This window comes from Sorangium sp. So ce406 (assembly GCF_051474675.1).
Lineage (GTDB): Bacteria > Myxococcota_A > Polyangia > Polyangiales > Polyangiaceae > Sorangium > Sorangium cellulosum_G.
The window spans coordinates 6,030,968-6,146,310 of record NZ_CP150340.1 but is presented as its reverse complement, the minus strand read 5'-3'; the positions used below and the strand labels follow the sequence as shown (position 1 = coordinate 6,146,310).

Genomic DNA, 115,343 nt, shown 5'->3' with positions numbered 1-115,343 from the left:
GGCGATGTAGAGCGACTGGTGCGCGCCCACGCTCACGATCGGCACGATCGGCACGCCCTCGCGGATGGCGAGCCGGACGAAGCCGCGGCGCCGGCCGAAGCGGATCGTGTACTGGGCCGAGGTGGGCTTGCACGCGTCGAGATCGCCGCCGGGGAAGACCAGCACCGCCGCGCCGCGGGCGAGCGCCCGCCGCGCGTTCTCCGGGCTCGCGGCGACGGCGCCGCAGGCGTTGAGCCAGGGGCCGGCCTTCGGCACGTTGAACGGGAGGTCGTGCATCAGCCCGTACGACAGGCGCGAGGGCCCATAACGGCGCCAGTACGCCGTCATGTGGCAGTACATGTCCGGCATTCCCGTCATCGCGTTGTGGTTGCTGACGGCGAGGAACGGGCCGTCGGGCAGCTCCTCTTCAAACTCGGTCTCGCAGCGGAAGTAGTCGTCGTAGAGGAGGCCGAGCAGCGGGAGCACGCGGGCGATGAACGCCGGGTCGCGCGCGTCGAGGTCGTCCGGGCGGGCGCGCTCGCGCCCTTTGGCGGAGAACGCGGCGATCGCGTCCTTCAAGAGGTCGAGGCCGGGGCGAGGCTCTCTCGGTTGGGTCAGCACCGTCCCCGGTGCCCTAGCCTGCGGCGCGACCGAGGGGAAGCGGATCCTGGAGAGCGCCCGTCGCCCGGCGATCGCCGGCGCGCGCCGCCTCGTCGCGCCGGGCGGGCGCGGGCGCCGATCACTGCGCGTCGCGGCAGCAGCGGAAGCTGGTCTCGTAGAAGCGGAACCCGTCCGCGTGCGCCGGGTTCGTCGAGCCGCACCGCGGCTTCGCGCTGCCGAAGCAGCCGGACCAGTAACACCCCTTGAGGACGTGGGGATACTCGTTGACGTGGTACTTGGTTCGCACCACCCACTCCTCGACGTTGCCTGTCATGTCGTAGACCCCGAAGGCGCTCACGCACCCCGGGCGCGAGCCGCTCGGCTCGGCCTGGTACAGGGCCTCGACCTCGGCCGAGGCCTCCTCGGAAGGCCAGGTGTTGAGCGCTCGCTCGTCGGGCGCTCTCCACGTCTTGTCGTCGTTGCAGCGCTCCGCTTCGTGGATGTTCCCGTACGGATAGACGAACCCCTCGGGCCCCTGGCACGCCGTGTCCCACTCGTGCTCGGTGCAGAGGCGTTTGCCGCGCGCCTCGCACCAGGCGTGCGCCGAGACCGCGCTCTCCATCACGAGCGGCAGGGCGCCTTCCTCGTTCGGCGCCTCGAAGCGGTCGATGCAGTATCCATCGACCTCGACCATGTCGGGCGGGCAGGGCCCCTCGGGCTGCGTGTCGAGGGGGAAGTCTTCTTGTTGGATCCCGCCGCTGCCTTCCCCTCCTGCGTCTCCCGTGCCTCCGCCTGCGCCGCCGACATCGCCTGCGCTGCCGCTACCCGACGATGTCGCGGCGGCGACCGAGGTGGTGGACGACGTCGCCGCTGCCCCGCCGCCGCCCGAGGCGTCGTCCGTGCCGGCGCCGAGACCGAGATCTCCGTTGCAGGCAGCGCTGAAGAGCGACACGAGGCCGAGAAGCGAGGCGATCCGAGCGGCGATCGCGAACGGGAGAGCTCCAGGGCGCATTGCGGGCTCCTCATCGATCAGGGTGCCAGAGCCGCGGTCTCCCGTCGAGCGAGCGCGCCGCGTTGTCCGCCTTCGTATCGCGGTTCGTCGCGTCAATTCGTCACCAACATCGACCTTCGTCCGCGTCGCCGGCGCGGCCCGCTCCCCACGTATTCCTTCATCGTCCCTCGCTGTACCCGGACGGAGCTGCCCGCCGAGGGCGGTGAAGCGGGGTCGATGCGGTCGCTGATGGCGGGCGCGGGCCGAGCAAGTGCGGTGCTCCACAAGGAGGAGACAGAGACGAACCGTCAGGGCGCCAAGGACGCCAGGAGAAGAAAATTACATGTTTTCGGCGCCCTTCGGCATTCCTGGCGGTCTCCTCGATCGAGTCGCTGTCCCAGGCGCGCACGCGCCCCGCGCTAGAGGCGGAGCTTGCAGCGCAGGATCGCGCTCGGGGTGACGCGCGCGGCGGTCAGCCGGCTCGCGCGCGCGTCGACGCGGGCCCGGACCGCCACGGTGCCCGCGAGCGTGCGGCTCACCAGATCGCGCGCGAGCAGACCCACGGCGCCGGTCAGGTGCGACATCGCAGCGGAGCCGGCCAGGAGCGAGCACGGGATGGAGCCGGAGAGATCCATCCCGATCGTGGCGTCTGCGCCGTCGCGCTGGATCGTGCCCGTTCCTCCGAGCTTCAGCGCGCCGGCGGCGACCTCGACCCCGCCGAGCGCGATGCGCTGGCGATCCGCCGAGATGCGCGCGTCCGCCTTGACGGTGGTGGTATCGCCGAAGAGGAGCCCGTCGAGCTCCTTCGGGTGGGGCAGGGTGAAGCCCTTCACGGTGAGCGCGATCGGGCCTTCGAGCGGCGCCTCGGACAGCGCCGTCCGGTCCGCCCCCTCCGCGAGCCGCAGCTCGAGCGTCCCGGAGACGACCATCTTCGAGGCGCCGACGTCGACGCCGAGGAGCGCGCCGACCGCGGAGAGCGGCGTCGGCGCGAGCGCGATCGCGGCGCTCGGGGCGGGCCGCGGCCGGAGCTCGGCCCGGAGCGGCGCGGCGAGGGCGTCCTCGCCGCCGAAGCCCAGCGCGATGGCGTCTCCGTTGATCGACCAGGCGACGTCGGTGCGCGCGATCTCCTTGCCGGCCCACAGCACGCGCGCCTGCTTCAGCACGCCGGCATCGGGCAGCATCGCGCCGGGCGGCGGCGCGGCGGGGCCCGGGGTCGCGCCGGCCGCGCGGCCCTGGGGCGAGCCGTCGGCCAGCGCGAACACCTCCGGTCCGCCGTCGCGATCCCGGAAGCCGATGCGGAAGCGGCTCGTGGTGAGCGGCAGCGCCGCGGCGCGCCGGCCGTGCTGGGCGGCCCACGCCGGCAGGCCCTCCAGGGCGTCGATCCCCGCGAGGGTGAGCTCGACGCCGTCGGCCGCGATCCGCGCGGGCGAGAGGCCGCGCAGCTCGATCGTGGCGCGCGCGACCGTGCCCGAGAGCCCGCGCACCCCGACGAGCGAGAAGCGCGCGCCGCGCAGGCGGACGGCGCCGAGGCCGAGGTCGATCGCGCCCGGATCCAGCGCGACGCCGCGCGCGCGGGCCTCGGCGATGATGTGCCGGCGGACCGCGGGCGGACCGAGCACGAGGAGCGCGGCGACCGCCGCCGCGAGGACGGTGACGACGACGACCGCCGCGATCACGGCGCGACGGCGCCGCTTGCCGCGCCGCGCGCCGCCGCTGTCGGCGGGGCCACCTCCGCCGGCGGCACCGCCGGGCGGCGCCTCCGGGCCGGGGTCGGTGGAGGGGAGGGGAGCGGGGCGGGAGGAGGGCGCCACGGGGAGGAGTCCCTCTAGCGTCGTTCGCGCGCGCTCGCGAGCGCTTCGCGCGGCTCAGCGCGCTTGCGGACAGACCCTCGCCTGCGCTACGGCTCAGGAGCCACCCGTTCCGCGGAGCCCGGCATGCAGATCACCATCATCGCCAGCGGGAGCGGGGGCAACGCCACCCTGTTCGCGTCCCGCGGCACGCGCGTCCTCGTCGACGCGGGCGTCGGGCCGCGGGTGCTCGCGCAGTGCCTCGCGGCGGCCGGCGCGGGCGGCGCGCTCGGCTGGGCGCCCGACGCGATCGTCGTCACGCACGCGCACGCCGACCACGTCGGCGTGGCGGCCAAGTACAACAAGAAGCACAAGATCCCGGTCTACGCCTCCGAGGCCACCGCGCGCGCCGCCGCGCTCGGCGATCCCGAGCGCGTCCGGCTCTTCTCGCCGCGCGAGCCGTTCGCGATCGGCGCGCTCACGTTCTCTCCGAAGCCGCTGCCGCACGACGCGGCGCAGGTCGCGCTCGTCGTCGACGACGGCGCGCGGCGGGCGGCGCTCGCGACCGATCTCGGGGAGGTCCCGCCGGGGCTCCTGGAGCACGTCGCCGGCTGCGATGTGCTGATGCTCGAGTCGAACTACGACGAGGACATGCTCGACGCCGGCCCGTACCCGCAGCACCTCAAGCGCAGGATCCGCTCGGCGCGCGGCCACCTGTCGAACGCGCAGGCGTGCGCGCTGCTCGCGGCGCTGCCAGGCGGCACGCACACGGTCGCGCTGATGCACCTCTCCGAGAACAACAACCGCCCGGAGCTCGCGCTCGACGCCGCCCGCGACGCGCTCGCCGGCAAGCGCGCGCGCCTGCTCGCCGCGCCGCCCCGCGGGCCGCTCGTCCTCGACGCGGCCCCGCCCCCCGGCGCGGCGCGCGCCCCGCTCGCGCCGCCGCGCCAGCTCGATCTGTTCGCGGCGATGTAGAGCGCCGCCCGCGCCGCCCGGTCGCGCGCCGGACCGAGCGTCAGATGCCCTCGAGCCGCACCTTCTGGCCCGCCACGACGCCGTGGCGGCGCGTCCAGCCGGCGTTCACCTCGAGGACGTACGTCGAGGGGCAGCCGACGTCGAAGGTCGAGTCGTTGAGCGTCGGGGTGTTCTCCTCGATACCGACGATCGTTCCATCGCCGTCGATGAACAGCATGTCGAGCGGGATGCACGTGTTGTGCATCCAGAACGAGTGGTTGGTCCGCTGCTCGAAGGCGAAGATCATCCCGCGGTTCTCCGGCATGCTCTTCCTGTACATGAGCCCGCGGGCGCGCTCCTTCTCCCGCCGCGCGACCTCGACCGTGACGTCGGGCGCCTTCGCGTCGAGGAAGATCACCTTGCCGGTCGCGAGCTGGAACGGGCCGGTCGGGTCGTCGGGGCACGCGGGATCCGGGCCGACGCGGCTCGGCGGCGGCCGCTCCGGCGTCGCCGGGGTCGGCGCGATGCAACGCCCGTCGTTCGGCGTCGCGGCGGGCTCGGGCGGCGCGACCTCCGGGGCGGGCCGGTCGGGCGCGTCGGCGGCGCGGGGCGCGTGCGGGGTCGGCTCGTCGACGCGGCGCTCGCACGCGCCGAGCGCGGCCCCGAACAGCAGCGCGCCCAGGGCGGGCGCGAGCGAGGCGAGCGGGACGAGCGGGGCGAGCGTGGACAGACGGGTCGCGGGGGCGCAGCGCGAGCTCATGCCGCTTCACTACCACGGCGAGGCTCGTCCTTGACCGCTGGACCGCGACGCGCGAAATCCTCGCACGATGATTGTCCGAGCCCTCGCCACCCAGTCCATCGCCACGCTCGCCGCGCTGGCGGTCCTCGCCGGATGTTCGAAGACCCCGGAGCCCACGGCCGAAGAAGCGCCGAAGCAGACGTCGAAGACGACGCCCGCGTCGACGGGAGCGCCCGCGTCGGGGCAGGCCGGAGACAAGGCGGAGGAGAAGAAAGAGCGCCCGCAGCCGCAGCGACGCAAGGTCAGCGCGAAGCCGGTCGCCGAGGTCAAGCCGAGCGAGGACGACCCGGTGAAGGGCAAGTGGACGCTCGAGGACGCCACGAAGGGCCTCCCGCCGGGCAAGGCGCTGACCGCGTCGATCGAGACCGATCTCGGCACGCTGTCGTGCAAGCTGTTCGACGACAAGGCGCCGATCACGGTGGCCAACTTCGTCGGCCTGGCGCGCGGGATCAGGCCCTGGAAGACGCCCGAGGGGGCCTGGGAGAAGAAGCCCGCCTACGACGGGACGATCTTCCACCGGATCATCAAGGGATTCATGATCCAGGGCGGCGACGCGAAGAAGAACGGCACCGGCGAGGCCGGTTACGTGATCCCCGACGAGGTCTGGGAAGACGGCAGCCACGACCGCCCGGGCCTGCTGTGCATGGCGAACCGCGGCAAGAACACGAACTCCGCGCAGTTCTTCATCACCGACGCGGCGGCGTTCCACCTCGACAACGGCTACACCATCTTCGGCGAGTGCGGGCCCGAGGAGCTCGTCCACAAGCTGGCCAGCGTCGAGGTCAAGGGCGAGCGGCCGGTGAGCCCGCCCGTCATCAAGAAGGTGACGATCACCCGCCAGTAACGCCGCTACGGCGCGCCACGTCGCGCTGCGCCGCCGAGCTCGGGCTCCCGGCGCCGCGCGGCGACGGCCCGAGCTCGGATGCGCGCCGGAAGCCGTGAGGCGCGCCGGCTACTCGCAGTCGCTCGCCTCGCCGGGCGAGGGCGTGGTCGCCACGGTGAAGCTGACGTCGAGCCACTCGCTCGTCTCGTCGTGCCCGCTGATGCCGTTGCCCTCGGTCAACAGCTCGCCGGCCTCGCGATCGCTGCAGCGGGTGATGCTCTGCCGGTCGCCGGCGACCGCTGCCGCCCGCTGGCTGTTGCGCGAGGTGTCATCGGCATAACCCCTCTTCCCTGTCTTGTACGCCATCTCCGAGTTCCCGAGCTCCTCGCCCCAGATGACGTAGTCGACGTCCTTGACCGGCCCGCCCTCCGTGCCGTCCCACTCGAAGAGGATCACCATCTCGCCGTCCCCCGTGAGCAGCCCGCCGGACTGCGCGCCGAGCGCGCCGTTCGTGGGCGCGAGCATGGGCGGCACGTCGTCCCCCCCGCAGGGGATGGGCGCCGAGTCAAGCGCGAAGTCGGCACATCGATCGTACTCGAGCTCGAAGCCGTCGTGGGTCGCCAGCACGAGGTGCTTCCCTGCCTCGATCACCGTCCCGGGAGGGAACTGGACGAGGAAGTCCGTACCTGCGCTGCCGCTCGGCTCCCAGGCAGTGCCCTCGGCGATGAGGTAATAAACGGTGTTGTCCGAAAGGTAGTAGTTCGTCAGGTCGACGTCATTCTCGGTCGGGTTCCAGATCTCGATGAACTCGGCCGCTCCCGGCGCGACGACGATCTCCGAGATCAGCAGGTGGCCGGCGGGCTCACCGCTGACCGCGCCGCCGCCGCCGCCATCGCCGCCGCCCGCGCCGCCGTCGCCACCCGCGCCGCCGCCGCCGGTCTCACCGCCGCCGGCGCCGCCGCCGCCCTCTCCGGTGGTGCTCGACGTGGTGCTCGATGAGCTCGCCCCGCCTGCGCCGGCCGGATCGTCACCGCCGCAAGCCATGAGGTGGGTGAACGCCAAGGGGAAAGCAGCGAGGAGTGCGATACTGAGCAGGTTGCGCTTGTGCATTGGTGAGAGATACATCAGAGCGCCGGCCCACAGGCAAGTGGGATTGCAGCCGGGGGGAAACGATCCACCGCTCACGTTCGCGTCAGGACGGTGCCCAGGCCGCCAAATGCATGGCGGGCGCGCGAGGAATCGATAGCATGGCGCCATGAGACGGTGCTTCTCGCTCCTCCTGACACTTCTCTGCGTACCGCTCCCTGGGCTCGGCCTCGCTGCCGGTTGCGGCCAGACAGTCATCGTGGACGATCCTTCCGCTGGCGGCGGCGGCGGTGAGGCCGGCGCGCCGCCCGTCCAGAACGGCGAGGGCGGCGAGGACGCGGGGACGATCCCGCTCGAGGAGTACGAGGATCCCGGCTGTCCCGACGTGGAGCCGATCACCGACTTCGCGTGCGACCCCTACGATCAGTCGAGCGGGTTTTGCGCCCCCGGAGACGGGTGCTTCATCTACGTGCAGTATCCGGCCGAGCCCTGCGGGCAGGAGATCTACGGCGCCTTCTGCGCGCCGGCTGGCCCGGGTGGGCAGGGCGACCCATGCAGCGGCGGCGGCGAGTGCGGCGCCGGGTTCGCCTGCGTCGTGACCGGCTCGGGCACGCAGTGCGTCCAGCTCTGCGAGCTCAGCGGCGACGACCGCTGCAGTCCGGGGCTCGTGTGCGAGCCGATCGACGTCGCGGGGATGGGCGGATGCTTGTGACGAAGCGCTCGGTGGCTCGTCATGCACATCGGAAAACGGCGCTGGCGCTGATCCTGCTCGGGATCGCCGCCTCCGGCGGTGCGCTGTCGGGCGGGTGCGGCGCGCGGACCGGGCTGAACATCCCGCCGCCCGCGCCGGAGTGCGAGGTGGACGCCGACTGCCCCGGCGCCGAGGATCTCTGCAAGCCGGTGTTCTGCCAGCTCTTCGCGGCGGAGCAGCCCGACGCCGGCGCGGCGCCGTCGCCCGACGGCGTGCCGGGCGGCGCGGCGCCGCGGCGCGGCGGCACGTGCGTCGAGCTCGCGCCGATCGAGTGCGACGACGGCGACCCGTGCACCCGCGACAGCTGCGAGAGCGCGACCGGCACGTGCAGCTACGGGCCGGCGACGCTCGACACCGACGGCGACGGCTTCCGCGCGGCGCTGCCCGGCACGATCCCCGGCGAGCCGCTCGCGTGCGGCGACGACTGCGACGACGCGAGCGCCGCGGCCTTCCCCGGCGGGCGCGAGATCTGCGACGGCGTCGACAACGACTGCGACGGCACGATCGACAACGGGGCGCGCTTCGTGCCGCTGGACGCCGACGCGACGCGCATCTCGGGCGACATCGCGCCGGCCGGCGCCGGCGGCCTCGCCTGGAGCGGGACGTCGTACGCGGCGCTCTACACGGGGACGACGCAGGGCTTCAACCTGTACCGCTCGATGATCAGCGCCGAAGGGGAGCCGCTCCCGCCCGGCGAGGAGATCATCACGCCGAAGAACGGCGACGCCTCCGGCGGGCCGATCGTGTGGGTCGGCGACCGGTACGGCGCCGCCTGGCAGGACCGGCGCGACGGCGACTACGAGGTGTACTTCTCCCTGCTCGACGCCGACGGCCAGAAGGTGGAGGGCGGCGATCGGCGGCTCTCCGAGGCGTTCGGCTTCTCGGTCAACGTGGCGCTCACGTGGAACGGCGCGGAGTTCATCCCCGTCTGGCAGGACGAGCGCAACGGCATCTTCGACCTGTTCGCGCAGCGCATCGACATCGACGGCAACCTGATCGGCGAGAACGTCCAGCTCACCGACGCCTCGGGCGGCTTCGGCAACGAGGCGCCCGCCGCCGCGGCGGGCCAGAGCGGGATCGGCGTCGCGTGGTCCACGGGCGACGCGACCACCCACTTCATCCAGTTCCGGACGTTCTCCGCCGAGCTCGATCCGATCTCGGACGTCGTCAGGCTGACGGACGGCCAGACCGACGCTGTCTATCCGACGGTGGTCTGGAACCGCGATCGCTACGTCGTCGCGTGGTTCGACAAGTCGGCGAACCCCAAGGCCATCTATGCGGCCACGGTCTCGGAGGACGGCACGATCCTCGCGCAGCCCAGGGCCATCTCGAGCCCTGGCCCGTTCCGCTCGCGGTATCCGTACCTGCGCGCGCTCGGCGACCGGGTGCTCGCGATCTACTCGGACGACCGCGACCAGAACGACGGGTACGAGCTCTACGCGGTCACCGTGAGCGCGGACCTCGTGCCGCTCAGCGCCGAGCAGCGGCTCACGTTCGCGCCCCGCGACAGCATCGGCCCGATCGCCACGTTCGGGCCGGAGGGCGACGTGGGCATCCTCTTCCGCGACGATCGCGAGGGCGGCGAGCACCACGTCTTCTTCACCCGGCTCGGCTGCGTCGCGGGCGACTGACAGCCCCGCGGCCGAGCGCGTCACCATCCTGAGGCCGAGCGCGCCGCGCTGGGCCTCGCGGAGGCGCTCGGCTCAGCTCCGGGTCGGCTGGCGGCGCAGCCGGAAGGGGCCGGCGCGGTGGACCTTGCCCGGGAGCGGGCGGCCGATGACCTGCTCGGCGACGTTGCCCGCCTCGATGAGCTTGTCGAGATCGACGCCGGTCCGGACGCCCATCCCGTGGAGCATGAACACGAGATCCTCGGTCGCCATGTTGCCGGCCGCGCCCGGCGCATACGGACAGCCGCCCACGCCCGCCACCGACGCGTCGAAGTCGCGCACGCCGAGCTCCAGGCCGATCAGGATGTTGGCGAGCGCCGTGCCCCGCGTGTCGTGCAGGTGCAGCGCGAACCGCTCGGGCGGCATCGCGTCCAGGAAGCGGCGCACGATGTCGTGCGTCTGCCGCGGGGTGCCGATGCCGATCGTGTCGCCGAGCGAGACCTGGTAGCAGCCGAGCTCGATGAGCCGCTCCGCGATGCGCACGACCCGGGCGGGATCGACGTCGCCCTCGTACGGACAGCCCCACACCGTCGACACGTAGGCGCGCACCGCGAGGCCCGCCTCGCGCGCCGGCGGCACGATCTCCGAGAACACCGAGAGCGTGTCGTCGATCGACTTGTTGATGTTCGCGCGGTTGTGCGCCTCGCTCGCGCTCAGGAACACCGCGATCTCGCGCAGGCCCACCGCGAGCGCCCGCTCGAGGCCGCGCGCGTTCGGGCACAGGGCGCTGAAGGTCACGCCCTCCTCCTGGGGGAGCGTCCTCGCGAGCTCCTCGGCGTCGGAGAGCTGCGGGACCCACTTCGGCGAGACGAAGCTCGTGATCTCGATCCGGCGGAGGCCGGCCGCCACGAGCGCCGCGATGAGCCGCCGCTTGCCCTCGATCGGGATCATCGCCGCCTCGTTCTGGAGCCCGTCCCGCGGGCTCACCTCGTAGATCGAGACCTCGTCGGCGACGCGCGCGAAGAGGGGCGGCGCAGATGTAGCGCGGTCCGCGCTGGCGTGCTCGGCGGTGCCCTCGCTCATCGGCAGACCCTCATCGCCAGAGCGGGGCAGCGTCAACCGGTCACCATCCGGAGCTGCCTGTTCGGCGCGGCCGGCGTGAAGGGGATCGGGTAGCTCCCCGAGAAGCACGCGTGGCAGTAGCTGTCCGCCGAGGGGCGCGCCGTCGCGGCGTCCCCCTCGCGCGCCTCGATCGACCGCACGCTCTCGACCAGGCCCTCGAGCGATAGGTAACCCACGCTGTCGGCCGTCAGGTAGCTCCGGATCTCGTCCACGGAGTGGCTCGCCGCGATGAGCTCCGAGCGCGTCGGCGTGTCGACGCCGTAGTAACAGGGCCACCGCGTGGGCGGGCTCGAGATGCGCATGTGCACCTCGCGGGCGCCGGCGTCGCGGATCATCTTCACGATCTTGCGGCTCGTCGTCCCGCGGACGATCGAGTCGTCGACGACGACGACCCGCTTGCCCTCGATCACCGCCCGGTTCGGGTTCAGCTTGAGCCGGACGCCGAAGTGCCGGATGGACTGCTGCGGCTCGATGAACGTGCGGCCGACGTAGTGGCTGCGGATGAGCCCCATCTCGAACGGCGCGCGCGCGCGGTCGGCGAAGCCGATCGCCGCCGGTACGCCCGAGTCGGGCACGGGGATCACGACGAGGTCGTCCCCCGGCTCGACCGGCTGCTCGATCGCGAGGCGCCGGCCGAACGCCTTGCGGACCTCGTAGACGCTCACCCCCTGGATCGTCGAGTCGGGGCGGGCGAAGTAGACGTGCTCGAAGATACAGAGCTTGCGCGGCTCCGGCGCGAAGGGGAACTCGGAGCGGACCCCATCCGCGCTGATGATCACCATCTCGCCCGGCGCGACGTCGCGCACCTTGCGCGCGCCGATGAGATCGAACGCGGTCGACTCGCTCGCGACCACGTGGGCGACGCCGCTCCCGCCCGGCATCTCGCCCAGGCAGAGCGGCCGGATCGCGCGCGGATCGCGCACGGCGATGAGCTCGCGCTCGGTCAGGAAGAGCAGCGAGTAGGCGCCCTCCACCTGCTTCAGCGCCTCGGCGATGCGCTCGCGCAGCGACTCCTTCTTGCTCATCGCGATGAGGTGGACGATCGACTCGGTGTCGCTCGCGGTCTGGTAGATCGAGCCGCGCTCCTCGAGCTGCTGGCGCAGCGCCTCATGGTTGGTGAGGTTGCCGTTGTGCGCGACCGCGAGCGAGCCGCGCGCGTAGTCGACGCCGATCGGCTGCGCGTTCTTCAGGTGCGAGCCGCCCGCGGTGGAGTAGCGGACGTGGCCGATGGCGCGCTCGCCGGGCAGCGTCGCGAGATCGGTCGGCGAGAAGCCGGACTGCACGCGCCCCATGGCGCGGTGGCCGAAGAGGCGCTCCCCGTCGCTGCTGACGATGCCCGCAGATTCCTGCCCTCGATGCTGGAGCGCGTGCAACCCGAGGTAGGTCATGTTGGCCGCCTCGGGGTGGCCAAAGATTCCGAACACACCGCACATGCCGCCTATCTAGTACGAAAACGGGGCATGACCCACCGTCATGGCGATCTGTTCTCATGATGAGGCGGCCGAGCGACGGCGCAGGCGGACGGCGGACGCCGGCGCGAGGCCTGCGCGCGCGGCAAGCCTCCAGGTCGACCTGTTGATTATGTAAGAAGACTAACGAATTCCCGCCGGGCGCGGCGCGCCAGGCGCGCGGGATCCCGCGGTGCTCCGCGGCGGCAGGAGGATCTCAGGGCGAGAGGCCCCGGCGACTGCCCCTATTTCGGGATGTTCCAGAGTTTCTCGATGATCTTGGTTTCCATGGCGTCGCCGTGACACGTGCCGCACTCCATGTCCTCCTTGTCCGCCCGCGCGAGCTTGTATTGGTACTCCTCTTCCATGAACGTCTGCACGGCCTTCTTGTCCTTGCGGTTCAGGACGTGCTCGTTCCCTGCGTGGCAGCTATCGCAGAAGAGGGTGCCGCCGCTCTCGCTCCGGAGCGGCACCACGAAGTGGCGCCACATCTCGCGGGCGACCTTCATGTCGCGCGTCTCTTTCTTGAAGTCGCCTTCAGCGTGGCAGCCCTGGCAGGTGTCGTAGCCGAGCGCCTTCTGGAGCAGCGGCATGACCTTCTTCTTCTGCGCGGACGGGAGCTTCTCGAGCTCGGGGATCTTCTTGAGGTTGATCCCGATCTTCTTCAGATCCGCCTCGAACTTGGTCGCCTGGATCGGCGTCGACTTGGCGGGCGCCTCGGCCTCCTCGCCCTCGTCCGCCGCCGCGGACTTCTCCGACTTCGCCGGCTTCTCCGCCTTCGCGCTCTCCGATGTGGCGGTCGCGTCGTCGCCCGGGCTCGACTCCCCGTCGAAGTCGTTCTTGTCCGCCGCCGTCTCGGGCGGCGGCGTGGTGGAGCCACATGCTCCTGCGAAGGCGCCCATCCAGAGCGCGAGGGCGAGCGCTGCGTGCTTCATCCTGGCTGCCATACTCCTCCAAAGGATCGTGAATGCCTGAGCGGATCGCCGCTCTCCGCGCAGCAGGGCGCGCCGCCTGGGACGCGCGCCTGCGAGCCTTCGCGGGGCGATCGGGCCTGCAGTTTACTCGAATTTGCCCGAGACAGAGAGGAACGTGAGCTTGTTGTTCGTCTCGCGCAGCCGCTGGACGAGCATCCGGACGACGTTCCAGAGGACCTCGTACGCGAGCTCTTTGTGGAGGAAGAGCAGGTCCTCGAACGCGTCCTTCGACACGGTGAGCAGACGGCATCGCTCGTGGACGCGCGCGTCGGCGGAGCGGGGGGCCTCGTCGAGCAGCGCCATCTCGCCGAACACCGCGCCGGGCCCGAGCACCGCGAGCGCCTCCTCGCCGATCCCGGCGATCTCGCGGCTGATCCGCACCTTGCCCTCGAGCAGGATGTAGAGCTTGTCGCCCGGATCTCCGTGCTGGAAGATCTTGGTGCCGAGGGCGTGCGTTTCCTCGCTCGCGACGCGCGAGATGAGCTCGAGCGCGGCCGGGGTGAGGCCCTTGAACAGGGGGACCTTCGAGAGCTGCTCGATCCGTTCGGGGACGATCACAAGCTGCCGCGGAGAATAGCCGAGGCGGAGGGCGCGTAGCGAATTTTCAGGGCGCTCGCGGCGCGAGCTACCGCGTGAACGTCACCGTGATGGGCGGCGTCGTGGCGGCGATCGGGGAACCCGCGCGATCCTTGCCGGGCGTATACCGACGGCTCAGCGCGCACATGCGCGCCGCGCGGCCGAAGCCGTGTCCGGGATCACTGACGACCTTGACCGACAGCGGGCTGCCATCGGGCCGCACGGTGATCATGAGCACGACCTTCGCCTGGTCGATCTGGTCGACGTCGGCCTCGGGAGGGAATGGGCAGTTCCAGTTGCTGCTGCCGACCAGGCCGGGCGGGGCCGAGCGATCCGGCCCGGCGGGGGGCGGCGGCGGCACCGGATCGCCCGTGCCCTTGCCGCCGACGACGCCGCCGACCTTGGCGTTCGGGTTGAACGTCGGGGCCTTCGCGGTGCCCGCGCCGGCGACCTGGCCGTAGCCGACGCCCTGCCCCTCGCCGCTCGCGATCCCGCGATCGGTCATGTCGAGGACCTCGTCCGGATCCGGCTCGCGCGTGAGGACCTTCGCCGCGGCGGCGGCGGCGGGGGGCGGCTCGTACGGATCGTCCTTGGGCGGCGGGGTGTTCGCCTGCGGGGGCGGCGCGACCTTGGGGACGGGCTCGGGCTCGGGCTCGGGCGGCGGCGGCTCGGGCTCCGGCGGCTTGGGCTCCTCGACCTTCGGCGGCGTGACGTCGACCTCGTAGACCGCCCAGAGGTACTCGTGGATGCCGGCGCGCATCTCGTCGACCACCTGCCGCATGTCGCGCAGCGACCCCGAGACGATGGCCCGGGCCGAGGCCGCGCTGTGGGTGGTGAGCGCCAGCGTGACCCCGAGGAAGGCGCCCACGCGCGAGGCCCGATCGCCGAGCGCGAGCACCGCGGCGAGCGGATCCCTGGCGCGCCGGCCGGCGCCCGCGCGGCCCGGGGCCGGGGCGGCGAGCGAGGTCGAGGGCTCGGGGGGGCCCTCAGGGTCAGCGCCGCCGCGCCTGTCCCGGCGGCGCCCGTCGTGGAGCGCCCCCGCGGCGCGATCGCTCGTGGCCTGGCTCATGGCGTCTCGCTCGGCGCGCTCAGGGCGCGGGGCTCGGTGTTGCCGGCGCGGGGGCGGCCGGGGGAGGCGCGGCCGGCGCGCCGGGCGCAGCGCCCGGCGCCGCGCCGGGCTCGGGCGCGATCGGCGTCACGCCGAACGCGATCTTGGACACGCCCGCCTGCTTCAGCAGATCGAGCGCGCGGATCACGCGCCCGTGCGGGACCGTCGTGTCGGCGCGGATCACCGCGCGGAGCTCCGGGTTCTTCGCCTGGGCCTCGCGCGCGATCGGCAGGATGGCGTCCTCGCCCGCGAGCTTCTTGCCGTCGGCGAACGTGTCTCCGTTCGCGTGCAGCTCGAGCCCGAAGACGAGCTGCACCTCCTGCCCCTGCGCCGCCTTCGGCAGGTCGAGCGGGAGCGACTGCGAGACGATGATCTTCGCCGTCACCATGAAGATGATGAGGAGCACCAGGGTGATGTCGACGAGCGGCGTGACGTTGATGCCGCTGATCATGTCGTCGTCGTCGTTGCGGCTCGAGACGGCCATCAGCGCTCCTCCTCGCCCGCGCCGCCCTTCTTGATCTCCTCCTGCCGCGACGCGCGCGCGGCCTTGCCGCGCGGCTCGGCGGCGACCGCGGGCGCGGCCCCGGCGAACGCCGGATCGATCTTGAGGTGCGCGAGCAGGACGCGCGTCAGCGCCTCGGTGTTGGCCAGCGTCGACTTGATCATGCGCTGGAAGAAGTTGTTCGCGGCGACCGCCGGGATGGCGACGGCGAGGCCGACCGCGGTGGCGACGAGCGCCTCGGCGATGCTCGACATGACCGCCTGCGGCGCCATGGCCTGCGACGCGGCCTGCGCGACCGGCGTCTTCGCCGCCTGGCCGAGCGCGTCGAAGGCGCCGACGACGCCGATGACGGTGCCGAACAGCCCGATGAACGGCGCGTTGTTGCCGAGCGTGCCCAGGTAGGCGAGGCGCCGCTCCAGCTTCATGCGCTGGAGCGCCGCCGCGCCGGCCATGGCCTCCTCGGCCGCCTCGGGGCCCTGGTGCGCCACCGCGAGGCCGGCGGAGACGACCGCGGCCTCGGCCGAGGGCGAGGCGTCCATCCGCCGCCGCGCCGCCTCGATCGAGTCGTCGAGGGACGTCCGGAGATCCCGCGCGAGGACGGCGAGATCGTCGCGGAGCGACCAGAAGAACCAGGCGCGCTCCAGGATGATGGCGACCGAGATGACGCTGAGGCCGATCATCAACCACATGACCCAGGCGGCCCCGAATCCGACCATGATGCGCTGCAGCCACTCGACGAGGTTCATCTTCTTCCTTGGTGCCTTTCCCGATGGGTGTGGTGGGGTGGGAGCCGCGCTTCCAGGGGTCTAGGGGGCCGCGCCGGGCTGCCCTTCGTCGACTGCGTCCTCCTCCTCCGGAGCGGGGGCGCCCGTCGCCCCCGGCCTGCCGGTGGACGGCTGGGGGGCGGAGGCGTCGACGAGCCGAAAGACTCGCCCAAGGACGGTGGTCGCGTAGCCGCCCTTCGGTAGCACAAACGAGACGACGATTCCTTGCCCTGCGGCTGGGTCGCCCGCGCCGCGCGCTTCGGCCTCCCCGGCGCTCGGCCCGGCGGCGCACACCTCCAGGCCGTCGACCTCGAGCCGGAGCGGGCGCCGCGTGCCTTCCCCGGCGTGGGCGAACGCGTCGAGCCGGCGGGGATCGCCGATCGCCGCCGTGAGCACCTCGCGCTCGAGCGCGCCGGGAGCGCCCTCGGGCCAGCGCATCTTCCGGCCGAACATCGGGCCTGTGGGCGAGATCGCGAGCGCGGCGGCGCGCGCCTCGGCGTCCGCGAGCTCGGGGCCCTCGAGCGGCACGAGGAAGAGGCCGCCGCTGTCGCGCTTCTTGGCGAGATCGCCGGGGAGCACGGTGCTCCAGGTGCCGTCCGCCTCGCGCCGCGCGAGCACCTCGTTGAACCAGCGCGACTGCAGCGCCGAGAACAGGAGGCGCTGCTCGCGCTTGTCGCGGGGTCCGCGCTCCCGGCCCGCGATCCACGCGAGCGCGCGCTCCGGATTGCCGCCGTCTCTCCCGAACCGCTGCGGCCCGAAGGCGTTCGGCACGCCGACGCGGCCGATCTCGGCGAGGCGGCGCTCGGCGAGCGGGAGCGCCGACGCATCGATGCCCCGGAGCGTGATCCGGAACCGGTTGCCGACGAGGTGCCCCGGCTTGAGCTTGTTGTCGTGGCGGGCGACGGCGAGGATCTCGATCCCCGGCAGCTCGGCCTTCTCGAGCAGGGGCGCGGGATCGCGCGCGAGCGGGAGCTGGATCGAGGCGGTCTGCGTGGTGATCGCGTGCCTGTCCTTCATGCCGGCGAAGCCGGTGCTGCCCGGGTCGGCGCCGAGCGCGAGCGCGATGGCGCGCACCGCGTCGGGCGTGTTGCGCCCCGTCTTGCGGAAGGTGACGAACACGTGCTCGCCGCGGCCGCTCGGCGCGTAGGCGGGGAGCTCCTCGACGACGAAGTCCGCGGGCGAGCTCCGGAGCACGGCCGCGGGGAGGTCGCCGGGCGATCCCGCTGCCGCGGGGTCCGCCGCGGACGGGGCGGTGGTGGTCATGGGAGCGCCAGGGTGACCGAAATCTTCCGCGCGTCCAGCGGCGAAACGCGCGCGCGGCAGGCGGCGCCCTGCGGCGCGCGCGCCACGGCCACGCGACCGGAATTCCGCTGCTGCGAGCGACGCGACCCGCGCGGCGCGCCGCTACCTGGGCCCGGTCACGCCGCCGACGCCGCCGCCGCCCGGCACCTGCGCCGGCACGCACTCCTCGTCGCCTGTGTCGACCGTGGTGACGTCGTAGCAGCAGAGCTCGCCGTCGAAGTCGCCCTCGCTGTCGATCGAGTCGATCTCGCTCAGGCAGCCGGGGTTCTCGAAGAACACGAGCGCCTCCTCGCTGGAAGGGCACGCGCCTTCGAGCTCCGTCCAGTGGAAGCAGGCCCGCTTGCCGCAGCCGGACGCGAGGAGGGCGGCGAGCGCGAGGACCAGCGAGCCGAGGTGGGCGTTGCTCATGTCGATCTCCTGAAGCTGCGCCCGCGCGCGGGCGCCCGGGGCCCTGGCGATCAGAGCTCGTGCGGCATCAGGTCGCGCGGGCTCCGGTAGTACTGCAAGGGAGAGTACGCGAGCAGGTTGGAGACCCGCGACGTGTAGATGCAGGCGTACTCCTCGACCTGATCGCCGAAGCTCGAGGTCTCGTTCGCCTCCTTGAGCAGCGAGCCCCAGTAGGGGTGGAAGCGGCGCGCGATCTCGCGCTCCAGCTTGCCGACCTCGGCGTCGACGGCCCGGAGCTGGCCGCGGATGCGCTCGACGGCGCGCTTGGTGCGGCCCCGCTCGGCCTCGTAGAACGACGTCGCGTAGTCGATGTGGATCTCCGCGCCGCTCGCCTCCGCGAGCAGCGCGCTGCCGTTGCTGCTGCCGTTGGCCGCGCCGTTCTTCTTCTGCTGCTCCTCCTCGATCTTGCGGGTGAGGTCCTTGTAGCGCTGCTGGTAGAAGCGGAGCTGGTCCTCGAGCTCCTCGCGGCGCCCCTCGAGCATCGCGCTCTCCATGTGCTCGCGGCGGCACGACTCGTGGGCGGCGACCTCCGCCTCCATCTCCTGGATGATCATCGCCGTGCGCCACGCGCTCTCCTTCTTGGAGCGGAGGATGTCGCCGTAGATGTGATCGCCCACGTAGAGGACGCGGTCGCCGGAGATGTTCAGGAACTTCTCGAAGTCGTGGAGGTTGCCCCCCTCGTAGACGACGCCGCGCTCGAGCGGCGGCGTCGCGGGGCGGGTCTCGGCGCCGTCTCGGATGAGGAGCGGGCGGCGCTCCTGGAAGAACGCCGGCTTCTGCGCGGCGACGACGATGACATCGAAGTAGTGCCGGAAGCTCGGGTACTCGGGCATCGCGTCCCCGAGCAGGTACGTCATCATCTTCTCGGTGAACGGCCAGCGCGAGTTCGTGAGCAGGAAGAGCTTCTTGCCCGCCGACCGGAACTTGTGGAGCGTCTGCGCCAGGTTCGGGTCGCGCTGGACGAAGCGCGGCAGGTCGGAGAGGACGACGTCGAGGATGGTGCCGTCCCGGTGCGCCTCGTCGATGCACTCGCGGATGTCGGTGAACAGCCGCGCGTAGTCGAGCGGCACGCCGCGCTCCTCGAGGGCGTCGACGATGCCGGCGTAGAGCGTGGCCTCGCTCAGCGCGTACAGCGTGTCGATCCAGTGGTAGCGGGCGGTGTTCGGCCGGATCTTGCGGTGCTGGTAGAGGCCCCTGAGCTCGTCCTTCGTGAGCTCACGGAGGCCGTGGTAGCCGCGCTGGACCACCTTGAACCGGTCCATCTTGAGCACGTGGCCGAAGCGCTTGTCGATCAGGAGGCCGCGGATGGGAAAGTGGATCGGGTAGCGGAGGCGCCGCAGGAGCTCCTCGGGGTAGCCGCGGGCGGCGAGCTTCGTGACGGTCCCCTGGATCGAGAGGTTGTCCATCTCGGTCTGGTTGTAGATCGCCAGGGTGTAGTCCATGTCGAAGCCCACCCAGTCGATCCCCGCGAGCTTGAGGTTGCGGTTGACGAAGACGCGCCGGGTCCGCGGGATGCGCGTGGGCTCGGTCTGCGGATAAAGACCTCCGAGGGGAAGCTCGAGCTGCTCGAAGAACACGGTGGGTCAACTATGGTATCCCAGCCGGCGAGGCGTACAAAGGGCGCCCCTTGACGGACGCGCCGCCGAGCACGGCGCGACGGCCGGGGAATCAGGGAGCGACGACGGACCTACCGGCGGATCGACGACCCGCCTCCGTACATCCGAGCAGCCTCCCCCCGGCGCGCCCGCGCGCGCCCAGCTCCCGGCGTGCGCTGCGCGGCGGAACTGCGCTATGGTGCGCGCCCGTGCCGTCTCGAGCGGCCGCGACGCGGCCCCTCATCCGTCAACGACGGGCACCTTGTTCGATGCTTTTCGCTGCGCCCCCGCCGATCATCTCCCGGAAGCCCCCTGTCCAGCGCCCCACGTCGTGGTGGCTCAGCATGCTGCGCCGCCGCGCGGAGCGGATGTACGACGAGGAGCTCGACCTCTCCCGGCCGATCCCCTGGGAGAGCGAGGCCGAGCGCCAGGCGGCGATCGCCTTCTTCAATGCGGCGTTCCGCGCCGAGGAGTCCGGCCTGATGCAGGCGCACGCCCTGGCGGACGAGGTGAGCCGCTGGGACCCGGAGCTCGGCGAGTGCCTGCGGCTCTACGGTGACGAGGAGGGGTGGCACCGCGAGCTGCTCACGAAGTTCCTCGCGCACATCGGCGGCGAGGTGCGGCCGATGGGCCGCGTCACCGGCACCTTCTACCGGCTGTACGGCCGCGCGAAGCGGGTCGAGACGATCGTGCTCACGAACCTCATGTTCGAGACCATCGGCTCGACGACGTACCGCCTCGCGCTGCGGGGGGCCCGGTACCCGGCCGTGCGGCAGATGCTCACGATCCTGACGCGCGACGAGTCGTTCCACGTCCCGCTCAACGTCCACTTCCTGCGCGAGGCGCTGAAGCGCAGCCCGCCGTCGATGCGCGTCAGGCTGCGCGCCATCTACACGACGCTGTTCGCCGCGCTGCTCGCCTCCGCGGCCGCGAGCCGCCGGCGCGCGCTCGCCTTCGACCGGATCCCGTTCCGCGTGCTCGCGGGCGCCTACGCCGAGCACCTCGGGCGCCTCTTCGTCCACGAGAGCGACCTCGACTTCGCCCCGCCGGAGCTGCTGCTCCGCCTGTTCGGGCACAGCCGGCGCGCGCTGGCGGCGTCGGACGACCCCTCCGCCGTCAGCGTCCTCTCGGCGGAGGCGGCCGTCGACCGCGAGCGCGTCGTCGTGACGGCGCTCGACGGCGCGCGCCGCCACGACGACGCTCGCCATGCGCCTTCGAGCGCGCCGCTCGACCCCGGGCGGTGAGATGGCGCCTGTCCATCGTCAAGCGCCACGGTAAACTTTTCTTCCGCGTGTTGTCCGGAGTACACTTGACGCTCCGGCGTCGTGGGCTCGCGCGGGGCGGGCGCCAGGGCGTCTCGGGGCGTGGATGGCAGGCAACGAGCAGCGCCGGAGCGGCCCAGAGAGCCGCCCCGGCACGAGGAGCAGCGAGTCCGCGGAGCGCGTGCGCGCGACGCAGGAGCCGGAGGCGCGTGCGGCGATGCCCGCGGAGGAGGGCGCGGAGGCGGACGCCCTCGCGCAGATGCGGCGCGAGATCCGGACGCTGCTCGGCGGGATCATCGGCATGAGCGGCCTCCTGCTCGACACCGAGCTCGACGCGGAGCAGCGCGCCTGGGCCCGCCGCATCCGGAGCAGCGGGGACGCGGCGCTCTCGATGATCGACGACCTCCTCGACGTGGGCCAGCCGGGCGGCCGCGGGCTGGACGTCGACCGCACCGACTTCGACCTGCGCCGCGCCGTCGAGGACGCGGCCGAGCTGCTCGGCGACCGCGCCCACGACGACCGGACCGAGCTCGTGCTCGACGTCGATCCCGACGTGCCGGGCGCCGTGCGCGGCGACGCGGCGCGGCTGCGGCAGGTGCTGCTCCACGTCGGCACCCTCGCGATCGGCGCGGCGCCCCGGGGCGAGGTGCTGCTGCGCGCCGCGCTCGCGGGCGACGACGGCGAGCCGCCGGGCGGGCTCGAAGGCGCGCCCGAGGGCGCTCTCGTGCGGGTGCGCTTCGACGTGCGCTTCGCGGGCGGGGCAGGGCTCGCGGCCGGCGCGCCGGGGCAGGTGGCGGGGGGCGCGCCGGGCGGGGACGCGCTGCCCGCGCGCGAGCGGGACCTCGACGCGGGGCCCGGCATCGGCGTCGCGCGGCGCCTCGTCGGCGCGATGGGCGGCGAGCTCCGCATCCTCGAGGAGCCCGGCGCGCGCCGCCGCCGGATCGCGTTCGCGCTGCCGTTCGAGCGCGGGCGCGGCTCGGAGCGCGCGCTCATCCCGCGCATCGATCTGCCCGGCAAGCGGGTGCTGGTGGTCGACGACAGCGGCGCGGTGCGGCGCGTCGTGCGGCGGCTGGTCGAGGAGCTCGGGCTCGCGTGCAGCGCCGCGGCCGACGGCGCCGCGGCCCTCGCCGCGCTGCGCGAGGCGGCGGGCGCCGGGGCGCCCTACGACATGGTGCTGATCGACCTCGAGCTGGCCGATCTCGACGGCCTGCGGCTGCTCCAGCGGATCAAGGCGGACGCCGCGATCGCGCCGGTGCGCAGCGTGCTCATGACCTACCCCGGCCGGGAGGCGCCGAGCCGCGCCGAGGTCGACGCCGTGCTGAACAAGCCGATCCGGCGGGCGCAGCTGCAGTCGAGCCTGCGGCTGCTCGTGGGGCTCCCGACGGAGCACGTGGCCGCCGGGGTGCGCGCGCACGCGCCGAGGTCGCGGCGGGGGGCGCCGGCGACCGACGTGCGCAGCTCGTCGCGCCCGAAGATCCTCGTGATCGACGACAGCGCGGTGAGCCGGAAGGTCGCGGCGTTCATGATCGAGAAGCGCGGCTACCGGGTCGAGGCGGTGGGCAGCGGCCGCGCGGCCGTCGAGGCGGCGCGCCGCGGGGGCCACGCCGCGGTGCTGATCGACTGCCGCGCGCCGGCGGCGGGCGACGACGCCCGCGCGGCGGCCGCGGAGCTCCGCCGCGCCGAGCGGCCCGACCGCCGGACGCCGATCATCGCGATGGCCGAGGACGCCGGGCGCGACGCGCGGGAGAGGTGGCTCGCGGCGGGGCTGGACGACGCGGTGTCGAAGCCGCTGAAGCAGGACGAGATCGACCGCGTGCTGCGGACCTTCTGCGCGGCGTCGCGGTCCGGCGCGTACGAGGCCGTGCAGCACGACGCGGCGCCGCCGAGCGTGGAGCTGCCGCCGCCGACCCTGGTCACGCCCTCGCCGCCGCCGACCACGCGGCGCGTCCCCCCCGCCGCCCCGTCGAGGCCGCGGGGCGGGCTGCGCGCGGTCGAGCCCGACGTCGTCACCGAGGTGATCGAGCTCTTCCTCACCGAGGCGCCGACGCGGGTGGCCTCGATGCGCGAGGCCGCGGCGCGCGGGGCGCTCGGCGAGCTCGAGCGGCTCGCGTGGGCGCTCTACGAGAGCGCCGACAAGCTCGCGGCGCTCAACCTGAAGGAGCTCTGCGCGCGGCTCGACCGCGAGGCGCGCGCCGGGACGATCGTGAGCGCGACGGAGGCGGTGCAGGCCATCGCTCGAGAGGTCGAGCGCGTGCAGTCCTCGCTCGCGGCGGAGCTCAAGAAGCGCGGGCTCCGGTGATCTCGGAGTCCGAGAGCCCGAGGCTCAGACGCTCCGATGAAGAAGAGTCGTTCCAGCCCGCGACACGGCTGCATCCGTGACGTCGCACGCCCGGAGTCGGTGCGCTGAGCTACATCAATGGATGTGTCCTGGATTTCCAGGCTTCGCTGGTGACAGGCTGCCGGGCTGGCTGCCCGGCGAACAGCGCGTGGACGGGAGTCGCCGAGAACGTATAACGCGTTGCGTTATATCTCGGGCGACTCCTCGAAGACGCGCAGGCCGTATTTCTCGAGACACCAGAGCACGCCGATGACCAGGCTACGCTTGTCGTCCACGAAAGACGGCTTCTTGCCTTCGAAGTAGTGGCCCGCGAACTGGAAGCCCCATCCCGTCGCGAACATAGCGGCCGCGAGCGGGAGGCCGATGAGGGTCGCGCCCACGGGGAAGCTCGCGACGATCAGCGGTATGCCGACCTTGTGACACGCCTGGTTGCGCGGGTCCTGGTGGTCTTCTTTGTACCGGCGGAGCACCTGTGTCCATTCGGCATTGAGGCGGAGCATGCGACCACCTTACCATGCTGGCGCCCGGCGCGAGGCGCAGGGCGACACGCGGCAGCGCGGGCGGCGCCAGCGCAGACGCCCGTGCTGCGCGCGGTCGCGCCGGCGCGACCGCGCGCGCCTCCGGCGGAGACCGGCGCCGCCGCTTCTCGGTTGCCGTTGGAAGGAATGAGGCGTAGTTGGGCAGTGTGAGCGGTCACAGAACCGGTCCCATGGCCACGACAGCTCCCTTGTCGTTCAGGACAGGGGAGATCCTCCAGGGGGCGCGCTCGGAGAAGCGGCGCGTGCTCCTGCTCGTCTATCACCATGATGGCGTCGAGATGGCTCCGATGAGCCCCGGCGTCGGCGTGGTCGTCGGCAGGGAGCCCCCCGCCGACGTGGTGATCCGCGACAGGAGCATCTCGCGCAGGCACGCGCGCTTCACGCTCGTGGGCGGCGAGGTGGTGGTCGAGGACCTCAATTCGCGCAACGGGACGCGCATCTCTGGGCAGCGGGTCGAGAGCGGCGTGGTCAAGGCCGGGGACGAGGTGCTGCTCGGCGGCATCGTCGCGTCGGTCCACGTGCTCGCCGGCGGCGAGCTGCCGCCGTTCGGCCTCGAGGGATCCGACGCGCTGCGCGTCGCCCTGCAGGCCGAGATCGTGCGGTCCAGGTTCTTCAGCCGCAAGTTCGCGCTCGTCGTGGTCCGCTCGCTCGGCGAGCAGGCGGGCCACCTCCGCCACTGGGGCCTGCGCGTGCGCGAGGCGCTCAGGCCCGTCGATCGGGTCGCCTTCTACAGCCCCGACACCCTCGAGCTCCTGCTCCCCGAGGTCACGCCCGAGCTCGCGGAGGAGCTCGCGAAGGCGATCGTCACGCGCCGCGAGGGCGAGCCCACGCTGGTGTCCGGGGTGGCCGTGTTCCCCGACGCCGCGACCACCATCGACAAGCTCATCGAGGTCAGCCACGAGGCGTCGCGGAGCGCGACCCCCGCGGAGCCCGTGCGCCTCGCCGCCCCCGAGGGCGCGCTGCTCTTCGTCGCGCCGAAGGCCGAGGGCGCCCGGCCGCCCGAGGAGGAGGGCGCCCCGGACGCGCCGGAGAGCCCGTGGGAAGCCGACGGCCACGTCCTCGCGACCAAGAGCCCGCTCATGCGCTCGCTCGTCGAGGTGGCGCTGCGCGCCGCGCGCTCGTCGATCCCCGTGCTCCTGCGCGGCGAGACCGGGACCGGCAAGGAGGTGCTCGCGCGGTTCATCCACGACCGCAGCCCGCGCCGCGGCGAGCCGCTCATCTGCGTGAACTGCGGGGCGATCCCCGCGTTGCTCATCGAGAGCACCCTCTTCGGCCACGAGCGCGGCGCCTTCACCGGGGCGAGCCAGCAGCAGAAGGGCGTCTTCGAGGCGGCCGCGGGCGGCACGGTCCTGCTCGACGAGATCGGCGAGCTGCCCCCGGCGGCGCAGGCCGCGCTGCTGCGCGTGCTCGAGACCAAGCGGGTGACGCGCGTCGGCGCGACCAAGGAGATCGAGGTCGACGTCCGCGTGATCGCCGCGACGCACCGCGATCTCGACGCGATGTGCGAGGCGGGCACGTTCCGGCTCGACCTGCTCTACCGGATGAACGCGATGACGCTGAACATCCCGCCGCTCCGCGCGCGCCGCGACGACATCCCGGCGCTCGCGGCGGGCTTCCTGCGCCAGGCGAACGCGGAGGACCCGAGCCGGGTCCAGTCGATCGCGCCCGAGGCGCTGGCGCTGCTGAAGAGCTACTCGTGGCCCGGCAACGTGCGCGAGCTCCGCAACGCGATCGAGCGCGCGGTGGTGATCGCGGAGGGCGAGGCGATCATGGCGCGCGATCTCCCGGAGCGCGTCCGCGTGGCGGTGACCTCGTCGAGCTCGCCCCCCGCGGGCACGCGCGCGTCCGACCCCGGCATGGCTGCGGTCGTGTCCCAGCGCGCGTCCGACCTCCCCGGCGCGTCCGGGCCGGGCTCGTCGGCGAGCCCGATGTCGGGCGGCCTCAAGACACGCCTGGAGCAGATCGAGGCCGACCTCTTGCTCCAGGCGCTGCGCGCGTCCGACTGGAACCAGACGGAGGCGGCGCGGCGCCTGGAGCTGCCGCTCCGGACGCTCCAGCACAAGATCAAGGTCTACGGCATCAAGAAGCTCGGCTACGGCGTCGCCCGTTAGTCGTCAGGAGGCGAGGCGCCGCCTGCCGGAGGCGCCCGCCCGCAGCAGGTGCCCGCTACTGCGAGAACCCTTCCAGCATGTAGTGCGCCTCGATGCGCTTGAGCGCGAGCACCATCGCGGCGAGCCGCATCGGCAGGCGCTTGCCCAGGACGAGCCTGGTCGAGTCGTGATCTTCGGTGCGGCGCGGCCGGTTCTCCGCGATATCGCAGATCAGGCGGTAGTTGCTCTTGATGGCGCGCTCCAGCCTCGTGTTCACCTCGCCCTCGGTCCAGTGCTCCATGCGCTTGTTCTGGATCCACTCGTAGTAGGACACCGTCACGCCGCCCGCGTTGCCGATGATGTCGGGGATGACGCTGATCCCTCGCTCCGCGAGCACCTTGTCCCCCTCGGTCGTGGTCGGGCGGTTGGCGCCCTCGGCGACGAGCTTCGCCTTGATCCGCTCGGCCACCTCGCCCGTGATGGCGTCGCCGAGCGCGGCCGGGACACAGATGTCCGCGTCGACGCCCCAGAAGTCGTCGCGCGCGATCGCCTGGGCGCCGCTGTAGCCCGCGACCGATCGCCGGAGGTTCGCCGGGTTCTCGTTCACGTAGGCCATGAGCGCGCTGACCTCGATGCCGTTCGGGTCGTGGATCGCGCCGTCCGCGTCCTGCACCGCGACGCACCGCGCGCCCATCCGGCACAGGATCTCGGTGGCGGCGGAGCCGACATTGCCGAAGCCCTGCACGATGAAGCGCGCCCCCGCGAGGGGCAGGCCGCGCTGCGCGTACCACTCCTCGATGCAGTAGGCGAGCCCCTGGCCGGTCGCCCTGGCGCGCCCCTCGGAGCCGCCGATGCGCACGTCCTTGCCCGTGACCACGCCGCGGTGGTTGTGCCGCTCGCGCTCGCCGTCGCTGTACTGGCGGAGGAGCCACGCCATCACCTCGGCGTTGGTGCCCACGTCGGGCGCCGGGATGTCGACGTTGGGGCCGATGAGCTGCTTGAGCCGGTACATGTACCGGAGTGAGATCGACTCGAGCTCCTCCTTGCTGTGCTCGCGCGGATCCATGCGAATGCCCCCCTTGGCGCCGCCGAACGGGACATCGGCGATCGCTGTCTTCCACGTCATCTCGGCGGCGAGCGCGTTGAACAGGTCGAGCGACACGGCCTTGTGGAAGCGGAGCCCGCCCTTGTAAGGCCCTCTCGCCTGGTTGTGCTGGACCCGGTACGCCTTGAAACGGGCGAACTCGCCGGGCTGGATCCGGTAAAGCCCCTGGTCGCCGAGGCGGATCACGCCGTCCTGCACGTGGATCGAGCCGCTCCGCAGCGCCTCGGGGCGGAGGATGAGCTTGCCGTTGAAGAGCGGGGTGATGGCGGTGCGGTTCGGGATCACCGACGCAGGGAGCCGCTCGTACGCCGCGGCCGCCTCGCCGCGGAAGGGGACGAGGCGGTCCTGGAGCTGCGTGGTGACGTAGAAGATGTGCTCGTAGTCGGGCTGCTCGAGCTCCAGCCGGATGCGGGGCGCCAGGCCGATGAGGTCTGCGGCCGTGTGAAACACCACCATCGATTCGCCGAAGATGTTGGTCTCCGGCTCGCGCTCTAGCAGGGGGACGTCTTCCATCACCGTATGCTGCCTCGACCTCGCGGCGGGGGTCCAACGTTTCGCGTCGGTCCGCGCGCGCCGCTCGACCGCTCGAGCGCGCGACGGACGGGCCGCCGGCCTCGCGCGGAGAGCTGGTGCGGCTCTCCGCGGAAGATCCGGCGGCCCGTCGGGTCGCTCACCGCTATTTCTGGCCGGCAGCGTGGCCGACGCGCTCAGCGCACGATGTCAGGGGAACATCCCAGGGGCGAACGCTCCGGCCGGGAAGCCACCCGCGCCGCCGAGGCCACCGGGGAAGCCGCCGAGACCACCGAGACCACCGAGACCACCGAGGCCACCACCGGGGAAGCCGCCGATGCCACCGAGGCCACCGGGGAAGCCGCCGATGCCACCGAGGCCACCGGGGAAGCCGCCGAGACCACCGAGGCCACCGGGGAAGCCGCCGAGACCACCGAGGCCACCGGGGAAGCCGCCGAGGCCGCCGAGGCCGCCGAGGCCGGGGGCGCCCCACCCGAAGCCGCCCGGCGCGCCTCCGAAGCCGCCGGCCCCGAACGGACCGAAGGGCGACCCGCCGAAGGGCGACCCGCCGAACGGCCCGCCGGCCTGCCCGACAGGGAACGGCATCTGGCCGACCTGCCCGGGGCCCTGACCGATGGGCGCGCCCTTGTCGACGGGACCCGCGATCGGCCCGCCCTTGCCGATGGGCGGCACGCCGAGGCCCGGGTCGAGCGGCCCGCCCTTGCCGATCGGGACCTGGCCGCCGATATCACCCTTGCCGGGGATCAGGCCGCCCCGCGTCTCCTCCTGGTCTTCCCCCTCCAGCGCTTGAACGCTCGACGCCACGTCGACGCCGGCCTGCTCCAAGTCGGCCTCTTCCGGTGTCACCGCGTCGACCGCGCACCCGGTCATGAACACAGAAAAGAGCATCGCCGCTTGCGCCATCTTCATATCGATTGAGCTAACCATCCGTCCTCCTTCCATGCCCCGCGAGGGCCTTCAGGCCCGCGGTGTCATGTTGAGCGGCGTGGAGAGCAGGCTGCGTGCCCGAGAGCGCGTGTGCAGAGCCTGCCGCGTCGCCCTCTGTCGCTGCCGGCCCTCGACCGGCGAAAGTGCATTGTCTGAATCCGCGCCGGAGGGGAGTTCTGCCCCGTTTCACCGCGCCCGAGCGCCGGCGCGCCGGCGCGTATCGACAGCGCCGCGCAGCGCCGATGTGGGATGCTCCCGGGCGCTGGAGAAAGGCAAATGTCGTCGCGCGCGCGCGGCGCGGCGCGCGGCCGGACGGCGTGAGAGCGGCCCGACTTGCTGCTTTATCGGGCCCTCGCAAACCGCATTTCCGAAGACCTGGTCGATCTCTGCAATCGAGGGTCGCCGCGACTCGACATCTTCGCTCCCCGGCCGCGACGCCCGCGCTCCCGCGCACACGACCGCGCGCGCTGGTCACGCCATGCGCAGCCCACTTCAGCCGATAAGGTCCCCGCGCGTCGCTCCTCGTGCGGCAGCCTCGTCGATGGCGCGCGCCGCGCGGCGCGCTGTCGCCGTCGTCGTCCGGAACGACGGCGCCGCCGACGGCGTCGGCGGCGGACGGCGGCCGTTCGCAAGGCAGCGAGCGCGGCCTCCTCCGCGGAGCGTCCAGCGCGACGCAGACGTCCTCGGCGTCGCCGGGAAAGTCGGCGCGATCGCGGCACCTCTTCCTGGCAGGAGCCTGTCTCCTGTTGTAAGACTCGTTACGCTAAAGGAGCTCACGCGGCGCCGCTCAGGCGCTGTCCTCGTCAACCCGCCGTGGGCTCACGACGATCTCTGGTGCTCGAAGCGCCGGTTCATGCAGGACACGCGCGGTCTTCGCGCTGCTGCGGGCGCGCTGCAGAGCCGCTCGCCAGGGGGCGGGGCCCGCGACGCGCGATCCGAGGCAGCGCTCTTTCCGAGGGGGGTAATCGCATGCGCCGCTGCGCGACGCGCCCGGGTTCAAGCTGGCTGGCCGTCTGCATTGCTGTCCTGTCGCTGCCCACCGCGGCGTGCAGCGACCCCTCGTTCCGCTCCGACGCGCCGCTCGAGCGCGAGATCGTCCCGGTGAGCTGCGCGCGCGGGCACGTCCTCGGCCCTGGCGGCGCGTGCATGCCGGTGGGCATCCAGGGGTGCGCCGCGCTGTTCATGGAGGAGGACGGCCTCTGCCACCCCTCGATGGCGAAATGCCCTGCGGGGACGATCCCGAAGTTCGATGAGGGCTGCGTTCCCGTGGGCATCCCGCGGTGCGCCAAGGAGCTCGAGGGCGACGACGGGCTCTGCAGGCCGACCATGGCGAAGTGCCCGACTGGCACCTTCGCCACGCCGGAAGCGGGGTGCGTGCCGGTCGACGGCCCCGACGGCTGCGGGCAGGGGCGATGGGGGAGCATCCCTCGCGCGCCCGGGACCCTCTATGTCGACCCGAGCTACTCCGGCGCGGACAGCGACGGCTCCGAAGCGAGGCCGGTCACGACGCTCGCGGCGGCGCTGGAGCTCGCCGCCGAGGGCGGCACGATCGCGCTCGCGGAGGGCACCTATGACGAGCCAATCGTCGCGACGAGGCCGCTCGCGATCGCCGGCGCGTGCGCCTCGCACGTGCGGATCCGGGGGGTCAGCCAGCTCAGCCACCCTCCCGCGACCGTGGCCGTGCTCGACGCGGGGGAGGTGACGCTGCGGGGAATCGAGATCGGCGGGGACGGCGCCGGCGTCGTGGCGACGGGCGCGAGCGCCGTGACGCTCGAGCGCGTTCACATCCGGGGCGCCGCCCACGCCGGCGTCCTGTCGGGCGGAGGCGCGCGGATCTCGGTGGCGCGGAGCTGGATCGAGGGGACGCGCTCCGGGATCGAGGGGGACGGCACGGGCGCCCTCGCGAGGGACGGCGGCGCGCTGTCCGTGAAGGAGAGCGCCGTCACGGGCAACCACGGCGCGGGCGTGGCGGCGCACCAGGCGGGCGCCACGGCGGCCGTGGTGGGCAGCCTCGTCGAGGGGACGCTGGCGTCCGAGGTCCACCGGGATGGCCAGGGGATCGTCGTCCGCGACGGCGCCGAGGCGTCGATAGAGGCCTCGGCCGTGGTGGGAAACCGGCTGTCGGGGATCTTCACCATGACGGGCGCCTCGGCGACCCTCTCCGGCGTGCTCGTCGAGGGGACGCTCCCCGGGCTCCACGATCTGAATTTCGGCGTCGGCGTGTTCGCGGCGGAGGGGTCGCGCGTCGCGATCGACTCGAGCGCGGTCGTCGGCAACGCGGAGATCGGCGTCGCCGTCATCGGCGAGGGCGCCGCGGCGACGATGGCGCGGAGCCTGGTCGCGGGCACGGTGGCGGCCGCGCCGGAGTCGCCGCTCGCCGGGTTCGGCGTGGCGGTCGCCCGCGGCGCGGCGATGCGCCTCAACGACAGCGCGATCTTCCGGAACCGGGCGGCCGGGGTTCACGTGGTCGATCTGTCCGCCGAGCTGATCGCGGAGCGCAACCTCATCGAGGGCACGCTCGCCGAGGGGGCCTGGGGCGACGGCGCCGGGGTGATCGTGATGGAGGGCCGCGCGACGCTCGCGTCGAACGCGGTCCGCGCCAACGAGGGGACCGGCCTGTTGATCGGGTATTCCGGGTCCGAGGCGACCGTGACAGGCAACCTCGTCGAGGGGCATGTCGCGCCGGACCGCCGCTCGCCGGTGGGGCGGGGGATCGTCGTCTACCGCGGTGCCAGCGCGGTGCTCGCGGGCAACGTCGTCAGCCGCAACCGCTCCGTCGGCGTCCTCGTCGGCTCGGAGATCCCGGGCGGTAAGGTCGAGATGACGGGTGACCTCATCCAGGACACGTTCGGCGACGGCAGCGACGGCGCCAGCGCGGGCATCGGCGTCGCGGCCGCGCGCTACGAGCTGCGGCTCGACTCGGCCGTCATCCGCGCCAGCCGCACGGCCGGCGTGGCGCTGTTCGGCGCCGACGCCGACGTCTCCAGGACGATCGTCGACGGGGTGGCGGCCGACGCGCGCGCCGGAGACGGCGCGAGCAGCGACGATCTCGCGGCCGACGGCATCCTGGCGCTCGCCGGATCCACGGCCACGGTCGCCGACGTGCGGGTCGCCGGCTGCGCGCGGGCGGGCATCCTGTTCGACCGGAGCGCGGGTCGCCTCTCCAGGGTGCACGTCTCGGACAACCTCTTCGGGCTGGTCGTGCAGGGATCGCCCGCGCTCGACCGCGGCAAGGAGAGCGTGTTCACCGACAACGTCGCGGCGGACGAGCTCTTCGGGGGCGAGCTCCCGGTGCCTGCATCCGCTCCCCCGCTGTGGTGAAGCGCGAGCCCGGCTGCCCGCTTCGAGTCCTCGCGCGAAACCGTGAAGACATCGAATGGAAACTCCCGCGGTACGTGGTATTCAGGGGAGACGGCAGCGGGGGATCCGGGGCCCAGGCGCCCAGTCGCCAGCCTGCGATGCGATCCTGAGCCCACCGCGCTTCCTCACGGGGGTCCGTGGCGGACCCCATCGCGCCCGCGCCTCCCGGGCTCGATCTACGTACATCAGCACGGAGCGTGTCCAGGTCTCGCCCCTCGAGACGACCCGTCCTCGATCGCCGGTGCGAAGGTTGAAATTTCTGGTCTTGTCACCGCTCGCGGGTCTCTGTTATAGACGTCCCCCGGCCGAACCAGGAACGCCGCGTCAGCGGTGCTCTGCTTTCTTACGATGGCCACAGAAAATAACAGTGTCAGTGTTGGGTCTGTCGTCCCATCATGACGCGTGATGACAGCACGAGATCGAGTTGCTGCGATGAGGCTTGACGCGCCACGACATCTCCGCTGAAACCCGCCTGAATGAGCAGCGAGAGAACTTGACAACGACCTCGAATCCCCGTTGACACTGATGTGCGAAGACGGCTACAGTGCCGACGTCTGGATGCCGGTATGGTGCGCTGCGTTGCGCGCGTCGAGCTCCAGCAGGCCGCTCTGTCGCGTGGCGGCTCCCCGGAAGAACAATGAAGTGGGATAGGGACGGTGGGCGCTCGGGTGTGCTCACGAGGGCCCCGCGAGGAGCATTCTCATGAGGAATCGGTTCTTGCCCCGTCGGACGTTCGTTCTGTCGGCGCTGCTTCTTTCGGTCGGCGTTACATCGGGCTGCGGGAAATCCGATGTTCAGCAGGACCCCTTGAAGCCCGTGGGCTCTGCGCCTGGCGCACAAGGCAAGGCCACCAACGCGGACACCTTCCTCACCGTCTCGATCGAGCAGCAAGCGTCGTGGGTACGCAACTTCAATCCTCTGCTCGCGTCAGGTAACGTTCGCTGGCCCACCGTCGCTGGCATTTACGAGCCGCTCCTCGTTTACAACACGATGAAGGGCGAGTTCACCCCGTGGCTCGCGTCGAAGTACGAGTGGAGCAACGGGAACAAGACGCTCACCTTCACGACGCGCCCTGGCGTCAAGTGGTCCGACGGCCAGCCCTTCACGGCGAAGGACGTGGCCTTCACCTTCGCCCTCCTGAAGAAGCACACCGCCCTCGACCTGCAGGGCGTCTGGAAGTGGCTGACCGCGGTGGAGGCGAAGAGCGACTCCACGGTCGAGTTCTCGCTCACGCGGCCGTACGTCCCCGGGCTCGTGTTCCTCGGGCACCAGCCGATCGTGCCGGAGCACAAGTGGAAGGACGTGGCCGATCCGGTCACGTACACGAACGAGAACCCTGTCGCGACGGGGCCGTTCACCGAGGTGAAGACCTTCCAGAACCAGATCTACGAGCTCGGCCGTAACCCGCACTACTGGCAGCAGGGCAAGCCCGCGGTCAAGGGGCTCCGCTTCCCGGCCTACCCGGGCAACGACCAGGCGAACCTGGCGCTCCTGAACGGCGAGGTCGACTGGGCCGGCAACTTCGTCCCCGAGATCGAGAAGGTCTACGTCGGCAAGGACCCGGCGAATCATCACTACTGGTTCCCGCTCGTGGGCAGCACCGTGTTCGTCTACACGAACACGACGAAGAAGCCCCTCGACGATGTGCGGGTGCGCAAGGCGCTCAGCATGGCGCTCGATCGTGAGCAGATCGTCAAGGTCGCCATGAACAACTACACGCGGCCGGCGGACGCGACGGCGCTCAGCGACGCGCACGAGCGCTGGCGCAGCCAGAAGGTCGTCGAGAGCGGCGACTGGGTGAAGTTCAACGTCGCCAAGGCGAACCAGGTCCTCGACGAGGCGGGCTACGCCAAGGGTCCGGACGGCATCCGCGTGAAGGACGGGAAGCCGCTGCGCTTCGACCTCAACGTCGTCACCGGCTGGTCCGACTGGGTGCGCGCGGCGCAGATCGTCACGCAGCAGGTGAAGCAGATCGGCGTCGAGGCGACGCTGAAGACGTACGACTTCAGCGCGTTCTTCGAGGCGCTCCAGAAGGGCACCTTCGACCTGTCGATGGGCTGGTCGAACGAGGAGCCGACGCCGTACAACTTCTACCGCGACCTCGTGGGCACCGCGACCGTGAAGCCGGTCGGGGAGGCGTCGGCGCGCAACTGGCATCGCTTCGGGGCGAAGCAGGCGGACAGCCTCTTCGAGGGGTTCGAGGCCGCGACGGATCAGGCGGAGCAGAAGAAGCTCCTCGAGCAGCTCCAGGAGATCTTCTCCGAGACGGCGCCCTCGATCCCGCTGTTCCCCGGGCCGTCCTGGGGCGAGTACAACACCCGCCGCTTCACGGGGTTCCCGAGCAAGGAGAACCCGTACGCGAAGCTGTCGCCCAACAACCCGCCCGAGTACCTGCTCGTCCTCACCGAGCTCAAGCCGAAGTGATGTTGGCGTGATCTGATGCGGAGAGCAGGTTAGAAGAGAGAGCTTCTGTGCGTTACCTCCTTCGACAGCTAGGCTTGTACTTCATCGCGGCGTGGGCGTCGCTCACCCTGAACTTCCTCATTCCGCGGCTCATGCCGGGCGATCCCGCCTCGGCGATGTTCGTGCGCTTCCGCGGCCAGCTCCAGCCGGAGGCGATCGACGCGCTTCGGAAGGCGTTCGGGTTCACGGGTGAGCCGCTCTACAAGCAATACATCACGTACCTGAGCCACACGATGACGGGCGATCTCGGCCTGTCGGTCGCTCACTTCCCCGCGAAGGTGACGGACGTGATCGCGACGGGGCTCGGCTGGACGCTGCTCCTGTCGGGCGCCGCCGTGATCCTCAGCTTCGGCCTGGGGACGCTGCTCGGGATCATCGCGACGTGGAAGCGCGGCGGCCTGCTCGACTCGCTCATGCCGCCCGTCCTGATGTTCCTCGGCGCGTTCCCCTACTTCTGGCTCGCGATGGTGTCGCTCTACATCCTCGGGTTCGTGCTCGGGGCCTTCCCGCTGCGCCACGCCTACAGCGACACGCTCTCGCCCGAATGGAGCCTCGAGTTCATCGGAAGCGTGCTGTCGCACATGGTCCTGCCCGCCCTGTCGATCGTCATCGCCACCATCGGTGGCTGGATGCTCGGCATGCGCAGCGCGATGGTCACGGTGCTCTCCGAGGAGTACATCACGATGGCCCAGGCCAAGGGGCTCTCCCAGTGGCGGGTCATGTTCACCTACGCCGCGCGGAACGCGCTCCTGCCCAACGTCACCGGCTTCGGCATGGCGCTCGGCTTCGTGCTCGCCGGGTCGCTGCTCACCGAGATCGTCTTCTCGTATCCGGGTCAGGGCTACCTGCTCATCCAGGCTGTTCGTAACCAGGATTATCCGCTCATGCAGGGGATCTTCCTCACCATCACGTTCGCCGTGCTGGGGGCGAACTTCCTGGTCGACGTCATCTACGTGTTTCTTGATCCTCGCGCCCGCGGGCGCTGAGGGCTGGGTCCAGGAGAAGCGATGGCTGCGCAACAAGGCAACAGCGGGGGCAATGCCACCCGTGAGGCGGGGTGGATCCGCCGGCTCCTCTCGAATCGCAAGGCGATGGTGGGCACGCTGATCGTGCTCTTCTTCCTGCTGATCTCGGTGCTCGGCCCCACGTTCGTCGGCCAGGACCCGCACGCGTTCGTGGGCATGCCGCACGAGGCGCCCTCGGCCGAGCACCTCTTCGGTACGACGGGCCAGGGGCAGGACGTGCTCGCGCAGACGATCGTCGGCGCGCGGACCTCGCTGGCCGTCGGCTTCGCGGCGGGCTTCGCCGTGATGGCGATCGGCGCGGTGATCGGCATGGCCGGCGGCTACTTCGGCGGCTGGATCGACAGCGTGCTGTCGCTGCTCACGAACGTCTTCCTGATCATCCCCGGCCTGCCGATGGCCGTCGTCATCGCGGCCTACCTGCCGGCGGGGCCGATGACGATCCTGCTCGTCCTCATCATCACCGGCTGGGCGTGGAACGCGCGCGTGCTCCGGTCGCAGGTGCTCGCGCTGCGCGACAAGGACTTCGTGTCCGCGGCCCTGGTGAGCGGCGAGGGGAGCGCGCGCATCATCTTCCGCGAGATCCTGCCGAACATGACGTCGCTGCTCATGTCCGGCTTCATCGGCGCGACGATCTACGCGATCGGCGCGCAGGTCGGCCTGGAGTTCCTCGGGCTCGGCGACCTCAGCGCCGTGACCTGGGGGACGAACCTCTACTGGGCGAGCAACAACGCCGCGCTCCTCACGGGCGCCTGGTGGACCATCGTGCCCACCGGCGTGTGCGTCGCGCTCGTCGGGTTCGCGCTCACGCTGATCAACTATGCGATCGACGAGATCTCGAATCCGCGGCTCCGCGCGGAGGGGGCCTGGTCGCGTATGCTCAAGAGCCGCAAGGTCGCGGTCGGTCCGTCAACGCCGGTAGTGAGGGCTCATGGCGCCTAGTCCGCTTCTCTCAGTTCAGGATCTCCGGGTCGAGTTCATGACCCCGACCGGCCCGGTGTGCGCGGTCGACAACGTCTCCTTCGACATCGCGCCGGGCGAGGTGCTCGGCCTCGCGGGCGAGTCGGGCAGCGGCAAGTCGACGGTGGCGATGGCCATCATGCGGCTGCTGCGTCCGCCGGCGATCATCACGGGCGGGCGCGTGCTCTTCGCCGGGCAGGACGTCCTGTCGATGACCGAGGAGCAGCTCCGCGCGTTCCGCTGGCGGAAGATGGCGCTGGTGTTCCAGAGCGCGATGACGGCGCTCAACCCGGTGCTGACGATCGGCGAGCAGATCGCCGATCCGATCATCGCGCACGACGGCGTGACGAAGGCGCAGGCGATGGAGCGCGCGGCCGCGCTGCTCAAGCTCGTCAACATCGACCCGTCGCGCCTGACCAGCTACCCCCACCAGCTCTCGGGCGGCATGCGCCAGCGCGTCGTGATCGCGATCGCCATGGCGCTCAAGCCGCCGTTCCTCATCATGGATGAGCCCACGACGGCGCTCGACGTGGTCGTGCAGCGGGAGATCCTGCAGCAGATCGCCGAGCTCAAGGAGCGCCTCGGCTTCTCGATCCTCTTCATCACGCACGACCTCTCGCTCATCGCCGAGTTCTCCACGCGCATCGCGATCCTCTACGCGGGCAAGCTCGCGGAGACCGCGCGCGCCAAGGACCTCTTCAGCGATCCGAAGCACCCGTACACGCAGGGGCTCCTCGGGTCGTTCCCCTCGGTCCGTGGGCCGCGTCGTCGGCTGCAAGGCATCCCGGGCTCGCCGCCCGACATGCGCAACCCGCCGCCCGGCTGCCGCTTCCACCCCCGGTGCCCGCAGGCCTTCGCGACCTGCCAGCACGAACTGCCGGTCCTCCGTGAAATCGCGCCCGAGCACCGCGGCGCCTGCCACCTCTACTGACCATGACGATGACGCAACCGTACGCTTCACCTGTCCTCGACGTGGTGCGCCTCGGCAAGTACTTCCCTGTCGGCGGCGGAATCCGCGCGCAGCAGCTCCGGGCGCTGCACGACGCCTCGTTCACGCTCGCGGAGCGCGAGGTCATCGCGCTGGTGGGGGAGTCGGGCAGCGGCAAGAGCACGATCGCCCGGCTGCTCGCGCGGCTGATGCCCCCGAGCAGCGGGCAGATCCTGTTCAAGGGCCGCGACGTGCTCAAGGAGGAGCCGAACCGCGCCTCGCTCGCGTACCGCGGGCAGGTGCAGATGATCTTCCAGGACCCGTTCGGCTCGCTGAACCCGGTGCACACGATCGGCTACCACCTGGAGCGGCCGCTGCTGCTCCACAACAAGGCGCCGAACGCCGCGATCCTCAAGGAGAAGGTTCACGCGCTGCTCAAGACGGTCGATCTGAACCCGCCGGCCGAGGTCGCGGCCAAGTTCCCGTACCAGCTCTCGGGCGGCCAGCGGCAGCGCGTGGCCATCGCGCGCGCGCTGGCGGTGGACCCCAGCGTGATCCTCGCGGACGAGCCGATCTCGATGCTCGACGTCTCGATCCGCATGGGCGTCCTGAACCTGATGGAGCGCCTCAAGGAAGAGCGCGGCATCTCGTACCTCTACATCACGCACGACATCGCGAGCGCGCGCTACGTCGCGGATCGTACGATGGTGATGTACGCCGGTCACATCGTGGAGGGCGCGCCCAGCGAGGAGCTGATGCAGCAGCCGGCGCACCCGTACACGAAGCTCCTGCTGTCGGCGGTGCCGGACCCGAACGGCTCGATCCGCGGCGAGCTGCCGGCCCGCTCCGGCGCGCCGAAGCTCGTCAACCCGCCGCCGGGGTGCCCGTTCGCGGATCGCTGCCCGAGCGTGATGAACACGTGCCGCGAGCAGATGCCGGGGGCCGTCGACGTCGGCGCGGGGCACTGGGTCCGCTGCCATCTCTACTCGCCTGGCATGGTCGCGGCGGCCGCGCCCTTCCAGGCCACGGTGCCGGCCCCCGTCGGGACCATGCCCGTCTGAGGAGAACCACGAAGCCACATGCCGTCTCTGAGATTTCCCGACAAGTTCGTTTGGGGCGTCGCGACGTCGTCCTATCAGATCGAGGGTGCCACGAGCGAGGATGGCCGGAGCGAGTCCATCTGGGACCGCTTCGCGAAGACGCCGGGCCAGATCACGGACGGGACCAACGGCGACATCGCGTGCGACCACTACCACCGGTATCCTGAAGACATCGCGCTCATGAAGAGCCTGGGCATGATGGCCTACAGGTTCTCGATCGCGTGGCCGCGCATCCTGCCGAACGGTCGGGGCGCGGTGAACCAGAAGGGGCTCGACTTCTACAGCCGGCTGGTGGACGGCCTGCTCGAGGCCGGGATCGAGCCGTACGCGACGCTCTTCCACTGGGATCTGCCGCAGGTGCTCCAGGACGAGGTCGGGGGCTGGCTACACCGCTCCACGGCGGACGCGTTCGTGGAGTTCACCGACGCGATCACCCGGAAGCTCGGCGACCGCGTGAAGAAGTGGATCACCCACAACGAGCCGTGGTGCACGGCGTTCCTCAGCTACGAGAAGGGGATCCACGCGCCGGGCATGCGCGATTTCAGCAAGGCGCTCACGGTGAGCCACCACCTCTTGCTGTCGCACGGCCTCGCGGTGCCCGTGGTGCGCAGCAACTGCCCCGGCGCCGAGGTGGGCATCACGCTGAACTCGAACTACGCGATGCCCGCGTCGCCGAGCGCCGCGGACCACGACGCGGCCCGCCACTACGATGGGTACTTCACCCGGTGGTTCCTCGACCCGCTCTACGGCCGGCACTACCCGGCGGACATGATCGCCGACTACATCAAGCTGGGCTACCTCCCGCCGGAGGGGCTGACGGTGTGCAAGCCGGGCGATCTCGACATCATCGCGACCCAGTGCGACTTCATCGGCCTGAACTACTACTCCCGGGCGGTCCTGCGGAGCACCAAGGTGCCCGAGGAGCAGAACCTGCCGCGGACGGTGCACGTGGCGCCCGTCTCGGAGCAGACCGAGATGAACTGGGAGGTGTACCCGGAAGGTCTGCGGCGCCTGCTCCTGCGGCTGCACGTGGAGTACGGGGTGCCGAAGATCTACGTGACGGAGAACGGCGCGGCCTACTCGGAGGGGCCCGACAAGAGCGGGCGCATCCCGGACGAGCGCCGGCTCAAGTTCCTGCGCGACCACTTCATCGCTGCGCGGCAGGCGATCGACGCGGGCGTGCCGCTCGCCGGGTACTTCGTGTGGTCGCTGATGGATAACTACGAGTGGGATCGCGGCTACTCGCAGCGGTTCGGCATCGTGTGGGTGGACTACGAGACGCAGCGGCGCACCCCGAAGGACAGCGCGCTCTGGTACAAGGGCGTCATCGCCGCCAACGCCGTCGACGACGGCGCCTCGCAGGCCACTTGATCGGCGTGCGCGCGGCGCGCCGCGGACCGCGCGGCGCGCCGCGGCCTCGCCGGGCCGGGCAGCTCGGCGAGGCATCCTCCCGCGCCGTCACGTCACGCGGAGCACCTCGTCGAGGGAGGTGACGCCCTCCTTCACGCGGGCGAGCCCGGCCTCGCGGAGCGGTACGAGCCCGACCTTGCGCGCGGCGTCCCGGTACGCGCGCTTGCCGGCCCGCGCCTTCACGAGGTCGCGCAGGTCGTCGTCGAGCTCCAGCATCTCGAACAGCCCGATCCGGCCCCGGTAGCCGGTCATGTGGCACGTCTGGCAGCCGACGGCGCGCTTCAGCTCGGTGCCCTTCTCGACGAGGACCCGATCCTCCTCGCCGGTCACGTCGCTCTCGAGCTCGTACGTCTCCGCGCACTCCGCGCAGAGCCGCCGCACGAGGCGCTGCGCGATCACGGCGAGCAGGGCGTTGGCGACGATCCACGACTCGGCGCCGAGGTCCACGAGGCGCGCGACGGTGTCGACCGCGTCCGAGGTGTGCAGCGTCGACAGCACGAGGTGCCCCGTGAGGCTCGCCTGCAGCGCGATCTGCGCCGTCTCGGGGTCGCGCATCTCGCCGACCATGATCACGTCCGGGTCCTGCCGCAGGATGGCGCGCAGGCCCGTGGCGAAGGTGAACCCCTGCCGCGGGTTGGTCTGCCCCTGCGTGATGTCCCCGAACTCGACCTCGATGGGATCTTCGAGCGTCACGATGCTGAGCTCGCTGGTCTTCATCACCTTGAGCAGCGAGTAGAGCGTCGAGGTCTTCCCCGACCCGGTCGGCCCGCACACGACGATGAGCCCCGACGGGCGGTCGGCGAGCCGCTCGAGCCGCGGCAGGTCGGCCTCGGGCAGCCCGAGCTTCTCGAGCGCGATGAGCTGGTGGCTGAGCAGCACGCGCAGCACGAGCGTCTCGCCGTGGATCGCGGGGAACGTCGAGGCGCGCAGGTGGATGAGCGGGTGGCCGTGCAGCTCCAGGCTGAACTGGCCGTCCTGCGGCAGCCGCCGCTCGGTCATGTCCATCCGCGCCAGCACCTTCACGCGCGAGGCGAGCGACGGCGCGAGCTCGAGGGGGATCTGCCCCTGCGCCACCATCACGCCGTCGACGCGGTACCGCACGCGGAGGCTGTCGCGCTTCGGCTCGACGTGGATGTCGCTCGCGCCCATGGAGACCGCGCGGCGGACCAGGTGATCGAGCACCTTGACCGCATCGAGGTCCTCGGACGACGACGGGGGGCGGCTGAGGCTCACCGCGCGCCTTTCTTGCCGCCGACGTCGACGGTGCGGAGCGAGACCATCTTGAGCTCGTTCGAGGGAGGGAACGTGGCCCAGACGCTGACGCCGTAGAGGCCGGGCCGCTTGCGGTCGTCCAGCGGGACCTGGATGTCGAATCGATTGCCGGTCACCTGAAGAGGAATAGGCGTCTTGAAGCCCTTCGGGAAGAACGTCGCGTAGGGGGGCGGGATCGGGTAACCGCCCATCTTGAGCAGCCTCTCCGGCGGGATCGGCTTGCCCGCCTCGACCCGCGAGATCCCCACGCCCGCGATCTTCGCCGGCGCCTTGAGCTCGCCGGCCACCCGGATCACCTCGCCGACCTGCGCCCGCCCGGGGAGCGGCTGGTATGTCCCGTAGTCGTCGACGAACTCCTGCGCCATGCAGGCGATGTCGAACCCCTTCGCCTTGGCCAGGCCGACCCCGAGCGAGGTGTGCGGGGCTGTGAGCACGTTGCGCCGGTGCCCGTCGGCCGGGGGCTTCTCGTTCATGAAGGCGTGGTGCACCCGCTCGAGGCTCTCCGCGGAGAAGCGCGGATCCGGGTCGAGCTCGCGCGGGACCGCGTCGGCGAAGCAGCCGGCGTTCTCCATCACGAACCCGTCGCCGCCCGCCGCGGTGTAGCGCTCCTCCGGGACCGATCCGTCGCTGCCCCAGTGTCCGGTGTAGCCGACGCGCACCATGTCCTCGGCGTGCCGCCGCCCCGCGCGCGCCGCGGTCTCGTCCCACGTGACGGGCGGCAGCTTGTGCGCCGCCCGATCGCGGTTCACCAGCCCGAGCACGTACCGCCCTGCCTCCGCGCGCGTCATCCCCCGGCCCGGCGCGGGCGGCGCCGCGGCGGCCTGCGCCTCGCCGCCGGCCTCCTCGCCGCGCGCCTCGCCCTCCTCGGGTCGCGCGCCGTCCTCGTTCGCGCCCTCCACGGCGAAGGCCGCGGGCGGCCCTTCCGCCGGCTCCTTGCCGGCGCCCGCGCCGCACCCGGGCGCGTGGGCGATCGCGGCGACGAGCCCGAGCCACGGCGCCCCGGGCCAGCGCCACCGCCGATCGTCCATCGCCCCGGTCCTCGCTCGTGTGCCTCTCGTGATCCCGCGCATCGCCGCGACGGTAGCGCCTCGGCGTCGCGCGCGCATCCGGGCAGCGCCGGCGCCGCGCACGCCGCGCGCCGCGCGGCGGCGTGCGCGGCGCCGAGGTGGTAAGCGATGCGCCACGTGAGCACCTCCTCGTCGTCACAGGGCGCGGTCGCCGCGCACCCGCCCGGAGCCTCCGCGATCGTCCTCGCCGCGGAGCGCGAGGGGCGCGCGGCGCGGCCGACCGCCGGCGTGCTGTGGATGATCCTCGCCCAGGCGCTGTTCGCCGTGATGAACGTCCTCTCGCGGCTCTCGTCGGAGAGCGCCCCGTGGCCCGAGGTCGCCGCCTCGCGCGCGCTGGTGGGCGCGGCCACCGCGCTCGGCGTCGCGCTCGTCCGCCACGCGCCGCTCTCCATGGAACGCAGCGACAGGCGCCTCACGTGGGCGCGCTCGCTCTGCGGCACCGGCGCGATGCTCTGCGTCTTCTACACGCTGGGCTCACCGCAGATCGCGCTCGGCGATGCGGTCACGCTCGGGGCGACGAGCCCGATCTTCGTCGCGATCCTCGCGCCGCGGATGCTCGGCGAGCGGAGCAGCCGGGGCCTCTGGATCGCGATCTTGCTCGCCTTCGCTGGTGTCGCGCTGATCGCCGCGCCGAGGCTCGCGATCGCGGGCGAGACGGCGCTCGTCGCCACGCTGGGCGCCGTCTTCTCGGCGTTCGCCATGATCTGGCTGCGCCGGATCGGCGCCAGCGGGGCGCGCGCGAGCCCCGAGTCGGTGGCGCTGCACTTCTCGCTCGTGGCGAGCGCCGCGATGATCGCGCTGTCGATCCCGGTCTGGCGGACGCCCGACGCCCTCGGCGTCGCGCTGCTGATCGGGACGGGCCTCGCCGGCGGCCTCGCCCAGCTCGCGATGACGCGCGCCTACGCGCTCGACAACGCGGCGCGCATCGGCGCGATCGGTTATGTCGGGGTCGCCCTGTCGCACGTGCTCGCCGCCGCCTGGCTCGGCGACGTCCCCTCGGCGCGCCAGGTCCTCGGGGCGGCGCTGGTGATGGCGGCCGGCCTCTGGCTCGCCTCCCAGGCGCTGCGCGACGCGCGGCGGTCGGCGCGTCGATCGACGCGTTGACCGGGTCCACCTCGCGTGAGATAGCGCTCCTCCGCTCAAGGAGGATCTGCATGAAAGCGTTCGCAGTGCAGGGTTCGTTCGGCCTCGACGCGCTCCGCCTGGTCGATCTCCCCGATCCGGCGCCGGGGCCCGGGCAGGTCGTCCTCAGGATGAAGGCGGCGTCGCTGAACTACCGCGATCTGCTCGTCGTAAAGGGTCTTTACAACCCGAAGTTCCGGCTGCCGCTCGTGCCGTTCTCCGACGGCGTCGGCGAGGTGATCGGCGTCGGGGAGGGGGTGACCCGGGTGAAGGTCGGTGATCGCGTGTGCCCGATCTTCAACCAGCGCTGGATCGACGGGGAGCTCACCGCGTGGAAGGCGAGGGGAGCGCTGGGCGGCGAGCTGCCCGGCGTGCTCTCCGAGCAGGTGCTCGTCAGCGAGGAGGGGGTGGTCGCGGCCCCGGCGCACCTCACGGACGAGGAGGCCGCGTCGCTGCCGTGCGCGGCGGTGACGGCCTGGAACGCGCTGTTCGCGGCGAGCCACCTCAAGGCGGGCGACACGGTGCTCGTGCAGGGCACGGGCGGCGTCTCGATCGTCGCGCTGCAGCTCGCCCGGCTCGCGGGCGCGCGCGTCATCGTCACGTCGAGCAGCGACGAGAAGCTCGAGCGCGCGCGGTCGCTCGGGGCGTCGGAGACCATCAACTACCGCGCGACGCCCGACTGGGACACGCAGGCGCTCTCGCTCACCGGCGGCGCGGGGGTGGATCACGTCATCGAGGTCGGCGGCGCGGGCACGATCGCCCGTTCGCTCCGCGCGGCGCGGATCGGCGGGCGCGTGAGCATCATCGGCGTGCTCTCGGGCGGCGCGCCCGAGCTCAACCTGTTCCCGTTCCTGATGAAGCAGATCGTCGCGCAGGGCATCTTCGTGGGCTCACGGGCGATGTTCGAGGACATGAACCGCGCGATCGCGGCGGGCGGCCTGCGGCCGGTCGTCGACCGCGTCTTCCCGTTCGGCGAGGCGCGGCAGGCGCTCGACCACATGGCGAGCGGCGGGCACTTCGGGAAGATCGCGCTCCGGTTCTGAGACGGACCGGGCCCGGCGCGGCGTCCGCCCGGCGCTCCGGCGCGGTCCGCTCGGAAGTGGCCTCGCCGGCCCAGGTCGTCTACGAGTCGTGGCGCATGGATTCCGCGGCCGGCGCGCTCGCCTGCGCCGCGCGAGAGGTGGTGGACGATGCAGCGCGATCTGGAGACAGAGGTCCTGTGTGGCCAGCTCATCGTGGGCGGATTCGACGGCGCGGAGCCGCCGGCCCGGTATCTCCGGGCGCTCGCCGAGGGGCGGAGGGGCGGTGCGATCCTGTTCCGGCGCAACGTCCCTGACATCGACGCCACGGCGCGGCTCTGTCAGGCGCTCGCCGCGGCGGGCGGCGCCGAACGGCCCCCGTTCATCGGGATCGATCAGGAGGGCGGCCGCGTCACGCGCCTGCGCGCGCCGTTCCTGGCGTTGCCCCCGATGCGCTCGCTCGGCGAGCTCATGGACATCCCGCTGCTGCGCCGCGCGGCCCGCGCCGTCGCGTCCGAGCTGCGGGCCGTCGGCATCAACCTGAACTTCGCGCCGGTGCTCGACGTCGACTCGAACCCCGAGAACCCGATCATCGGCGATCGCGCGTTCGGCCGCGATCCGCGCACGGTCACGAGGGCCGCTGTCGCCTTCCTGGAGGGGCTCCAGGAGGAGGGCGTGCTCGCCTGCGGCAAGCATTTCCCGGGGCACGGCGACACCGCGCTCGACAGCCACCTCGCGCTGCCGACCATCACCCACAACCGAGGCCGCCTCGACGAGATCGAGCTGCCGCCGTTCCGCGCGGCCTCCCGGGCGGGCGTCGCGTCGCTGATGACGGCGCACATCGTCGTCGAGGCGCTCGACCCCGGCGTCCCGGCGACGCTCTCCCGCGCCATCTGCACCGGCCTCCTGCGCGACGAGATCGGCTTCGAGGGGGTGCTCTTCTCGGACGACCTCGAGATGGCCGCGATCGCGGCGCACTACCCGGTCGAGGAGGCCGCCACCGCGGCGATCTGGGCGGGCTGCGACGCGCTGCTCATCTGCAAGGACGAGGACCTGCAGGACCGCGCGCACGAGGCGCTCGTGCGCAGGGCCGAGCGCGATCCGCGCTTCCGCGAGCGCTGCGTCGAGGCGGCCGCGCGCGGCCTGGAGCAGCGCCGCCTGCGCCCGCCGCGGCCGGCCGCGTCGCCGGCGGAGCTCGCCGAGGTCGTCGGCGGGCCGGCGTCGCGGGCCGTGCTCGAGGACATCGAGCGGGCGCGCGCCGCGCTCGCCGCGGGGGCGGCGACGTGACCGCGCCGCCGGGGGCCGGGCCCCGATCGGATCAGGTGGACATCTCGACGAGCCAGGGCCACCACGTGTATTTGCGGTAGCGGGCGAGCAGATGCCGCTCGGCCATCGACGCGTCGGCGTTCTTGTCGACGGCGTCCGCCGCCCACTCGCAGCCGTCGCGGCGGCGGACGCCAGGGGAGGGGCGGCGCGATGCCTGGCGAGGGACGGCGCGATGCCTGGCGAGGGACGGCGCGATGCCTGGCGAGGGACGGCGCGATGCCTGGCGAGGGACGGCGCGATGCCTGGCGAGGGACGGCGCGATGCCTGGCGAGGGACGGCGCGATGCCTGGCGAGGGACGGCGCGATGCCTGGCCCGCGATCGTGATGACGACTGGCGACGCGGCATCGTCGGTGGCTAGATCGGCGGGAAGACGGGAAGCTCACCTGAGGTCGCCCGCACCGCGATGCCCGTAGCCACCCCGAGGCCCTGATGGATCTCCCGCGTCCTGATTCGGATCTCCCGGCGCTGTCCCGCCCCGGCCCTCTCCTGGGCGGCCGCCGCTTCGCGATCGCCGCGCGCCGGCTCGTGACGTGCGACCCGTCGCGCGCCTCGACCGGCGACCCGCTCGGGGTCATCGAGGACGCCGCGCTCATCGTCCGGGGCGGCGCGGTCGAGGCGGTCGGACGCCGCCACGAGATCCTGCATCCGGGGGCCGGCATCGAGATCGCGTTCGAGGCCGCGGGGGTCGTCACGCCGGGGCTCGTCGACTGCCACACGCACGCGCCCTGGGTCGGCTCGCGGGACGCGGAGTACGCGGTCCGCATGGCCGGGGGCGACTACGAGGCGATCGCCGCGGCTGGCGGCGGCATCCTCGCGAGCATGCGCGCGGTCCGCGCCGCGACGACCGGCGAGCTCGCGGCCGCGCTCCGCGCTCGCCTTCTCCGGATGGCCGCGCTCGGCGTGACCGCCGTGGAGGCGAAGAGCGGTTACGGTCTCGATGAGGCCTCGGAGCGCAAGCAGCTCGAGGCGATCGCCGAGGCGGGCAAGGACGCGCGCTTGCCCCGCGTCGTGCCGACGTACCTCGCCCTGCACGCGCTGCCCCCGGAGGCCGCCGGGGGCCGCGCGGCCTACGCCGGGCTGGTCGCGCGCTCCTGGCTGCCCGCCATCGCCGCGGCCGGCCTCGCGCGGTACGTCGACGCCTACATCGACCGGAGCGCGTTCTCGGTCGACGAGGCGCGGCCGGTGCTCGAGCGTGCGCGCGCGCTAGGGCTCGGCGTGCGCGCGCACGTCGGGCAGTTCGCTGACGTGGGCGGCGCCGCGCTCGCCGCCGAGCTCGGCGCCGCCTCGGTCGACCACCTCGAGCAGGTCGCGCCCGAGGGCATCGCGGCGCTCGCCCGGGCCGGCGTCGCTGCCGCGCTCCTGCCGGTGGCGAGCTTCACCCTGAGGCAGGCCCCACCGCCGGTCGCCGCGCTCCGGGCCGCCGGCGTCTCGCTCCTCGTGGGCAGCGACGCGAACCCGGGGACGGCGCCGACAGAGAGCCTGCCGCTCGCGCTCGCGCTCGCGGTGCGCCTCTACGGCCTCACCGTCGCCGAGGCGATCCTGGGCGCGACGCGCGAGGCGGCGCGGTCGCTCGGGCTCGGCGACGTGTGCGGCGCCGTGCGGCCCGGGCTCCGCGCCGATCTGGCGATCTGGGATCTCCCGCACGAGAACGCGATCGTGCAGCCCTGGGGCACGCCGCGCGCCCTGGCCGTGCTGCGCGACGGCGAGGTCGTCGCGGCGCACGGATGAGGGTCGGCGCGACCTCATCAGAAGAGATCATGTCAGGGTAGGAGCGGTCGGGCGAAGGGCGCGGACCTTGTCGTGTGGACCTGCTCTATCGCATCCGCGTCCGTGTCCGCGTCCGCGTCCGCGTCCGTGTCCGCATCCGCGTCCGTGTCCGCATCCGCGTCCGTGTCCGTGTCCGTGTCCGTGTCCGTGTCCGCGTCCGCGTCCGCGTCCGCGTCCGCGTCCGCAATCGCCTCTGTACTCGCTTCGCTGAGGCACCGCCTTCGTTCAGGACGCGGATGTCGGAATGACGCTCTCCGGGCCTGCGAGCGTGCCCGCGTGCTCGGGAGGCGCAAGGCCAAGCCGTGCTCGCCGTGCTCGCGCGCTGCGCGCGGCTGCGCGCGGTGCGGAGCTTCGCTCCGCAGCCTTGCGCCTCCCTGCGCGCGCGGGCGGGTCCGGGGGGGCCCCGGAGGCGCGGGGCGAACGGAGGTTCATCATGGCTCTTCGCATCTACTCCATCGCAATCGACCTGGTGCGGCAGCTGCGGCCGCTGATCGAGCGCATCGGAACCAGGGACTCCAATCTCGCCGATCAGTTGCGACGTGCGGCGGCGAGCGTGCCGCTGAACCTGCACGAAGGCGCGTACTCGCAAGGGAGGAACGTGCGTGCACGTTTCCATAATGCGCTCGGCTCCGCGGCGGAGGTGAGAGCCTGCCTCGATGTGGCCGAGGCGCTGGGCTACCTCGACCAAGTGGATCCGGCGCTCCGGGATACGCTGGACCGGGTCGTAGCAACAGTGCACCGGCTGGCGCGGTGATCAGCGCCGAGGGCGGGCCGTTTCTCGACGGCCCGCCCCCCGTGATGTCACGCCCGTGGGCGGACCAGGCGGACGAGGGTAGCGATCACATGATCGAGGTGGTCAACCGTAGCTGCGTCGACTTCGGTGACGTAGCGCATGGCCTTGGCGACATCGACACAGGCCATGACCTCTCGCGCCGAGCCCAAGGCGGTCTGGTAGCGCTGTCTTTTGTGTCCGGCCGTATTGCCCATGCCCTCCGCCGTGTTGAGCGCCACGCTCGCCGCAGCCCTGCGCATTTGCCGTGCGAGATCCGCGTCTCGCCGCTCGATCTGCTCAGCGACCGTAGCCAGTCCCGCGATCATCTTGAGAACGACGTCATAGATTCGAAGCATGATGGCCTCCTCCAGCCCGACGACCCGCTCGCCGGGCCCCCGCCCTCCACCGGCGCGCGCAGGGGGGCGCAAAGCTGCGGAGCGAAGCTCCGCACCGCGCGCAGCCGCCCGGAGCCGCCCGCAGCGCGCGAGGACGGCGAGGACGGCGAGCACGGCTTGGCTTTGCGCCCCCCGAGCACGCCGGTACGCTGGCTCGTCCCGAGCGAGCGCGCGCGCCCGCATCCGCGCCCGCATCCGCGCCCGCATCCGCGCCCGCATCCGCGCCCGCATCCGCGCCCGCATCCGCGCCCGCATCCGCGCCCGCATCCGCGCCCGCATCCGCGCCCGCATCCGCGCGCGCGCCCGCATCCGCATCCGCGTCCGCGTCCGCGCCTACCCCTGCAAGTCAAGCCTGGACGCGCGTGCACCCTGCGCGTATGCCGCGCGCATGAGTGACACGCAGAGCCCTGTCGCTGTCCCTGGCCGCACGGACAGCTCGTTTGATCCGGTCCCGCTGCTCGCCGAGGAGCTGAGCCTCCCGCGTCAGGGGGTGTCGGCGGTGGCCAAGCTGCTCGCCGAGGGGGCGACGGTGCCGTTCATCGCCCGGTACCGCAAGGAGGCGACCGGCGGGCTCGACGAGGTGCAGATCCGCGCGATCGAGGAGCGCCGCGCCTACATCCTCGAGCTCGAGGAGCGCCGCGCCACGGTGCTCGCCGAGATCCAGAAGCAGGGCAAGCTCACCGACGCGCTCAGCTCGAAGATCCGCGCCTGCCGCACCAAGGCCGAGCTCGAGGACCTCTACCTCCCCTTCAAGCCGAAGCGCCGCACGCGGGCGATCATCGCGAAGGAGCGCGGCCTCGAGCCGCTCGCGGATCGCGTCTGGTCGCAGCCGGAGGACGGCAGCCCCGAGGAGGAGGCCCGCGCCTTCGTCAGCGCCGAGAAGGAGGTCCCCGACACGTCCGCGGCCCTCGCCGGCGCCCGCGACATCTGCGCCGAGCGCATCGCCGAGCACGCCGACGTGCGCAAGCTCGTCCGTGAGGCCTACGCCAAGGAAGGCGTCATCAAGGTCCAGAAGAACGAGGAGCACGAGGGCAAGCAGACGAAGTTCGACATGTACGCGACCTTCGAGGAGCCCGTCGCGAACATCCCGTCGCACCGCTACCTCGCGATCCGCCGCGGCGAGGCCGAGGGCGTGCTCCGCGCCGCGATCGAGCTCGCGCCCGAGCCGCTCGTCCCGCCCATCCACGCCGCGATCGGGCTGAAGCCGAGGTCGCCGTGGGCCGGCGAGCTGACGAAGGCCGCGGAGGACGCCGTGAAGCGGCTCCTGCTCCCGGCGGTGCAGAGCGACGTGCGCGTCGACCTCAAGATGCAGGCCGATCGCGCCGCGGTCGAGGTCTTCGCCCAGAACCTCCGCGAGCTGCTCCTCGCCGCGCCGTTCGGCACGAAGGCGGTGCTCGGCATCGACCCGGGCCAGCGCACCGGCTGCAAGTGCGCCGTCGTCGACGAGACGGGCAAGCTGCTCGAGCACACCACGATCTACCTGGTCGGGAGCAGCGACGCGCTCGAGCGCGCGCGGCAGGACCTGCGCCGCATCTGCCGCAAGTACCCGCTCCGCGCGGTCGCCGTGGGCAACGGCACGCACGGCCGCGAGACCGAGGCGTTCGTGAAGGAGGTGCTCGCGTCGGAGGGGTTGAAGGAGCAGACGGCGAACGCCGATCCGCGACCGTCGGAGAAGCTGTACTGCGTCCCGGTGAGCGAGGCGGGCGCGAGCGTCTACTCGGCGAGCGACGTCGCGCGCGAGGAGTTCCCCGACCTCGACCTCACGGTGCGCGGCGCGATCAGCATCGCCCGGCGCCTGCAGGACCCGCTCGCGGAGCTCGTGAAGGTCGACCCGAAGAGCATCGGCGTCGGCCAGTACCAGCACGACGTGTACCAGGGCCTGCTCGCGCGGAAGCTCGACGAGGTCGTCGAGAGCTGCGTGAACCTGGTCGGCGTCGAGCTCAACACCGCGAGCGCCCCGCTGCTCGCGCGCGTCGCCGGCATCGGCCCGAGCCTCGCGAAGAAGATTGTCGCCCACCGCGACCTGAACGGCGCGTTCAAGAGCCGCAAGGGGCTGCTCGACGTGCCCGGCGTCGGCCCGCGGACGTTCGAGCAGGCGGCGGGCTTCTTGCGGGTCCGGGGGGGCGAGCACCCGCTCGACGCGAGCGCCGTGCACCCCGAGCGCTACGGCCTGGTCGAGCGCATCGCGACGGACCTCGGCGTCCCGGTCGGGTCGCTCATCGGCGACACGGCGGCGATCGCGCGCATCGATCCGAAGAAGTACGAGGCCGGCGACGTCGGCTCGTTCACGCTGAACGACATCCTCAGCGAGCTGAAGAAGCCCGGCCGCGACCCGCGCGCCACCTTCGAGCCGCCGAACTTCCGCGACGACGTGCGGACGATGGAGGATCTCAAGCCGGGCATGGAGCTCGAGGGCGTGGTGACCAACGTGACGGCGTTCGGCGCCTTCGTGGACATCGGCGTCCACCAGGACGGCCTCGTGCACGTCTCGCAGCTCGCGGACCGCTTCGTGAAGGATCCGAACGAGGTCGCGAAGGTCGGCGAGAAGATCAAGGTGCGCGTGCTGGAGGTCGACCTCGTGCGCAAGCGCATCTCGCTCACGGCGAAGAAGGGCGGCGCTCCCGCCGGCGCGCGCCCGCAGGCCGGCGGCCCGCCCGCGGGCAACGACGCGCGCTCCCGCAACGACAACCGCCGGCCGGGCCAGGGGCAAGGGCAAGGGAAGGGGCAGGGCGGCAGCTCGGGGGGCGGCTTCCGCAACAACCCCTTCGCGGATCTCCTCCGCAAATGAGCGGTGCCCACCCGCTTCGGATACGGGCCCATCTCGGCGTTTTCGGTGCTCGGCGCACTGGAGTGCGCCTGCGCGCCGAAAACGCCGATCTGGACCCGTCTCCTGTGCGGGTGAGCGCCGCTCGGGGACGCTTGTTCCAGAGCTCCGGGGGGGCGCTCTAGAAGCCGTGGTCTGCGAAGAAGCGCTCGATCCTGAGCGAGACGAGCTCCGGGAACTCGATCGCGGTGGTGTGGGTCCCGCCGCGGACCACGAGGATCTCGGACATCGCGATCCGGCGGGCCATCGATTGCGTCAGCGCCCGGGGGGTGAACGTGTCGCGGTCGCCCGCGATGAGCAGCGTCGGGACGTCGATCTGCTCGAGGACGTCCTCGGCGTCGTGCGTACCCAGCGCGCGGAGGTTCCTGAGGAACGCCTCCATGTCGAGCTGACCGAGGGGCTCCAGGCGCTCGGCGGACACCTCGCGGTCGAGCGCCTTTCCGAGCAGCCCCATCCGCTGCAGCCAGATCCCCGCGTCGGGCGGGCCGAGGGAGCGACGCGTCACCCGGGTGGCGGCCGTGTGAGCGCGCGCCGCGAGGTCCACGAGCGGCGGGAATAGCCGCCCGACCCCTGGCAGCGGCCCCATCGTCTCGAGCGGCCGGCGGTAGGTGCCGTTCAGCAGGACCAGGTTCGCGGCGAACCCCGGGAGCCGGCGGAACGCCTCCAGCGCGACCTGGACGCCCATGCTCCAGGCCATGAGCGAGCCGTGCTGGACCCCCTCGACCGCGAGGATCGCCTCCAGATCGCGGACATGGTTCGCGACCGCATAGGCGTCCGGGGCGTCCGGCGACGGGCGCTTCGACGCGTACGTCCCGCGGTAGTCCCAGGTGATGAAGCGGTACTGGTCGGACAGGTACTCGATCTGCGCCCGCCACGCGAGGTACGACCCGCCGAGGCCGTTGACCAGCACCACCGTCTTTGCCCCCGCGAACGGCGGCGGCGTCACGCGGTACGCGATGTCGGTTCCATCAAAGCTCGCAACCCGACGCGTTTCCATCCGGAGCGACGAACGCCGCGAGGGCGGCGGAGACCGACCCCCGCCGGATGAGCCGGATGATGAAGAGGGCGGCGGAGGCCGACCGCCGCCGGATGACGCGGGTGGCGGAAGCCGACCGCCCCCGGACGAAGCGGGCGGCGGGGGCCGACCCCCGCCGAACTTGAACCACACCATGAGCCCCTGCTTCCTACCCGGTCCCTCCATCGACGGCCATGCTGCCGGCGACGGCCTGCGCGCGGGTCGGGGGCGGGCTCACCCTCCGGCGATGACGCGGCCGCTGGACGGGGTGGCCGCGCGGCGTCGCGATCGCGTGCCGAAACACATCCCGCGCTGCGATCGCCATCGCGTTGACATTCCACGCGGCGCGCCGCTAACGTGCCCGGCGGGTCGTCCGCTCGCCCGACGCTCCCGTTGTGTTGCTGATCTTTTCGTCCCCGCCCTCGTCTCGGTCCGCTGGACGCCGGCCCATGTCCTCTGCTGTTGCCGCTCGCGCAGGGGCATCTCCGGTTCGGGCCGTGGTGGGCCGATCGCCTCGGGCGGGCTTGGAGTTTCTGGGCGAAGTGGTGCAGCGATCCCGTCCCCGAGGAGCCGATGGCTGAAGAAAAGAAGAAGAGCAAAATCGATCTGAAGGCTCGGCTGGGCAAAACGGCGGTAGGCGGGGCACCGGGAGCGGCCGTCCCCCTCCCCGTGCCTGGCCCGCAGCCCGGATCGGGGCCGCCTCCCGACGGGAGCCCGATCCCGGGCGGCATGCCCTCGCCGCATCCGAGCGCGCGTCCCCCCATGCCCTCCGTGGGCGGCATCGCGCCCCCGCCCGGGATCTCGCCAGGCATCCCGCTGCCTCCGTTTGCGCCGCAGCCGCGTCCCGTGATCCAGACGCCGCCGCCCAAGCCGACGGCGGCCGCGCAGACCATCAAGGTCGAGGTCGGCGAGGAGGTCGAGCAGGAGCGTCGGAAGGCCTCGAAGCGGACGGCGCTGTACGCGGGCCTCGCCGCGCTCCTCGGCATCGGCCTCGGCTTCGCGGCGGGCGGCGCGAAGGAGCGCGGCGATCGCGGCAAGCTCGCCGTCGAGGGCGCCGCGGCGCTCGAGAAGGACGTGCGGACCGCGAACGAGAAGATGCAGGAGCTGAACGACAAGCTCGGCGCGGCCGCGGAGCAGCTCTCGCGGAAGAGCTTCCCCACGCAGCTCACGACCGATCTCGGCGCCATCAACGTCCCGTTCGACGCCACCAACCTGGAGAACAAGCAGATCGGCAGTCTTCCGGGCAGGGTGATGCGTCAGCTCCTCAGCTACACCACCTCGGTCCAGGACCTCAACAAGACCAAGGACAGCCTCAAGAACCTGCTCGCCGCGGCGCAGGCCCCCGTCGAGAAGTCGTGGAAGGAGCAGGACGAGCCGGTGGTGAACTTCTCGGTCGTCTTCCGTCGCGACGGCGACAAGACGCTGGCCGAGCTCGTCCCCAACAAGGCTCCGTTCCTGTTCGGCAAGGACTGGCCGGCCAAGTACACGGTGACCCGCCTCGAGCGCACGCAGCAGGGCCTGAAGCCGGCCGAGAAGGAAGCCGCCCGCTGGACCAAGGGCGACATCGCGGGGGGCGACCTGCAGGCGCTCCCGGTCGACCCCCAGTCCGTGGCCGCCTTCACGAGCGAGCAGATCGTCTTCAAGCTCCGCAGCGCGATGATCGACGTCCGCCAGCTCCTCGAGGGCAACAAAGAGAATCCCGCCGCCGAGACAGCCGGCCTCATCAAGGAAGGCGACGATCTCGCGAACGAGCTCCACAAGATCTCCCTCGCCCGGTAAGCGGCGCTCACCCGCTTCGGATACGGGCCCACCTCGACGTTTTCGGTGCTCGGCGCACAGGAGTGCGCCTGCGCGCCGAAAACGCCGATCTGGGCCCGTCTCCTGTGCGGGTGAACGCCGCTTGGCCGTCCGCAATCCAGACGGCCGCTCACGGCCCCTCACCGAGGCGCGTCGCACGCCGGGGCCTCGGGCTCATCCCCGCGTGAACGGTAGGGCCGAGGGGACCCTGTGCGCCGCGCGGCGCGGGGAGGGCCGTCCGAGCCAGAGAGCGGCCGCGGCGCCGCTCAGGCAGCGCCGCCGGCGCCCATGGCTCGGGGCCGGACGATCTCCACCTTGCCGATCTGCCGCTCGTCGCTGTCCCGCACGATGAACCGCAGGCCGAACTTGCTCACGGCCGTGCCCACCTCGGGCACCTTGCCGACATGCTGCGTGAGCATCCCACCGAGCGAGTCGTACTTCCCCTCCCGGTCGAGCTCCGCGCCCAGGTAGGCCGAGAGATCGCTCATCGACACGGCCGCATCGGCGACCAGCCGGCCGTCGCCGAGGTCCTGGATGGCCGCCCCCTCGTCCGTCTCGTCGTGCTCGTCCCGGATGTCGCCGACGATCTCCTCGAGCACGTCTTCCAGGGTGACGATCCCTGACATGCCACCAAACTCGTCGACCACGATCGCGAGGTGCTGTCTCCGGCTCCTCATCTCCCGGAGCAGCGACGAGAGCGGCTGCGACTCCGCCACGAAATTGGCAGGGCTCCGCGTGATCTCCCGGAGCGTCGTGTTCTTGAGCCGACGCTCCTCGAGCACCTTGAACAGGTCCTTCGCGTAGAGGAGACCAGCGATGTTGTCGATCTGATCCTTGTAGACCGGATACCTGGAGTGTCCGCCCTCCGTGACGATCTCCAGCACCTTCTCGAGCGGCGTGGAGATCTCGATCGCCTCGACCTTGGACCGCGGCACCATCACGTCCCGCGCCGTGAGATCGGCGAACTCGAGCACATTCCGGATCATCTCCGCCGGTTCTCGTCCGAACAGGCCAGATCGCTCGACCTCATCGACGAGGATCTCGACCTCGGCCTCTGCCACCCGCGGGTCGGACGGCTGCTCGCCCTCCTTCGTCCCCAGCCGGGAGCCGATCCAGCCGAGCGGCACCGCGAGCGGAAGCATCGCGATTTCGAGAGGACGCAAGAAGCGGACCGCCATCGAGGCTGCCCGATCGGCGTGCTTGCGGCCGAGCGTGGAGCTGACCTCGTACAGGGCACCGCTCACGACGATGGTCGTCGCCAGCCCGAGATACAGCGCAGCGCCGGGGACGCTCCGCCGGAAGAACAGGTCGAAGCAGGCGGCGGTCAGGCTGGTCGACACGACCCAGCCGAGCAGGTAACGGGAGCGAAGCTTGGCGTCTTCTTGACGAATCCGCTCGTAAGCGGCCTTCGTGGGGCCCGTCGACTGCTCGATCAGCGCGCCGAGCCGGGTGGCGCTCAGCGTCGTCAGTGCGGTGTCGGCGCCGACGAACAGCGAGCCAAGTACAGCGGAGAGAACGGCAGCGGCGAGCGCTGGCAATGGAACGAGATCGGGACTCAAACCGAGGCTCCTAACGGATGAATCGTAACGGAACAGGCGAGGGGAGCGCAACCGGACCGGGGCGCGAAATCTCAGGATATGCTGGATCCACGCGCGCTCGCCGGACTCTTTGCAAGACGGACTCCCAGGCTCGACCGGTGGGATCGAGTGCGGCCAGTGAGATGATCCGTGGGTTTACTGAAGTCCAGGATTTTGCTGACTCGTGTGGTTTTTCTCTCACACAGCAGGATTTTCACGGACGTCTACCGACCCGGAAAAGCCACGTAGGACGGAAAAACGAGCCTCAGGCGGCGTGGACGAGCTGTCGGCGCCGGTGTCGTCGGCGACCTCGGGGGCGCCCAGCGCGATGACGTGTCCCTCCGGGTCGAGCCATACAGCGGCCCCGGGTTGCGCAGGAGCTGCGGAAAAGTCGGACGCGGTGAGCGTCTGCCCGAGGCGCGCGCGCCGGGCGCCGTGCTCGGTCAGGCGGGCGACGGGCAGGCTGGCCGCGGCCGCCTCGGCGAGCGGGCGGATCGCGGCGCGCAGCGCCTCGGCGCCGGCGTCGAGGCGCACCGCCTGCTCCAGCGTGAAGGCGCCGCTCGCCGTGCGACGGAGCGCCGACAGGTGCGCGGGGACGTCGAGGTGCGCGCCGAGGTCGCGCGCCAGCGAACGCACGTAGTAGCCCTTGCTCACATCGAGCTCGAGCTCGAGCGCGGCGGGCTCGGTGCCCGCGGCGGGCTCGGTGCCCGTGGCCGGCGCAGCCTCTGCGGCCGGCGCAGCGCCCGCGGCCAGCACGCCTGCGCGCGGGCCGGGCTCGCCGCGCCAGGCGCCGGCGAGCGCGAGCGCCCGGACCTCGACGGGGCGGGCCGACAGGTCCACGGCCTGGCCGGCGCGCGCGAGGGCGTAGCTGCGCTGCCCCGCGACCTTGATGGCCGAGTACGCCGGCGGCGTCTGGGCCCGGCGCGCCCGCTCCGCGTCGACCGCCGCAGCGATGCGCGGCGCCCCGGCGGCGAGCGCCTCGCCCCCGGCCGGGACGCCGGCCGCCGCGAGCGCGCCGAGCTCCTCGTCGAGCCACGCGGGCAGGGGCTGCGTCGCCGTGACCTCCCCGTCCGCGTCGAGGGTGTCGGTCCCGACGCCGAGGACGACGCGCGCCGTGTAGCGCTTGTCCTGCGCGGTCAGGTAAGGGGCGAGCTTCGTGGCCTCGCCGACGAGCACCACGAGGACGCCGGACGCCATCGGGTCGAGCGTCCCGGCGTGTCCGATGCGCTTCACGCCGAGGGCGCGCCGCAGCCGGGCCACGACGTCGTGGCTCGTCGGGCCGCGCGGCTTGTCGATGACCAGCACGCCTTCCGGCCGAGGCCGTCCGCCGTGCGCCCGCTCGGGCCCGGGGCGCGGCGTCGATCCCGCTTCCGCAGTGTGCTCGGGCATGGGTGGAGGATCCGCCTGCGCAGCCTGCTTCATCCGAACCAGACCGATTTCCGGGTGGCCAGCGTGTCGTCGATGAGCCCCTGGATCGTCGCGCGCACCCGCTCGGCGAGGCGCCGCACCAGGATCTCGTCGTCCGCCGCCTCGGGACCGTAGGCGTCGAACCGCACCGGCTCGGCCAGGCGGATCTTCCACTTCGTGGGCGCGGGCACGAGGCCGAGGGGCCCGAGCGCGGGGAACGTCGGCGTGATCGGCAGGTAGGGGATGCCGAGCGCGCGGGTGACGTGCTCGACCCGGTAGAGGAGCGGGTTCGTCTCCTCGGCGCCCACGATGGCGCAGGGGATGAGCGGCGTGCGCGTGCGCAGGCAGAGCCGGATGAACCCGCCGCGGCCGAACCGCTGGAGCCGGTACCGGTCCTTGAAGAGCTTCCCGCTGCCCTTGGCGCCCTCCGGGAACACCGCGATGAGCCGCTCGCCCGCGAGCAGCCGCTCGGCGTTCTCCTGGCAGGCCCGCACGGCCCCGAGCCGGTTCATGAGCGTGCCGGCGAACGGCAGGTAATATACGAAGTCGTCCGCCAGCCAGCGGAGCTCGCGCTGCGCCGGGTGCTCCCGCCGCACGGCGGCACGCAGCATCAGGCCGTCGTACGGGATGGGCCCGCCCGAGTGGTTGGAGACCACGAGGCACCGCCCCTCGCTCGGGATGTGCTCGACGCCCTCGAGATCGATCCGGAAGTAATGCTTGTACAGGAAGTCGAAGAGCGGCCTGTACCGCGCCTCGGACTTGGGATCGAAGCCGAACTCGTCGACCTCCTCCGTGCGGCTGCGCAGGCCGGCGCGACCCCACTGCCGCAGGTAGAAGTCGGTCGACAGGACGTCCCGCGCCGTCCCGGGCTCGGACAGCGGCGGCTCGTCGGCCGCGGCGGCAGGCGCGCCGCCCTCGCGGGGGCTCCGCTCCGTCTCGGGCCCGCCCGGCGCCGCGCCGCCCGCGGCCTGCGGCGAGGCTCCGGCGAGCATGCTCTTGAGCCGCGCCTCGAGCTCCCGGATCTGCCGCTGCAGCTCCTCGGCCGTCACCGGCACGACCGGCGCGTGCGCCTCGGAGGACTGCGTCTTCCGCCCGTCCGAGGGCTCCGTCGGGCCGATCGGCGCGAGGTAGCGGGTCTCCTCGTCCTCGACGTCGATGCTCGGCACGACGTGCGTGGACCCCGGCCGATCGGACCTCCCCCGCGTCGATGCCGGCGGCCCGTTCACTGCGCCCTTGCGCTCTCGATCGTGTTCAGCGCCCATCCCTCTGCCCCCCGACACGCCTCACGCGGGTGTCTCCTGCAAGAGCCGAACGTCCCGCAGGCGCTGCGCGTTGGTGTAATCGAGCAGCGCCTCTCGCGTGGTGTAGACCGGCCGGAACCCCATGACCCGCGCCGCCTTCTCGCCGTCCGCCACGCAGACATAGCGCAGGTACTGGAGGAAGCTGGGCGGCGCGATCGCCGCGTGCGCAGCCCAGAGGGCCGAGACGAGCGGGCCAGCGGCGCTGTGCAGCACGGGGAGGGGCGTCCGGCCCGCGAGGCGCACGATCGTGGAGAGCGGGAGCACGCCGTCGCCCACGATGTTGAACGTCCCCGGGAAATCGCTGTCGATCGCGAGCTTGAAGGCGGCGATCGCGTCGACCTCGTGGATGAACTGCCAGAGCGGGTCGAAGCCGAGCATGGTCATGACCAGCCGCCGCGCCAGGAAGCGGGTGAGGTAGTTCTGGACGGTGGGACCAAGGATCGGCGCGGTCCGGAGGATGGTGACGGTCGTGCCCTTGGTCCGCGCGCCGAACGCGTTGAACTCCCGCTCGGCGGCCATCTTGTCCGCGAAGAAGCGCTCCTCCGGGTCGGCGCGCAGCGGGTGCTTCTCCGTGAGGAAATTGGGGTTGGTCGGGTGCGCTCCGTAGAGGATCGTCTGGCTCCAGAGGATCAGCTTGCGCAGGCCCGCCTGGCGTACGCCGTGGAGCAGGTGCATCGTGCCGACCGACTCGAGCTCGTGGGCCCAGGCGGTGGCCGGGGTCGGCGACGAGAGGAAGCAGAGGTGGACGAGCGTGTCCACCTGCTCGGCCGCGAGCACCTCGGCGATGCGCTCCTCGGACGCGGGCGCCGTGAGATCGATCGCGTGGAGCCGCAGCTTGGAGCCGCCCGTGTCCGGCGGCTTGATGTCGATCGCCACCACGCGGGCGATGCGGGGGTCCTCCTCGAGGATGCCGATGAGGTTGCGCCCGAGGAAAGAAGCGGCGCCCGTGAGCGCGACGACCCGGCCCCGCGGGCTGGACGAGGCGCGCCGGCTCCCCGGCGAGGCCTCCGTCGCCGCAGGGCCGCCGGGGCTGCTGGTCGCCGCAGGGCCGCCGGGGCTGCTGGCCGCCGCGCCCGCCTCGCGGACAGGCGCAGCGCGGTCCACGCCGGCGGCGGGGCGCTGCTCGGCAGCGTCGTGGGTCGGAGCGGCGGGGTGCTCGGACAGGGAAGCCATGCGCGCGGGCGCGACACTAGCTGGTCGGCCGGCGCGCGCAAGCGCAGCGCGCTCGGCGCGCGGCCGCCGTGGGCGCACGGCCGGGCGGCGCGCGGCGGCGGCGGCGTCACAGCGCCCGGCGAAGCACCGGGTACGGCTCGAACGCGTGCACCTCGACGAATCCGTTCTTCGTGAACGCCGAGGCCGGGCCGGTCCACAGCTCCTCGTCGCTCACCGGCTCCCTCGGGCGGCGCGGCAGGGCCTCGAGGGCGCGCGCACCCCAGGCGGGCGCGAGCTCCACCGCGCCCGCGACGAGCGCGGTCGCGACGCCCCGCCGACGGTGGGCCGGGTGCACGACGGCGCAGCCGATCAAGAAGACGCCGGCGCGATCGCCCGCGAAGCACGGCAACCCCTTGTACAGCCGGCGCTCGTAGGCCTTCGCCACGGCGGCGGCGGGCGCGACCTTGAGCCACCCGACGACGTGCGCCGCGTCCGGCGCGAGCGCCACGAGGCCGCGCGCCTCGTCGCTGCCCGAGGAGAGCGCCTCGGCGAACTCCCGGCGGTTCTCCCCCTGGCCGTCCGAGCACCGCGCGAGCCACTCGTTGTTGGTGCCCCCGAAGTGGTAGTACCGGCAGTAACAGGGCGTGCCGGCGGCCTCGAAGAGCGCCTCGAGCCCGGCCAGGTGCTCCGGGCCTGCCGCCGCCACCGTGATCGCTGCGCTCATCGGGGCGCTCCTCCCACCGCCTTCACGCGACCGGCGCGCGCAGCCCGCGGACCGGCGAGATCTGCTCCCAGGCGTGGGCTGCCCTGAAGAGCCGCGCCTCCTCCAGCGCCGGGCCGATGAGCTGCAGGCCGACGGGCAGCGGCGGCCCGCCGTCCGGCGCCGGCGCGGTCGCGCAGGGGACGCTGATCGCGGGCAGCCCGGCCATGCTGGCGGGCAGCGTGTAGACGTCGGCCAGGTACATCGACAGCGGGTCGTCCACCCGCTCTCCCAGCCGGAACGCGACCGTCGGCGAGACCGGCGCCGCGATGACGTCGACCTCGCGGAACGCCTCGTCGAAGTCGCGCCGGATCAGCGTCCTGACCTTCTGCGCGCGCAGGTAGTACGCGTCGTAGTAGCCCGCCGAGAGCACGTACGTGCCGAGCAGGATGCGGCGCTTCACCTCGCGGCCGAACCCCTCGCCGCGCGTGGCCCCGTAGAGGCCCTGGAGATCCGCCTTGCCGCCGCGCTCGCCCTCCACGCGCAGCCCGAAGCGCACGCCGTCGAAGCGCGCCAGGTTGGACGACGCCTCCGCGGTCGCGACGATGTAGTAGGCCGCGACGGCGTACCGCGTGTGCGGCAGGTGCACCGGCCGGATCTCGCAGCCGAGCCCGCGCAGGCCCTCGATGGCCTCCCGCACCTTCGCCTCGACCTGCCTGTCGATCCCCTTCGCGAAGTACTCCTCGGGCACGCCGATGCGCAGCCCCGCGACGTCGCGGCCGCACGCGGCCTCGTACTCGCCCACCGGCGCGTCGAGGCTCGTCGCGTCGCGCGGATCGCGGCCCGCGATCACCTCGAGCAGGCGCGCCGCGCCCCTCACGTCCTGCGCGAACGGCCCGATCTGGTCGAGGCTCGAGGCGAAGGCGATGAGGCCGTAGCGGGAGACGCGGCCGTACGTCGGCTTGACGCCGACGACGCCGGTGAGGCTCGCCGGCTGCCGGATGGATCCCCCTGTGTCCGAGCCGAGCGAGCCGGGCGTCATCCCCGCCGCGACCGCGACCGCGCTGCCGCCGGACGACCCGCCGGGGATGCGCGTCAGGTCCCACGGGTTCTTCACCGGACCGAACGCGCTGTTCTCGTTCGACGAGCCCATCGCGAACTCGTCCATGTTGCACTTGCCCGGCAGGATCGCGCCGGCGGCGCGCAGGCGCGCGACGACCGTGGCGTCGTACGGCGGGCGATAACCGCGCGCCGGATCGGGCGTCTTCGCGCCTCCCGCGGCCGCGCGCGTGAGGATCTTCGAGCCGGCGGTCGTCGGGGCGCCCTCGGTGCAGAGCGCGTCCTTGAGCCCGATCGGGACGCCGGCGAGCGGGCCGAGCGCCTCGCCGCGCGCGCGGCGCGCGTCGAGCGCGCGCGCCGCCTCGAGGGCCTGCTCGCCCTGCACCGTGAGGAAGGCGCCGAGCGCGCCGTCGCGCTGCTCGATGCGCGCGAGCGCCGCCCTGGCGACCTCCTCTGCGCGCACCTCGCCGCGCTGCACGAGCGCGGCGAGATCCGGGATGGATCGATCGAGGATCGCTGTGTCCATCGGTGTCACCCCTCGTCCACGAACGCCGGCACGGCGAACCCGTCGTCCTCGACCCGCGGCGCCTCGCGCAGCGCCACCTCGCGCGGCAGGCTCCCCGCCTCGTCGTCGGCGCGGAGCGGCAGCCGCTCGATCTGCACGTGCGCCGTCGGCGGCACCGCCGAGACGTCGAGCTCCTCGAGCTGCCGGACGTAGCTGAGGATGTTGCCGAGATCACCGGTGAGGCGCTCCATTTCCTCAGCGGAGAGGTCGAGGTGGGCGAGGCGCGCTATCGTCAGCGCCTCGTCGCGGCGGAGAGGGGGCGAGTCAGCGTTCGACATGGCGAGCGCCGGATGTAGCACCGCCCGTTCCGCGGACGCCAGCGCTTGGTTGGTCTCCCGCGGCCCGCCGCGGCTCACGGAGGACCGCCGCGCGTCCCCGAATCTGGCCGCGGTGCGCAAACGGTGATAACGCCGGGCTCCCGCGCGCCTGGCCGCCCTCGGCCCCTCGGGCAGAAGCCCCGCCCCTCTGCGCGTTGCTGGCGAATGCAGCCCCCGAAACCGCCCTCTCTGCGCCGCGAGCGCATCGGCATCATCGTCCTCTGCGCGTCCGCGGCCGTGGCGATGTCGCCCGCCGTCGGCGGAGGCGCCCGCGACCGCTCGACCGCGCTCGCCGCGGAGCTCGCGGCGCGGGGCATCACCGCGGCGCCGGGCGACGTGGTGTGGGTGGACCCGCCGCGGGGCGCGTTCAGCCCGCTCGGCGTGGGCTCGCGCGCGGTCGCCCGCGGCGCCGTCCGGGGCGAACCCACCGACCTGTACCTCGTCGACACGAGGCTCTCGCCGGAGGGCGTCCTGCTCGACGTCTCGGGCGTCCACAACCTCACGGAGACGAGCGGCGCGGACGAGTCGAGACCCGTGCTCCGCGGCGACGCGCTCGCGTACATCACTCGCCCGCTGATCGAGGCCGCGTCGCCCACCGTGCACGTGCTCGACCTCGACGGGCAGCGCGTGCCGGCCAGCGCCGACTGGACCGCGATCGAGCGGATCCAGCACGCCCTCACGAACTGGCAGGCGACCGGCCGGCTGCGCGGGATCGGTCGGCGGACGTTCGCGATCGACCCCGCCCCGATCGACGAGACCGGCCACGGCGAGCCTGGCGAGGGCGAGCCCGGGGAAGGTGAGCCCGACGGCGGGAGCCGCCGCCCCGCGAACGCGGGCGACGTCGCCATCGCCCTCGAGGACGACACCGCGGTGGTCGTGCGCGCGAGCGGCCGCGAGGCGCGCCTGCCGCTGCACGGCGTGGACGCGCCGCTGCCCCCGTGGATCCGCGCCGAGTCGTTCGAGGCCGCGCGGCCGGGGAACCTCGTCACGTGGGCGGTCGACCGGGTGCGGCTCGTGATCGGCGACGCCGCGATGCAGACGGTCAAGGCCGTGGCGTTCACGGCGCTCGACTTCGTCCTCCGCAACAAGGAGGCGGTGACGGGCGACACGGGCGCCGAGGACATCGCCTCGGATCTCGGCCAGAGCACGCTCGATCCGCCCGTCCGTCAGGCCCCGATCGACCCCGAGATCGGCTGGCCGCCGTCGCCGCTCGAGCCGTGGGTGACGCCGGCGCTGCCCGGAGAGGGGCAGTGGAACCCGCAGGGCGGCGACGCCTTCGTGCGCAAGCTCGAGGGGCTCCCGCCGGCGTTCATGACCACGTTCATCCGGGCGGATCGCTCGCGCAAGGCGACGCGCGTCTACATCGCGCTGTGGGATCCGCGCCAGGTGGAGCTCCACATGATGGCGGGCACGGTGGAGCCGAAGGGCGCGACGGGCGAGGCGGGGCCGGGGCTCATCCCGCGCACCCCCGAGGTGATGAAGCGCGTGGTCGCCGCGTCGAACGCGGGGTTCCAGGCGATGCACGGCGAGTTCGGCATGATGGCCGACGGGGTCGTGTACCTGCCGCCGAAGCCCTACGCCGCGACCGTGGCCGTCCGGCGCGACGGCAGCACCGTCTTCGGGACCTGGTCGGAGGACGAGACCATCCCCGACTGGATGCTCTCGTTCCGCCAGAACATGACCGTCATGGTCCAGGACGAGAAGTGGAATCCCTTCGGGCGCACGTGGTGGGGAGGCACGCCGCCCGGCTGGGCCGACAAGACGCACACGGTCAGGACCGGCATCTGCCTGACCCGCGAGCGCTTCGTCGCGTACTTCTACGGCGCCGACGTCAGCCCCGAGGCCCTGGCCCAGGCGATGATCCAGGCCCGCTGCGCCTACGGCATCGCGCTCGACATGAACGCGGGCCACAGCGGGCTCGAGTTCTACCAGGTGGCGCCCAGCGGCGCGCTGCCGCCGCTCGGGCGCCCGCTCCAGGGGGAGTGGGAGGCCGAGGGCGAGGTCTCGGGGCTCTCGGGCTACCGCTTCCGCGGTCGCCGGCTCATCCGCGGGATGGGCCTCATGAACTTCCCCCGCTACATCCGGCGGGAGGCGCGCGACTTCTTCTACATGACGCTGCGGCACCTGCTGCCGGGGCCTTCGCTCGCCACGCGCGCGGCGCCGGCCGAGGCGGGGGAGGGCGCCTGGCGCACTCAGGGACTCCCGCAGCACGGCTTCCCGTACGCTCTCGCGACGACCGAGATCCGCCCCGACCCGGCGCGGCCCGACGTGCGGCTGCGGGTGCTCAAGGTGGACCCGAGGACCGTCCTGGCCGCGCCGCTGAGCGAGCCCGCGTCGGCCCCGCCGGCCGGGACAGGAGCGACCGTGGCCGTGCTCGCCGACGGCGCCGCGGCGCCCGGCGCCGGCCAGGGCGAGCTCTCGAGCATCTGGCACTCGGCCGGGGCGTTCTCCGCCTCGCCGACCTCCCCGGTGCGCGGCGCGGTGAGGATCGCGACAGGCCACGCCAGCAGCGCGCGGGCCGTGGCCGCGCTGGGCGTCAACGACGAGGACGGGATGCTGATCTACGTCGAGCGGTCGGCGGCCGGGCCGTCCGGCGCCCCGGACCCCGCGCTGTCGCCGGACGCCTCGGCGCCGCCCGCGGCGCCCGTGGATCCGCGGGACGCGAAGCTGCTCCAGGATTTCCTCGCGGGGCTCGGCTGCTCCTCGCGGATCTACCTCCACCGGCCGCTCGCGGTGGCCCTCGGCGGCGATACCGACCTTTCCGGCGCCGCGGTTCACCCGCCGTCCGGCCCGCGCGCCGTCCGGCTCACGCGCGCCGACGCGGCCGGCGCAGGCCGGATGTTCGAATCCACACCGATCGTCCCGCACAGCGTCTGGTATCCGCTGCAGCAGAAGCGCGTTCGGTACTTCAAAAAGCCGAAGAAAGAGGAAAGCGCGGACGGCGATCACTGAGCCTGGCGGCGCCTGGAATCCCGCCTGGGGTGCAGTAGGCGCTTGTGCGTCGGCGGCCCGAGGGATTAAAAAAAGGCGGCTGGTGCACCGTTTGCAGTCCTTTGGAGCTTGCGACATCTCGGCGCGGAGCGGCGCGGGCTCGCTGGGTGAGCGGGGCGCGCTCGACGCGCGATCTGGCGGCGCCGCGCCGATCGGAGGTTTCCCGGAGATGACGCCGCGCGAGCGCCTGTCCGGGGGCGCGCGCGTCGCGGGCGCCTCGCGACGGACACGGCGGAGGGGCGCGGGCGGCGCGCCGGATCCGCGCGAGATCGCGCCGCGCGTGCGGCCTTGGCGTCGCCGCGCTCGTCCTGTTGGCGCTCGCGCGGTTACCGGAGCAGCGGTACGCTGCAGTGGATCAGGTTCACGCAGCGCGCTGCGAGCTGGCCCGCGACGGGGGCCTGCTCGTCCACATCACGCACATCATCTTCGTCGCGCGGAGCAGGCGCGATCGTTTCCCGGAAGCCGCGGCGAACGGCGCCGCATGTCCTGAGGAGTTCCCGAACATGGCCGATACCAAGGGCGGCAGCGATCTAGATGTCTTCGAGGGGCTCGCGAAGAAGTCGTCGCGCACCACGAACCCCGCGCTCGTGCCTCCCTCGCCGCCGACCCGGCAGCGCACGCTGACCGGAGGCGTCAGCTCGCTGCCGCCGGCGCCCAACCAGGGGACGGCGCTCCCCGGGGGAATCGCCTCTCCGCTGCCGCCGCCGTTGACGACGAAGGGGACCAGCCCTGGTTCGCTGCCGCCGCCGGTGCCGACGAAGGGGACCAGTCCGGGTTCGCTGCCGCCGCCTGTGACGACGAAGGGGACCAGTCCCGGCTCGTTGCCGCCCCCCTCGCTGCCGCCCGGCTCGCTGCCGCCGCCGGCGACGACGAAGGGGACCAGCCCTGGCTCGCTGCCGCCGCCGATGCCCCCTTCGGCCAAGGCGGGCACGCTGCCGCCCGTGGTGCCGCCCCCCTCGCGACAGCCGTCGCTGCCCGCGATCTCCGTCCCGCCGATCCCGTCGGCGAGCCCGCTGCCCCCGGCGCCGACCAGCGCCGCGCCCGGTTCGCTGCCGCCGGTGGTTCCTCCTCCGGTGCGGTTGCCGTCGGTCAAGCCGCCGCAGAAGGCGGCGGACGAGGCGAAGCCCCGCCGCGCGAAGGGCGCTGCGGTCGACATGGACTGGGATGACGACGAGGAGTCGACCCACGTCTACGACAGGGAGGGTAACGACAGGATGCCGGGGCGGACGACCCCGCTGCCGAACGTGAGCTCGTCCACGATCCCGAAGGCGGCCGCGGCGCTGCTCGCGAGCTCCGGCGGCGCGGCGCCGGCCGCGCGGACGCGCACGCCGATCCCGACGCCGCCGCCGATCCCGAGCGCGCCGCCGATCCCGGACATCGGCCACCGTCCGCTGTCGCGCAACGACGAGCCCACGGCGATCCGCCCGCGCCCGGCGACGCAGCAGGGGGCCGGCAAGGCGGGCGTCATCCTCGGCGGGCTCGCGCTCGTGGCGGTGCTCATCCTGGCCGTGGTCCTGCTGGTGCCGAAGAAGGGCGCGCTCACGATCGACCTGAAGACCCTGGGCGGCGCGTCGGTCGCCAGGGCCGAGATCTTCATCGACGGCCAGAAGCGCTGCGACACCGTGCCGTGCATCGTGCGCGATCTCGATCCCGGCTCGAAGGCGGTGAAGATCCTCGCCCCCGATTTCCCGCCGCGCGACGCGGTGGAGATCGTCGAGGGCGGCAAGGACAAGGTCGTCGTGATCACGCTCGACAGCGCGGGTCCGGCGCGGTCCCAGGCCGGGGCGTCGACCGCGACCGGCCTCAAGATCGGGGGCGCGCCCGGCGTGAAGGTGCTCGTCGACGGCGTGGAGAAGGGCACGCTGCCTGTCGAGGTCAGCGTGCCGCCGGGGGAGCACAAGATCCGCTTCGAGGGCGGTGAGCGCTACGAGCCGCTGGAGAAGACGGTGGAGGTCGGCCAGGGCGAGGCGAAGGACCTCGGGACGGTGGCGCTCAAGGTGGTGAAGGGGCAGATCACGCTCGATCTCGCCACCTCGGGGGCGTCGGTCAAGCTCGTGAACGCGAAGGGCACGGAGAAGAAGCTGCCGGATTCGGCCTGGAAGAAGCCGCCGGTCAAGGTGGATGTCAATCCGTCGGAGGGCTGGAAGGTCGTCGCGACGAAGAAGGGATACGAGGACTTCTCCCAGCCGATCTCGTTCGAGGACGGGCGAGCCGAGAAGACGATCCAGATCGCGCTCGCCGAGGTGAGCAAGCCCGAGGCCGCCGCCGCGCCCGCTCCGGCCCCGGAGGCGCCCGCGGCGCCCAGGGCGGAGCCGGCCGCGGCCGCGCCGAAGCCCGAGGCTCCCGCCGCGCCGAAGGCCGAGGCCCCGGCCGCCGCGCCCGCGGCTGCCGCAGGCGCGGCGACGCTCAACATCAACTCGATCCCGGTCTCGAAGGTCGTCCTCGACGGCCGTCCGCTCGGGAGCACGCCCAAGGTCGGCGTCAGCGTCCCCGCGGGGTCGCACACGGTGACGTTCATCCACCCGGATCTCGGGAAGAAGTCGGTCACCGTCTCGGTCAAGGCCGGAGAGACCAAGACCGCAGCCGTCAAGTTCGACTGACCATCTCGCCGCGAGGCCAGGAGAAGAGTCCCTCTCGGGCGCCCCTGGCCTCGCTCTCCGTCGTTGCCTGTCAGCCTCGCTTGCAGGAACAGGCGCGCGCGCCCGCGCGGGGCGATTCGATGCTTCGTGGGTGGAAACCCCGGGGCGCCCCGGTCGCGGCGACCGTGCCCGGCGCCAGCGGGCGCGGCGTCAGCGCTGGACGACGGGGCTCACCTGTCCTGCTCGATCCGCTCCGCCCACGCGCGCCAGGTCGTCGCGCAGCGCGGCTCGTCGGCGTGCGCGCCCCCCGCGCAGTACGCCGCGTCGCGCGGGGGGCCCAGCACAAGCATCGTCGTCTTGCTGACGAACGGCAGATCGCGCCGCCAGATATCGCTGAAGCCGTCGAGTCGCCGGCGGTACCCCTCCGCGGCGCGCTCGCCGAGGAGCTTGTCGAGCTGCTCGCGGATCTTCTGCCGCAGCTCCTCGTCGTCCGTGACGGCGAGGGTGCGCTGGAGGAACCGGATCTGCGCCTCGCGCTCGCCCGCGCGCCCCAGGATGCCCGCGCCCCCGAGCGCCTGCCAGCTGATGCTCGCGTCGCCGCCCCCGAGCTCCGCGGCGCGCGCGAGCATCCGGGCGCCGTCCAGGCGCCACTGCGTCTTCTCCGCGGGGTCGGTCAGGTACGAGGCCGGCGCGATGAAGGCGACGAACTGGCCGAGCGCGAGCCACAGCTCGCCGTCGAGCGGGCGGTTCTGCACCCCGCGCTCCAGGATCTCGCGCGCCTTGAGGACCTCCTCGCGCGGGGTCGTGCTCGTCTGGAATGTGATGAGCGCGTCGGCGAACAGGTAGGGGTCGCGAAAGGTCGGATCGAGCGCGTTGATCGCGTCGAGCAGCAGGGTGAGGTTCTCGAACCGGCGGCGCTCGAAGGTGTGCAGCCCCTGGGACACGAGCACGTGCGACCAGAGCAGATCGGCCAGCGCGGAGCGGTAGCCGAGCGACAGGGTGACCACCTCGTCCGGCGGCGGCAGGACGTACACGTCGGAGGTCTCGGCGACGCGCTTCTCCAGGTCCGCGGCCGGTGCGCGCACGCTCCCGATCGCGACGGCGGCGACGGCCGACAGGGCGGCCGTGACGAGCGCGTCGCGCGCGCGCGCAATGCGGGACAGGAGAGGGCGGGCTGCCGGACGGTCCGCTGTCCCGGGCGCCGGGGGGGCCTCCATCATTCCACCTCGCGGTCCACGAACATGCCCGGGAGCACCCGCGCCGGCTCCCCGGGGATCCGCTCGCCGCGCACCTCGAACGTGGACAGCGCGCCGTCGCCGTCGAGGTCGCCGTGCGCCGTCGCGACGAAGCGCATGGTCTTCGACGCGTCGAGCTCGCTCGTGAACTGGAAGGCGAACGCGTGCGGCCCCTCGAAGCCGAAGTCGAGCGACTTCCACGTGAGGTGCTCCCACGAATGCGGCGGATCGACAGCGCGCACGCCGCGCGGCACCTGGGCCGGGGTCAGCGGGGCCGACGGCGGGAAGCTGATCTCCTGCGGCCTCGACTCGGCGTAGGAGACGGCGCTGGTCACCAGCCGGTCGAGCCCCTCGATCGGCTCGCTCAGCTTGGACGCGCTGAGGTTCCGGAAGAACGCCGGAACGGCGACGGCGAGGACGCTGCCGCCGACCGCGAAGGCCGCGCTGAGCTCCAGCGCGCTCCAGGAGCGCCAGGTCATGGCTCCTCTCTACTCACCCTGCGGCGATGGAACAAGCGCCAGCGCGGCGCGCCGCCCGCGTCAGTCCGGGTCGTTGTTCGTGAAGATCACGGTGCTGGTCACGATCTCGCCGTTGCGCACCTCACCGGTGCGGACCAGCGTGCAGGTCAGGCCGTCGCCGTCCAGGTCCCCGCGTGCCCCCGCCTCGAACCCCTCCGGGCCGCTGGGGATGGGGGCGCCGGGCAGGCCCTGGCTGAGGTAGCCGCTGCCGACCTGGTACGAGTACTGGAAGTAGATGGGCGCGACCGTCGCGAAGCCGAGGCACTGCCAGCCCGCGAGCGTCGAGCCCGACATGAAGTCGGCGCCCAGCGCCCCGCTCGGCTGGTACTTCCTCCCCTGGACATCGGCGAAGTTGAAGGGGACCGGCGCGGCCGAGGCGCAGAGGAGGTGGGTATTCGCCGCGGCGACACCGGTGGCGGGCAGGAGCTGCGAGATGTCGCGCTCCCGCTCGTACTGGGTGATGGCGCTGCGGGTGATGGCGCCGACGATCTGCTTGGCTTCAGCCGTCTTCGCCGTGGTGAGATAGTTGCGCACCCCGACGATGGCCAGGGCGGCGAGCACGCCGATGATGGCGACCACGATCATGAGCTCGACGAGCGTGAATCCGCGACTGCGAGATGCTTCCTTCTGCCGCACGGTACGCCCTCATGCTGGATGTGGTCTACGAAGCCCGCTCGCCCGATCCGGGGCGACGCAGAGATGCCCTCATGCTGGATGTGGTCCACGAAGCCTGGTTGCCCGACCCAAGGTGAGCCGGGCAACCAGGGAGCACGTCACTCGTACTCGTTCTCGATGTTCACCTGCGTGGCCAGGGCGAGCTGCCCGGTCGCGGCGTCCACCGTGCCGCCGCGGGTGAAGTAGCTGTTGACCGCGTCCGCGTCGAGGTTGCCGACCGCGCCGGCCTCGAAGCCGGTGGCGCCGGGGTCGGGCCCCTGCGTGACGCCCGGGACGCGGGTGCCCTGGTAATAGTGATACTGGTAGTAGATCGGCTGGGTCATCGAGAACCTCAGGCACTTCCAGCTTCCCGTCGAGGTGCCTTGCTCGAAGTCAGAGCCCTCGGCCGTGTTGGGCTGGTACTTGACGCCCATCGGCGGGCCGCCGGCAGGCACCGGGGTGGCGCTGGTGCACAGGCTGTGGCTCGCGGTCCCCGAGTTGTTCCCGCCCGCGAGGATCTCGGACGCCGCCGTCTCGCGCTCGAACGCGGCGGCGGCGCCGCGGGTGATCGCGCCCACGGAGTTCTTGGCCTCCGAGGTCTTCGCGCTGGCGAGGTACCGGCGGACGCCGAAGATCGCGAGCGCGGCGAGGACGCCGATGATGGCGACCACGATCATGAGCTCGACGAGCGTGAAGCCTCTTCTGTCGTATCGCTTCAGTGCACGCATGAGTGTCGATCCTCCGTGATGCTTTCTTTAATTGGATGCGTTGCCGAGACTGACCGTCACGACGCCAGTGCGGGGCCCGGCCAGCCCGCAGTGCGAAAACCTCTCCCGCGGAGCAGGCGCGCTCGGCGCCCGCGACGCGGCAAACCATCCTGCTCCGTCACTCCGTGTCGTTCTCCCAGTAGATCCCGGACATCGTCGATGTCGTCAGGAGCAAGGCATAGGTCCCATCCCGATCGCGATCGCCGACGGCCTGGATGACGTACCAGGGCCCCCTGGGCAAAAACTGCGGATCGCTCAGCGGGGCCTGCGACAGCCCGCCCCAGGTGAAGCCGCTGTTCGGGGTCGCGGAGAAGCTGTTCCCGATGCCGGCCACCGACGCGTAACCGAAGCGGACCGCGCCATCGGTGGTCACGTTGAGCATCCGCCATCGCGCGTAATCGGTGTGGCCCGTGTCGTCCCAGCCGCGCTTCATGTCGCCGAGCGTCCCGCCGGGATACCAGTGGCTCTGATCGAGCGATCCCTGAGAGACGTTCAGGTACTCGAGCATCTCCGCCCGGTAGGACTCCTGCCCACCGCGGATCCCCTGCATCACCGCCTTCGGCTCGGCGATGCCCGCCGAGGCCATGTACCTGCGGTACCCGACGAGCGCGAGCGCCGCGAGGACACCCACCATCCCGACGACGACGAGGAGCTCGACGAGGGTGAACCCTCGTCGCGCAGCGCGTCGCTGTCGTTGCCCGCTCCGCATTCTCCAGGACCTCTCAGCAGGCGACGTGCCAGGGAGAGCGCGGCTCGGAGTCTTCTTCGACTTGCGCGGAAAGCCCATGAGTTGCCTCGGTTTTCCTCGAGACAGGAGCTCGAGATGCTGGAGGTGTGTGGTTGTGTTCGTTTCCGGCGGTGACGAAAACCGTCACTGCGGGGCGCCGGGCGGTGACGATTCTCGTCAGGATCCCTCCGACTCGTCGTCGCTCTCCCCGTCGGCGGCGAGGGCGTGCTTGGCGAGGCGGTAGCGCAGGGACCGGAACGAGACGCCGAGGAGCTTCGCGGCCGCCTTGCGAACGCCGCCGGTGCGCTCGAGCGCCTGCAGGATGAGCCGGCGCTCGACCTCGCCGAGCACCTCGTCGAGCATGCACCCGCCGGGCGGCAGCTCCGCGAGCAGCGGGGCCGGGCTCGCGCTGAGCCCGGCGACGGCGCTCGGGAGGTCGCCGAGGCCGATCGAGGGGCCCCCGGCGAGCGCCACCGCGCGCTCCATCATGTTCTCGAGCTCGCGCACGTTGCCCGGGAACGCATAGGCGTCGAGCGCGCGCACGGCGTCCGTCGTCAGGCCGCGGACGTCCTTGCCGAGCTCGGCGGCGAAGCGGCGCAGGAAGCGGTCGGCGAGCCGCGAGATGTCCCCCGGGCGCTCGCGCAGCGGCGGCAGCTCGATGCGGATGACGTTGAGCCGGTAGTAGAGGTCCTGCCGGAACCTGCCCTCGCGGACCTCCGTCTCCACGTTGCGGTTGGTCGCGGCGAGCACCCGGACGTCGACCGCGATCTCCGCGGCAGCGCCGACCGGGCGCACCTTCCGCTCCTGGAGCACGCGGAGCAGCTTCACCTGCAGCGCCGCCGGGAGCTCCCCGATCTCGTCAAGGAGCAGCGTCCCGCCGTCGGCCTCCCGGAACAGCCCCATCGAGCGCGCGCCCGCGCCCGTGAACGAGCCCTTCTCGTGGCCGAACAGCTCGCTCTCCATGAGCGCCTCGGGCAGCGCCCCGCAGTTGACGACAAGGAACGGCTTCGCCGCGCGGTCGCTCTGGTCGTGGATCGCGCGGGCGATGCGCTCCTTGCCGGTCCCGCTCTCGCCCGTGAGCAGCACGGTCGTGCGCGTCGGCGCGATCTTGGCGATGAGCTCCGAGATCCGCTGCATCGCCGGGCTCGTCCCGAGCGGCTCGCGCGACGGCAGGTCGAGCCGCTCGAGCTGCGCGCGCAGCCGCTGGTTCTCGGCGACGATCGAGCTCTTCTCGAGCGCCTTCGCGGCGAGCGCGGTGAGCTCCGCCGGCGAGAACGGCTTCGTCACGAAGTCGTAGGCGCCGTGGCGCATGGCGTCGAGCGCGCTCTCCACGGTGGAGTGCGCGGTCATCACGATCACCTCGGTCGCGCCGCTCCGCGCCTTCGCGGCCCGCAGCACGTCGATGCCCGAGCCGTCGGGCATCACGAGATCGGTGAGGATCAGCGGGAACGGCTGCGGGTTCTGCCGGATCGCCTCGAGGGCGGCGCGCGCGCCGGGCGCGATCACGACCTCGTAGCCCTGGCGGCGGAAGGCGATGGTGAGCACCTGACGCAGGCCCGGCTCGTCATCGACGACCAGCACCCGGGTGGCGTTCGGCGGGATGCTCGGCGGGATCGACGCCATCACGCCAGCCACACTATCACGACCCCCCGCGCGCGCGTCACGGCGGGCAGCGGGCGCAGCGCGCCGCGTCGTCGGGCGCCGCGGCCTTCAGGGGCAGGCGTCGTTCACGACGCCGAGGGGCGTGCGCTCCTCGACGACGAAGCGCTGCGCCTCGCTGTCCTTGTCGCTGCTGCCCTCTTCCTGCAACTCCTGCCAGACGAGGAGCGTGTCGCAGAGCTCGGCCTCGATCTCGACATGGTACCGGCCGTTCCCGTCGCTGTCGTCCTCGATCACGCCCCGCTGCGTCCGCTCGTTGAAGACGCTGACGCGCGCCCCGGGGGTGCAGTTGCCCGAGATCTGCCACACCCCCTCCGCTTCCGCGGAGGGCCGCATCGTGTCGGCCGGCTCGGGCGGCGGCAGCGGCAAGGTCGGGCTCAGGCACGCTGCACCGGCGAGCAGCGAGGTCGCGAGGGCGAAAGCGAAGTGAAGCGCAGCGCGGCGGAGAGTCGGCACGGCACGAGGTGATAGCACACCGTGTGCCGCCCTCTCTCCGCCCGCGAGCGCCGCGAAGCGCCGGAATTTCTGGCCGTCGCGCCGCCACCCGGCGGCCCGACCGTCAATTCTGTTGGCGCTCGCGCCCGTCGGTTTGCAGCACGCGCAGGGCGACGCGCCGCTTCGCCGTCACCGCGCCGAGGTCGCCCGCCAGCGGGGGCGCGGCGCCGCGCTCGTCCTCGTCGAGCACCTCGCCCACCAGATCGTAGTCGCTCGCCTGCGTGATGCGGACCCGACACATCTCTCCCGGACGGACCTCGCCGCCGGAGAGGTAGACCTGCCCGTCGATCTCGGGCGCCTGGCCGGCGTGGCGGCCCATGAGCACGTACTCGTGCTCGTCGCTCGTCCCCTCGACGAGCACCTCGAGCTCGCGCCCGACCATCGCGGCGCTCTTCTTGTGGGAGATGCGCCGCTGCAGCGCCATGAGGCGGCGGTAGCGGCTCGCGGCCGTGCGCGCGGGGACCTTGCCTTCGAGCGCGTGGCTGCGGCTCGTCTCCTCGTCGGAGTAGCGGAAGACGCCGACCCGCTCGAACTCGGCCCAGCGCACGAAGTCGCAGAGCTCCTCGAACTCGGCGTCGGTCTCGCCCGGGTGGCCGACGATGAACGCGGTACGGAACGTGAGGTCGGGGACGCGCTCGCGCAGCGTGGAGACGACCCGCCGGAGGCGCTCGCCGCCGTGGCCGCGCCGCATCCGGCGCAGCATCGCGTCCGCGGCGTGCTGGAGCGGCATGTCCACGTACGGCACGACCCGCGGGTGGCCGGCGAGCAGCTCGACGAGGTCGTCGGTCATCGTCTCGGGGTACAGATAGAAGATCCGCACCCAGCGCACGCCCGGCACGTCGGCGACGCGCTGGACGAGCTCCGCGAGCGTCGAGCGCGCCTCGCCAGACCCGCGGCCCGCGGCGTCGCGGCCGTAGGCGATCGTGTCCTGCGAGATGAGGTTGATCTCGCGGACGCCCGCCGCCGCGAGCTGCTCCACCTCGCGCACCACGTCCGCGATCGGCCGCGAGCGCTGCGCGCCGCGCAGATCCGGGATCACGCAGAACGAGCAGGTGCGGTTGCAGCCCTCGGCGATCTTGACGTACGCGCTGCCGCCGGGGGTCGAGAGGGTGCGCGGATCGGCCGAGCGGATCAGCCACTCCGCGGGGTTGCCGACGAGCATCCGCTCCGCGTCGCCCGCGAGCACCTGTCCGAGCTTGAGCATGTCGCTCGAGCCGAGGAAGTGATCGACCTCGGGCATCTCGCGGGCGAGCTCCTCGGGGTGGCGCTGCGAGAGGCAGCCGGCGACCACCAGCCGCTTGCAGCTGCCGTGCTCCTTGTGCTGCGCCATCTCGAAGATGGCGTCGATCGACTCCTTCTTCGCCTCGCCGATGAAGCCGCAGGTGTTGACGACGATCACCTCGGCGTCGGCCGCGTCGTCGACGTGCGCGTAGCCTGCGGCGCGGGCGACGCCGAGCATCACCTCGGAGTCGACGCGGTTCTTGGGGCACCCGAGGCTGACGAAATGGACCTTGCGCGAGCTCATTGAGTTGCTGCTTCCTCGCTGTCGACGAAGACGACCCGGCCCGCGGCCAGCGTCATCTTGACGCGGCCCGTGAGCTGTCGGCCCAGGAGCGGCGTGTTCTTGCTCTTCGAGCGCAGGCGCGCCGGGTCGAGCACGAAGCTCAGGTTCGGGTCCACGAGGCAGAGCTCGGCGCGGGCGCCGGCCTTGATCGTGGGCGCCTCCAGCCGCGCGACGCGGGCCGGGGCGCGGGTGAGCGCGTCGACGAGCCGCCCGAGGGGGAGGGCGCCCTGGCGCACGAGGTCGAGCAGGACCGGGACGACGAGCTCGAGGCCGATGAGGCCGGGCGACGCCTCGGCGAACTCGCAGTCCTTCTCCAGCGTGGAGTGGGGCGCGTGGTCGGTGGCGATCGCGTCGATGGTGCCGTCCGCGAGCGCCTCGCGGAGCGCGTCGACGTCCGCCTGCTCGCGCAGGGGCGGGTTGACCTTGCACGCGGTGTCGTAGCCGATCACGGCGGCGTCGGTGAGCGTCAGGTGGTGCGGCGTCACCTCGGCGGTCACGGCGATCCCGCGGGCCTTCGCCTCGCGGAGGATGCGGACCGCGCCGAGCGACGAGACGTGCGCCACGTGGTAGCGCGCCCCGGTGGCCTCGGCGAGCAGCACGTCGCGCGCGACGATGATGTCCTCCGCCACGCGGGGCCAGCCCCGGAGGCCGAGCCGCGTCGCGATCGCGCCCTCGTGCATCTGCGCCCCCTCGGTGAGCGCGTGATCCTCGGCGTGCTGGATGACCGGGAGGTCGAACGTCTTCGCGTACTCGAGCGCGCGGCGCATGACCGCGCTCGACGTCACGCAGCGCCCGTCGTCGGACACGGCGACCGCGCCGGCCTCCTTCAGGTCGGCCATCTCGGTGAGCTCCGCGCCCTTCTGGCCGATGGTGATCGCGCCGATCGGGTGGAGCGCGGGACCCCCGATCGCGCGGGCCCGCGCGACCATGGCCTCGGTGATGGAGCGGGTGTCGTTGACCGGCCGCGTGTTCGGCATCGCGCACACGTGCGCGAACCCGCCGGCGGCCGCGGCGGCCAGCCCGGAGGCGATGTCTTCCTTGTACTCCTGCCCGGGCTCGCGGAGGTGGGCGTGGAGATCGACGAACGCGGGGAGGAGCAGGAGCCCGTCTCCCTGGATGATCTCGGCCCGGGCGGCGCGCCGCAGATCGTCGGTCGCCGCGCCGCGACCGACCCGGGTGATGACGCCGTCCTCGATGACGATGTCGACCACCTCGTCGAGCTGCTGAGCCGGGTCGACGGCGCGCACGCCGACAAGGAGAAGGAGAGGGGGAGTTGAGCCGATGGCCGCCATGGGAGCGGGCTCCCCCTAGCACATGCGCTTCACGCCGTGCACCGCCGCGGGACAGCGGGGCAAGCGGGTATGGAGAATGATGGCCGGGAGGCGGCTGCGGGCTCGACGCGCACCGGCCACAGAGGAGACCGCTGCGGGGTCGGCGGGGGAGGACCGGCGGGGACGAGGACGGCAGCGGAGGGGAACGAGGGAGACGAGGGCGGCGAACGGGGAGGGAAGAAAAACGCTCGGGGCGTGACGCGGAGCTTGACGAACCGCGAGGGTGCGAGGTAGTGATGCGCTCCCGCTCGCGAAGCTGGCGGAATTGGCAGACGCGCTGGATTCAGGTTCCAGTGGGGTAACTCCCGTGGAGGTTCAAGTCCTCTGCTTCGCACCAAGCGATCGCCTTGCTCTTCTTTAGCCACTGTAGTGGCTCTTTCGCTGCTTGCCTTTGTCGGCGTTTCCTGTGATCGCAGCGCCTCCCGTTCGGGGGGCGCCGCGACGGCGGCTCCCGGCTCGAGCGAACCGACGTCCGAGGTCGCGACCCCTGCATCGAGCGCCTCGGTCGAGCCGGCGGCGGCGACCGCGCCGGCCGAGCTCGAGCCCCCGCGCGGGGCCGGCGTGCAGGAGTTCGTCCCCCTCGCCACCCTCGCGGATTGCAAGGTCAAGACGGGGGACATAGCGACGTACATCCTGCGCGAGGGGATGGGCATCGCCGGGCGCGCCGACGGCACGTTCGGCGCCGTGTGGCTCGTCGACCTCAAAGGAGGGGACGCGCAGATCGCGTTCGCCGGCTTCGACAGCGACGCCCGGCAGATCGCCCGGGCGAGGGCGATCTCGATCACGCGCGAGCCGGGGCTCCGGCTCTTCTCCGCGGGGGAGGCGTGGACGGTCACATGGTTCGACGCCGAGGGGCTCGCGTACGCCCGGCCCCGCTGGGAGACGAACCCGCCCGCGGAGACCCTGCGCGTCGGCGCCATCGGCAGGGACGTCAGCGATCACGTCGCCCTCGCGCCCGCTCCGGGCGGCGCCCTGGTGGCGGCGGCGCCCTTCGGGGCCGAGCGCAACAAGCTCGGGGTATTCCAGTTCGCGCCGGTCGATCCTGCGCAGCCGCAGCTCAAGGCGGTCGGGGTCACGCGCCACACCAGGAAGCCGCGCTGGCCGGCGGTCGCCGTCGACGCGTCCGGCAGCTACCTCGTCGCGTGGCACGACGAGGACGACGGGAGCATCCGGGCCTCGCGGTTCGACGCGTCCGGCAGGGAAGGGAGCGCCCACCTCGTCGCGAAGCCCCAGGGCAGCGACCGCTCGGCCGTCGCGACTCAGGAGACGCCGGACAGGGACCAGCGGCTCGGGCTCGTGGCCGCCGGCGGCGCCGGGGCGATCCTGCTCTGGAGCGAGGGCCCCACGCTGATCGCCCGCGCGCTGGACGCCGAGGCGCGGCCGCGCGGGGCGGCCTGGGTGATCGGCAAGGGCAAGTGGCGCGCGCTCTCGCCGGGCAAGGACGGGGCGCTCGTCGCGTGGGTCGGCCACGACGGCAAGGCCGATGGGCAGACGCTCCTCGTCAAGCTGGGCGCCGACGGAGCGCCTGCTGCCCGGGGGATCCGGGTGTCGGATGGGGTGAATCCCGTCAAGGATCCTCCTAGCGTGGCCGTCGCTGGCGAGCGCGTGGGCGTCGCATGGACGGAGGCGATGAGCCCCGGTGTGAGCACGAAGCGCGCAGTTCTGCGGGTGATCGAGCGCGCCTGTATCCCCTGAGCCCGGCGCGACGGCGGGCCCGCGTATGGCGGGCGTAACGCGGACTCCGGCGCTAGGATGAGGGACGTGAGCCACGCATTCGGCCCGAGTCAGTCACCGCCGAACCGCGATGCGAACGAGCCGGCAGAGGCGCTCCGAGATGCGCGGGCGGACATCCTGCCCTCCGAAGGCGAGCTGCCTGTCAGCGCACCCCCCTGCGACCAGGCGGCGCGCGCAGCTGTCGCGCCCGCTGCGGCGTCGTCGGGCGGCGCTTCCACGCAGCTCCCGTTCATCCACGACCCCTACCTCACCCCGCCGCTCCCGCCGGAGCGGCGGCAGCTCTCGACGCTGGCGGTGAGCTCGGTCGTGGCAGCCCTCTTCGGCCCGCTCGGGGCCGTCGCCGCGATCGTCTTCGGCTGGGCGGCCCGCCGCGAGATCGAGCGCGCCCCCGGCGCCCGCAGGGGATATGCGCTCGCCAGCGTGGGGCTCTCGCTCGGCGTGCTCCTCACGCTCTGCTGGAGCTCCGCGATCGGCTTCGGCGTGTGGGCGTGGACGACGTACAGCGGCGGCGAGACCGCCTCGGCCGTCGGCGAGGGGGAGACCTCGCCGGAGCCGGCGAGCGCCGCGTCCCCGGCGGCGCCGCTGCCGGACGCGCCTCCTCCGGCGGCCGCGCAGCCCAGCGGCAGCGTCCCGCAGCACACGACCCACCGGCGCGTCGGAGGGCTCTCCATCGTCGATATCGGCGTCGACATCTCCACGCTCAGCGAGGAGCTCGCCAGGCAGCGCGCGGAGGCGCACGCCCGCGGCGAGAAGGTCCTCGTGATGACGACGAGCGATCCGTGCGAGCCGTGCCGCGGGGTCGATCGGTCGCTCAGCGACCCGCTGATGCAGACCGCGCTCCGGAGCGTGCGGCTCGTGCGCGTGGACATCGACGTCTTCAAGGAGGACCTCGATCAGATCAAGATGCCGCGGCGGCTCTACCCCGGCTTCTTCCTGCTCTCGCCCGATCTCACGCCGCAGGACGGGATCAACGGCGGCGAGTGGGACGATGACATCGCGCGCAACATCGCGCCCGTGCTCGGGGCGTTCGTGCGAGGCCAGTACACGACCCGCCGCCAGCCGTGGCACCCGCTGCCCGGCTCGGGCATGCGGCTCTGACCGGCCTCCCGCGCGCCGCACGGCCTTCCGCGCGCTGAACAGGGTAAGCTCGGCCCGTGAAGCGCTTCGTCCAGCTCGCCCTCTTCGTCCTCTGTGTCGCGTTCAGCGCCTCGGCGGCCTACAACGTCTTCTCCGACAACGCCGACGTCGAGCGCGCGGCCGCGCTCGTGGCGTGCGGCGAGGACGCCGCCGCGGGCGCGCCGGAGGGGCGTCGCGCGAGCGACGGCTGCAGAGCGCGGATGACCCGCCTGGAGCGGACGCCGTTCGGACAGACGTTCGAGTTCACCACGGCGAAGCGCACGGTGGACGTCAGGTGCGAGCGGGCGCTCGTGCTCGCCGGCGAGTACCGCTGCAAGCTCCGGTGATCGGCGAGGGCGGGGCGCCCCGTCGCCGAGGACCGCGCGCAGGATTGCGCGACGCAGCAGGGTCTTTCCGCGCGGAAGTTACGCTATGGTGGGCGGCCGTGACGAACGCGGAAGCGCGCCTGCCTCGCTCGAGCAGCCCCGACGCCCGGCGTGCCGCCGCGCGCGCCGCGTGCGTGCTCGCGGTGGCCGCGCTCTGGGCGGCGCCGGTGTCGGCCGCGCAGGCGCCGCTCGACTCGCCGGGGGCCGCGCCGGCGTCGCCCGGCGCCGCGCCGGCGTCGCAGGGGGCCGCGCCCGCGTCGCCCGGCGCCGCGCCGGCATCGCAGGGCAAGGCGCCGAACCCCGCCCCGTCGCCCGAGGCGGAGGAGAAGCGGCGCCGCATCGAGCGCGCCACCACGCTGCATGACCAGGCGCAGGGGCTCTACCAGCACGGCGAGTACCGCGCGGCGATCGCGAAGCTCGAGGCCGCGGTGGAGCTCGATCCCGAGGGGAAAGAGCTCATCTACAACCTGGCCGTGATCCACGAGAGGCTGGGCGAGATCGACAGGGCCGAGCACTATTATGTTCGTTACCTCGCGATGGAGACGCTCCCGAAGGAGCGCGAGCAGGTCATGGCGGTCCTCAAGCGGCTGAAGGGGGCGAAGCGGGAGCTCTCCAGCGCGAAGCCGTCGCCGGCGGCGCCCCCGTCCCCCGCCGGGACCGCCGCGCCGCTGCCGCTCCTGCCGCGCGTGTCGCTCCTGCCGCGGCGCTCCGTCGTCGCGGCGAACCCGAGGCCTCCCAGGCCCTGGCTCTTCATCAGCGGCGGCATCGCCGCCGGGTCTCTCGTCGTCGGCGGCGTGTTCGCCGCGCTCGCCGTGGCGCGCGATCCCAGCCCCCGCGAGCGCACGGGCGACGGCCTCTCCGTCGCCGATCTGCAGGCCGACGCGAGCGCCGCCCACCGCTACGCCGTCGTCGCGGACGTGGCCGTGCTGGTCGCCGGGCTCTCCGGGGTCGCGGCGCTCTACCTGTACCTCTCGCCGCGCGCCCCCGCGGCGCGCCCGGGCGCCTCTCGCCCGGCCTTGACCGCTCGCGCGCTCTCCCCCGTCCCGGGTCGCGGCGAGGGCCCGCTGTCGCGCGGCGCGCGTCCAGGGGAGGCGGCGCCGGAGGTCAGCTTGTCGCTGGGCGCCGACGGAGCCCGGCTCCTGGTGCAGTTCTGATGGGCCCCGGCGCCGCGGGGCGGCGGCTTCACCGGCTGCTCGCGGCGCTCGTGGCGCTCGGCGTCGGGTGCGAGCTCCTCGTCGACGGCGAGCTGGACGCGGTGCTCTGCTCCGAGGAGGGCGCGATCGGACCCCCGGCGTGCCCCGAGCGCGCCCTCTGCCGGGACGGCGCCTGCGTCGAGATGCTCGGCGAGCGCGCGCTGGGCGCGCCCTGCGCAGCGCACAGCGACTGCGGAGCGCTCGACTTCTGCCTCGATCCCACCAGGTTCGGCGGCGAGGGACCGAGCGTCTGCGCGCGCGCCTGCTGCAATTCCAGCGACTGCGATCCCGTCCGCGACGCAGTCTGCTGGGTACCCGAGCAGGGCGGCGGCGGTCTCTGCCGGGTCGGCAGGGACGTCGGCCGGCCGGCGGTGGGCACGGGGCGCACCGGCGATGCGTGCGCCGCGCCTGGTGACTGCCGTTCAGGCATGTGCATCGACAGCGCCTGCGTCGACACCTGCTGCTCGGACACCAACTGCGCGGCGCCAGCGGTATGCCGCCTGACGACAGGCCTCGTCTCGGCCGGGACAGCCTGGGCGTGCCGGCTGCCCGGCACGGGCAGCCGCGGCTACTTCGAGGAGTGCGAGGAGCACGCGGACTGCTCCTCCGGGCTCTGCGCCGCGCTCGAGGGGATCGGCGACCGGTGCACGATCCCGTGCTGCGCATCGGACATGTGCCCGGCGTCGCCCGGCGACGTGATGCAGATCGTCGGCTGCGCCGAGGTCGACCTCCCCGAAGGCTCGACCGTCCGGGCCTGCACCAAGCTGCTCGACGAACACAGCTTCTCGGCCGTCGGTGTTCCGTGCACCACGGATGATGCGTGTCGTGGCGGCATTTGCGTCAGGGACCCTGGAGAAAGTCAGGGATTCTGTAGCGATGTCTGTTGCGGCGAGGCGTCGTGCGGCGACATCGCGCGCTTCGGATGTCGCCCTCACGGGACCGATTCGTCGTGGGCCTTGCGGTGTGAGCCCAAGTAACGGACGATCTCCCCCATCCCGGTGGTAGCTCCTACAGCGGACGGCCAGTTCCCAGCCAGCGCACCCGGGCCCACGGGCGAGCCCAGCCGGGCCATGGCGCTGATTTGCCCGCGATGTCACCACCTTGCGTCGGTCGCTCAGGACGCGAGGAGCTCGTCCAGCGTGCCACCGCCCGCCGCCAGCGAGGGCGGCTCCCGGGCGGGCGCGGGCGCGAGGCTGCCGCGCTGCCCGCACGACGGGCTGGCCCTCGTGAGCCGCGAGGTGCTCGCCGAGGCCGAGGGAGATGCGTTCCTCGGGCTCACGATCGCGGACCGGTTCGTGATCGTCGGCAAGCTGGGCGCCGGCTCGATGGGCACTGTCTACCGCGCCCGCCAGGAGGCGATGGGCCGCGACGTCGCCATCAAGATCCTGCGGTCGGACAGGGCCTTCGACGCGCAGGCGAAGGCGCGGTTCACGCGCGAGGCGCGCGCGATGAGCCTCCTCCGCTCGCCGCACACGGTCACCGTCTTCGATTTCGGCGAGATCGTGGACGATTCGTCGGACCCGACCTTCGGCCGCGGTCGGTCCGCGGAGCAGAGCTCACCCGACGGGGCGACGTGGAGCAGCGGCTCCCTCTACCTCGCGATGGAGCTCCTCGAGGGCGAGTCGCTCGGGCAGCGGCTCAAGCGGCTGCGGCGGCTGCGCGTCGGCGACGCCGTCCGCTTCGCGCGCCACGCGCTCCTGTCGCTGGCCGAGGCGCACGACAAGGGGATCATCCACCGGGACCTGAAGCCGGACAACCTGTTCCTGGCCAGGCCGCCGGCGGGCGAGCACGAGGAGATCTGCAAGGTGCTCGACTTCGGCATCGCGAAGGTGATGACCGGCGCCGAGCGGCCGGTCGACGCCCTCGAGACCCAGGCCGGCACCGTGTTCGGTACGCCGCGATACATGTCGCCGGAGCAGGCGCAGGGCAGGGCGCTCGACGCGCGGAGCGATCTCTACTCGCTCGGCGTGCTGCTCTATCAGATGCTCGCCGGGCGGCCGCCGTTCATCGACGACGACGCCGTCGTCGTGATGGCGAGGCACATCAAGACGGCGCCCGTGCCGGCGATCGAGGCGGCGCCGGAAGCCGGGATCCCGCCGTCGCTGTCGCAGCTCCTCGAGCGCGCGCTCGCCAAGCGACCCGAGGACCGGCCGCGAAGCGCGCAGGAGTTCATCGCGGAGCTCGATCGCGCGATGGACGAGGCGAGGCCGAGCCTGAGCCGCGAGCGATCGAGCCGCCCTCCGCCGAACGAGGTCGGCGCGACGAGCGAGCTGCTCGCGGTCGTGGGCGACGGCGCGGACGCCTCGCACACGCCGAGCACGCTGCGCCCCGCGCCGCGGCGGCGCGCCTCGCGCGTTGTCGTCGGGACGGTCGCGCTGTCCCTGATCGTGACGGCGTTCGCCGTGCGCGAGCTCCGCCGCCCTGCCGGCGACGGCGTGCGCAGGCTCGAGAAGGGCGTGGCGCACGAGGCGAGGGCGCTCGCGGACGCGGTCGCGCGCGATGCCCCGCCGCGCGCCGTCGAGCCCGCGGCGCCGGCGCCGCCGCCCGCGGTGACAGCGCCGCCGTCCGCGGCGACAGCGCCGCCGTCCGCGGTGACAGCGCCGCCGCCCGCGTCGCCGAGCCCCGCGAGCGCGGTCAGCGCCGCCGACCCGACGGGCGCCGCCTCCGCGCCGACGCCGAAGCGAAGGCCGCCGCAGTCGCGCAAGCCGTACGTGAAATTCGACTGATGGCGGTACGCGCGCAGCCTCGCTGCGCGCGCCGCACGCGAGCGCCGGAGGCCCGCTCTCCCGCGAGGCTCGCCGCGAAAAGAGCGGCGGCGACCGATGGCGAATTGCGCTGAGAGTCGCTGTACGAAGCAGAGGCGAACGTGTAACTTCGCCGCGCACCGATGGATCCCCGGGAGATGGAAACGCTCATCCAGCGCCTCGTCACGAATCCGCATGACGGGGAAGCCCTGGCGTATGCGCACCGAGCCGGGGAGCAGGACCCACGTTCGTACGCGATGCTGCTCGAGCGCGTCGGCAGCTCCACCGCAGATCCGTCGTACGCGGCGCACTGGCTCAGCGAGGCCGCCAACGTGTGGTCGACCACGATCGGCGACGCGCACCACGCCGCGCGCACGCTCATGATCGCCATCGACAAGGACCCGACGCAGCGGACGGCCGCGGAGCGGCTGGCGCAGCTCTACCGAGAGAAGGGCGATCAGAAGGCGCTCGCCGCGCTGCTGGAGCGGCTCGTGAAGGCGCTCACGCCGCTGCTCTTCGAGCGGCCCGAGGTGCGCGCGCAGCTCACGACCCTGCACGAGGAGCTCGGCAGGCTGTGGAGCGAGCCGCCGCTCTCGCGGCCGGAGCGCTCCCTCGAGAACTGGCGCCGCCTCGCGGAGCTCGATCCGCACAACGTCTACGCCATCTACGCCGCGCGCGAGATGCTGAAGGCGCAGCAGCAGTACGCCGAGGCGATCCCTTACTTCGCGATGGAGCAGGCGCTCGTCGACGACCCGGAGCGTCGGCTCGCGCTGCTGCGCGACGAGGCCGACATCCGGCGCCGCGCCGGCGATCTCGTGGGCTCCACCGTGGCGCTGCGGAACGCGCGCGCGTTCCTGCCGCACGATGTCGGGCTGATCCAGGCGCTCGGCGTCGCCATCGTCGATCGCATCGAGGCCGGCGAGCCGGTACCCGAGCCGGAGCGCGACGAGGCCGCGGAGCTCTTCGTCGCGCTCGCGGAGACGTACGACGGGGAGTACGGCTACTCGTACTCGGTGTACGCGCTCCGCGCGGCGCCCGGGCACGACCGCGCGATGCAGCTCGCCGATCACTACGCGAAGCAGCTCGGCCGCACCGCCGAGCTCCGCCCGCGCTACGTCGCTTACCTCCAGGTCAACCCGAACGGGTTCATGGCCGCCGAGGCGCGCAAGCGGGCGTCCGTGCTGCCGCCCCCGCCGCGGCTACCGTCGGTGCCGCCGCCCGTCAGCGCGATCGCCGCGCCTTCGCGCGCGGCGTCGGCGCCGCCCGCCGCGGGCGCGGCGCCCTCTTACCCGCCGTCCCCGGCCTCCAGCGTCCCTGCGCCGGTGGCCACGGCGATCGCCGCTGAGCCGGCGATCGCCGCGTTCGCGCCGGCCGCGCCGCTCGCCCCCACGCCGGCCGCGCCGCTCGCCCCCACGCCGGCCGCGCCTGCGCCGCTCTCGAGCGCCGCAGCGCCGAGCTCCCGCCCGGCGCCGGGCGCACCCGGCTCCACGCCGGCCCCCGGGGCACTCGGCGGCTCGGCCCTGGCAGACGCTCCCCCGCCCCTGGACGAGGAGCAGCAGGCCGAGCTCCGCAGGCCGCAGCCGCTCGCCAGGCTCCGCGAGGTGCTCACGGCCGATCCGGCCAACCCGGACGCGCTCGCGCAGGTCGAGGAGCAGCTCCGTCAGAAGCACGGCTTTGCCGAGCTGCGGGACGTCCTGCTCGCGGCCGCGCGCGTCCCCACGGCGCCCGTCGAGCGCAGGAAGGCGCAGCTCCGCGAGGTCGCGGGGCTGTGCGAGTCGCAGCTCCGCGACGTCGACACGGCGGTGCAGGCCTGGAGGCTGCTCTCCGAGCTCGATCCGGCCGACGCGCAGGCCCAGGCCGAGCTGCGGCGGCTGCTCGAGCGGAGCGCGCGCTGGGATGACCTCGCCGCGGTGCTCGAGCAGGAGGCCGCGGCCACGCCCGACGTCGCGCAGAAGATCGAGATCGAGAAGAAGCTCGTCTCGCTCCACGAGCAGAAGCGCCGCGATCCGATCGCGGCCGCGGAGGCGTGGGTCCGCGTCGCGGGCCTGTCGCCCGAGGACGGCACGGCGATCCAGGCCGCCGTCAAGCTCTTCGAGCGGGGCGAGCGGTTCGACCTCGCGGCGCAGGTCCTCGCCGACGCGGCCTCTCGCTTCCAGGACAAGCTCACCCGCGCGCCGCTCCTCCAGAAGCTCGGCGAGCTCCGGATGCGGCTCGGCGAGCCGGGCGCCGCGGGCGACGCGTTCAGCCAGGTGGCCGAGCTCGTGCGGCAGCCGAAGCTGTGGGAGCACGCGGAGAAGGCCTACGTCGCCGCGGGGCGGCTCGTCGAGGCGGCGAGGGCGCTCTGCGAGCGGGCGCTGCTCGTCGACCGCAAGGCGCGCCCCGCGCTCTTCGTCCAGGCCGCGGAGCTGCTCCTCGGCGCGGGCGACGTCGAGGGCGCGCTCGACCGGGTCGCGCGCGCGATCGAGCTCGACCCGGCGGGCGACGCCGCCGGGCCCGCGATCGAGGACCTCTACCGGCGCACCCACCGGCTGCCCGAGCTCGCGCGTTTCCTGCTGGCCCGCGCCGAGCAGCTCGGCGACCGCGCGCAGCGCGTCGCGGCGCGGCGGGAGGCGGCCACGGTGCAGCGCGAGCTCGGCGATCGCGACGGCGAGCGCGCGACGCTCTCGCTCCTGCTGTCCGACGGCGAGGACGCCGAAGCGCTCGCGCGGCTCGCCGAGGACGCCAGCGAGCGCGGCGATCACCAGCTGGGCGCGGAGCTCCTGCGGCGGCTCAGCGCGCTCACGGACAGCAACCCCGGCAAGATCTCGATCGCCATGCGCGAGGCGCGCATGCTCGCGGAGGGCTCCGGCGACATCGACGCGGCGATCGCCCGCTACGAGGCGATCGTGGCCGACCTCGATCCGCAGAACCGGAACGCGCTCCGGGCGATCGCCGCGCTCGAGGAGCAGCGCGGCAACCTGAGGGGCGCCGCCGGCGCTCTCGAGCGCGAGCTCGCGCTCGTGGGCGGCCCTGAGCGGCTCGACATCGCGCAGCGGCTCGCGGCCCTGTACGAGGGGCCGCTCGACGATCCGCACGGCGCCGTCAGGGCGCTCGAGGTCGTCCACGCCGCCGAGCCCGACGATCTCGACGCTGTCGCCCGGCTCCAGCGGCTCGCCGAGCGCCTGAACGACTGGCCGAAGGTCGCGCGCCTCCTGGCGCTCCTGATCGAGGTGGAGGGCGACGAGGACGAGGCGTCGGCGATGACCCGCCGCCTCGCCGAGATCCTGGACCAGGCGCTCGGCAGGAGCGACGAGGCGATGGCCCTCCTGGAGAAGCTCGCCGACCAGGGCGACGAGGCGTGCCGGGAAGCGTACATCGCGCTCGGCGACCGGATCGGCTGGAAGGGCGTGGTCGCGACCAAGCTCGTCGCCTGGAACGAGTCGCTCGCGCGCGCCGGGCGCGACGTCGCCCTGCGCGGCGCGTTCGAGCGCTTCGTGGAGGTCGGCCGCCACCGCGACGCGGCGCGCGTCGCGATGGAGCTCGCGCGCTCGCGGACCGCCGACGCCGCCCTCGGGGGGAAGCTCGAGGCGATCGCGGTGGAGCTCCAGGATCGCGAGGCCCTCTCCGTCGCGCACGACCTCCTCGCGCGGGATCTCGCGGGCCCGGCGCGCGCGGTCGAGCTCGTGCGGCAGGCCGAGGTCCGGGTCTCCGTGGGCGTCGATCCCCTGGAGGCCGTCCACCACGGCGAGGGCGCGCTGGCGAGCGTGCCGACCGCCGAGGTCGAGCCGCTGCTCGTGCGCCTCGCGGCGCTGGCCGACGCCCCGAGCCTCATCATCGACCTGTTCGAGCGCCAGGTGGCCCGGTGCCGCACCCCGGCCGATCGCCTCGCGGCGCTCGCCCGCGCCGCCGAGATCGCCTGCGAGCGCGGCGCCATCGACAGGGCGCGCAGCTTCTTCGAGCTGGCGCTCGGCGGCGGCGTCCAGGAGGACACGATCGCTACCCTCGAGCGGGTGGCGAGGGACGGCGACGAGCGGTCCGCGTCGACCGCGCTGCGCTCGATCCTCGCCGAGGCGCTCGCGGCCGGCGGCCACGGCTCGCGCGACGGCGGCCGCACCCGGGCGGCGCTGCTCCGCCGCGCCGCCGCGATCGTCCACCAGGATCTCGGCGACGTCGACCGCGCCTTCAGCTGGCTCGGCGACGCCGTGCTCGCGCACGTGGACGACGCGTCGCTCGACGCGCTCGAGGCCCTCGGGCGCGACGTGGGCGATCCGCACCGCGTGGGCGCGACGTTGAACCGCGCGCTGGACGAGGTGTTCGACGGCCCGCTCGTGCGCAAGCTCCTCCAGCGGCGGTCCAGGCTGCGGCGCGACGTGCTCGGCGACCGGCAGGGCGCCGCGGCGGATCTGAAGAAGCTCCACGACCTGTCGCCGTCGGACCAGGACGTGATGAACGAGCTCTCCAGCCTCCTGCAGGAGCTCGGCGACCACCGCGGCATGATCCAGCTCTACGAGGACCAGATCCTGCGCGGCCGCGATCCGGCGCAGCGGGCGGAGCTCGCGCGCAAGGTGGCGCGCATCTGGGAGGAGGAGCTCGGCGAGGCGCGCGAGGCGGCGGACGCCTGGCGCCGCGTCCTCCGCATGAAGGCGGGGGATCCGGACGCGACCGCGGGGATCGAGCGGGCGAAAGCCGGCAACCTCAAGCGCACCCCGCCGCCGCCCGTGCTGCCGACCAGGCCGCCGGGCCCGTCGCTGACCGAGCCGCCGCTCGCGCCCCGGGTGCCCAGCCTCGAGACGCTCGGCGCCGAGGCCGCCGTGACGGCGGCGGCCGCTGGCGCCGCCGCGGCCGTGGCGGCGAACGGCCACGCGGGCCCCGGGATGGATGCCGCTGCCGAGGCGCTGCCGGAGGAGCCCGCCGGGCTCGCCGAGGCGCCGGCGCCGCAGCCCGAGCCGCAGCAGGCCGAGGCAACCCACGGCAACGCGTCGTACGATGCCGCCGGGGCCGAGGTGAGCGGGGCCGACGCGAGCGGGGCCGACGCGAGCGGGGCCGACGCGAGCGTCGGCGCTGTCGGCGTGGCGCTGGAGTCCGGGCAGGAACTCGCCCCCGAGGGCGCCGGGCTCCTCGCGCCGGCCGAGCTCGCCGGTGAGGAGGCCGCCCCCGCACAGCCCTCGGACCTCGATGGCCACGCGCCGCAGCAGGCGGCTGTCGGGGACTTCGCGCTTCCGCTGACGGTCGACCCGCCTGCGGTGCCGCCGCTGCCTCTCTCTGACGAGGTCGACGTCGACGCGGAAGAGGTGGAGTTCCTCGACGACGAACCCGGTGCTCCCTAGTCGCATCGATCGGGCGGAGACGCCGCGTGCCGGGGAGATCGTGAGTCACGGAGGCACAGGAGGAGATATGCCCTCTCTGATCCTCCCCCCGGCGCTCCGCCCGGGCGACACCATCGCCGTCATCGCCCCCTCCAGCCCGTTCGAGCCTGTCCTCGCGTGGGTCGGGCTCATCTGGCTCGCCCAGCGCTATCGCGTGCTCTTCGACACGGGCGGTGGTCCTCCGCTCGCCGGCGACTCCCGCGGCGGCGGGGCGCCCTCGCTGTCGGCGCCTTCCAGCCGTGGGCTGTTCGCGCGGACCGGCTACCTGGCCGGCAACGACGCGCGCAGGAGGGACGAGCTCGTCCACGCCCTCTCGCACCCCGACGTGCGCGCCATCTTCGCGGCCCGCGGCGGCTACGGCGCGAACCGGTTCGTCCACCGGCTCGACTGGAGCGTCCTCGCCAGGCACCCTCGCTGGATCGTCGGCTTCTCCGACATCACCGCCCTCCACGTCGAGGCCGCGCGCGCCGGCGTGGCGTCGCTCCACGGCGCCCACGTCGCCGCGCTCGGCCGCGGCGACGCCCGCGCCCGCGCCGCGCTGATCCGCGCCCTCGAGGATCCGCTCGGCGAGCGCCGCTTCGACGGCCTGACCGCGCTGCGCGCCGGCGCCGCGGAGGGGCCGCTCTTCGGCGGCAACCTGGCCCTGCTCCACGCCTGCGCAGCGGCCGGCCGCCTCCGGGTGCCGGAGGGGTGCGTCCTCCTGCTCGAGGACGTCACCGAGCGTCCGTACCGCATCGATCGCATGCTCTCGACGCTGGAGGTCGGCGGCCACCTCGCCCCGGCCGCGGCCGTGGTCCTCGGCGACTTCGAGCAATGCGACCCGGGTCCCGACGGCGTCACGGTGGACGAGGTCCTCCGCGACAGGCTGCTCCCGCTGGGCGTCCCCGTCGTCGCAGGGCTGCCGATCGGCCATGGCCTCCGCAACGAGCCCGCCATCCTTGGCGGCTGCGCGCGCGTCCTCTCGCGCGGCCCCGACGCCGTGGTCACGCTCGCGGGCGCCTGAGCACCCGGTCGCCACGCCCGCGCCGCGCGGTCACCACGGCCGCGCGCTCACGCGCTCACGCGATCACCAGAAGATGCCTCTTCGCTCCTTCAGCCCGCGGTTCAGCATCGACTGGATGCGACCCTTCACGAGCGAGACCTTCTCCTGGATCACCGCGTCGTCGTCGTCCGGGTCCCCGCGAAACGTCATCGGCTCGCCGAAATAGATCCGGTACTTGGTCGGCAGCGGGAGCTGACCGCCGGGGAGCAGGAGCTGCGGGATGACGGGGAACGTCGGCATCCCGAGCGCCTTCGAGACCGACTCGAGGTTGCCGAGCGAGATGTACTGCTCCTCGCCTCCGATCACGGCGATGGGCACGATGGGCGTGTCGGTCTCGAGCGCAAGCCGCATGAACCCGAGCCCGAAATCGAGGAGCTGGTAGCGGCTGGAGAACCCCTTCGAGATCCCGCGCGTCCCTTCCGGGAACACCAGGATCGCGGCGCCCATGTCGAGCAGCCGCCGCGCGTTCTCGGGCACGCCGACCACCTGGCCCACGCGCGAGAAGAACGTCGCCACGAACGGCAGCGTCTGCGTCCACTTCTCGACCATGCTCCGCATCACGCGCGGCGGCTCCGCGTCGAGGAAGAGCGAGGCCGCGATGAGCATCCCGTCGAACGGGAGCTGGCCGGAGTGGTTGGCGACCAGCAGCACCCGACCGGTCGGGACGCGATCGATCCCGAACACCTCGGTCCGGAAATAGAAGCGATGAAAGAACGCGGCGACCCCGATCGCGTACTTCGCCCACTCCCGGTCGAGCCCGAACGGGTCGACACCGTCGGCCGCCTGCGGGAGCGCGACCCGGCGCAGCCGATCCTCGAAGTCCTGACCGAGCAGCCGGATCGTGGCGTCGTCGAGGGTGCCGCGCACGCCGTCGACCCCGAGGCGCGCGAGCGGCAGCGCGGTGTGGGTGGCGAAGTGGCTCAGCCTGGCGAGCGTGGTTTTGCCGCCCATGGGCGCGGGACGATAGCAAAACTCGCGTGCGCCTGCACCGCAGGAAGGGCTTGACCATCGGCCGCCTCGAAGCGACCGTCGACCCGATGAGCGAACGAACGCCCGGTCGAGGCCGCCGCCCCGGCGCAGACTCCGATCCGTCCCTCCGGCCCATCCTCATCACCGGCATCTGCGGCCGCCTCGGACGGCGTCTCGCGCGGCGGCTGCACCGCGACCAGCGCGTGATCGGCGTCGACAGGCGCAGCTTCGACGGGCGTCCCAAGGACATCGAGCATCACCAGATCGACATCCGCCGCAAGAAGACCCAGGACATCTTCCGCCAGGAGCAGCTCGCCGCGGTCGTCCACCTCGGGGTCATGCACGATCCGCGGGTGAGCCAGATGGAGCACCACAGCTGGAACCTCGCGGGCTTCCAGCGGCTGCTCGAGTTCGTGGCGCAGTACGACGTGCCCAAGCTCATCGTCCTGTCGAGCGCCAACGCCTACGGCCCGCGCCCCGACAACGCGCAGTTCCTCACCGAGGACGCGCCGCTGCTCGGCGGCGCCTCGTTCAGCGAGATCCGCGACCTCATCGAGGTCGACATGCTGGCGCAGTCGTTCTTCTGGAAGCACCCGCAGACCGAGACGGTCATCCTCAGGCCGGTCCACATCCTCGGCTCCGTGCGGAACGCGCCGTCGAACTACCTCCGGCTCAACGTGATCCCGACGCTCCTCGGCTTCGATCCGATGGTGCAGGTCATCCACCAGGACGACGTCGTCTCCGCGATCGTCGCGGCGCTCCGGCCCGGCGTGCGCGGGATCTTCAACCTCGCGGGGCCGCCGCCGCTGCCGCTCTCGCGCGTCATCGAGATGACGGGGCGGACGCGCGCGACGATCCCCCACTTCGTCATGCAGACCATCATCCCGCGGCTGTGGCGCTTCAGGGCGACGTCGTTCCCGGCCCCCGAGCTCGATCACATCCGCTACGTGTGCATGGTCGACGACCGGCGGGCGCGCGAGATCCTCGGCTACACGCACGGCCACGACATCCAGGAGACCGTGCATGCGGTCGACGACATCACCTGAGGCGCGCCATGAAACGATCGACCCGGATCGCGCGGCTCGTCGACTACTACGAGGACTTCGCGCCCGAGTATGTCTCCACCTGGAAGGAGATCCAGCACTACGAGAAGCCCGTCCGCGCCTTCCTGCGCGAGGTCGTCTCCGAGGGAGCGCGCGTGCTCGACGCCGGCTGCGGCCCGGGCCACCTGACCCGCGATCTCCCGCCGTCCGTCGACGTCGTGGGCTTCGACATCGCCGAGGGCATGCTCCAGATCGCCCGCAAGAAGCGGCCCCACGGCGCCTACCACCGGCACGACTACCACCTGCCGATCCCGCGCTCGTGGGGGCGTTTCGACGCCGCCCTCGCGCTCGGCACGCTGGAGTTCTGCGACGATCTCGCGCTCGTCCTCGCGAACCTCGCCGGCGCGATGCGGCCCGGAGGCCGGATGCTGGTGAGCATCGTCGAGCGGAGGCCGCACGTCAGGTTGCACGAGCGCGCCGCGCGACCGCTCTCCCACGTCGATCTCACGGGCGTGAGCATGTATCTTTACACCTTCGCCGAGCAGACGGACGCCATCCAGCGCGCGGGCCTGCTCCCGCGCAGCTACCGGCTCCACCCGGGCTGGCACCACACCGAGTACGACGTCGACGTGCTGTACGCGCTCTGGGATCTCGAGGCCCCGCGCAGCAGCGATTGATGCGCCGAGGACGGCTCGCGAGCCTTTCCGCGCCGCGCCGTCCGGGGTAGAGGTGAGCGACGGTTCGATGGAAGTGAAGCTCGGGGGCACCTTCCTGACCTGCGCGATGGGGCCGTTGCACCACGCGGGCACGTGCATCCAGGGCAGCCGGGTGCCGGAGGGGCTCCGCGAGCTCGCGCCCGAGGGGCTCCTCGGCGGCTTCCAGCGCGGCGTCGATCAGGCGGCGAAGCTCGCCGGCGTCCGCAGGGAGGACGTCGAGCGGCTGCTCCCGATGACCGAGGTGCGCGACGCGATCGAGCGGCTCGGCGAGAGCCAGACCGAGGCCGTCGTCGCCTGGGACGTGTACGCGGGGCGCATCGGCGGGCTGCTCGAGGGCGTCGCGGAGGTGACCAACCACGGGCAGGCCCCCGATGTGAGCGAGTGCCTCGAGCGGCTCGCGAACAAGGTCCGGCGCGACCCCCCGTTCGCGGAGCCGCTCCAGATGCTCGCCGACGACGTCGCGAACTGGCACGCGATGATCGGCCGCTGCCGCAAGCTGCTCGACGAGAGCGGCGGCGGCGCGCTCGCCAAGGCGTACCGCCGCCGGCAGCTCCGCAAGATCGCCACGATCGCGGCCTCGGCCCTCGTCATCGTCGCGGCGCTGTCGGTGATCGTGCGCGTGCAGACCGCGCGCGCGCGGGTCGACGCGGCGCTCGCGCGCCCCGAGGTGTGCGCCGTCCGCGACATCGCGCAGGACGATCTCGGCCGGGCGACGAGCGAGCAGCAGCGGCGCGCGGCCGCGCGGGCCGAGGAGTGCGCCGCGATCGAGGCGCGCGAGGCGCGCGAGCGCGAGGAGCGGCAGCGCGCCGAGGAGAAGGCGCGCGAGGAGCAGCGGCTGCGCGCGGAGCGCGACGAGCGGTGCGCCGCGCTCGCCGTGCGGTTCAAGGCCGGGGCGTTCTCCGACGACGACGGCAAGCTCGCCGGCGTGCAGGGCGATCTGCTCCGGCGGATCGCGGGGCGGCGGCTCACCGCCGCCGACGTCGGGCCGAGCGGCCCTGCCTTGCCGTGCGACGGCGCGCGCGGCGGCGATGAGCTCCGCGCGGCGTTCGTGGAGGCGCTGATCGCCTCGGCGTGGGCGTGGGTGCCGTCCGCCGATCCCGGCCCGAGGCTCGGCGAGCTGCTCGCGGCGCGCCGCGCGGAGCTGCCGCCGCGCGCGCGCACGATGCTCTCGGTCCGCACCGCGCAAGAGACCAAGCGCGCCATCGTCTCGGGGGATCCGGCCGCGCTCGGGCGGGCGTCGCGCCTGTGCGCGCTCACGGCCGCGCTCGAGATCGCGAGCGGCCCCGCCTGCGGCGCCCTGGCGAGGCTGAACGTCAAGCCGGCGCCCTAGCGACGCAGCACATCCGCGATCGCCGACGGGGACGCCGCGCGTCGGCGATCGCCGGCCGGGATCGCCCGGGCGCAGCGCCGGGCGCGCAGGGGCGGGCGTCGCCGGCGCGACGAGAGCGAGGGATCTTCTGGTGTGGGCCGGTTGGAGCGGGATCGACCCGCGGCGCGGGCAGCGCGGCCGATCGTGGGAGGGCGCCTATCCCGGGCGCAGCGCGCCGCGCCGCGCCCGGGAGGCCTTGGGGTCGTCTACTTGAAGGCGGGGATCTTGTCCGAGTCGAGCACGCAGACGAGCATCTTGGGATCGCACTTCACCTTGAGATCCGCGGAGATGCCGGAGGCGTACGGGAGGAAGTAAGGCGGCTCCGGATCCGGGATGTTGTCGCAGAGCTTGTCATCGGGGACCTCGACGACCTCGGTCTTCGGCTCTCCGGTCTCCGGATCCACCGCCTGCTCTCCGGTCTCGGGATCCAGCACCGGTTCTTCGACGGCGAGTCCGCAGTGCACCTCGGGCCAGAGCCCGACGACCTTGTACTTCGCCGTGCAGGTGCCCTCGGTGTACGTGAGGTCGGCCTGGAACATGTTTCCGAGGTTCGCGGCCGTCACGTACACTTCCAGGTTGCTCCACTCGTACCTGAGGGAGCGCCCGTCGGCAGGCTCGCCGCCGCCGGCTCCGCCCTCGCCGCCGCCGGCTCCGCCAGCGCCGCCGCCGGCCTCACCGCCAGCGCCGCCAGCGCCGCCTTCGCCGCCGCCAGCGCCGCCGGCTCCGCCTTCGCCGCCGCCAGCGCCGCCGGCTCCGCCTTCGCCGCCGCCAGCGCCGCCGGCTCCGCCTTCGCCGCCGCCGGCTCCGCCAGCGCCGCCTTCGCCGCCGCCTGCTCCGCCAGCGCCGCCGGCCTCGCCGCCGCCGCCACCGTCTCCACCCGCGCCGCCGGCCCCGCCAGCGCCGCCTTCACCTTCGGGCGGGGGCGGGGCGAGCAGCACCTCGGCCGGCGACAGCGTCGGGACCCGGCAGATGTCGCTGTCGTCCGGCTCGATCGACTCGAGCGCCCCGATCGCATACGTATTCCGATCAGGGCTCTCCTCGATCGTCTCACCGCCGGCCGTCCACGCCGCGCGATCCATCTGGATAGCGATCAGCTTCGTGTTCCTGTCGGGATAGCCCCCCGCGTTCGGGTTGTACACCTGCAGGCCCACCGTCGCCCCTTCCACCTGGGCGCAGGGGCTGTCGTTGTCTCCCTCTTGCAGGAAGAACTTCGCGGCGAACGGGTAGACGGCGGCGTTGCCGACGGTGCATTCGGGCTTGGGTTGCGAGCAGCCGGGCGACGTGGCCGCCGCGACCGCGGCGAGCCCCGCCAACCAACCAAGCAATCGGATCTTCATCGCTGGTTTCCTTTCGCGAGCGCGCCGCGCCTAGAACGTGACCCGCGCGCCGAAGCGGAACTGCCGGGGCGGCTGGTACCTCGTCGGCTTGCCGAAGTTCGGGTTCTTGTCGACACCCTTGTTGAAGGCCTCGCCGTCGAGCGTCTTCAAGCACGTCGCGTCGCCCGGCCCCTCCAGGTCCGAGACCTCCTTGTCGCGGCACCCGCGCACGTCGACGTACTGCCGGGTGTATCGCTGATCCACCTGGGTGTACGACTGGAAGTTGAAGATGTTGAAGATGTCCATCGTGACGGTGAGATAGCTGTCCTTCGAGAGCTTCACCGAGTAGCCGAGGCGGCCGTCGATGTTGTGGACCCACGGCAGCCGCTCGCCGGAGCCGCGGGGCAGGATGAACGCCTCGTCCGCGCCGTAGAGGGGGTGCGCGCCCCAGAAGTCCGTGGGGCCGCCGGAGCGGGAGCGGTAGGTGAGGCCGGCGTCGACGATCATGTCGTTCCGGATCGGGAACGACTTCGCCCCGTAGACCTTGAACTCGTGCCGGCTGTCGCCCGGCAGGTAGCCCTCGCGGTTGTCGAGGAGCGAGGTCAGGTCGTACTCCGAGGTGATGTTCGGATCGAGCTGGTCGGTCTCCGGGCGGAAGAGGCCCGCGTAGTTACCGCGCAGGAACGAGAGCGTGTAGCTCACCTGGGCGAGCCACAGATCGGCGAACGCCTTCTGGAAGTAGAGCGTCACCGCGTCGTAGTTGCGCTCCGCCTCGGGGAAGTCCTTGGCGATGCCCTTGCCGGGGTTGCCGATGAAGTACGTGCTCCCCTCGTCGCGGCTCATGTCCTCGATGACGTTGCTCATCCAGCGCTTCGTGTACAGCGCGCCGACGCGCCCGTTCTCGATGACCTCGTACTCGCCGCCGAGCACGATCTCATCCGAGGACTGCGGGCTGATGTCCGGATCCACCGGCGTCTTGCCGGTACCGGTCGGCGTCCAGACCGTGTTCGGATCGTAGCTCGCGGGTCCCTGACCGTTCTCCGCCGCGAGCTGGGTGCCCTCGATCCGGTTCTCTTTGTTCTGGCACTGGCCCGGCCCGTCGCCCATCGCGTCCTCGATGTCGGTCGGGTCGCACCCGGTCGCGTCGCCGTTGACCGCCGCCCTGTGGAACGCCCGGATCTGCCGCTCGTCGCCGAAGGCGCGATCGACGAGGTCGAGCGGCACGCTCTCGTAGTAGCGCGCGTAGTTCGCGAAGATCTTGGACTTGCCCTGCTGCGTGATGTCGTAGACGGCGCCGATGCGCGGCGACCACTGGTTCGGCAGCGCCATGCCGAGCTTGCCGTTGTCGTCGAACAGGTACTGGGCGTCGTAGCGGACGCCCACGTTCACCGTCACCTTGTCGAGGATGCTCCAGCTATCCTGGACGAAGGCGCCGAACGTCGTCGACAGCGACGACACCGTGGTGCTGGGCTGGAGGACGTAGTCGTCGACCTCGGGGCCCGTCAGGAAGCCGAGCTGCCGCCCGTCCTCCCAGTACAGGCCGTTCGGGCTCTCCGTGTAGGAGACGAGGCCCGGGTACGCCTTCTCGTGGCTGTACATCATGATCTCGCTGTCGATGCCGCCCTTGACGACGTGATGGCCGAGGCCCTCGAAGATGCTCGTCACCATCGCCTTGAGCTGCAGGCGATCCTGCGTCGCGTCCTCGACGAAGTTGGGGCCGCCGTCCCAGTACTGGCGGACCTGGCACGGGTCGCGGTGGACCATGATGGGCTCGCCGGCCTCGTCGAAGCGCAGATTCCCCTCGGCGTCGCGGTCCTGCACGTCGCTCTGGCGGCACATCGCCATCGCCTCGGGCGAGAGCGCCTCGAAATCCCCGATCGAGTGCCGCGGTCCGGTCCTGTTCCAGGACACGAATGGCACGCCCGCGAGGCCGTTGCGCGTCCCGATCTCGGAGTCGTCCGGCGGCAGCCGCGCGTTGCGCTGGTGGTGCCAGCCGAGCGTCGCGTCGAGCAGCAGGGTCTTGTTGTTGAACGCCGACGACCACTTCAGCGCGACGTCGGTCGATGACGACACGAACTTGAGCGCGAGCGCGTTGTACCTGCCGATGAGGTTCGAGACATCCATGACGCCGGCCTGCGGGTCGTACGAGTACGTGCCATTGCCGCCCGAGGTGGACGGCGCGCCGTAGACGGACAGCGCGAGGCTGTGGTCCGGGCTGACCTGGTAGGTCAGCTTGCCGAGGTACTGGATCGTCCGCTCCTCACCGCGGAAGTAGCGCGTCGAGCCCGGGAGGGGATCGACGAGGTTGAACTTCGTCTCCGGGTCCGTCTCGGGCCTCGGGTTGTCGCCCGCGTACCGCGTCGCGAACAGGGTGCGCTCGCGCTCCAGGCTCGAGAACGCGAGGTCGAGGCCGCCGTAGAACCAGAGCTTGTCCTTCAGGACGGGGCCGCCGACCTCGAAGCCGTAGTCGCGGATGGCGAGGATGCGGTCGTCGGTCTGGATGGTCTCGCCCTGGCGCCGCACCTTCGTCCCCTCGGCCTCGAGGAAGCCGGGGACGACGTTGAAGAAGACAGAGCCGTGGAACTCGTTGCCGCCGCTCTTGGTCACGACGTCGAGCACGCCGCCGGTCGCGCGGCCGAACTCGGGCATGTACCCGCCGCTCACCACGTTGACCTCTTTGATGAACTCCATGGTGAGCGGCGTGCCGACGATCCCGTACGCGGGATCGTTCACGGATAGTCCGTCGATCACGTACTGATTCTCAGGCGACGACGTACCCGCGATCGACGTGCCGAACTCATCGCTCTTCGCGCCGGGGGTGACCGCCGCGATCGACTCGAACGAGCGCGACGCCGTGCCCTTTCCGCCGGGCGGCGCCACGGCGATGCGCCGCGTGAAGTCCTGTGAAATATTCTGTCCGATGGTGCTCGACCCGACGTCGACCGTCGGCGCGCGGCCGACGACGATGATCTCCTCCGCCTTGAGCGCCTCGGGGAGGAGCTCGGCGTTGACGCGGATGGTCGTCCCGCTGCGGATCGCGATCCCGCCGCGGCTGTACGGCTTATATGATTCCTTCTCCAGGCGCAGTGTGTAGTCGCCCGGCGGCAGGTTCGGGATACGGTACTGGCCGGAGCCGTCGGTCACGACGAGCTGCTCTCCTTGCAGCGCCGGCGATGTCGCCGTCACGACCACATCGGCCACCGGCGCCTTGCTCGCGGCGTCGGTCACCCGCCCGAGGAGAACGCTGTTGCCCGTCTGCGCGAGCGCCGGGACCGCGGTCAACAATGTCATGGCGAGCAGCAGCGTCGCCGCCCACAGCCTCAACGGCGCACGTAGTAAGCGCGCTCCGTGTTTCATCCTCTTTTCGAGAAACTTCACGGAATTCCCTCCAGAAGTGTAGGGCCCTCGAGTCCCTTGTCACCCTAGACAGGAATCGCGCGAGACAATAGACTTTTTTGTAGTACTTGCTCGCTTGTACACTCCGGGTAGGCGTCGCGCGCTTCCATACGGCGCGGGCCCACCTCGTCGATCGGCTCGAGTTCTAGGAGTTACGACCCCTCATGTTCGACTCGGTACTAGGTCGTGCCACCGCCACCCAGGGGCGTCTCGGGACGGGCGCAGTGCTCTCCATCGTCGCGCACACGGCGATCGCGGGCGCCCTGCTCTGGCAGGCCACGCGCCCTCAGGCCGAGAAGCCGAAGGACGTGGAGGTCACCTTCTTCGCCGCGCCGCCGCCGCCTCCTCCTCCACCGCCGCCTCCTCCTCCAGCTGGCGGCGCGAAGCGACAGCCGAAGGTGGAGCAGCGCATCGAGCAGCCGAAGCCTGTCAAGACCCCTGACACCATCTACGACATGCCGGAGAAGCCCAAGGCCAAGGCGCCTGAGCCGGAGCCGGCCAAGGAGGAGGCGCCGGAGCAGCCTGGCGGCGTCGAGGGGGGCCAGGAGGGCGGAGTTGAAGGAGGGACGGTCGGCGGGACGGTCGGCGGCACGATCGGAGGCACGCTAGGAGGCCAGCTCGGCGGTCAGCTCGGCAGCACGGCGCCACCGCAAAACGTGGTTCTGCCGTTCGGCGCCGGGATGACCCGGCCATCGATGGTCTCGGGGCGAGACCCGCAGTACACGCGCGAGGCGCTCGCCGCGCGGGTGGAGGGGCTCGCAATTGTCAAGTGCGTCATCAAGATCGACGGCACGCTGACCAATTGCCGGATGGTCAAATCGTTACCCCACATGGATAGGGCGATCCTCGATGCCCTCTCGGGGCGCCGGTACACGCCGGTGATGTACCAGGGGCGCCCGGTCTCGGTGGACTACGTGTTCAACATCCGGCTCAAGCTCCCTTGACCGCCGGGCGCGCGGGTGTTGTTGAACGGGCGGGGCACGTAGTAGAGAAGGGAACGGGGTAGGTCCGCTCTGCGGTATTGTCGAGTTCGCTGCGGCGTCGAGGGGCGCTGTTTCAGCATAGCTAAAAACATCACGACACCATGGAGCGCCAGGAGGCGCGAGCGAGACGATGCAATTCACGTTGATTGAGCTCTGGGGCCACATGGGCCTCTTCGCGAAGCTGATTGTGTTCGCGCTGGCCCTCATGTCGGTCTCCTCCTTGATCGTCTTCGGCGAGCGCCTCGTCGTGTCGCTCAAGTCGCGCGCCGCCTCCCGCGAGTTCGCGCAGAAGGTGGGCCCGCTGCTCGCCCGGGGCGACTTCGAGGACGCCCAGTCCGCCGCCAGGCCCAGGGACGAGATCGGCTACCTCGGGCGGGTGATCGGCGCGGGGCTCGCGGCGTACGCGTCGAGCGCCCCCGGCCGGCTCCCGGCGCACGGGCACGAGCGCGACGGCGTGTTCGAGTCGGTCTCGCGGGCGCTCGAGCGGCAGGCGCAGCGCGAGGTGCTCAGCCTGAAACGCGGCTACGGCCTGCTCGCCACGGTCGGCTCGACGGCGCCGTTCGTCGGCCTCCTCGGGACGGTCATGGGCATCGTGACGGCCTTCCAGCAGATGGCCGCGTCCGGCTCAGGCGGCCTCGGCACCGTCTCGGCGGGTATCGCGGAGGCGCTCATCACAACCGCCTTCGGCCTGCTCGTCGCGATCCCGGCCGTCATGGGCTACAACTACCTGCAGGGCTGGGTCGACGCCCGGGCGATCGACATCTCGGAGTCGTCGAACGAGTTCCTCGATATCGTGGCGAAGCGGCTCGACGGCCGCCTCGCGACAGCCTCGGAAGAGGCCGCTTGAGCTGGCCCGCGCGAGGCCGCCTGACCCGGTCTCGAGAGAGGCTGCTTGTCCCGGCCTCGGGAGAGGCCGTCGTTGCCCCGGCCTCGGGAGAGGTCGTCGTTGCCCCGGCCTCGGGAGAGGCCGTCGTTGACAGAGCGCCCGCGCCGAGCGGCGCCTGGCTGGTCGCGGTGCGCGGCGCGCGTCGCCGCGCGCCCCAGCGAGGCGCGGCGGCGCGCTCAGCCGGAAGCGAGCGTTCCTAATGGGGATGGCCGTCGGCCCGCAGAAGGGCCCCAAGAGCGAGATCAACGTCACGCCGCTCGTCGACGTCGTCCTCGTCCTGCTCATCATCTTCATGGTCGTCACGCCGATGCTCCAGCGCGGCAAGGACGTGAAGCTGCCGCAGGCCGCGAAGGTGGACGAGGAGAAGAAGGAAGTGGACCCGCTGATCCTCTCCGTCACGCTGGAGAAGACGGTGTGGGTCGAGAACGACCAGTATGACGACGCCGGGCTCTCCGAGCGCCTGTCGCGCGAGTTCGCCGCGCAGCCGGGGCGCAAGGTGCTGGTCAAGGGCGACCAGCGCCTCTCGTTCGGCGACGTCCGCAAGGTGATGGAGACGGCGCGCAAGGCGGGCGCGAAGAGCGTCTCGCTGGCGGTCGAGGAGCTGAAGGGGAGATAGCGGCGATGAGCGCGCGCGCGAAGAAGAAGTTCGTCGTCAAGCCGGCGGTGCCGCTGAACTCCGACATCAACGTGACGCCGCTCGTCGACGTCGTGCTGGTGCTCCTCATCATCTTCATGGTCGTGACGCCGCTGCTCGAGAAGGACATCGGCGTCCGCGTCCCGGACACCGAGCAGGTCAAGGAGGACACCCCGCCGCCGCCCGATCAGCTCGTCGTCCGGGTGAACGCGCAGGGCGAGATCCAGCTCAACGACGAGAAGGTCGAGCGCGCCGAGCTCGCGGGCAAGCTCCGGCCGATCCTCGAGCGCCAGAGCAGGCCGCAGGACAGGATCGTCTTCATCGTGGCCGACGACGGGGCCATCTACGGCACCGTCGTGGAGGTGCTCGACAGCGCGAAGGCGGCCGGCGCGCACACGCTCGGCATGATGACCGAGCTCCCCGAGGCTCCGCCGCCCTGAGCGCGGCGCGGCCGCGGCGCGCGCCTCCCCGACGGCCCTCTTCAGCGGTCCTCTTCAGCGGCTCAGCGCGTGCGTCGGCGCGCGACGCGAGGCTTGCGTCGCGCGCGGCCGCGACCTAAACCGCCCACCTCGAAAGCGAGGTCGTCGATGTTGCGGACCGAATGGGTGAGTAAGCGCGCCGGGAGCCCGAACCAGAGCCAGATGCACTTCGCGAGGAAGGGCGTCATCACGGAGGAGATGGAGTACGTCGCCCGCCGTGAGAAGCTCGCGCCCGAGCTCATCCGAAGCGAGGTCGCGCGCGGCCGGATGATCATCCCCGCCAACAAGAACCACCTGAACCTGGAGCCGATGTGCATCGGCATCGCGTCGCTCTGCAAGGTGAACGCGAACATCGGCAACAGCCAGACGACGAGCGACGTGAGCGGCGAGCTCGAGAAGCTGCGCTACGCCATCAAGTACGGCGCCGACACCGTGATGGACCTGTCGACCGGCGGCGACATCGACGGCATCCGCCGCGCCATCATCGCGGATTCGCCGGTGCCGATCGGGACGGTGCCGATCTACCAGGCGCTCGAGGCTTGCAAGGGCACGGACAAGATGACGGCCGCTGACCTCATCGACATGCTCGAGCACCAGGCGAAGCAGGGCGTCGATTACTTCACGATCCACGCGGGCGTGCTGCTCGAGCACCTGCCGCTCGTGAAGGGCCGGCTCACGGGCATCGTCTCGCGCGGCGGCTCGATCATGGCGCAGTGGATGATCGAGCACCACAAGCAGAACCCGTTCTACACGCACTGGGACAAGGTGCTCGAGGTCTGCGCCAAGTACGACGTCACGATCTCGGCGGGCGACGGCCTCCGCCCCGGCTGCCTCCACGACGCGAGCGACGCGGCCCAGTTCGCCGAGCTGAAGACGCTGGGCGAGCTCACGAAGCGTGCGTGGGAGAAGGACGTGCAGGTGATGATCGAGGGCCCCGGGCACGTGCCGTTCGATCAGATCGCGATGAACGTGCAGAAGGAGATGGAGCTCTGCCACGAGGCGCCGTTCTACGTCCTCGGCCCGCTCGTCACCGATTTCGCGCCCGGCTACGATCACATCACGAGCTGCATCGGCGCCACGATGGCCGGCTTCGCGGGCGCCGCGATGCTCTGCTACGTGACGCCGAAGGAGCACCTCGGCCTGCCGAACCCCGAGGACGTGAAGCAGGGCCTCATCGCCTACAAGATCGCCGCCCACGCCGCCGACGTCGCGCGCAAGCGCCCGGGCGCGCGCGATCGCGACGACGCGCTGAGCCGCGCCCGCTACGCGTTCGACTGGAAGCAGCAGTTCGCGCTCTCGCTCGATCCCGAGACGGCCCAGGCGATGCACGACGAGACGCTCCCGCAGGAGTACTTCAAGACTTCGGAGTTCTGCTCGATGTGCGGACCGAAGTTCTGCTCGATGCACATCAACCGCGTGGTCGACGAGTACAACGCGCGGACCGAGACCGAGAACGCGCCCACGAAGCGCTCGCTCGCGCTCCTTGATCAACCGTGAACACGGGGCAGCCATGAACACGGGGCAACCGTGAACGCGGGGCAGCCGTGAAGCCGGCGCGCCTCGCCCTGCTCGCGCCCCTCGCGGTCGCCCTCGCCGCGCCCGTCGCGTGCCGCCGCGACAGCGCCACCTCCGCCTCGTCCTCGCCCCCGTCGTCGGCGGCTGTCCCGCCCTCCGCCTCCGCGGCGCCGCGCCCTCCGAGCCCTCGCCTGACCGATCCGCGCTGGCTTCGCGCCGCCGGCGACGACCCGCTGGAGCACGCGCGGCTCGCCGAGGCCGAGGGCGCATCCGGGCTCCTGGCCGCCCTGGAGGACGGCGGCGACATCGCGCTCGCCGCCCTGCGCGCCCTGCCGTACGCCGACGACGCCGACCTGGCGCTCGGGCCGCTCGCCGAGCGCGCCCGCTCGGCGCCGGCCCCGTCGCTCCCGCCGCTGCTCGACGCGCTCCTCGGGGTCGCCGGGCGCCCCCCGCGTCCGCGCGAGCCGCTCGACCCGGACGGGGCGCGCGCCGCGGCGGCCATCCTCCTCGAGCTGTCGGCCAGGCGCGACCTCCCTGCCGAGCAGCGCGCGGTCGCGATCTCGGCGGCGCGCGCGCTCGCGGAGAAGGGGCTCGTCGATCCGGCCCGGATCCCCGCCGATCTGGATCCGCCGCTCTCCGGCGCAGGCGCCGGCGGCGGCCAGGCGCCGCGGCCGTGACGCCCGTCGTGGCCGTCGAGGGCGCGCGGCCGTCCTGCGCGGCGCCTGGGCTTCGCCGTCGCGCCGCCGCGCTTTGGGCCCGTCGGGGTCCATTTTGGTAACTTGCCCCCCGTGACGACGCCGTACACCTCCGAGGCCTTCCTCCACCAGCTCCTCGGCAAGGCGCTTGCCGCCCACGCCAGCGACATCCACCTCAAGGTCGGTCAGCCGCCGGGCGCGCGGGTGCGCGGCGACATGGTCTACTTCCGGGTCGACCGGATCCGCCCGGAGGACAGCGAGGCTGCGGCGCGGGTGCTGCTCGCCGGGCGTCCGTCGCGCGAGCTGCTCGCCACGTTGCAGGAGCTCGACACCTCGTATGTCGTCCCGGGTCTCGGCCGGTTCCGGGTCAACATCTACCGCCAGCGCGGCTCGCTCGCGATCATCCTGCGCAGCATCCCGCTCAAGATCCCCACCTTCGACGAGCTCGGCGTCCCCTCGGCGGTGCGGGCCATGGTGGAGCACGACCACGGCCTCTTCGTGGTCGCCGGCACGGCGGGCAGCGGCAAGAGCACGACGCTCGCCGCGTTCGTCGGGCAGATCAACGCGACCTTGCCGCGCCACATCGTCACGCTCGAGGATCCGATCGAGCACGTGCACGAGGACAACCGCTCCAGCGTGAGCCAGCGCGAGATCGGCGTCGACACCGCGGATTTCCCGACCGCGCTGCGCTCGGCGCTGCGGCAGGATCCGGACGTCGTGCTCCTCGGCTCGCTCCGCGACGGCGAGTCGCTCGATCTCGCGCTGCACGCCGCGGAGACCGGGCACCTCGTGCTCGCGGCCGTGCACACGCCCGACGTCGCGCGCACCCTCGGCCGGCTTGTCGCGCTGGGCCGGAGCCCGAGCGAGGCGCGCGACCGGCTGGCCGACTGCCTCCAGGGCGTGGTCGCGCAGCGCCTGCTCCCTCGCCGCGACGGCGCGGGGGAGATCCTCGCCTGCGAGGTGCTCGTCGCGACGGCCGCGGTGCGCGAGGCGATCCGCCGCCCGGAGGGGAGCCCGTCGCTGCGCGAGCTGATGGAGAAGGGGGTGACTCCCTATGGAATGCAGACGTTCGAGGCCCATTTGCGGCAGCTCGTCGGCCAGGGGGCGATCGCCAAGGAGACGGCCAAGGCGGTGACGGCGCTGTAGCGGCCCAGGGCCAGAAGCCCCCCTCGGGGGCGGAGGACGGACCCGGCCGCGCGGCTTGCTTGCGGCGGCGCCCCAAGCCTGGGTATGGAGCGAGCCCATGCTCGACGGGATCGAACGCGAAGCGACGGACGACAAGGGTGGACGCAGCGAGCCGAGCGGCCGCGCGCCGGCGGCGGGCGTGGTCCGCCACGACTGGACCGTCGAGCAGGCGGTCGCCCTGCACGATCTGCCGCTCTTCGAGCTGATCGACCGCGCGCGCTCGGTCCACCGCGCGTTCCACGGCGAGCACGAGGTGCAGCTCTGCACCCTCCTCAGCGTCAAGACGGGCGGCTGCCCCGAGGACTGCGCCTACTGCCCGCAGTCGAGCCACTACGAGACCGAGGTCGGACCGGAGCGCATGCTCGACGTCCCCGCCGTCCTCGCCGCCGCCGAGCGCGCCCGCGACGGCGGTTCGACGCGGTTCTGCATGGGCGCCGCCTGGCGCGAGGTGAAGGACGGCCCGGCCTTCGAGCGCGTCCTCGACATGGTGCGCGGCGTGAAGGCGCTCGGCCTCGAGGCGTGCTGCACCCTCGGCATGCTCACCGACGACCAGGCGCGCCGCCTGAAAGAGGCCGGCCTCGACGCGTACAACCACAACCTCGACACGTCGCGGAAGGCATACAAATCCATCATCTCCACGCGCACCTACGACGAGCGGCTCGTCACCCTGCGCAACGTCCGGCGGGCCGGCATCACCGTCTGCTCGGGCGGGATCATCGGCATGGGCGAGTCGATCGCCGACCGCTGCGAGATGCTCGTCGAGCTCGCGCGCCTCGATCCCCACCCGGAGAGCGTGCCGATCAACGCCCTCGTGCGCTCGCCCGGCACGCCGCTCGAGAGCCTGCCGCCGGTGGATCCGATCGAGTTCGTCCGGATGATCGCGATCGCCCGGCTCATGATGCCGCGCGCGATGGTGCGCCTGTCCGCCGGCCGGACGGAGCTGTCGCGCGAGGCGCAGCTCCTCTGTATGTACGCGGGGGCGAACTCGATCTTCTACGGAGACAGGCTGCTCACCACGCCGAACCCGGGCCCGGACGAGGACCGCGCGCTCATCGAGAAGGCGGGGCTGCAGCCGATGGCGCCTGCCGCGGCGCCTCCCGCCCGCTAGCCGCCTTCCCGTCGGCCGTCGGGTCGAGCAGCGCGCGCTCCCCCCCGCGCGTCGCGACGTGCACCGTCCGCGTCGGGTACGCGAGCCTCGTCCCGGCCGCGCCGATGATCTCCAGGAAGGTGATCAGGACCTCCTGGCGCATCGTCCTGAACTCGCCGAAGTCGGTGGTCTGGAACCAGGCCATGATCTCGACGTCGAACGACGCGGGCCCGATGCCGATGAAGCGCACGACGACGTCGTCGGGCCAGATGTGCGGGTGCGCCCGCAGCGCGCGCTCGCACCCCTCGAGCACGGCGCGGAGCTGCGCGGGGGTCGTCTCGTACACGAGGCCCAGCACGCACGAGAGGCGCATCCTGTCGCGCGCCGTGTACGACTCGATCTGGAGGTCGGCCAGCTTGCCGTTCGGGATCGTGACAAGCGTCCGGTCGAGCGTGCGGATCCGCGTCGAGCGGAGCCCGATCGTCTCGACCGTGCCGAGCAGCGCGTCGACCTTCACGAAGTCGCCCACCTGGAGCGCCCGGTCGACGCCGATCGAGACCGAGCCGAAGAGGTTCTCCACCGTCTTCTGCGCGGCGAGGGCGAGCGCGACGCCGCCGATGCCGAGGCCGGCGATGAGGCTCGCCACCGGGTAGCCGAGCTCCGACAGCACGGCGATCACGCCGATGATCAAGATCGCGACCTTCGCGATCTTCCCCATGAGCGGCACGAGCGATCGCGCCGCGGGGTTGTCGCGCGTCGCCGGCGCGGCGAGCAGGCGGTCGCTCACGGCGTCGATCGCGCGGAGCGCGAACCAGAAGACGGCGATGAAGAGGCCGGCGCGCACCACCTTGTCGAGGAACTCCTCGGCCGGCACGTAGAGCCCGAGCCACGGGAGCGAGGCCTCGACGCCGACGAGCGCCAGCGCGAACGTGAGCGGGCCGCGCGCGCCCCCGAGGAGCACGTCGTCGAGCGTGGAGTCCGTCCGCGCGACGAGGCGGCGGAGCGCGGCGCGGATGAAGTAGCTCAGCACCATGCCGACGAGCCAGCCGGCGAGCGCGACGACCGGCAGGGCGAGCCACTGCCACCACAGCAGCTCGCGCGGGCCAGGGCGCAGCAGCGCCGGCGGCAGGTGATCGCGGATCCAGCGGTCTTCGAGCCGCGCGTACCACTCGTCGACGCGCTGCACCGTGGCGCGCGAGAAGATCCACCGCACCCCGTCGGGCGTCGTGCGCCGCACGAGCCGCACCGGCTGGGTCCCCGTGCGGGTCGGGATCTTGCCGAGCTGCTCCACCCCGGCGCCGAGGTTGTCCTGCGCGTCCCCCAGCGGGAGCGGCGAGAGCGACTCCACGTCGAGCCAGAGGTGCCGATCGAGCACCGCCTTGAGCCGCTGCGCGAGCTCCGCGCCGTTCGCCCCCGGCGGCAGGTCGAGGTACCGCGCGGCCTCGGCGTACTCGCCCGCGCGAGAGAGCTCGAAGAACTGGCGCATCGACGCGCGCGGCGAGTCGGGGGCGACCGGGTTCGCCTCGGGATCCGCGCCGTCCTCGGCGCTCGCCGCGGCGGGCGCCGCGGGGGCCGGGGGAGGGGCCAGCTCTCCCGCGCGCGCGCCCAGGAGGACGCACCCGGAGACGAGCGCGAACGCGAGCGCAGCGCGGAGCCACCACATCACCGGTGGCCAGAAACGGCGCCGTTCCGGCGCGTCAGGGGGATCGGTCCAGCGCATGGGCCCCTGCTATTCCACCGGGCGGCGCCCCTGTCGACCGGGCGGCGCGGCGCGAACGGCGCGGCGCGCGAGGCCGTTCGCGCGGTGCGAACGCCCGCTCGCGGCTACGTCGCTGTGCCGGGCGGCTCGCTCGGCGGCGCCGCGCTCACGAGCGCCGCGAGCGCGCCGCCGTAGCGCGCGAGCCGGCGCGCGCCGAGCCCCGGGATGCGCGCGATCGCGGCGGCGACGGCGGCGTCGCCGGCGTTCCCCACGGCGAGCGCGATCTCCACGAGATCCTGCGCGCAGTGCCCCGGCAGCACGACCTGCTCGTCCACCTTCCGCGCCTTCGCCTCGGCCCTGCGCCACCCGGTGACCCGCGTCTCCATCGCGCGGCGCGCGGCGAGCTCCCTGCGCGGCGGGCGGACCTGCAGGAAGAGGGCGCGCTCCTCCTCCGGCACGTCGCCGTCGCTGCGCCCCTGCTCGATGGCGCGGAGCCACGCCGCGACGCACGTGGCCGCCCGGCCCGCGGCGGCCCCGCGCACGGCGCGGACGTCGTCGGCCCGGGCCGGCCTCCGCTGCGCGAGCTCGAGGAGCACCTCGCTGCCGACGATCTTGAAGGCCGGCAGGTCGGCCTCCTCGGCGGCCGCCTCGCGCGCCGCCACGAGGCGCCGCAGGATCGCCCGGCCCTCCGGGTCGAGCGCCTGCGCCCCCTTGATGCGCGCGTAGGCGGGCCGCGGGTCGCGCGGCGGGCCGAGCGCGGTCGCGAGCTTGTAGGCGCACTCCTCGGCGATCTCGTCCTCGATCTCGAGGGCCCGCCCGCGCTCCGCGAGCCGCGCGTCGAGCGCGAGCAGGTGGAGCACGTCGTCGGCCAGGTAGCGCAGCTCGGCGCTGGCGAGCGGCCTGCGCCCCCAGTCGTGCTGCTGGAGCTGCTTGTCGATCGTCACGCCGAGCTCCGACGCGAGCAGCGCGGCGAGCCCGGTGGCCGCGCACCCCAGCATGCGCGCGGCGACCGAGGTGTCGCGCGCCCCGGCGAGCGGCGCCCCCGCCTCGGCGAGCATGCGCGCGTCGAAGGTGAGGTCGTGCAGCACCTTGGGCGGCCCCGCGGCCCCGAGCAGCGGCGCGAGCGGCGCGACGGGCGCGCGGAGCGCGTCCACGACCGCGACCGCGATGCCGTCCCCCTCGCGGAAGGCGAGCTGGATCGTGCAGAGCCGGGGGCGGTAGGCGAACAGCCCGTTGGCCTCGACGTCGACCGCGAGCGCCTCCGCGCGCGCCGCGCGCTCGACCAGCCGGGCGAGGTCGTCGTCGCGCTCGACGAGGACGAAGGGGGCCTGGCTCAGCGGGGCCGCCTCTCCCGGCCCTGGCGCGCCGCCGCGCCGCGCCGCGCCCGCGCGGCCGCGCCGACCAGCGCGAGCGCGGCGAGGGCGATCCCGCCGCCCCGGCTGCTCCGGGACGGGCCCGCGGCGCAGCCGCCGTCGTCCTCCCGGTCGGGCTGGTCGACCGCGCACAGCTCCGAGAAGCCGTGGCGCGGCGTGGGATCGCACCCCTTGATCGGCTCCCCGGGCGGGTACACCGCGCAGATCCCGTTGCGGTCGTCCTGGTCGAGATCGCGGAGCATGGTCGTCTCCGGCCGGTAGTCGGCGAACATGGTCGCGGAGCCGTCGGTCGAGTGCGAGAGCCCGAGGAAGTGGCCGGCCTCGTGGGTCGCGATGCTCAGCAGGTCGAACGACACCTCCTCGTCGCCGAGCGAGAGCGTCACGTCCGACGAGTTGATCTCCATGTCGGCGTCGTAGATGTCACCGGTCTTGAGGTTGTAGGTGACCGTCGTGAGCGCGAGGGTGTTCCCGCCCCCCGCATACGGCCAGTCGCCGTCCCGGAACGTGATGATGTTCGCGTTCCCCTTGTTCTGGTTGTACTCGTGCGCGTCGCACGCGATCGGGCCCAGGTAGATGACCTCCATGCGCGGGGTCTGCCCGTCGCCGCAGTCGGCCTGCGTCCACGCCGCGAACGCCTTCTCGAAGATCGCCTCGGTCTCGGCGAGCGAGACCTGGATCGAGGCGTCCTCCTGGATGGAGTAGCCGACGCACGGCGACGGCCAGGCGAGCGGGATGCCGCAGTCGTTCGGCTGGGCCGGCGTGCAGACGGCCGCCGTCGATTTGGTCTCGGGACAGACGCTGGTGCGACAGTAGGCGAGGGCGGATGAGGGGAGGGCGATCGTCGCGGCGGCGATGGCGCCGGAGGCCGCGAGGACGGCGGCGGCGCGGGCGCTCCGCGGGGTGAGCGCGGGGTTATTTCTGGGCATGGCTCGCCTTCCAGGCGCGGCTCACGGCCTCGCACGCCGCGTCGAGCGTCGCGCCCACGAGCTGCTCGGCCGCCGAGATCGCGGGGCCCGTCCGGGGCAGGACGGTCCCGCCGTCGGGGCTCGCGGCGAGCCGCCGCACGGCGATCCGCGGCGCGCCGGCCACCCTCGCTGTCTCCTCGCCGTGGACGACGGGGTAGTGGCCCTGGGCCATCCCGGAGACGACCAGGGCAGAGCCCGCCCTGGAGACGAAGATCATCGCCTGGGCGCCGATCCTGAGCTGCGCGTCGCCCGACACCTGCTGTCCGACGTCCCCGACCACGCCCCCGAGCGTCCTCACCCAGATCTCGCCGTCCGGCTGCCCGGCCACGGGGCGATCGACCGACAGGCGGGTATAGGTGACGATCCTCTTCGATCCGCCGAGCTCTTCCCACTGGCTGCGCTGCTCGGTCGCGGTGGCGACGACGACGAACGCGGCGCGCGAGACGAGCTCTTCCAGCGAGAGCTGGACGGAGACGGCCGCCTGCGCCGCGCGCGGGCCGGACAGGATCACCCCGTCTGCCAGGGCGGAGCCGACGGTCGGCGTGAGGGTCAGCGCGGGCGGCAGCGCGAGGAGGAGGGCTATGCAAGAAGCTCTGGGAGACATGGTCCTGGAAGATACCATGCTGCAGCGCGGGGCGCGCCCGAAGCGCAGGACATGGTCGATGTCCTGGACCCTGTGTCCCGGTCCGACTAGCAGATCGTCTGGGTCGAGACCCCGAGGAGCCTGCGATGACGAGCGATGCGTTGACGATCGGCAGACACACGTTCACTTCCCGCCTGTTCGTCGGGACGGGCAAGTACAAGGACCTGGATGAGACCCGTCGCGCGCTCGAGGCGTCCGGCGCGGAGGTTGTCACGGTGGCCCTCCGCCGGGTCAACCTCAAGGAGCGAGGCGAGGGGTCGATGATGTCGCTGCTCCAGCAGGGGCGCGTCACGATCCTGCCCAACACGGCGGGCTGCTACACCGTCGAGGACGCGGTCCGCACCTGCCGGCTGGCGCGCGAGCTCGGGCTGTCCGATCTCGTGAAGCTCGAAGTCATCGGCGACGAACGCACGTTGTTCCCGGACAACGAGGCGACGCTGGAGGCGGCGCGGATCCTGGTGAAGGAGGGCTTTACCGTGCTCCCTTACTGCATGGACGACCCGATCGTGTGCCGGAAGCTGGAGGACATCGGGTGCGCCGCCGTGATGCCGCTGGCCGCGCCCATCGGCAGCGGGCTCGGCATCCGGAACCCGTACAACCTCATGATCATCCGGGAGACCGCGAAGGTCCCGGTGATCGTGGACGCGGGCGTCGGGACGGCGAGCGACGCCGCGGTGGCCATGGAGCTCGGGTGTGATGGGGTGTTGATGAACACGGCCATCGCGGGCGCGCGCGACCCGATCCTGATGGCGCAGGCGATGAGGGACGCCGTGAGGGCCGGGCGGATGGCGTACCTCGCCGGGCGGATGCCGAAGAAGCTCTATGCGACGGCGTCGTCGCCGGAGCAGGGCAAGATCACCGCGCTGTAGCGTTCGCCGCGGCGCGCGCGTCGCGCCCGCCCCGAGCGGGAAGGGGGCGGCGGCGCGATGATGACGCCGACAGAGGACGGCCCCCATGTCCTGCACACAGGCGTGGCGCTGTGGGAGGACGACATTCATCGTCGTCGTCGTCGTCGTCGTCGAGCGCGCGCCGACGTGGGAAGTCAAACGAACGGCGCGCCGGCGTCATGGTACGCTCACCTGCCTGAGCCAAAATGACACGGAACGCTCATCGCACCGGTCGACACCTCCGTCGTGGCGCGTCATGCGCTCTGGCAGCGATCGCGGCGACCTGACGGTCCGCTCAGGAGAATATGAGCAAGCCCAACGTCTGCATGGTCGTGAACAACCTCGAGGTCGGCGGGCTCGAGAAGGTGGTGCTGAGCCTCCTCGACCGGCTCGGCGATCACGGGTTCGACCTCTCGCTGATCTGCCTCGACGGGGAGGGGCGGCTCTTCTCGGAGGTGAAGCTCCCCCGCTCGAAGTGCCTGGTGATCACCAAGGATCTCCGGCCGGTGCTGCCCGGCGTGAAGAGCGACCCCGAGGCGCTGCTCTGGATCCGGCGCTTCTTTCACCAGCGAGCGGTGGATATCGTCCACGTCCACAACCGCGCTCCGCTCATCTTCGCAGGCATCGCCGCGCGCCTGCTGCGGAATCGGCCGGTGGTCCTCTACTCGGAGCACAACCAGATCAACCGGGCGAAGGGCTTCGATCGGCGCAAGTTCGGCTATTACGCGTACCTCGCCGACGAGATGGTCGCGGTCTCGCACGACCTCAAGCGCATCCTCGTCGACGACGTGAAGGTCCGCGCGCCGGTCCGCGTCATCCACAACGGCATCGACGGGACGCGCTTCACCCGCGCCCTGAACAGCGGCGCGCGGGGGCGCATCCGCGCGGAGCTCGGCATCGGCGAGCAGGATTTCGTGTTCGGGTGCGCGGTGGTGCACATCGAGCAGAAGGGGCTCCGCTACCTGATCGAGGCGGCGCCCGAGGTGCTGCGGCGCGCGCCCGAGGCGCGCTTCGTCGTCGCGGGCGACGGCGCCCTCCGGGCGGAGCTCCAGCAGCGCGCGCAGGCCGCGGGGCTCGGCGACAGGATGATCTTCCCCGGCTATCGCTCGGACGTCCCCGAGCTCGTCTCGGCGTTCGACGCCTACGTGCTCCCGTCGCTCTGGGAGGGGCTGCCGCTCGCGCTGCTCGAGGCGCTCGCGCTCGGCAAGCCGATCGTGGCGAGCCGCGTAGGCGGCGTCCCCGAGATCGTGGAGCACGGGGTGGACGGGTTCCTCGTCCCGTCGAAGGACCCGGGCGCGCTGGCCGAGCACCTCGCGCGCGTCGCGCGCGACGGGGAGCTCCGCGAGCGCGCGCGCACGCGGAGCCCGGCGAAGTTCGCCGAGCAGTTCAGCCTGGAGGCGATGGTCGACGCGCACGTGCGGCTCTTCGACGAGCTCATCGCCCGGCGGCGCGGGGGTGAGGTGCAGCCGAGGCCACGCGCGCAGGCGGCCCCCGCGGAGGCCGAGCCCGCGCGCCCTCCAGCGAGCGCGCCGGCCGTCGCGGAGCGCGCGTGACAGCGAGGGACTTGCGGGCTGATGCGCTGACGGGCTGACGGGCCGAGTCAGACAGGAGGAGCTCTTGCGGCGGATGCGTGTATTGCTTATCACGAAGATTTTCCCGAACGCGGCGCACCCTGACGAGGCGCCGTACAATCGCCGGCAGTTCGCCGCGCTGTCGCGTTACTGCGATGTCCGGGTGCTCGCGACGATCCCGTGGTTCCCCGGCCTGGGTCGGCTCTCGAAGTGGCCTGTCGGCTCCAGCGCCCCGCGCGAGGAGGTCATCGACGGGCTCCCGGTGCGGCACCCGCGCTACCTCTACGTGCCGCGGGTCGCGCCGGCCCTGAACGGCCCGCTCTATGCGGCGTCGATGCTCCCGGAGCTCGTCGGGCGCGGCCCGTCGCCCGACGTGATCGTCGGGGCGTTCGCCTACCCGGACGGCTTCGCGGCGGTCTGCCTCGGGCGGCTGCTCGGGGTGCCGGCGGTGATCAAGGTCCACGGCTCGGACATCGACGTGATCCCGCGCGACCGGCGGCTGCGTCGCCCGCTGAGCTGGGGGCTCACGCGCGCCGCCCGGGTGGTCGCGGTGAGCCGCAAGCTCGCGGACGGCGTCGCGGCGCTCGGCGTGCCGCGCGATCGCGTCGACGTGGTCATGAACGGCGTCGACGCGGCGCTGTTCCGGCCGCGGAGCCGCGCCGAGGCGCGCGCGGCGCTCGGCCGGTCGCCGGGCTCGAAGCTGCTCCTCTTCGTCGGCATGCTGGGCCGCGACAAGGGGGTGCTCAGCCTGGTCGAGGCGTTCGAGCGGCTCGCGCGCGTGCACCCGGACCTCGAGCTCGCGCTGGTGGGCAGCGGCGCCGAGGAGCAGGCGTGCCGGGCGGCCGCGGCCCGGCTGGGCGGCAGGCTGACGGTCACCGGCTACCTGCCGCACGAGCAGGTGTCGCAGTGGCTCGGCGCGTGCGACGCGCTCGTGCTGCCGAGCCTGCACGAGGGGACGCCCAACGTCGTGCTGGAGGCGCTCGCCTCGGGGCGCCGCGTGGTGGCGACGAGCGTGGGCGGCATCCCCGACATCCTGCACAGCCCCGAGCTCGGCGAGCTCATCCCCCCTGGCGACACGGATGCGCTGGCGGACGCGCTGCTGCGCGCCGCGCGGCACGAGTACGACCCGGCGCGGGTCGCGGAGCTCGCCGGCGGGCGCGACTGGGACGACAGCGCGCGCGCCCTCCACGACACGCTGCTGCGGGTCGTCGGCGACGCGCGCCGGCGGGGCGCGGACGGGCAGGCGGTCGGCGACGCGCTCTTCAGCGCCCCGCCCCCGAAGAGCGGCCGCGGGAACGGCGCTGCCCGGACGGGCGTCACGCTGGGCTAGCCGCGCGCCCGGCGCCCGCGGGCGCGGTCCTCTTGACGCTCGCGCCGGTTCATCGGCGAATGTCCCTCGTGCTCACCGGCTTCCGCGCGGCCCTGGGGCCGCTCGTGCTCCTCGCCGCCGTCGCGCGGGCTCCCTACCAGTGCGCGAGCGAGGTCGACCCGGATCGCCGCATCTACGAGGACCCGAGCGAGGCCCTCTACGACCTGGCCGAGCGCTTCGAGGCGCGCGGCGACCGCGGCGCCCAGCGCGACACGCTGCGGTTCCTGGTCGAGCGTTACCCCTCCAGCCGGTTCGCGCACATGGCCCGGAAGGACCTCGAGGCGCTCGGCGACGCCGGCGCTCCGGACCGCTAGAGGGGGACCCGGCCATGCTCTCCCCGACGCTCACCCTGATCACGCAGACGGCGGACGTCCCCGAGCCGGTCCTGCTCGCGCGCCTGTCGGCCTTCGGCGCCCTGCCGCCCGAGGCCCGCGCGCGCGTGGCGGTGCAGCTCCGCGACCCCGAGCTCTCCGGCGCGGCGCTCCACGCGCTCGGCCGGCGGCTGCGCGACGCGACCGCCGCGATCGGCGCCTCGCTCGTCGTCAACGACCGCCTCGACCTCGCGCTGCTGCTGGGCGCGGACGGCGTGCACCTCGGCCGCCGCTCGGTCGGGGTGGCCGACGCGCGCGCCCTGCTCGGCCCCGGCGTCTTCGTCTCGGTCGCGTGCCACGGGGTGGACGAGGTGCTCCGCGCCGCGGAGGCCGGGGCGGACGCCGCCGTGCTCTCGCCGATCTTCGCGACGCCCGGCAAGGGCCCGCCGCTCGGCCTGGAGGCGCTC

General features: G+C 72.6%; 92 protein-coding genes and 1 tRNA gene (2 of these 93 running past the window's edge). 48 read left to right on the top strand and 45 right to left on the bottom strand.

Annotation, left to right across the window (positions count from 1 at the left end; all coding sequences use genetic code 11):
• The 3 genes from WME96_RS22605 to WME96_RS22595 all read right to left on the bottom strand — a co-directional run.
• Nucleotides 1-600, bottom strand: partial view of a 1-acyl-sn-glycerol-3-phosphate acyltransferase gene (locus tag WME96_RS22605; protein ID WP_433937580.1) — the 5' portion only. Its footprint begins 300 nt before the window's first position; only the first 600 of its 900 coding nucleotides appear in the window; the start codon lies at nt 598-600; the stop codon falls past the left edge of the window.
• 118 nt (nt 601-718) lie between these two features.
• Nucleotides 719-1,591: a formylglycine-generating enzyme family protein gene (locus WME96_RS22600; protein WP_437292155.1), complete on the bottom strand. Its 873-nt coding sequence runs from the start codon at nt 1,589-1,591 to the stop codon at nt 719-721.
• A 398-nt stretch (nt 1,592-1,989) separates the two neighbouring features.
• The gene (locus WME96_RS22595) at nt 1,990-3,381 is read right to left on the bottom strand and encodes a hypothetical protein (RefSeq protein WP_437292154.1); all 1,392 of its coding nucleotides are present in this window, start codon (nt 3,379-3,381) and stop codon (nt 1,990-1,992) included.
• Nucleotides 3,382-3,504: 123 nt separating this feature from the next.
• On the opposite strand from WME96_RS22595, the gene WME96_RS22590 reads away from it, so the two are divergent.
• Nucleotides 3,505-4,332, top strand: coding sequence for an MBL fold metallo-hydrolase (locus WME96_RS22590; RefSeq protein ID WP_433937576.1), 828 nt, complete (start codon nt 3,505-3,507; stop codon nt 4,330-4,332).
• A 40-nt stretch (nt 4,333-4,372) separates the two neighbouring features.
• Here the strand turns inward: WME96_RS22590 and WME96_RS22585 are convergent, their stop codons facing one another.
• The gene (locus WME96_RS22585; RefSeq protein ID WP_437292153.1) at nt 4,373-5,071 is read right to left on the bottom strand and encodes a DUF192 domain-containing protein; all 699 of its coding nucleotides are present in this window, start codon (nt 5,069-5,071) and stop codon (nt 4,373-4,375) included.
• Between the two features lie 67 nt (nt 5,072-5,138).
• Between WME96_RS22585 and WME96_RS22580 the strand changes: the two genes are divergently transcribed.
• Nucleotides 5,139-5,954, top strand: coding sequence for a peptidylprolyl isomerase (locus WME96_RS22580; RefSeq protein ID WP_437292152.1), 816 nt, complete (start codon nt 5,139-5,141; stop codon nt 5,952-5,954).
• Nucleotides 5,955-6,062: 108 nt separating this feature from the next.
• Here the strand turns inward: WME96_RS22580 and WME96_RS22575 are convergent, their stop codons facing one another.
• Nucleotides 6,063-6,995: a lamin tail domain-containing protein gene (locus WME96_RS22575; protein ID WP_437292151.1), complete on the bottom strand. Its 933-nt coding sequence runs from the start codon at nt 6,993-6,995 to the stop codon at nt 6,063-6,065.
• A gap of 193 nt (nt 6,996-7,188) precedes the next feature.
• Here WME96_RS22575 and WME96_RS22570 point away from each other — a divergent pair, with 193 nt between their 5' ends.
• Nucleotides 7,189-7,731, top strand: a complete 543-nt coding sequence (locus WME96_RS22570) for a hypothetical protein (RefSeq protein ID WP_437292150.1) — start codon at nt 7,189-7,191, stop codon at nt 7,729-7,731.
• Nucleotides 7,732-7,742: 11 nt separating this feature from the next.
• Nucleotides 7,743-9,401 carry a MopE-related protein gene (locus WME96_RS22565; protein WP_437292149.1) on the top strand — a complete coding sequence of 553 codons (1,659 nt, stop codon included), beginning with the start codon at nt 7,743-7,745 and terminating at the stop codon, nt 9,399-9,401.
• A 72-nt stretch (nt 9,402-9,473) separates the two neighbouring features.
• On the opposite strand, the gene WME96_RS22560 is transcribed toward WME96_RS22565, so the two are convergent.
• The 10 genes from WME96_RS22560 to WME96_RS22515 all read right to left on the bottom strand — a co-directional run bounded on the left by WME96_RS22560 (nt 9,474) and on the right by WME96_RS22515 (nt 19,197).
• Nucleotides 9,474-10,460, bottom strand: a complete 987-nt coding sequence (locus tag WME96_RS22560; RefSeq protein WP_437292148.1) for a hydroxymethylglutaryl-CoA lyase — start codon at nt 10,458-10,460, stop codon at nt 9,474-9,476.
• 32 nt (nt 10,461-10,492) lie between these two features.
• Complete coding sequence (gene purF, locus WME96_RS22555; protein ID WP_437292147.1) at nt 10,493-11,932, bottom strand: amidophosphoribosyltransferase; 1,440 nt, start codon at nt 11,930-11,932, stop codon at nt 10,493-10,495.
• 260 nt (nt 11,933-12,192) lie between these two features.
• Complete coding sequence (locus WME96_RS22550; RefSeq protein ID WP_437292146.1) at nt 12,193-12,882, bottom strand: hypothetical protein; 690 nt, start codon at nt 12,880-12,882, stop codon at nt 12,193-12,195.
• 123 nt (nt 12,883-13,005) lie between these two features.
• Nucleotides 13,006-13,479 carry a cyclic nucleotide-binding domain-containing protein gene (locus tag WME96_RS22545; RefSeq protein ID WP_012236950.1) on the bottom strand — a complete coding sequence of 158 codons (474 nt, stop codon included), beginning with the start codon at nt 13,477-13,479 and terminating at the stop codon, nt 13,006-13,008.
• Nucleotides 13,480-13,546: 67 nt separating this feature from the next.
• Nucleotides 13,547-14,566 (bottom strand): energy transducer TonB, encoded by a 1,020-nt coding sequence (locus WME96_RS22540; protein WP_437292145.1) that lies wholly within the window; start codon nt 14,564-14,566, stop codon nt 13,547-13,549.
• A 19-nt stretch (nt 14,567-14,585) separates the two neighbouring features.
• A complete protein-coding gene (locus tag WME96_RS22535; RefSeq protein ID WP_433937566.1) occupies nt 14,586-15,089 on the bottom strand; it encodes an ExbD/TolR family protein in 504 nt (167 codons plus the stop codon).
• Complete coding sequence (locus WME96_RS22530; RefSeq protein WP_437292144.1) at nt 15,089-15,853, bottom strand: MotA/TolQ/ExbB proton channel family protein; 765 nt, start codon at nt 15,851-15,853, stop codon at nt 15,089-15,091. Before WME96_RS22530 ends, WME96_RS22535 begins: the two co-directional genes overlap by 1 nt.
• 60 nt (nt 15,854-15,913) lie before the next feature.
• A complete protein-coding gene (gene truD, locus WME96_RS22525; protein WP_437292143.1) occupies nt 15,914-17,134 on the bottom strand; it encodes a tRNA pseudouridine(13) synthase TruD in 1,221 nt (406 codons plus the stop codon).
• Between the two features lie 141 nt (nt 17,135-17,275).
• Nucleotides 17,276-17,581, bottom strand: coding sequence for a hypothetical protein (locus WME96_RS22520; RefSeq protein WP_061618579.1), 306 nt, complete (start codon nt 17,579-17,581; stop codon nt 17,276-17,278).
• Between the two features lie 50 nt (nt 17,582-17,631).
• Nucleotides 17,632-19,197: an HAD-IG family 5'-nucleotidase gene (locus tag WME96_RS22515; RefSeq protein ID WP_437292142.1), complete on the bottom strand. Its 1,566-nt coding sequence runs from the start codon at nt 19,195-19,197 to the stop codon at nt 17,632-17,634.
• Between the two features lie 287 nt (nt 19,198-19,484).
• Here WME96_RS22515 and WME96_RS22510 point away from each other — a divergent pair, with 287 nt between their 5' ends.
• Both WME96_RS22510 and WME96_RS22505 read left to right on the top strand, forming a co-directional pair.
• Nucleotides 19,485-20,459, top strand: coding sequence for a ferritin-like domain-containing protein (locus WME96_RS22510; protein WP_437292141.1), 975 nt, complete (start codon nt 19,485-19,487; stop codon nt 20,457-20,459).
• Nucleotides 20,460-20,583: 124 nt separating this feature from the next.
• Nucleotides 20,584-22,776: a response regulator gene (locus tag WME96_RS22505; RefSeq protein WP_437292140.1), complete on the top strand. Its 2,193-nt coding sequence runs from the start codon at nt 20,584-20,586 to the stop codon at nt 22,774-22,776.
• A 224-nt stretch (nt 22,777-23,000) separates the two neighbouring features.
• Here WME96_RS22505 and WME96_RS22500 read toward each other — a convergent pair whose 3' ends face one another.
• Nucleotides 23,001-23,315 (bottom strand): Mpo1-like protein, encoded by a 315-nt coding sequence (locus tag WME96_RS22500; protein WP_437292139.1) that lies wholly within the window; start codon nt 23,313-23,315, stop codon nt 23,001-23,003.
• 209 nt (nt 23,316-23,524) lie between these two features.
• Here WME96_RS22500 and WME96_RS22495 point away from each other — a divergent pair, with 209 nt between their 5' ends.
• A complete protein-coding gene (locus WME96_RS22495) occupies nt 23,525-25,465 on the top strand; it encodes a sigma 54-interacting transcriptional regulator (protein WP_437292138.1) in 1,941 nt (646 codons plus the stop codon).
• A 55-nt stretch (nt 25,466-25,520) separates the two neighbouring features.
• Here WME96_RS22495 and WME96_RS22490 read toward each other — a convergent pair whose 3' ends face one another.
• A complete protein-coding gene (locus WME96_RS22490) occupies nt 25,521-27,062 on the bottom strand; it encodes a Glu/Leu/Phe/Val family dehydrogenase (RefSeq protein WP_437292137.1) in 1,542 nt (513 codons plus the stop codon).
• A gap of 207 nt (nt 27,063-27,269) precedes the next feature.
• The gene (locus WME96_RS22485) at nt 27,270-28,007 is read right to left on the bottom strand and encodes a hypothetical protein (RefSeq protein ID WP_437292136.1); all 738 of its coding nucleotides are present in this window, start codon (nt 28,005-28,007) and stop codon (nt 27,270-27,272) included.
• 969 nt (nt 28,008-28,976) lie between these two features.
• On the opposite strand from WME96_RS22485, the gene WME96_RS22480 reads away from it, so the two are divergent.
• The 7 genes from WME96_RS22480 to WME96_RS22450 all read left to right on the top strand — a co-directional run bounded on the left by WME96_RS22480 (nt 28,977) and on the right by WME96_RS22450 (nt 39,211).
• A complete protein-coding gene (locus WME96_RS22480) occupies nt 28,977-31,328 on the top strand; it encodes a right-handed parallel beta-helix repeat-containing protein (protein WP_437292135.1) in 2,352 nt (783 codons plus the stop codon).
• A gap of 741 nt (nt 31,329-32,069) precedes the next feature.
• Nucleotides 32,070-33,791: an ABC transporter substrate-binding protein gene (locus WME96_RS22475; protein ID WP_437292134.1), complete on the top strand. Its 1,722-nt coding sequence runs from the start codon at nt 32,070-32,072 to the stop codon at nt 33,789-33,791.
• Between the two features lie 47 nt (nt 33,792-33,838).
• Nucleotides 33,839-34,816, top strand: a complete 978-nt coding sequence (locus WME96_RS22470) for an ABC transporter permease (RefSeq protein ID WP_437292133.1) — start codon at nt 33,839-33,841, stop codon at nt 34,814-34,816.
• Between the two features lie 21 nt (nt 34,817-34,837).
• Entirely contained in the window at nt 34,838-35,794 is a 957-nt protein-coding gene (locus tag WME96_RS22465; RefSeq protein ID WP_061614210.1) for an ABC transporter permease, read from the top strand.
• Complete coding sequence (locus WME96_RS22460; protein WP_437292132.1) at nt 35,784-36,743, top strand: ABC transporter ATP-binding protein; 960 nt, start codon at nt 35,784-35,786, stop codon at nt 36,741-36,743. The genes WME96_RS22465 and WME96_RS22460 overlap by 11 nt, the downstream gene beginning before the upstream one ends.
• A 2-nt stretch (nt 36,744-36,745) precedes the next feature.
• Nucleotides 36,746-37,801: an ABC transporter ATP-binding protein gene (locus tag WME96_RS22455; RefSeq protein WP_437292131.1), complete on the top strand. Its 1,056-nt coding sequence runs from the start codon at nt 36,746-36,748 to the stop codon at nt 37,799-37,801.
• 18 nt (nt 37,802-37,819) lie between these two features.
• Nucleotides 37,820-39,211 (top strand): GH1 family beta-glucosidase, encoded by a 1,392-nt coding sequence (locus WME96_RS22450; protein ID WP_437292130.1) that lies wholly within the window; start codon nt 37,820-37,822, stop codon nt 39,209-39,211.
• A gap of 87 nt (nt 39,212-39,298) precedes the next feature.
• Here WME96_RS22450 and WME96_RS22445 read toward each other — a convergent pair whose 3' ends face one another.
• Both WME96_RS22445 and WME96_RS22440 read right to left on the bottom strand, forming a co-directional pair.
• Nucleotides 39,299-40,483: a GspE/PulE family protein gene (locus tag WME96_RS22445; RefSeq protein WP_437292129.1), complete on the bottom strand. Its 1,185-nt coding sequence runs from the start codon at nt 40,481-40,483 to the stop codon at nt 39,299-39,301.
• Entirely contained in the window at nt 40,480-41,550 is a 1,071-nt protein-coding gene (locus WME96_RS22440; RefSeq protein WP_437292128.1) for a CAP domain-containing protein, read from the bottom strand. Before WME96_RS22440 ends, WME96_RS22445 begins: the two co-directional genes overlap by 4 nt.
• 147 nt (nt 41,551-41,697) lie before the next feature.
• Here WME96_RS22440 and WME96_RS22435 point away from each other — a divergent pair, with 147 nt between their 5' ends.
• The 5 genes from WME96_RS22435 to WME96_RS22415 all read left to right on the top strand — a co-directional run bounded on the left by WME96_RS22435 (nt 41,698) and on the right by WME96_RS22415 (nt 47,578).
• Nucleotides 41,698-42,693, top strand: coding sequence for a DMT family transporter (locus WME96_RS22435; protein ID WP_437292127.1), 996 nt, complete (start codon nt 41,698-41,700; stop codon nt 42,691-42,693).
• A 50-nt stretch (nt 42,694-42,743) separates the two neighbouring features.
• The gene (locus tag WME96_RS22430) at nt 42,744-43,754 is read left to right on the top strand and encodes a zinc-dependent alcohol dehydrogenase family protein (RefSeq protein WP_437292126.1); all 1,011 of its coding nucleotides are present in this window, start codon (nt 42,744-42,746) and stop codon (nt 43,752-43,754) included.
• 147 nt (nt 43,755-43,901) lie between these two features.
• Nucleotides 43,902-45,017 carry a beta-N-acetylhexosaminidase gene (gene nagZ, locus WME96_RS22425; RefSeq protein ID WP_437292125.1) on the top strand — a complete coding sequence of 372 codons (1,116 nt, stop codon included), beginning with the start codon at nt 43,902-43,904 and terminating at the stop codon, nt 45,015-45,017.
• A gap of 469 nt (nt 45,018-45,486) precedes the next feature.
• Nucleotides 45,487-46,785: an imidazolonepropionase gene (gene hutI, locus WME96_RS22420; protein WP_437292124.1), complete on the top strand. Its 1,299-nt coding sequence runs from the start codon at nt 45,487-45,489 to the stop codon at nt 46,783-46,785.
• 472 nt (nt 46,786-47,257) lie between these two features.
• Nucleotides 47,258-47,578, top strand: coding sequence for a four helix bundle protein (locus tag WME96_RS22415; RefSeq protein WP_063826774.1), 321 nt, complete (start codon nt 47,258-47,260; stop codon nt 47,576-47,578).
• A 47-nt stretch (nt 47,579-47,625) separates the two neighbouring features.
• On the opposite strand, the gene WME96_RS22410 is transcribed toward WME96_RS22415, so the two are convergent.
• Nucleotides 47,626-47,952, bottom strand: a complete 327-nt coding sequence (locus WME96_RS22410; protein WP_061614635.1) for a four helix bundle protein — start codon at nt 47,950-47,952, stop codon at nt 47,626-47,628.
• Between the two features lie 427 nt (nt 47,953-48,379).
• On the opposite strand from WME96_RS22410, the gene WME96_RS22405 reads away from it, so the two are divergent.
• Nucleotides 48,380-50,779, top strand: a complete 2,400-nt coding sequence (locus WME96_RS22405; protein ID WP_437292123.1) for a Tex family protein — start codon at nt 48,380-48,382, stop codon at nt 50,777-50,779.
• 157 nt (nt 50,780-50,936) lie between these two features.
• On the opposite strand, the gene WME96_RS22400 is transcribed toward WME96_RS22405, so the two are convergent.
• Nucleotides 50,937-51,812, bottom strand: coding sequence for an alpha/beta fold hydrolase (locus tag WME96_RS22400; protein ID WP_437292122.1), 876 nt, complete (start codon nt 51,810-51,812; stop codon nt 50,937-50,939).
• 780 nt (nt 51,813-52,592) lie between these two features.
• Here WME96_RS22400 and WME96_RS22395 point away from each other — a divergent pair.
• Nucleotides 52,593-53,609 carry a formin gene (locus tag WME96_RS22395; protein ID WP_437292121.1) on the top strand — a complete coding sequence of 339 codons (1,017 nt, stop codon included), beginning with the start codon at nt 52,593-52,595 and terminating at the stop codon, nt 53,607-53,609.
• Nucleotides 53,610-53,893: 284 nt separating this feature from the next.
• Here the strand turns inward: WME96_RS22395 and WME96_RS22390 are convergent, their stop codons facing one another.
• From WME96_RS22390 to gatC, 7 genes are all read right to left on the bottom strand, one after another.
• Nucleotides 53,894-55,186 carry a hemolysin family protein gene (locus WME96_RS22390; protein ID WP_433937540.1) on the bottom strand — a complete coding sequence of 431 codons (1,293 nt, stop codon included), beginning with the start codon at nt 55,184-55,186 and terminating at the stop codon, nt 53,894-53,896.
• Nucleotides 55,187-55,402: 216 nt separating this feature from the next.
• A complete protein-coding gene (locus tag WME96_RS22385) occupies nt 55,403-56,593 on the bottom strand; it encodes a tRNA pseudouridine synthase B (RefSeq protein WP_437292120.1) in 1,191 nt (396 codons plus the stop codon).
• Between the two features lie 29 nt (nt 56,594-56,622).
• Entirely contained in the window at nt 56,623-57,777 is a 1,155-nt protein-coding gene (locus WME96_RS22380) for a lysophospholipid acyltransferase family protein (protein WP_437292119.1), read from the bottom strand.
• A gap of 117 nt (nt 57,778-57,894) precedes the next feature.
• Nucleotides 57,895-59,085: an NAD-dependent epimerase/dehydratase family protein gene (locus WME96_RS22375; RefSeq protein WP_437292118.1), complete on the bottom strand. Its 1,191-nt coding sequence runs from the start codon at nt 59,083-59,085 to the stop codon at nt 57,895-57,897.
• A 106-nt stretch (nt 59,086-59,191) separates the two neighbouring features.
• Complete coding sequence (locus WME96_RS22370) at nt 59,192-59,788, bottom strand: GNAT family N-acetyltransferase (RefSeq protein WP_437292117.1); 597 nt, start codon at nt 59,786-59,788, stop codon at nt 59,192-59,194.
• A gap of 22 nt (nt 59,789-59,810) precedes the next feature.
• Nucleotides 59,811-61,349 carry an Asp-tRNA(Asn)/Glu-tRNA(Gln) amidotransferase subunit GatA gene (gene gatA, locus WME96_RS22365; protein WP_437292116.1) on the bottom strand — a complete coding sequence of 513 codons (1,539 nt, stop codon included), beginning with the start codon at nt 61,347-61,349 and terminating at the stop codon, nt 59,811-59,813.
• Nucleotides 61,350-61,354: 5 nt separating this feature from the next.
• On the bottom strand, nt 61,355-61,666 hold the full coding sequence (gene gatC, locus WME96_RS22360; RefSeq protein WP_437292115.1) for an Asp-tRNA(Asn)/Glu-tRNA(Gln) amidotransferase subunit GatC: 312 nt from the start codon (nt 61,664-61,666) through the stop codon (nt 61,355-61,357).
• Between the two features lie 204 nt (nt 61,667-61,870).
• On the opposite strand from gatC, the gene WME96_RS22355 reads away from it, so the two are divergent.
• Together WME96_RS22355 and WME96_RS22350 are read left to right on the top strand one after the other, a co-directional pair.
• Nucleotides 61,871-64,657 (top strand): hypothetical protein, encoded by a 2,787-nt coding sequence (locus tag WME96_RS22355; RefSeq protein WP_437292114.1) that lies wholly within the window; start codon nt 61,871-61,873, stop codon nt 64,655-64,657.
• Between the two features lie 389 nt (nt 64,658-65,046).
• A complete protein-coding gene (locus tag WME96_RS22350; protein ID WP_437292113.1) occupies nt 65,047-67,296 on the top strand; it encodes a PEGA domain-containing protein in 2,250 nt (749 codons plus the stop codon).
• 209 nt (nt 67,297-67,505) lie between these two features.
• Here WME96_RS22350 and WME96_RS22345 read toward each other — a convergent pair whose 3' ends face one another.
• The 9 genes from WME96_RS22345 to WME96_RS22305 all read right to left on the bottom strand — a co-directional run bounded on the left by WME96_RS22345 (nt 67,506) and on the right by WME96_RS22305 (nt 76,186).
• Nucleotides 67,506-68,492 carry a hypothetical protein gene (locus tag WME96_RS22345; RefSeq protein ID WP_437292112.1) on the bottom strand — a complete coding sequence of 329 codons (987 nt, stop codon included), beginning with the start codon at nt 68,490-68,492 and terminating at the stop codon, nt 67,506-67,508.
• The gene (locus WME96_RS22340) at nt 68,492-68,989 is read right to left on the bottom strand and encodes a hypothetical protein (protein ID WP_437292111.1); all 498 of its coding nucleotides are present in this window, start codon (nt 68,987-68,989) and stop codon (nt 68,492-68,494) included. Before WME96_RS22340 ends, WME96_RS22345 begins: the two co-directional genes overlap by 1 nt.
• Nucleotides 68,990-69,049: 60 nt before the next feature.
• The gene (locus WME96_RS22335; RefSeq protein WP_437292110.1) at nt 69,050-69,664 is read right to left on the bottom strand and encodes a type IV pilin protein; all 615 of its coding nucleotides are present in this window, start codon (nt 69,662-69,664) and stop codon (nt 69,050-69,052) included.
• A gap of 137 nt (nt 69,665-69,801) precedes the next feature.
• Complete coding sequence (locus WME96_RS22330; protein ID WP_437292109.1) at nt 69,802-70,410, bottom strand: type IV pilin protein; 609 nt, start codon at nt 70,408-70,410, stop codon at nt 69,802-69,804.
• A 157-nt stretch (nt 70,411-70,567) separates the two neighbouring features.
• The gene (locus WME96_RS22325; RefSeq protein WP_437292108.1) at nt 70,568-71,158 is read right to left on the bottom strand and encodes a prepilin-type N-terminal cleavage/methylation domain-containing protein; all 591 of its coding nucleotides are present in this window, start codon (nt 71,156-71,158) and stop codon (nt 70,568-70,570) included.
• A gap of 195 nt (nt 71,159-71,353) precedes the next feature.
• Nucleotides 71,354-72,799 (bottom strand): sigma-54-dependent transcriptional regulator, encoded by a 1,446-nt coding sequence (locus tag WME96_RS22320; protein ID WP_433937788.1) that lies wholly within the window; start codon nt 72,797-72,799, stop codon nt 71,354-71,356.
• Nucleotides 72,800-72,886: 87 nt separating this feature from the next.
• Entirely contained in the window at nt 72,887-73,291 is a 405-nt protein-coding gene (locus WME96_RS22315) for a hypothetical protein (protein WP_437292107.1), read from the bottom strand.
• Between the two features lie 103 nt (nt 73,292-73,394).
• On the bottom strand, nt 73,395-74,855 hold the full coding sequence (gene rimO, locus WME96_RS22310; protein ID WP_437292106.1) for a 30S ribosomal protein S12 methylthiotransferase RimO: 1,461 nt from the start codon (nt 74,853-74,855) through the stop codon (nt 73,395-73,397).
• Nucleotides 74,852-76,186, bottom strand: coding sequence for a dihydroorotase (locus WME96_RS22305; RefSeq protein WP_437292105.1), 1,335 nt, complete (start codon nt 76,184-76,186; stop codon nt 74,852-74,854). The genes rimO and WME96_RS22305 overlap by 4 nt, the downstream gene beginning before the upstream one ends.
• Nucleotides 76,187-76,475: 289 nt before the next feature.
• Between WME96_RS22305 and WME96_RS22300 the strand changes: the two genes are divergently transcribed.
• The 9 genes from WME96_RS22300 to WME96_RS22260 all read left to right on the top strand — a co-directional run bounded on the left by WME96_RS22300 (nt 76,476) and on the right by WME96_RS22260 (nt 89,746).
• A tRNA-Leu gene (locus WME96_RS22300) sits at nt 76,476-76,562 on the top strand.
• A 32-nt stretch (nt 76,563-76,594) separates the two neighbouring features.
• Nucleotides 76,595-77,920 carry a hypothetical protein gene (locus tag WME96_RS22295; protein ID WP_437292104.1) on the top strand — a complete coding sequence of 442 codons (1,326 nt, stop codon included), beginning with the start codon at nt 76,595-76,597 and terminating at the stop codon, nt 77,918-77,920.
• 66 nt (nt 77,921-77,986) lie between these two features.
• Nucleotides 77,987-79,057: a DUF4190 domain-containing protein gene (locus WME96_RS22290; RefSeq protein ID WP_437292103.1), complete on the top strand. Its 1,071-nt coding sequence runs from the start codon at nt 77,987-77,989 to the stop codon at nt 79,055-79,057.
• 56 nt (nt 79,058-79,113) lie between these two features.
• Entirely contained in the window at nt 79,114-79,422 is a 309-nt protein-coding gene (locus tag WME96_RS22285) for a hypothetical protein (protein ID WP_433937520.1), read from the top strand.
• A 98-nt stretch (nt 79,423-79,520) separates the two neighbouring features.
• Nucleotides 79,521-80,615 carry a tetratricopeptide repeat protein gene (locus WME96_RS22280; RefSeq protein ID WP_437292102.1) on the top strand — a complete coding sequence of 365 codons (1,095 nt, stop codon included), beginning with the start codon at nt 79,521-79,523 and terminating at the stop codon, nt 80,613-80,615.
• The gene (locus tag WME96_RS22275) at nt 80,615-81,631 is read left to right on the top strand and encodes a hypothetical protein (RefSeq protein WP_437292101.1); all 1,017 of its coding nucleotides are present in this window, start codon (nt 80,615-80,617) and stop codon (nt 81,629-81,631) included. Before WME96_RS22280 ends, WME96_RS22275 begins: the two co-directional genes overlap by 1 nt.
• Before the next feature lie 162 nt (nt 81,632-81,793).
• Nucleotides 81,794-83,380 (top strand): serine/threonine-protein kinase, encoded by a 1,587-nt coding sequence (locus WME96_RS22270; protein WP_437292100.1) that lies wholly within the window; start codon nt 81,794-81,796, stop codon nt 83,378-83,380.
• Between the two features lie 176 nt (nt 83,381-83,556).
• Nucleotides 83,557-88,704, top strand: a complete 5,148-nt coding sequence (locus tag WME96_RS22265) for a hypothetical protein (protein WP_437292099.1) — start codon at nt 83,557-83,559, stop codon at nt 88,702-88,704.
• A 67-nt stretch (nt 88,705-88,771) separates the two neighbouring features.
• Nucleotides 88,772-89,746 carry a S66 peptidase family protein gene (locus WME96_RS22260; RefSeq protein ID WP_437292098.1) on the top strand — a complete coding sequence of 325 codons (975 nt, stop codon included), beginning with the start codon at nt 88,772-88,774 and terminating at the stop codon, nt 89,744-89,746.
• Nucleotides 89,747-89,809: 63 nt separating this feature from the next.
• Here WME96_RS22260 and WME96_RS22255 read toward each other — a convergent pair whose 3' ends face one another.
• Nucleotides 89,810-90,736: a lysophospholipid acyltransferase family protein gene (locus WME96_RS22255; protein WP_061615521.1), complete on the bottom strand. Its 927-nt coding sequence runs from the start codon at nt 90,734-90,736 to the stop codon at nt 89,810-89,812.
• A gap of 86 nt (nt 90,737-90,822) precedes the next feature.
• On the opposite strand from WME96_RS22255, the gene WME96_RS22250 reads away from it, so the two are divergent.
• From WME96_RS22250 to WME96_RS22240, 3 genes are all read left to right on the top strand, one after another.
• A complete protein-coding gene (locus WME96_RS22250; RefSeq protein WP_437292097.1) occupies nt 90,823-91,800 on the top strand; it encodes an NAD-dependent epimerase/dehydratase family protein in 978 nt (325 codons plus the stop codon).
• An 8-nt stretch (nt 91,801-91,808) separates the two neighbouring features.
• On the top strand, nt 91,809-92,474 hold the full coding sequence (locus WME96_RS22245; protein WP_437292096.1) for a class I SAM-dependent DNA methyltransferase: 666 nt from the start codon (nt 91,809-91,811) through the stop codon (nt 92,472-92,474).
• A 67-nt stretch (nt 92,475-92,541) separates the two neighbouring features.
• Complete coding sequence (locus tag WME96_RS22240) at nt 92,542-93,843, top strand: hypothetical protein (RefSeq protein WP_437292095.1); 1,302 nt, start codon at nt 92,542-92,544, stop codon at nt 93,841-93,843.
• Nucleotides 93,844-94,088: 245 nt separating this feature from the next.
• Here WME96_RS22240 and WME96_RS22235 read toward each other — a convergent pair whose 3' ends face one another.
• The gene (locus WME96_RS22235) at nt 94,089-95,219 is read right to left on the bottom strand and encodes a hypothetical protein (protein ID WP_437292094.1); all 1,131 of its coding nucleotides are present in this window, start codon (nt 95,217-95,219) and stop codon (nt 94,089-94,091) included.
• A gap of 30 nt (nt 95,220-95,249) precedes the next feature.
• Nucleotides 95,250-98,489, bottom strand: coding sequence for a TonB-dependent receptor (locus tag WME96_RS22230; RefSeq protein WP_437292343.1), 3,240 nt, complete (start codon nt 98,487-98,489; stop codon nt 95,250-95,252).
• A 269-nt stretch (nt 98,490-98,758) separates the two neighbouring features.
• On the opposite strand from WME96_RS22230, the gene WME96_RS22225 reads away from it, so the two are divergent.
• The 8 genes from WME96_RS22225 to bioB all read left to right on the top strand — a co-directional run bounded on the left by WME96_RS22225 (nt 98,759) and on the right by bioB (nt 106,079).
• Complete coding sequence (locus tag WME96_RS22225; protein ID WP_437292093.1) at nt 98,759-99,538, top strand: TonB family protein; 780 nt, start codon at nt 98,759-98,761, stop codon at nt 99,536-99,538.
• 169 nt (nt 99,539-99,707) lie between these two features.
• Complete coding sequence (locus tag WME96_RS22220) at nt 99,708-100,424, top strand: MotA/TolQ/ExbB proton channel family protein (RefSeq protein WP_437292092.1); 717 nt, start codon at nt 99,708-99,710, stop codon at nt 100,422-100,424.
• A 238-nt stretch (nt 100,425-100,662) separates the two neighbouring features.
• Complete coding sequence (locus tag WME96_RS22215) at nt 100,663-101,079, top strand: ExbD/TolR family protein (protein ID WP_061616370.1); 417 nt, start codon at nt 100,663-100,665, stop codon at nt 101,077-101,079.
• A gap of 5 nt (nt 101,080-101,084) precedes the next feature.
• The gene (locus WME96_RS22210; protein WP_437292091.1) at nt 101,085-101,537 is read left to right on the top strand and encodes an ExbD/TolR family protein; all 453 of its coding nucleotides are present in this window, start codon (nt 101,085-101,087) and stop codon (nt 101,535-101,537) included.
• Nucleotides 101,538-101,687: 150 nt separating this feature from the next.
• The gene (gene thiC, locus WME96_RS22205) at nt 101,688-103,073 is read left to right on the top strand and encodes a phosphomethylpyrimidine synthase ThiC (protein WP_437292342.1); all 1,386 of its coding nucleotides are present in this window, start codon (nt 101,688-101,690) and stop codon (nt 103,071-103,073) included.
• A 47-nt stretch (nt 103,074-103,120) separates the two neighbouring features.
• Nucleotides 103,121-103,768: a thiamine biosynthesis protein gene (locus tag WME96_RS22200; RefSeq protein ID WP_437292090.1), complete on the top strand. Its 648-nt coding sequence runs from the start codon at nt 103,121-103,123 to the stop codon at nt 103,766-103,768.
• A gap of 111 nt (nt 103,769-103,879) precedes the next feature.
• Nucleotides 103,880-104,932 (top strand): type IV pilus twitching motility protein PilT, encoded by a 1,053-nt coding sequence (locus tag WME96_RS22195; RefSeq protein WP_437292089.1) that lies wholly within the window; start codon nt 103,880-103,882, stop codon nt 104,930-104,932.
• 97 nt (nt 104,933-105,029) lie between these two features.
• A complete protein-coding gene (bioB, locus tag WME96_RS22190) occupies nt 105,030-106,079 on the top strand; it encodes a biotin synthase BioB (RefSeq protein ID WP_437292088.1) in 1,050 nt (349 codons plus the stop codon).
• Here the strand turns inward: bioB and WME96_RS22185 are convergent.
• The 4 genes from WME96_RS22185 to WME96_RS22170 all read right to left on the bottom strand — a co-directional run bounded on the left by WME96_RS22185 (nt 106,021) and on the right by WME96_RS22170 (nt 110,699).
• On the bottom strand, nt 106,021-107,778 hold the full coding sequence (locus WME96_RS22185) for a mechanosensitive ion channel family protein (RefSeq protein ID WP_437292087.1): 1,758 nt from the start codon (nt 107,776-107,778) through the stop codon (nt 106,021-106,023). The genes bioB and WME96_RS22185 overlap by 59 nt on opposite strands.
• 104 nt (nt 107,779-107,882) lie before the next feature.
• Nucleotides 107,883-109,094 carry an HRDC domain-containing protein gene (locus tag WME96_RS22180; protein WP_437292341.1) on the bottom strand — a complete coding sequence of 404 codons (1,212 nt, stop codon included), beginning with the start codon at nt 109,092-109,094 and terminating at the stop codon, nt 107,883-107,885.
• Entirely contained in the window at nt 109,091-110,056 is a 966-nt protein-coding gene (locus tag WME96_RS22175; protein ID WP_437292086.1) for a matrixin family metalloprotease, read from the bottom strand. The genes WME96_RS22180 and WME96_RS22175 overlap by 4 nt, the downstream gene beginning before the upstream one ends.
• Nucleotides 110,043-110,699, bottom strand: a complete 657-nt coding sequence (locus WME96_RS22170; RefSeq protein WP_437292085.1) for a hypothetical protein — start codon at nt 110,697-110,699, stop codon at nt 110,043-110,045. The genes WME96_RS22175 and WME96_RS22170 overlap by 14 nt, the downstream gene beginning before the upstream one ends.
• Before the next feature lie 125 nt (nt 110,700-110,824).
• Here WME96_RS22170 and WME96_RS22165 point away from each other — a divergent pair, with 125 nt between their 5' ends.
• From WME96_RS22165 to WME96_RS22145, 5 genes are all read left to right on the top strand, one after another.
• A complete protein-coding gene (locus WME96_RS22165) occupies nt 110,825-111,607 on the top strand; it encodes a thiazole synthase (protein ID WP_437292084.1) in 783 nt (260 codons plus the stop codon).
• 323 nt (nt 111,608-111,930) lie between these two features.
• On the top strand, nt 111,931-113,178 hold the full coding sequence (locus WME96_RS22160) for a glycosyltransferase (RefSeq protein ID WP_437292083.1): 1,248 nt from the start codon (nt 111,931-111,933) through the stop codon (nt 113,176-113,178).
• A gap of 73 nt (nt 113,179-113,251) precedes the next feature.
• Nucleotides 113,252-114,526 carry a glycosyltransferase family 4 protein gene (locus WME96_RS22155; protein WP_437292082.1) on the top strand — a complete coding sequence of 425 codons (1,275 nt, stop codon included), beginning with the start codon at nt 113,252-113,254 and terminating at the stop codon, nt 114,524-114,526.
• A 59-nt stretch (nt 114,527-114,585) separates the two neighbouring features.
• Nucleotides 114,586-114,879, top strand: coding sequence for a tetratricopeptide repeat protein (locus tag WME96_RS22150; protein ID WP_437292081.1), 294 nt, complete (start codon nt 114,586-114,588; stop codon nt 114,877-114,879).
• Nucleotides 114,880-114,893: 14 nt separating this feature from the next.
• A protein-coding gene (locus tag WME96_RS22145) for a thiamine phosphate synthase (RefSeq protein WP_437292080.1) crosses the window boundary here: on the top strand, nt 114,894-115,343 show its 5' portion. Its footprint extends 165 nt past the window's final position; the window shows 450 of its 615 coding nt (coding positions 1-450); its start codon is at nt 114,894-114,896; its stop codon lies beyond the right edge, outside the window.

Coding starts and splice junctions, on each gene's coding strand:
- WME96_RS22240 (WP_437292095.1), top strand. CDS start 92,542: ATGGAAGTGAAGCTCGGGGGCACCTTCCTGACCTGCGCGATGGGGCCG.
- WME96_RS22530 (WP_437292144.1), bottom strand. CDS start 15,853: ATGAACCTCGTCGAGTGGCTGCAGCGCATCATGGTCGGATTCGGGGCC.
- WME96_RS22245 (WP_437292096.1), top strand. CDS start 91,809: ATGAAACGATCGACCCGGATCGCGCGGCTCGTCGACTACTACGAGGAC.
- WME96_RS22375 (WP_437292118.1), bottom strand. CDS start 59,085: ATGGCTTCCCTGTCCGAGCACCCCGCCGCTCCGACCCACGACGCTGCC.
- WME96_RS22585 (WP_437292153.1), bottom strand. CDS start 5,071: ATGAGCTCGCGCTGCGCCCCCGCGACCCGTCTGTCCACGCTCGCCCCG.
- bioB (WP_437292088.1), top strand. CDS start 105,030: ATGCTCGACGGGATCGAACGCGAAGCGACGGACGACAAGGGTGGACGC.
- WME96_RS22455 (WP_437292131.1), top strand. CDS start 36,746: ATGACGATGACGCAACCGTACGCTTCACCTGTCCTCGACGTGGTGCGC.
- WME96_RS22370 (WP_437292117.1), bottom strand. CDS start 59,788: ATGAGCGCAGCGATCACGGTGGCGGCGGCAGGCCCGGAGCACCTGGCC.
- gatC (WP_437292115.1), bottom strand. CDS start 61,666: ATGTCGAACGCTGACTCGCCCCCTCTCCGCCGCGACGAGGCGCTGACG.
- hutI (WP_437292124.1), top strand. CDS start 45,487: ATGGATCTCCCGCGTCCTGATTCGGATCTCCCGGCGCTGTCCCGCCCC.
- WME96_RS22395 (WP_437292121.1), top strand. CDS start 52,593: ATGCCCTCCGTGGGCGGCATCGCGCCCCCGCCCGGGATCTCGCCAGGC.
- WME96_RS22480 (WP_437292135.1), top strand. CDS start 28,977: ATGCGCCGCTGCGCGACGCGCCCGGGTTCAAGCTGGCTGGCCGTCTGC.
- WME96_RS22210 (WP_437292091.1), top strand. CDS start 101,085: ATGAGCGCGCGCGCGAAGAAGAAGTTCGTCGTCAAGCCGGCGGTGCCG.
- WME96_RS22305 (WP_437292105.1), bottom strand. CDS start 76,186: ATGGCGGCCATCGGCTCAACTCCCCCTCTCCTTCTCCTTGTCGGCGTG.
- WME96_RS22400 (WP_437292122.1), bottom strand. CDS start 51,812: ATGGAAACGCGTCGGGTTGCGAGCTTTGATGGAACCGACATCGCGTAC.
- WME96_RS22345 (WP_437292112.1), bottom strand. CDS start 68,492: ATGGAGGCCCCCCCGGCGCCCGGGACAGCGGACCGTCCGGCAGCCCGC.
- WME96_RS22560 (WP_437292148.1), bottom strand. CDS start 10,460: ATGAGCGAGGGCACCGCCGAGCACGCCAGCGCGGACCGCGCTACATCT.
- WME96_RS22485 (WP_437292136.1), bottom strand. CDS start 28,007: ATGGTTAGCTCAATCGATATGAAGATGGCGCAAGCGGCGATGCTCTTT.
- nagZ (WP_437292125.1), top strand. CDS start 43,902: ATGCAGCGCGATCTGGAGACAGAGGTCCTGTGTGGCCAGCTCATCGTG.
- WME96_RS22490 (WP_437292137.1), bottom strand. CDS start 27,062: ATGGAAGACGTCCCCCTGCTAGAGCGCGAGCCGGAGACCAACATCTTC.
- WME96_RS22570 (WP_437292150.1), top strand. CDS start 7,189: ATGAGACGGTGCTTCTCGCTCCTCCTGACACTTCTCTGCGTACCGCTC.
- WME96_RS22510 (WP_437292141.1), top strand. CDS start 19,485: ATGCTTTTCGCTGCGCCCCCGCCGATCATCTCCCGGAAGCCCCCTGTC.
- WME96_RS22260 (WP_437292098.1), top strand. CDS start 88,772: ATGCCCTCTCTGATCCTCCCCCCGGCGCTCCGCCCGGGCGACACCATC.
- WME96_RS22520 (WP_061618579.1), bottom strand. CDS start 17,581: ATGAGCAACGCCCACCTCGGCTCGCTGGTCCTCGCGCTCGCCGCCCTC.
- WME96_RS22170 (WP_437292085.1), bottom strand. CDS start 110,699: ATGTCTCCCAGAGCTTCTTGCATAGCCCTCCTCCTCGCGCTGCCGCCC.
- WME96_RS22325 (WP_437292108.1), bottom strand. CDS start 71,158: ATGCGGAGCGGGCAACGACAGCGACGCGCTGCGCGACGAGGGTTCACC.
- WME96_RS22275 (WP_437292101.1), top strand. CDS start 80,615: ATGGGCCCCGGCGCCGCGGGGCGGCGGCTTCACCGGCTGCTCGCGGCG.
- WME96_RS22385 (WP_437292120.1), bottom strand. CDS start 56,593: ATGCCCGAGCACACTGCGGAAGCGGGATCGACGCCGCGCCCCGGGCCC.
- WME96_RS22255 (WP_061615521.1), bottom strand. CDS start 90,736: ATGGGCGGCAAAACCACGCTCGCCAGGCTGAGCCACTTCGCCACCCAC.
- WME96_RS22185 (WP_437292087.1), bottom strand. CDS start 107,778: ATGCGCTGGACCGATCCCCCTGACGCGCCGGAACGGCGCCGTTTCTGG.
- WME96_RS22265 (WP_437292099.1), top strand. CDS start 83,557: ATGGAAACGCTCATCCAGCGCCTCGTCACGAATCCGCATGACGGGGAA.
- WME96_RS22235 (WP_437292094.1), bottom strand. CDS start 95,219: ATGAAGATCCGATTGCTTGGTTGGTTGGCGGGGCTCGCCGCGGTCGCG.
- WME96_RS22500 (WP_437292139.1), bottom strand. CDS start 23,315: ATGCTCCGCCTCAATGCCGAATGGACACAGGTGCTCCGCCGGTACAAA.
- WME96_RS22355 (WP_437292114.1), top strand. CDS start 61,871: ATGCAGCCCCCGAAACCGCCCTCTCTGCGCCGCGAGCGCATCGGCATC.
- WME96_RS22435 (WP_437292127.1), top strand. CDS start 41,698: ATGCGCCACGTGAGCACCTCCTCGTCGTCACAGGGCGCGGTCGCCGCG.
- WME96_RS22165 (WP_437292084.1), top strand. CDS start 110,825: ATGACGAGCGATGCGTTGACGATCGGCAGACACACGTTCACTTCCCGC.
- purF (WP_437292147.1), bottom strand. CDS start 11,932: ATGTGCGGTGTGTTCGGAATCTTTGGCCACCCCGAGGCGGCCAACATG.
- WME96_RS22225 (WP_437292093.1), top strand. CDS start 98,759: ATGTTCGACTCGGTACTAGGTCGTGCCACCGCCACCCAGGGGCGTCTC.
- WME96_RS22505 (WP_437292140.1), top strand. CDS start 20,584: ATGGCAGGCAACGAGCAGCGCCGGAGCGGCCCAGAGAGCCGCCCCGGC.
- WME96_RS22590 (WP_433937576.1), top strand. CDS start 3,505: ATGCAGATCACCATCATCGCCAGCGGGAGCGGGGGCAACGCCACCCTG.
- WME96_RS22215 (WP_061616370.1), top strand. CDS start 100,663: ATGGGGATGGCCGTCGGCCCGCAGAAGGGCCCCAAGAGCGAGATCAAC.
- WME96_RS22340 (WP_437292111.1), bottom strand. CDS start 68,989: ATGACCTGGCGCTCCTGGAGCGCGCTGGAGCTCAGCGCGGCCTTCGCG.
- WME96_RS22550 (WP_437292146.1), bottom strand. CDS start 12,882: ATGAAGCACGCAGCGCTCGCCCTCGCGCTCTGGATGGGCGCCTTCGCA.
- WME96_RS22250 (WP_437292097.1), top strand. CDS start 90,823: ATGAGCGAACGAACGCCCGGTCGAGGCCGCCGCCCCGGCGCAGACTCC.
- WME96_RS22220 (WP_437292092.1), top strand. CDS start 99,708: ATGCAATTCACGTTGATTGAGCTCTGGGGCCACATGGGCCTCTTCGCG.
- WME96_RS22440 (WP_437292128.1), bottom strand. CDS start 41,550: ATGGACGATCGGCGGTGGCGCTGGCCCGGGGCGCCGTGGCTCGGGCTC.
- truD (WP_437292143.1), bottom strand. CDS start 17,134: ATGACCACCACCGCCCCGTCCGCGGCGGACCCCGCGGCAGCGGGATCG.
- WME96_RS22475 (WP_437292134.1), top strand. CDS start 32,070: ATGAGGAATCGGTTCTTGCCCCGTCGGACGTTCGTTCTGTCGGCGCTG.
- rimO (WP_437292106.1), bottom strand. CDS start 74,855: ATGAGCTCGCGCAAGGTCCATTTCGTCAGCCTCGGGTGCCCCAAGAAC.
- WME96_RS22405 (WP_437292123.1), top strand. CDS start 48,380: ATGAGTGACACGCAGAGCCCTGTCGCTGTCCCTGGCCGCACGGACAGC.
- WME96_RS22415 (WP_063826774.1), top strand. CDS start 47,258: ATGGCTCTTCGCATCTACTCCATCGCAATCGACCTGGTGCGGCAGCTG.
- WME96_RS22580 (WP_437292152.1), top strand. CDS start 5,139: ATGATTGTCCGAGCCCTCGCCACCCAGTCCATCGCCACGCTCGCCGCG.
- WME96_RS22450 (WP_437292130.1), top strand. CDS start 37,820: ATGCCGTCTCTGAGATTTCCCGACAAGTTCGTTTGGGGCGTCGCGACG.
- WME96_RS22600 (WP_437292155.1), bottom strand. CDS start 1,591: ATGCGCCCTGGAGCTCTCCCGTTCGCGATCGCCGCTCGGATCGCCTCG.
- WME96_RS22495 (WP_437292138.1), top strand. CDS start 23,525: ATGGCCACGACAGCTCCCTTGTCGTTCAGGACAGGGGAGATCCTCCAG.
- WME96_RS22460 (WP_437292132.1), top strand. CDS start 35,784: ATGGCGCCTAGTCCGCTTCTCTCAGTTCAGGATCTCCGGGTCGAGTTC.
- WME96_RS22330 (WP_437292109.1), bottom strand. CDS start 70,410: ATGCGTGCACTGAAGCGATACGACAGAAGAGGCTTCACGCTCGTCGAG.
- WME96_RS22535 (WP_433937566.1), bottom strand. CDS start 15,089: ATGGCCGTCTCGAGCCGCAACGACGACGACGACATGATCAGCGGCATC.
- WME96_RS22150 (WP_437292081.1), top strand. CDS start 114,586: ATGTCCCTCGTGCTCACCGGCTTCCGCGCGGCCCTGGGGCCGCTCGTG.
- WME96_RS22160 (WP_437292083.1), top strand. CDS start 111,931: ATGAGCAAGCCCAACGTCTGCATGGTCGTGAACAACCTCGAGGTCGGC.
- WME96_RS22155 (WP_437292082.1), top strand. CDS start 113,252: ATGCGTGTATTGCTTATCACGAAGATTTTCCCGAACGCGGCGCACCCT.
- WME96_RS22230 (WP_437292343.1), bottom strand. CDS start 98,489: ATGACATTGTTGACCGCGGTCCCGGCGCTCGCGCAGACGGGCAACAGC.
- gatA (WP_437292116.1), bottom strand. CDS start 61,349: ATGGACACAGCGATCCTCGATCGATCCATCCCGGATCTCGCCGCGCTC.
- WME96_RS22465 (WP_061614210.1), top strand. CDS start 34,838: ATGGCTGCGCAACAAGGCAACAGCGGGGGCAATGCCACCCGTGAGGCG.
- WME96_RS22410 (WP_061614635.1), bottom strand. CDS start 47,952: ATGCTTCGAATCTATGACGTCGTTCTCAAGATGATCGCGGGACTGGCT.
- WME96_RS22175 (WP_437292086.1), bottom strand. CDS start 110,056: ATGCCCAGAAATAACCCCGCGCTCACCCCGCGGAGCGCCCGCGCCGCC.
- WME96_RS22430 (WP_437292126.1), top strand. CDS start 42,744: ATGAAAGCGTTCGCAGTGCAGGGTTCGTTCGGCCTCGACGCGCTCCGC.
- WME96_RS22320 (WP_433937788.1), bottom strand. CDS start 72,799: ATGGCGTCGATCCCGCCGAGCATCCCGCCGAACGCCACCCGGGTGCTG.
- WME96_RS22540 (WP_437292145.1), bottom strand. CDS start 14,566: ATGAGCCAGGCCACGAGCGATCGCGCCGCGGGGGCGCTCCACGACGGG.